This window comes from Acinetobacter sp. FL (assembly GCF_040744925.1).
GTDB lineage: Bacteria > Pseudomonadota > Gammaproteobacteria > Pseudomonadales > Moraxellaceae > Acinetobacter > Acinetobacter radioresistens.
Genome location: NZ_CP160437.1, coordinates 865071 through 980413, shown reverse-complemented (window position 1 = coordinate 980413; position 115343 = coordinate 865071). Strand labels below are relative to the sequence as shown.

Genomic DNA, 115343 nt, shown 5'->3' with positions numbered 1-115343 from the left:
GCCGCTGGTGAATCTAAAGTTACAGTTAATGCTAACGGTACCATTCAGTTCAGATAATCTATTTTTTGCTAACACTGCCTGAAAGTTAATTTCTTTCAGGCATTTTTTTATACACTAACACCGGTTTTTTCTTTCTAGATATTAAATTTTAAAAATTCTTTTTACATAGAGACCAAGAAAACTAAGGCTTATATAAATATCTGAAAATTCCTATATTAACTTTAAAAAATATAAATAAATTAGAAAGTTATTAAAGGTTAATTCTTCATACTTCTCAATCCTGAGTATATTCATCAGTATTTTCTATTTACAGAAAATAAAATTTGAGTTTTAGAGAATAAGAAAGGCTATCTATTTAGATAGCCTTTGTGATAGTTAAGCAGACGCTTAAATTGGTTTTACAATATCTTGGTCTAACTGTTTTAACTTTATTTCTTAAAGGGAAAAGCATATTTAACAATACGCCCTACCACTTGACCAAACTGTTTGGCTAAACTGGCATTATTATAATTCAGACCAAACTTGTTACAGACTGCTTCAACCTTAGGCGCCATTTGACGGTAACGGCGTGCAGGTACGTCTGGAAACAAATGGTGTTCAATCTGATGGCTTAAATGGCCTGTTAAAATATGAAATGCTTCTGAGCCTTTAAGATTTGATGAGCCACGAATTTGACGCATATACCAATGGCCACGGCTCTCATCTTTCAGAACAGTTTTTGGAAAAACTTCCACATCCTTGGTAAAGTGTCCGCAAAAAATTACACTGAAGGTCCAGATGTTGCGCACACCATTCGCTACCAGATTACCTGTAAATACAGGTAATGCTGCTGGTCCGGCAATTAGCGGGAAAAATACATAATCTCGGAACAACTGTTTAGTAATTTTTTTCTGTAACGGTTTCCACTCTTCTTTAAACTCTTCTTTTGATTTGCGCTTCATCCAGACTTTACCAATCTCAAGATTCTGGATAGCGACACCCCACTGAAACAACAGGCAGAATGGAATACTATATAGGGGCTGTAATAAAAAGCCTGGTTTCCAGCGTTGTTCTGGAAATAAACGTAACAAGCCATATCCGATATCATCATCCATACCCTTAATATTGGTATAGGTGTGATGTTTATAGTTATGTGTCTGACGCCAGTTTTCAGAAGTCCCTACAATATCCCATTCATATTTCGGACCATTGAATTTCGGATCATTCATCCAGTCGTACTGACCGTGCATAACATTATGGCCAAGTTCCATATTTTCCAGAATTTTGGAAAGGCTTAACAAGCCAGTGCCCAGTACCCAAGCAGGTGGAAACCAGCCAGCAAACAATAGTGCACGTCCAGCTGCACCGGTATAGCGGATAGTTGAATAAATACGACGAATATATTTGGCATCTTTCTCGCCAATATCATCTAATACTTCCTGCTTGATGGCATCCAGCTCTTTGGCGAGCTGATTCATTTCATCTGCAGTTAACTCTCTATTTTTAGGATTTTTAAAAAACTGGTTTTTTATAGGTTTTGCTGTAGAAAAATTTACTGACATATTCATAATGCAAACTCACTCAAAGATCAATAACAAGGTCAGTCTGTGCGGAACTCACACAAAGTTTCAGCAGGTTTCCAGGCTCGGTACTTTCAGCACCATTCACAAGATTTCTAGTTGAACCTTGCACTTTGTTACATGCACATTTATTACAAATACCCATACGGCATCCATGTTTTGGTTTAAGGTTCATTTGTTCCAAACCTGCCAAAATAGACTGACCTTTTGGGATGGCGACTGTTTTCTCGCTTTGTAGCAAAGTAATATTTACGAAACCTGTATCAGAAGAATCAGCCTGACTTAAACTGAATGCCTCACCTTTGAATAGCACTGCCTGACTGAATAGCTCTTCAGCCAGAGAGACAAAACCTGATGGACCACATGCGTATACCGCGCTCTGTTCAGGCTGGCTTACCAAAGATAAATGTTCAGTATTTAAACGCTGATCTGTCTGCTGAGTATAAAAAATCTGGAAGCTGAAATTTTCATTTGTCTCAGCAACTTTTTTAAAGTTTGCTTCAAAAGCTGCATCTTCATAATCTTTAACCCAATACAGCAACTGAACTTTAGCTAGAGCATCAGGCTGCTTTGCCCACGTTTCAATCATGCTTAACATTGGTGTAATACCACTACCGGCTGCCAGCAGCACCAAATTTGAAGCTTCGGGTAATATCATATCGCCATAGGGTTGGCCGAATTCGACCAGATCGCCTACTTGAGCATGTTTAGCCAGCCAGTTACTCACTACGCCCTGTTCAACCTGTTTTGCAGTTAATAAGACATGCTGCTCATCTATACGATGCAGGCTATAACTACGTTCATAACGTCGCCCATCTATTTCTATAAATACGGGATGATGCTGACCCGCCTGCCCCATACGAAAATGTCGGTTACACTTTATTTTCAGACTGAATATGCCATTTGCCGCTTTTTCTTTATGCACAATCTGTCCTAATGACTGGTTAACTGACCATAAAGGATTTAGTTTCTTTAGCCAGAAATTTGCTGCATCCGTATCGAATACGGAACTAGTTAAAAAGGATAAAGGCGAATGTTGCTTTTTTAGAGCTTGCATAGTACATCTGAACTCTGTGGTTTTTAATTATTATACACATGTATATACATTTGTATATAAGTTTATCTGCTGTATTCGTTTCACAACGTTACGCTCTACCGCTATAATAGAATCACTCTTTCAATGTATTGAAATATATGAGCGCATCTTCAATTTCGGCCGAACTAGAGCTAGATACTCATGCAGAAACTGTTCTGCATGAAAAAATGCCTGTACGTACGGTCGGGAGAAAAGCAACCATTACCAAGGAAGAACTGTTTCAGGCGGCTTTAAATCTGATTGGTCCACAAAAAAGTATTTCTTCTTTAAGTCTGCGCGAAGTTGCGCGTGAAGCAGGAATTGCACCTAACAGTTTTTATCGGCATTTCAAGGATATTGATGAACTGGCAATTGCCCTGATTGAACGTTCGGGTATTGTATTACGTCAGATTCTACACCAGGCACGTCTTAAGGCTCTGAAACAGAGTAGTATTATTCGGAGTTCAGTGAACGTATTTATAGAGCAGTTAGATGCAGATGAAGGTAACCTCAGCCTGCTATTACGCGAAGGTTATACTGGTTCACAATCTTATAAGGCAGCAGTTGACCGACAGCTCAACTTTTTCCAGCAAGAACTCCAGGAAGATCTGGTGCGACTGGAACGCTTAAATCATAGCAATATGGCACATCCAGATATAGCAGCAAAAGCTATAACACAGCTGGTGTTTAATATGGGTGCACAGGTTATTAATTTGCCATCAAGTGACCGGCAGGAAATTGCCGAGCAAACTATGATCATGATCAGAATGATTCTTGAAGGTGCCCGTCATCTGGATGAATCAAAAATTCGATAATCTTTTTATAGAGCAGTGAAAATAGCGGCTAAATAGGCCGCTTTCTTCTTTCCAAAAATTCAGTTTAAATCTGGTTATTTAAAATATTTACTGCATTTATTTACGCTTTCATTGTAGTTATTTGCGGTAAAAACAGCTATAAAAAATCCATCTGGTGAGTTTTAAAGGAGCTGAAATGCGCCTGATCAATACTTTCCCTAAACTTCGGCAGCAGAATATACAACTGGATTTGTCTCAGCCTAAATCCTGTATTTTAGAAACTATCCATCAAAACTGTGAGAAATTTGACGCAGATATTATTGTTGCTTCTGAACAGGAGGCAGATTATGCCCTATCGTACGCCTATATTAATCCTTTTATAGCTATAGCCATCAAACGGCCAGCATTAGAAGCAGTTAATTTAGCAACCCTTCCGGCCCGATCACATGTCTGGGTCTATGTAGATGCAGCTCATCCTGCCTATGCAGGTCTAAAGAACCGTTATCGCATGCTAAACAGTGAATATGAATTTGACCATGAAATAGAGCAGCTGGGGCGTTGCCTGTTTCAGTTACCTCAGGCATAAATACAAAATACTTATACAAAGAAAGAGCCTCTACCAAGGAAGCTCTTTCTTTAAATATTTTTAAGGTTTAACAACAACCAGCACCTGAATTGCTTCTGGCGTAACCGATAGGCCATCAAGCAAGTTCAAGCCTTCTCTTTGCAGTTTTTGCAATCGTTCAATCTCGTCCTGCCGGATACTAGGGTTAAACTGTTTCAGATAACTCAGACGGTCAATTTCATACTGCCATTTGCTACCATAAATTTCTTTTGCCTGCTGCTTAAGCTCAGGCAATGCAACTCTGGCAATATCCAGCGCCTGTTTATAACGTGCATCAATGACTTCACGGCGTGCCTTGACCACCTGACGGCAACTATTACCATCCAGATGATGCAGATAAGGTTTCAAAATCGAAGGATCAATCTTTTCAGATAAATCCTGGCCATTTTCACTCAGTAATACACGTACCAACTGTTTTGGCAGACTTGACTGTAAATTTAATGCCTTTGGCGCTACTACATCGACCTTAAACCATATTTCAAGCAATACTGAGCCCTGCTTTAATGCATTCGACTTAAGTACTGCAACATTGGTACTCCCGAAAGACTGTGTACGGATCACTTCCATTACACTTTCAGTAAATGGATGCTCAAGTGTCAGATATTGAGCATCTTCACGGATCTGGGCCTGATCGCGGTAGAAGGTTGCAGTCATGCCTTCTTCATCTAGAGTCAGACCTTGAACCTGCATCTGGTCAGTTGGTTTAATGATTACTGTACCATTACTTTGCTCATCAAAATCAATATTGGTTGAAGCCATAAAACGCTTCATAAACATTGGCAAAGTGGTATTGTCATCATAATCTTCAAGTGCCTGAACAATCTCCTGTGCAACAATTGGCCGACAAGAGTTATATTCCAGCAAGCGGTCACGACCGGCCTGCAGTTCACTCTCCAGTGCCTGACGTTGTACATTCACTTCTTCCAGTAAATCTTCAAAGGTTTGCCCCTGATCAGACAGTAAACAATCCTTCAGCTCAACAATAAAATTTTCCTGCAGAGTCTGTGCAGCTGGTGAAATATTACTAAAAATATTCAATGCTTCATTGTACCAGCGGAACATACGCTCTTGAGCTGTACCCACCAGATAAGGTACATGAATCTGGATACGGTTCTGCTGACCAATCCGGTCCAAACGACCAATTCGCTGTTCCAGAACATCGGGATTCGCAGGCAAATCGAATAAAATCAGGTCAGATGCAAACTGGAAGTTCCGCCCTTCAGAACCAATCTCTGAGCAGAGCAGAATCTGCGCACCATAGCTTTCTTCAGCAAAATATGCAGCAGCCTGGTCACGTTCCAGCAGGCTCATGCCTTCATGGAACATGGCTGTACGAATACCTGCATGTAGACGTAACGCATTTTCCAGCGCTTCAACTACAGGCCCGCTGCGAGCAATGAGCAACACCTTGTTATGTTTCAAGTCTTTGCGCAGCATTTCCATTAACCATGCAACGCGCGGATCACTTTCCATCCATGCGCCATCGATTTGACCTTCTTCCGGCCACATCTGTTCGCGAAGTTTACCGTCCATTGACCAGGTTTCAGGTGCTGGCAACGGTGCCGGACGGCAGTCACGACCTGGAAAGCCCTGGATGGCCTCCCGCGTATTACGGAACAGGATACGGCCAGTGCCATGACGGTCAAGTAACTCGTGAATGGCCCGGAAACGCTGTTCAGGCTGGTCTTCAATCTGGTGGCCCAACAGGTCTTGAACAGCATTTAAATGCTGTTCAGAAAGCGGCTCATCAGACATTAAGACTTCAGCAATCTGAGCTGTATGCTGGTACTGCGCTTCTTCATCCAGAAAACGTTCTAGTGAGCTGAAACGTTGAGGATCAAGCAGACGTAGGCGAGCAAAATGGCTCTCTACCCCTAACTGCTCAGGTGTTGCAGTTAATAGCAGCACGCCCGGGGTCTTTTCAGCCAGTTCCTCAATCAGGTCATAACGGTCATTCCCGCCTTCTTCTTCGCTCCACATCAGGTGATGTGCCTCATCGACAACCAGTAAGTCGAAACCGGCTTCTACCGCCTGTTCACGTAGGTCATCATGATCAATCATCAGATCAATACTGGCAATGATGCATTGTTCGGTCAGAAACGGATTTAACTCAGGATCATGTTCCTTGATCGCGGCAGTACGGGTTAAGTCAAATAGCGAAAATTGCAGATTGAAACGGCGACGCATTTCAATCATCCACTGATATTGCAGTGAATCCGGTACTAGAATTAAAATACGTTCAGAACGACCAGTTTTAAGCTGCTGGTGAATAATCAGGCCAGCCTCAATTGTTTTACCCAATCCGACTTCATCGGCCAGTAAAACACGTGGTGCAAAGCGTTGTCCTACTTCATGGGCAATATAGAGTTGGTGAGGAATAAGCCCGACTCGGGGCCCAATCAGCCCTCGTAACGGGCTGGTCTGCATTTGTGCCTGCATGATGAGTGCTTCAATACGCAGGTCATACCACTCTTTATAGTCAATCTGACTAGCCAGCAGTCGGTCTAAAGGCTTGGAAAGCTGAATCTGGGCACCTACACGGGTTTCATTCAGCGCTTTGCGTTCCTGTTCACCATTTTCCAAGGTACGGACAACATTATAACGAACTACCCCGTGGCGGTCTTCAAGCGACTCGACCAGCCATTTATGGCCTTCCTGATCCTGAATTTCATCATTAATATTGAAAATGATACGGGACAATGGCGCATTATTTCGCGCATAAACACGAGTTTCATCGCTTTTTGGGAATAAAATGCTGATCGATCGCTCATCAACATCAATAAGAACACCTAAACCGAGTTCTGTCTCTGTATCTGATAACCAACGTTGACCAATAGCGAACTGCTGCAATTTTTCCACCTTTATTTCAAGTTAGCACTACATTTTAAAACTCAAACTCGATAGTTTTTGAGTATGTTTATGTAGTCTTTAAGCAATGTATTTTGGCATAAAGCTCGCCCGAAAGAGAACTCTAATAAATCTCGAAAATATGTATTTTATTTAAAATGGGACCGGGCAATAGAAATTTAAAGCCTCACCGGTCTGCGGATGCGCAAATCCCAGCTGCTCGGCATGCAGGCATAAACGGGGCATCAACTGTTGCTGCTCCAGATCTGCATATAAGGTATCGCCAACAATAGCATGGCCAAGATACTGCATGTGTACACGAAGCTGATGCGAACGACCGGTAACTGGAACCAGTTTGACACGCGTCACCTGCTGACCGTTTATTTCGAATTGCTCAATTGCCTGCCAATGTGTCAATGCTGGCTTATTATGATGAGCATCTGCAATATGCAAAGGCGGATGAGCTGGATCATAAACGACAGGAACATCTATAGTTCCTTCACCTTGCAGATGCCCTGCTACCAGCGCCTGATAGGTTTTCGTTGTCTGGCGTTCCTGAAATTGTCTGGCAATTGAATTTTGTCCACGCCGGGATAAACCGAAAACCAGAATACCCGAGGTATCCCGATCCAGACGATGAATTAAAAGTGTTTTAGGTTCAATTGCGACCAGACGTGTCAGAACGCTGTCAGACAATGCTTCACCTTTACCGGGAACACTGAGTATGCCTGATGGTTTATGAATTACCATAAAGTCTTCATCACGATGAATCAGGTGTTCGGCTAGAAAATTACCCAATGCTTTATTCCGATCGCGAATTTAAAAACAAGCCGGCAATAATAGAAATCTTGGAGAATAATTACAATGCGCATTTAGGCAATTGGTGATGAAATTTCCGATTATGTTAAGAAAACTGCTCAATCAGAGCCAAAATCTTTGCTAACTGCAAAATATAATCGAGCAATTCACTTAGGAAACTATATTTAAATAGATCTGCCTAACAAACGCCCGCATCCTCATGCACACCATATATTTAAGAACCTCATCATGTTAACAGCATTCAAGCCATTATATTTTAAATCAGTCTATGGATTAATCTTCAGCGCCTTCCTTTTGAGCCATTTTGTCTCCAGCGCCTTTACTGTAGCTATAACTTCTCAGCTTGAAACTATATAACTTGATGGAGCACTCAAATCCCAAAGCCGGGTTAAACTATAACTGTTCATATGGTGCAAACCTTCTTTCGAGATATTTTCTATCCATTGAATATGCTGTTCCTGATTAGCCAGCAAGATGGCATCATCTACAATACAGAGTTGATCCGTCACACTTTGCAGATGCGGCAGAATCTGTTTGAGCATCGGTGTTACCTGTCCTGCGAAGACTAACTGGGGATGAGTGGAAGTATATTCACCAAGCTGCTGCATACCTTGTATCAGGTCATCGCCATACAGGTCGACCACAGGAATATTTAAAGTTACAGCCTTATTATTGATTTGAACAAGATTACTCATAAGATCAGTTTTCTGAACCATAGCCTGCATTTTTAAATTATGTAGTCCAACCAGTACCAAAACCGAGCCTGATGATGAAATTTGCCATTTGGCTTGAGATCGGGCAAGCTGGATTTTCTTGGGCATCGCGTACAGCATTAAGGACTCTTTAGAAGAATTAAGCACTCATTATAATAACTGATGGGCCGGATTAGAATTTAGAAATTTCAGATATCAGTTATTTAATAAATTTGAGGATTTTTTACGCTAGTATTATTCAGTTAGAGATCATTATTTTTATGATATAAATCTCTCAAGCAAACAGATTAATTTAAAAATATTATTATGGTCACGCTTTATATTGAAAATAAAAAGGATCCTCTTATAAATGATGAGGCGCAGGAATTAATATGCTTTGCTACTGTTCATGAAGTTAAATCCTGGCAAGCTCTCCTTGATCTATATTTCCAACTTAAAAGACAAAATTCTGTCAAAAAAGTACTTTTTCTTTTAGAAGATATTGGACAATGTGAATACACTTCCATGCATGCGTCCATGGAAGACAGACTATATTTCGATACCACTGAACTTGTTAAAGATGATCTGGACAGTAGTTGGGATAATGTCAAACCCTTTGAGTTTCAATATCATATCCAGCAACTTTTAAAACCTGAACATCTAATAGAGATTAACAGGCTGTATAATAAGTTCAATTATAGTGAGCAGGATTTATCTCTTCTAATTAAAATCAACAAATATCCTGAACAGATTCTAGATGAAATTATTCAAGTAAAACTGGTGGATACTACCAATGAAACTTATAAATTTGCAGCACAACTTAATGGCTACTTTGCTGGTGATTTAAATCCTTTTGAGACCTTTAGCCTGATTCAGCACTTAGATCAAAATTTTGGCTTAGAGTATATAGGTCTAGGCGCAAGTTTATTATTTTTTATTAAAACCACAAGGTTGAATGAAAGCAAAATAGATGAACTTCTGAACGAACTAAAGAAAATTTATCAGTCTAGTCAAATAGGCTATATACAATTAAAACAGCATTTACTCGCTCATCAATATCTTATTTTACCCTACGTAGAGTCGTTAGAAATTTTTGATTTTGACGAATAGATTAAATAAAAAATCTATTATTTCTGCTTTACTGAGAACACACATGAGCAAATAGGTTAAAAAACCCGACCAGAGTCGGGTTGTTCCTGCATAACTTCAAAACTATTAAGCTTTCATTTCTTCAAATGTTTCTTTTGCTGCCTGAATAGTAAAATTTATATCTTCATCACTATGTGCTGCCGAGATAAATCCAGCTTCAAAAGCAGAAGGTGCAAGATTAACACCACGTTTCAACATACCGTGGAAAAACTTTTTAAAAGCTTCTACATCACAGGCCAGCATTGAATCAAAACTGGTGATATCTTCCTGATCAGTAAAGTACAGACCAAACATACCGCCGGCCTGCTGGGTTTTAAAAGGTATACCAATCTCATCTGCGGCTTGCTGTAAACCTGTTAACAGTTTTTCGAGTTTAACTGTAAGATTTTCATAAAAACCCGGTTGGCGTAAATTTTTAAACATTTCAATACCAGCACGCATGGCAAGCGGATTACCAGATAATGTACCAGCCTGATATACCCCACCCAAAGGCGCGATGCATTGCATAATTTCGCGCTTTCCGCCGAAAGCACCTACGGGTAACCCGGCCCCAATAATTTTACCCAGTGTAGTGAGGTCAGGCTTAACATCGTAATAAGCCTGTGCACCACCTAGAGCAACCCGGAAACCTGTCATTACTTCATCAATGATAAATACGGACTTGTATTCATCACAGACATCACGGATTGCTTGCAGGAAACCATCAATAGGCTTAACCAGATTCATATTCCCTGCAACCGGTTCTACAATGACACCAGCAATTTCATGGCCAAATTTTGCAAAACACTCTTTTAAAGCAGCAATATTGTTATAAGGCAGAGTTAAGGTATGTTTGGCAAAATCTGCTGGTACACCTTTAGAGGTCGGCTCGCCTTCCCCTTTGGTTAACAAACCTGAACCTGCTTTTACCAGTAATGAATCCGAATGGCCATGATAACAGCCTTCAAATTTAACAATCTTGTCTCGACCGGTATAACCACGAGCTAAACGGATCGCGGTCATGGTAGCTTCTGTACCTGAGTTGGTCATACGCACCATTTCAATAGATGGCATAATCTCACAGATAATATCTGCCAGTGTAGTTTCATGAACAGTAGGCGCACCAAAACTTAAACCATCCTGAGCGGCATTTTGTACTGCCTGAATAATATCTGGATGTGCATGACCCAGGATCATTGGACCCCATGAGCCTACATAGTCAACATAACGCTTATCATCTTCGTCCCAAAGATAAGCACCTGCAGCTTTTTTAATAAAGACCGGCGTTCCCCCTACACCATTAAATGCACGCACCGGAGAGTTTACGCCACCCGGAATATGTTTACTGGCTTGCTTGAATAACTGCTCTTGCTTTGGAGATAAGCTCATGGAAGGTCTCAACTAATAATCACAATAAAATTAAAATATTCAGCTTATATAGCAGGCTGGGTCTCTGCAAATAAAATAGCCCATGCCTGTACGCGGCCTGGAATTTCTTCGGCCGGCAATGCCAATATATCACTAATGACTGCACAAAGGTCTGCTCCAGCTTGAATCACAGGCTGAGCATTTTCAACCGTTAACCCCCCAATGGCACAAATAGGCAGACTAAACTTCTGGCGTGCCAGCTTTAAAGTTTCCAGCCCGATATTACCTGCTTCAGGTTTGCTGGAAGTCGCATAAATTGCACCAAATGCAATATAGGTTGCCCCATCTGCAGTTGCCTGTTCAGCCAGTTCAATAGAGTTAGCGCAGGTCCGGCCAATGATCATATTTTCTGGTAACTGAGTTTTCGCCTCTATAATTTCACCATCGGTCTGCCCCAAGTGCACGCCTAGACCAAACTGTGCGGCCAGTCTAATATCATCATTAATCACCAAAGGAACCTTATAAAAATCGCATAGGGCTTTAATCCGTTCCACTTCATGGAATTGGTCAGCTTTTTCTACTTTTTTACGACGGTACTGCAATATTTCAATTTGATGAGTGGCTAGCGCAGCCTCCAATTTTTCCAGTAAGAGCTCAATTGGATCATCATTGGTAATGAGATATAGACCGCGCATAAAACCTCACTTTTAAATTTAAATAAAAATATCAATAAAGTATAACAAATTTCAGGCTTTTATCAGCTCTGCTTATGAGTCAATTTTATCGTAGCGGCGATCTTTTAGACTTAAATTACCACGCACGACATCGGCAAACATACGCCAGTCTGAAATAAAGCTGTATAAGGGCTGTTTGAAGCTGGCAGGTTTGTTTTTCTCAAACATAAAATGCCCTACCCAAGCACAAGCATAACCAGCCAGCAAAGCAAGTGGAAGATAACGTTTTTTAGATTTAACCAAACTTACACCGAGCAGTAATAAACCTGTACTGCTCCCAGCTACATGTAGACGTCGGCTCATAATATTACGGTGCTCTGTCAGATAGAACCTGTAAAATTCGTGATAATTACGTATTGGCAGCTGATATTTGATTTCTGTGCTCAGTTCATGGGTTGAATGTGTAGTTGTCATGGAATCATCCTGATACCGGTTATTTATTTTCTTTCACGTTACTGCATTTCTTGAGCAAAATAAAGCTGAGCATTTTGAATTGTAATCTTTATAGATTCAAGATAGCAAAAAGATACAATATGCTTATATATGAATAAAAATAAATTAATATAATCAAATAATTAATAATATTATTTTAAATCCGGAAATTTGGTGGTTTATTTTTTTTATGTCATAGTGAAAATTCATGTTTATAGCTGTTCAGCTGGTAGAGCTGATCTGATTAAAATTTTATATCACTATTTTTTTAGCGTGATTGAGAACTCGGAGACTGTTCAATGCTGGAAATCGAATTAAAATTTCAAATTCCTGAGGCTCAACAAAAATCACTCAAGCAGGCTTTGCAGCCAGATACTGCACAGTCTATTCACCTGCAAGCCAAATACTTTGATACACCAGAACGATTACTTTCTAAAAATGGGATGGCGCTGCGGCTACGCAAGGAAGGTGAAGACTGGGTTCAAACTTTTAAGGCAGCTGGTAAAAATCATCTGCATCGTATTGAAGCAGAAGTTGATCTTGGTATATGTAGTGAAGAGCCTGAACTTCCTGATCTGAACTTTTTTGCAGAACATCCTGAAGCTCAAACTCTTCTGGAAAATACTCTGGGGAACCAAGTAACCGAGCTGGAATTACAGTTTGAAACTGATGTGCAGCGAATCTACCGGATTTTTAACTTTAATAATGCAGAAATTGAAGTATGTCTCGACCAGGGAGAAGTCCGTACCCAAAATGATATCGATGTTATTCACGAAGTTGAATTCGAACTTAAACAGGGCCCTGCTGAAAGCCTGATTCATTTTGCACAAGGCTGGGTCAAGAAATATCAACTCTGGCTCGATGTTAGAAGTAAAGCTGAACGGGGCACGCTACTGGCGCTCGGCCAAAAAGCCTCCAAAGCAGTACATGCCAAGTCTATTGAATTATCGAAAGAAGACAGTACTGATACTGTTTTAAGAAAAATCGTGGCCAACTGTCTCGATCAAATTTTACCAAACCTGGCAGCAGTTGCTGCAGAGGTTGCTGATGCCGAACATACTCATCAGGCGCGTGTAGGTATCCGCAGATTGCGTAGTGCCCTCAAGATTTTTAGTAACTGGTCTGATGCTGTAGACCCTGTCTGGGAAGAAAATCTGAGTAAGCTCTTCAGCCAGCTTGGTTCAGCACGTGACCGCGATGTAGTAGAAGCAGACATTCTGCCTCAGATTGTCCAGGAAGGTTTAAATACTATTGAATTACCCTCAGCATCTGATGATTCAGAACATCCTGCTGGATCAGTAGTACGTTCAGCCATGGTAATGAACACATTGCTCGACCTGATGGCTTTTGCATATACAGGCAGCTCTGCCCATGAAAACCAGCATAAGTCCAATAAAGTAAAGAAAAAGATTAAAAAAAGTTTGGAGAAGATGCATCAGCAGATCGTACATGATGCATCGCAATTTATGCAGCTCGAAGCTGAGGATCGGCATCGTACCCGCAAACGCGCTAAACGCTTACGTTATGGTATTGAATTTGTGAGCAGCTTATATTCTGAAAAAGAGGTTCAGCACTATCTAAAGCAGCTACGTCCGGTGCAGGAGGCTCTCGGGCATTATAATGATCTAATTATTGCAGAAGAGGTTTTCCGTAACGCAGCTGCACAGCAACCTACTGCCTGGTATGCCGCTGGCTGGGTTAAGGCTAGGCAGGAATCTGCTTTACGTGAGGCAGCTCAAGCTCTAGAAAAATTCTGCACTGCTCAAACCTTCTGGTTATAGTCTTGAGATAAATTTTTTTAGGTCATATTGATTTTAAATGCTGCTCAGGATTGGGCAGCATGTATTAACTAGCGATATTTTCCGTAGATTTTCCACACCCCGTTATCAGCCAGTGGATCACTATAGCTGTCACTGCGCTGTTTGCGCGGCTTGTCACGGGCATCTACCAGTTTAAAGTCAGGCTCTACACTCAGCACAATGCCATTTACATAAAACCGGGTACGGGTATATTCACGCTGGCCGTGCTGAAATACATAGGTACGCAGGTCAATAAACTCACGATGTGCTACCAGTGCAGCGGTATCATCACTTTCCAGCCACTCTTTCATAGCGAATACCTGTTCAGGTTCGAACTGGCCACATTTCTCTAGCAGACTGGCAACACCACGAAACGTTTTAGACTCTTTAGCGCGGGTTTTATTAATACGGATCCGGTCTACATGAAAGAAAAAAAGCGGTAAATTTAAATGACTGGGCAGATGAATTGCATCTAAAATTTCATCTTCCATAAAAGGCTGGAACATTTCTTGAGCACGCTCGATTAAGCCTTGCCACTGCTGATAATATTCTGCCACTTCAGATTTTGAACCATAGTAAATAGGCAAACCTTCCACATGTTCCAGGTGATTAGGTGGCCATATATGCTGGCGTAATAAGGCTATGTCACTTTTCAGACTTTGTACAGCAATGGCATCTTGCATGAGTTTACCTCATTCTAGGCTTAGGCTATTTTTAGATTAAGACAAAGGTTCAGTTTCTGCAAGGCTTTGCCTATAATAGAACATTAAATTTTTGAGTTGGAAAATGTCATGTCTCAAAAGATTCAAGCAACGGATGTTACCGAAGAAGAAGTGTTAAATGCTGCTTTCTTTGAACGTGCCGATGAATTTATTAGACAGGCCAATGAATTTTGCCGTCCTCCCAAAGGTGAAAAAGCCAATCCTGCAGAACTTCGTGGTCAGGTTAGTGCGGCCATGTTATTTGCTGCTGCCCGTTTTAACACATGGGTTGCAGCTAACAATTTTAAAGATGGCAACGAGATGCGTGAAGCGAAAGAACAGGTTATGTCCTATCTGATTCAGCAGTTTCAAATGATGCTGGAAGATAACTTTGATGAATATTGCGAACAGTTTGAAAACTATCTGCGTTTTCGTAAAAATGAGGAGTTCCATACTCATAAACATGATCACAAGCATGACCATTGAAATCATTGTTTAGGCCCTGCGGGGCTTTTTTTATGTTTACAGATTTATCTAGAATAAAAAGATGATTCATCATAATCTGTGGTCAGGATATTCAGAAATAAAAACAACATGGAATGATTATGCAAGATCTGGGTTTTAATTTTATTGATTCACATATTCACCAGTGGGATCCACTCAATACTCCACATAGTGCCCGTATGGCAGTTAAAGTTTTTGGTAGGTATCCAGCTGTACTCGACAAAGTTATACGCCTGGTTAAACCTAAAGAACTGATCGAGAGTTTAGGTCAAACTGTCTATGTAACTTCTCCTTACCTCCCCCAGAATTACCAGCAGGATCTTGGTCCCTATCAGGCTGAGCAGGTGGTACATATCGAAGCTCACTGGCATGATGGCCGAGGTAAAGGAGTAGTCAGCGAAACCCGTTTTATTGAATCCTTGCCTTTTGATACAACCCGTACTCAACTGGGTGCCGTTGTGGCAACAGCTGACCCGCGTCAGAGTAATTTTAAAAAGATTCTCAAACTCCATGCAAAGAATTCTTCACGGCTGCGCGGTATACGCCGAATGGGAGCTGTACATGAAGATAAAGGTATTCTGGCATGGGCAGATCAGCCCCATCTTTATACTGATAAAAAATTCTTAAAGGGATTTGAGCAGTTGGCTCAACACCAGCTCAGTTTTGATGCCTGGGTCTACTCTACCCAGCTTCAGGACCTGATTCAGCTGGCACGCCAGTTTCCAGAAACTTCGATTGTTTTAGATCATCTTGGAACACCTGCGGGTATATTTGGAAAAGTCGGAAAAAATACCGGACTGACCCAGACCGGTCGTGACAATATTTTTTATCAATGGCAGGAAGATATTGCAGAACTTGCTACCTGCCCAAATGTTTATACCAAAATGTCCGGACTGATGATGCCGGTTTTAGGACATCAGTTTCATAAAGATAAACGTCTGGCCAGCAAACAGCAAATGATCGATCTGCTTAGTCCAATGATTCTACACGCACTCAAGAGTTTCGGGACTTACCGGGTAATGTTTGGCTCCAATTTTCCCATGGATAAAGTAAGCACCAGTCTGGTTAGTCTGATCGATGCTTATAGTGATATTGTGGCAAGTTATGATGCTAGCGCTTTGAAAAATATTTTTTATGATAATGCACGGCAATTCTACCGTCTGTAAAAAAACAGGCTGGCTTTTAATAGCCAGCCTGCGTATACATTTATATTCTTTAAGATAAAATAAGCCATAACTGGCTTATTTCATATTTCATTTAGGAGCCTTTCTGAGGCTGACCATACTGGTCTGCCATCACTTCAACCAAGTGCTCCGGCTTGATGTATTTACGAATTACTGCATCAATATCAGCTTTATTCAAACCGGCAATAGCCATATCACGCTTTGCACGGCTTTCCATTTTTTTGCCGCGCTCCAGCTGGCTATTTAGCATGGCATGGATATTACGCTCATCTTCCAGTGCAGTAATGCGCTGTTTCATAATATCAGCTTTGGCTGCTTCAAGTTCCTGCTCGGTTACGCCCTGCTTCAGAAGATCATTCAGTACTTTATGTACCGACTGCGACACCTGTGCAGAACGGCCGGCTGTATAATTTGCTTCAATACTTAATCCTCCAACCGCTGCATCCGGATCAAGCTGTAAATCACTACCAAAGCCATAAACCAGTGCATTCTTTTCACGTAGCTCTTGTGCCAGGCGTGATGATAACTGAGAATTGCCCAGAATATGGCTAAAGATGATCAGTGCAGGTGCATCAGGATGGTCCACCCCTACCGGAAAAGTCAGTATGCTCTGGTAGTTGCCAAATTCACGCTGCTCAGAAAGCACATGTACTTTTCGTGCTTGATATACCCTATGTTCAGAGGTCAGCTTTTTATAAGGCTGGCCCCCCTTCCAGTGACCCAGTTCACGCTGCAACAGTTTTTTAGTCTGTTCAGGCTTAAATTCACCAGTAACTGCGACCTGAGCATGGTCCATGGCAAAGAACTGCTGATATAGCTGTTTGACCTGCTCTACTTTGGCTGCCTGTATTTTGGATTTCGCCAGTTCAGGTTCAAAATGATAGCGCAGGTCGCCCGGCTGATAAATTTCAATTAAACGTCCCATAGTTAAAGCAGCAACGGTATCAGGCTCAGTATAAGGCCTGTCCAGAGTAGCGAGAGTTTGTGATTTGATCAGATCAAACTGTGACTGCTCAAATTTGGGTTTCTTCAGCAACTCAATTACAAATCTGAAAAAATCATCAAATTTTTCTTTTTTTGCCTGTATCCGGATCACAATACCGTTTTCATCCGCACTGGCACTGGCCTGGCCTCCGGCTTCTATCGAACGGTCTGCAATGTCTTGTAAACTGTACTGATCTGTTCCTCTTAGTAGCAGATAGGCCATCAGTTCCAGAGTTTCTCCACGGTCAAAAAGCGTTTTCTCATCACCGAATTGCAGGGTAATAGTGGCGTAAGTTTTGTCATCACGAGTAGCGGTTGGAAACAGCGCATATTGCATGCCATTTTTGAGGGTTCCCCGCTGAATTTTCTTTTCAGCTTGATCCAGAAGCTGTTTCGAGTTAGTCAGATACTGGGTAACCTGTTGCTTGTAAACACTGGCGTCAAGCAAGGGTTCAGCTGATACTGCCTGCTGATCAAGTGTTTTTGGCTGCTCGGCAGCCTGCTTTTGTTCCAGTGCCTTCTTCTGTTCTTCTGGTGTAGGCTTGATGTCACCTGAAATCCGGTGTTGCGGTACCAGAAAGCTTTTCAGGGTCTGGTTCAGCTCGGCAGTGTTTAAATTACGCACGGCCTGTAAATCATTGAAATACTGGTTCCAGTTACCCTGACTTGAAACAACATAATCACTGAGCCGTGAACCAATAGCAGTCGCATTGTTCATAATACTGTCTGCCTGATTCTGCATCAGACTTTGAACCCGTTTTAGCTCTGTATCATTGAAATTCTGGTTTTTCTCTACACTGGAAAGCAAAGTATTTTCAACTTTATTTTCATCATGACTTGGCGCATAAATAGCTCCCATAAAGACCAGATTAAAATCCTGATCTAACCAGGTAGTAGACTGGACAGCAGTACTTAATCCGGATTCGACCATACTCTGGTAAAGATGGCCGCTTGGCTGCATGGTGTACAAATATGGTGCCAATGCCAGTGCCGGCTGAATTTTGGTATTTTTTCCATCCATATAAATATGGAACTTGGCCAGATCGCTGCCTTTTCTGACAATAAAATTACGGTTCTTGATCTGGGTCGAGTCCAGTTTTGGCACTTTAACCTGCTCAGGCACTGAACGTGCTGGAATTGGACTGAACTGCTGATCAATCGTTTTTAATATGGCTGCCTTGTCAAATTTTCCGGCAATAACCATGACTGCATTGTTAGGCGCATACCAGGTACGGTAAAAGCGGTTAAGCTCATCCATTCGGATTGATTTAAGTTCTTCTAGATCTCCAATTGGTAATCGCCCAAGATACTGGTTGCCATAAGCAGATTTCCACATTTGGTCCATGAGCACGGCGAAGGGCTGGTCCAGACGGATTTCGCGCTCACGTTTTACAATCTCGATTTCAGAGGGAATAAACTTTTGCTGTAGTACCAGCTTATCCATTCGCTCTGCTTCAAGATACAAAACTTCATTCAGGGCTTTGCTGTCAGGTCGGACAATATTAAGGTAACGAGTAGAGTAATAGTCAGTACTGGCATTTGTCATTAATGTATATTGGTCCAGACGCCGCTGAAACTCCTCACCTTTTACATTTTGAGTACCTTTGAAAGCCAAATGTTCCAAAAGATGAGCCAGCCCTCCTTTTCCTTGCGGATCATTCAGGGAACCGGTCAAATAAATTGTGTTGATATAAACTTTATTTTCTTTATCATTCGGGGCAAGTACAACACGGAAGCCATTGTCCAGTTTGTATTCCTCGATTTTTTGCTGGGATTTAACCAGAATCGGCTGTGCAAATACTGCTGTATTTAAACCGAGAAGACATAATGAGAGAGTAAGAGTCTTAAACCGCGTTAACATAATTATTCCAATTATTTCAGCTCAGTGAAGCTATTTATTCATCATCATAGGTAATGATTGTTATATTTAACAGCCTATTCTAAAAAAATAGCCGCTTATTTCAACGGCTCAGTGTATAGAAAATATGCCTGTAAATATCTTGGTATAGCAATATTAATGATGTGCCAGTTCAATTTCTTCACGGCTATTTAAAATACTTTTATCGGTCTGGCCCATCAGTTGACTAGTAACAATACCGGCTGTCATTGAACCATTTACATTTAATGCAGTCCGGCCCATATCAATTAAAGGCTCGATAGAAATCAGGAGCGCCACCAAAGTTACTGGCAGGCCCATAGCCGGCAATACGATCAGCGCTGCAAAAGTTGCTCCGCCACCCACTCCGGCTACACCGATTGAACTTAAAGTCACAATTCCAACCAGTGATGCGATCCACATCGGATCTAGAGTATTGATTCCTAAAGTTGGTGCGACCATCACTGCCAGCATGGCCGGATATAAACCTGCACAGCCATTTTGACCAATCGTGGCTCCAAAGGAGGCTGAAAAACTAGCAATCGACTCTGGAACGCCCAACCGGCGAGTTTGCGCTTCAATATTCAAAGGAATACTGGCCGCACTTGATCGGCTGGTAAAAGCGAATGTCAGTACAGGTGCTACCTTTTTAAAGAATTTTACTGGAGAAATGCCAGTAAGAAGTAAAATAACAGCATGTACAGCAAACATGATGGCCAAACCCACATATGAGGCTATCAGGAAGCCACCCAGATTTAAAATATCAGCAAGGTTAGAACTGGCTACTACTTTTGTCATTAAAGCAAAAACGCCATACGGTGTTAAAGTCATAACCAAACGTACCAGTTTCATTACCCAAGCCTGCAAAGTCTGAATGGCATTCAGAATTCGCTGGCCTTTTACCACATCATCCTTCATCAGGTTTAATGCAGCCATACCTAAGAATATGGCGAAAATCACCACACTGATAATTGAGGTCGGGTTAGCACCGGTCAACTCGGCAAAAGGATTACTCGGAATAAACGATAAAATCAATTGTGGCACACTTAAATCGGTTAATTTCCCAACGTAATCAGACTGAATAGTATTTAAACGGGCCGTTTCGGCCGCTCCCTGTACCAGGCCCTGAGCAGTTAAACCGAATAGATTGGTTACGAAAACCCCGACTAGGGCCGCAATTAAAGTGGTAAACAATAAGGTTCCAATTGAATAGAAACTGATTTTACCTAATGATGAAGCCTGATGTAATTTTGCCACAGCTCCTAAGATAGAAACAAAGACCAGTGGCATCACGACCATTTGCAAAAACTTCACATAGCCATTGCCCACAATATTAAACCAACTGATAGATTCGGCTAGAACTGGGTGGTTTGCGCCATACACGGCGTGTAATCCGAGTCCAAATATAACCCCCTGAACAAGACCAGCAAGTACTTTTTTAGACAGGCTCCATGTGGTTTTGCGTGTTTGGGCAAGCAAAAATATCAACCCGATAAAGACCACAATATTAATGATTAGGGGTATATTCATTCCCAAACTCCATCTAGTTGCCGGTGCATTCTTTTAAGGTGGCATATTTGACTATAGTCTGTCTCAAACACCTAGCCTTTTTAACAATTTTATAGCATCAAAATTACTACCGATCTGTTTGTAATGCTTAATCATTTTTAAATATATAATTAGCAGTTTAAATGAAGACCAATTTGATGAAAGGATCAAACCGCTATACTTATTTATCTTCCTGATAGTTTTAGTAAATTCTGATGTCATGAATCTACTTAAAGCTCTAGCTGGCTATTTCGGTTTTTTAGATATTAGATTGGAATAAAAATTATAAGCAAATGATTTTAGTCACTATATTAATAACCCATCTATTTTCATGCATTTATTATAGTGCCTATATTTACCCTTTATTTAATCTGTTCAGTCTGCGGTATAAATAAAAGCATTTTTTAATTACTACAGTAAAAATTATTAAACAAGCAAAATATAAAAATAAAAGGTTCCCGAGGCCGAGAACCTTGAATGATAATTTCCAGGTTGAAAAGTATATCTCTAGTCTAAAAAGATTTCTGCAACCATATATAGCTTCGCATAACCAGAAATTTCTATACGTTGATTATCTTTTAAATCACAGTACAGTAATCCGCCGCGAGCAGAAGCCTGATAGGCAACCAGTTGCCGTTTTGAAAGTTTATCGGCCCAGAGTGGAGCAAGACCAGTATGCATGGAACCTGTTACAGGGTCTTCATCAATCCCTTTATGCGGTGCAAAATAACGAGCAATGTAATCATAATGCTGTGCCTTGCTGGTAATGGAAATATCAAGGTCAGCGGCAGTGATTGCTGTGCTGCGCTGATAGGCTGCTGCCAATTCTTTAATTTTATTAAAATCTGGTTTTGCATCACGTACAGCCTGTTCAGATTCACAGACCAAAATAAAAGCTTGCTGGTTTACATAAACTTCATTAAAAGGGCAATCTACTACCTCATTTAACAAGACAGGATAATCTGGCAAGGGCTCAGGTACACGTACTGGAAAATTCATGGTGATTTTGCCATCTTGTCCTTGTGTGACAATAAAGACTCCTAGGTCTTTTACATGAAAATGAATCGTTTTTGTGGTGGTAAAATCTTTAAAAAGAACAAAACTGCTGGCTAAGGTAGCATGACCACAGAAATCCACTTCAACACTTGGAGTAAACCAGCGAATCTCATAATTTTCATCATTTATTATTTTGACGAAGGCAGTTTCTGAAAGGTTGTTCTCCAATGCAATGTTTTGCATAATCTTATCATCTAACCACTCTTCACATACAAGCACAGCAGCCGGATTTCCCTTAAAAAGTTCTGTGCTAAAAGCATCAACCTGATACATTTTCATAAGATTTTTCCTACGTTCTTTGCTCTGTATCTTAAGACTTTTTCTGCTAGGCTGGGCAAAATTGTTTTACTGAGAATGCAGATGTTAAATCCACACATTCAACATGTTCCCCTAGAGAAAGCTTATCGTCTGCTGACACATGGTCCTACTGTTTTAGTCTCGAGTAAAGACCATAAAGAGACAGATGTGATGGCTGCTGCATGGGCATGTGCACTTGAGTTCGATCCAGCCAAAGTGACTGTAGTGCTGAATAAAAGTACAAAAACCCGGCAGCTTATTGAGAATTCGGGTTATTTCGCCTTACAGATTCCCACTCTTAAACAACTGGAACTCGTATACAAACTCGGCACTACCAGCAAGATGACTGAACCTAATAAGCTGGAGATTTGTCAGGTTAAGCTGTTCCAGTTCGAAAACTCCGATCTTCCCGTGGTTGCAGACTGTTCAGCATGGTTACTATGTGAATTAATTCCGGAACCCCATATCCAGCAGGCACATGATCTGTTTATTGGAAAGGTTATTGCAGCCTATGCAGATAATAGGGTTTTCAGTCAGGGCCGCTGGCACTTTGAAGATGCAAATAAAGAGTGGCGAACCATTCATCATGTAGCAGGAGGACACTTTTATAGTATCGGTAAAGCAGTCTCTGTAGAAGAAGCAAATCTGGAGTTATAGATTTCTAGTAAAAACCCGCGATTGTCGCGGGTTTTTATTGGGGAAAATAGAAATTACTCGCCCATATTTTCAATAATTGCCTGCCCGAATTCAGAACAGCGCAGAAGTGTTGCATTTGGCATTAGACGCTCAAAGTCATAAGTCACAGTCTTGGCCGCAATAGCGCCAGCAATTCCTTTAATAATCAGATCAGCAGCTTCTGTCCAGCCCATATCTCGCAGCATCATCTCAGCAGAAAGAATGATTGAACCCGGGTTGACTTTATCCTGTCCGGCATATTTAGGCGCAGTACCATGAGTCGCTTCATATACTTGAATTGCCCCACCGATATTTGCACCCGGCGCAATACCAATGCCTCCAACTTCTGCTGCAAGTGCATCAGAAATGTAGTCCCCATTCAGGTTTAGCGTAGCAATCACAGAATAATCTGCCGGACGCATTAAGATCTGTTGCAGGAATGCATCAGCGATGACATCTTTAATAATAATATTTTTACCAGTCTTAGGATTCTTAATTTTAACCCACGGACCACCATCTAGCAGTTCACCACCAAAGCGCTCAAGTGCAACTTCATAGCCCCACTCTTTAAATGCACCTTCAGTATATTTCATGATATTACCCTTGTGCACAAGCGTTACACTCGGTTTATCATTATCAATTGCAAACTGAATAGCCTTACGTACCAGACGCTGCGTACCTTCTTTAGAAACAGGCTTAATACCGATACCACAATTTTCTTCAAAACGGATCTTGGTTACACCCATTTCTTCTTTTAAAAACTTTATAACTTTTTTAGCTTCCGGAGAACCGGCTTTCCACTCGATTCCGGCATAGATATCTTCCGAGTTCTCACGGAAGATCACCATATCTGTTAATTCAGGATGCTGGACAGGTGAAGGTACTCCTTCGAACCAGCGTACTGGACGTACACAGACATACAGGTCCAGTTCCTGGCGTAATGCGACGTTTAGTGAGCGGATCCCGCCACCAACCGGCGTGGTTAAAGGGCCTTTAATTGAGACAACAAATTCACGCAGGGCTTCGAATGTTTCTTCAGGCATATAGGTGCCGTAAATTTTATTGGCTTTTTCACCGCAATATACTTCCATCCACTCGATCGAACGTTTGCCACCATAAGCTTTTAAAACCGCAGCATCTACCACTGCTTTCATTGCTGGTGTAATATCCACACCAATACCGTCACCCTCAATGAAAGGAATGATCGGATGGTTTGGTACATTCAGTGACAGGTCTGCATTGACTGTAATTTTATTACCATCTGCAGGAACTACGATCTTCTGATAACCCATTGTGCAGGTTCTCCCTTATGTAGCTGACGAATAAAATGTATGCCACGCAGGCACACTCTTCAACTTTCCTTACATGATATACTTTAATCGATCTTAGGGCTTGGTTGAGATTTATACGAGAAATAACAACATTTCTCTATTAAATAAAACGTCGTTATTTTTTGTTGTATACACTGAAGTTGAAATTCCGTATGAAAATTATCATTTTTAATAAGCCTTATGATGTGCTTTCACAGTTTCGTGAAGACTCTAAGCATTTAACACTCTCCCATTTTATTCATGATCCTGAATTACGGCTGGCTGGTCGTTTAGACTTGGACTCAGAAGGTTTAATGTTTCTCACCGATCATGGCGGTTTGAATCAGTTCATTACTAATCCCAAGAATAAAAAGTTTAAAACCTATCTGGCACAAGTTGATGGCGATATTACAGAAGAAGCTCTCGAGCAGTTACGTCAAGGGGTCGAACTGGCAGATGGTATGACTTTACCGGCCAAAGCCCGTAAGGTTGAGCAGCCGGAATGGTTATGGGACCGCGATCCTCCTGTGCGCTTTCGTGCCAGCATTCCTACTAGCTGGGTTGAGCTGCAAATCTGTGAAGGCCGAAACCGGCAGGTGCGCCGTATGACAGCTGCAGTAGGCTTTCCGACTTTACGTCTGATTCGTACACAAATTGGCACTATTGACTTGGTAAAACTTGGTCTCCAACCAGGTGAGCAGGTTGAAATTGAGCCTCTGCTTTATCCGGACTTTAAAGATGTGCCTGCAGATAAGCCTTATACAGGCCGCAGTGCACCACGTAATGCAGCAAAAAAGCCCTTTGAACAGAAAGATGGCAAGTCCAAATTTAATAAAGAACAGCCTAAAGACAAAGGTGCAAACAAAGCAGGTAAAAAGTTACCATCCGGCGGAACAAAACGCGTATGGCAAACAGAAGAAGGTGAGGCTAAGCCACGTCGCAAGACTAATGGGACTACCCGTCCAGGAAAAATTCGTCGATCTAACCGCTTTGGTTAATTAGAGTTAAGAGCAGTTGAAGAATCATATAATTCTCTGCTCTTTTTCAATTTTATAAATTATTTTAGAAACTGTATTTTTATAGCCCTACTCTATAGAAATTTCTTGTTGAAACATATCACTGCTATAGACATGGAGCATAATAATAAAGGCTGAGCTACATATATATGCAGTACTTACAAAAGGCTGGATTGCTGCAATCTAAAACTCTTAAAATTGTAATTTGAGATACAATAGTCTGTTAAATCTGACATTTATATAAATTTTTCCTGCATCTAGCTACCATTTTTTTGTTTATTCTGTGCTCAATAGATTAATCACAGGATAGAACGGATGATCAGAGAACTTTCGAGCCAATCCCAAATTTTGGTAGTGCATGATGGTCATACTGGTCATTTAAACCCCTCTCTTGCAATTGGAGAGATTCTTGAACAACAGTTTAGAAATTCTTATGAAACCTTAAAAGTTCCAGTAAATCTGGGCAACTCTATGGTCAGTCTATTAAAGCGCCTTTCTTGGTTTCCTAGATTATTTCGTGTAATGGCAAAGCTAATATTTGGTGCTGCCCCAGTGCATATTGCCCAGTATCGGTTGATTGTGTGTTCAGGTATGTCCAATCTGCTGTATTCAGCTTATCTGTCGCAAGAGTTCGATATCCCTTTAGCATTTTCAGGTGATATAGGTAGTTTTAATGAACACTTAATTCACTGGACTATTAGCGCATTGGCTCAACCTACTCAGGTTGAACAGATTATTTTACCTACACTTCCGGTCAGAAAAAAATTTATTGAACTCCGTGCCCAACCTCACTGTGGTGAGGCAAGTTTGCTATTGGGCGGCCCTACCCACGAATATCCCTTTACACAAGCAGACTATCTTAACATTATCCGTCATTTTGATTTTTTTGTGGAGGCTTATAATATCCAGGGTTATATTGTTTGCTCGAGGCGTACGCCTGCCTTTAATAGCCGAATTAAAAAATATCTCAAGACCTCAGGACTAAAATTTGTGTCTATAAACGACACTACACCAATTGAACATCTGGTTGCGAGAAGCAAATATATTTTTGTGACTGAAGATAGTAGTACCATGCTTTCTGAAGCAATTCAGAGCGGTCGGATTGTACGGTCAGTCTGCCTGAATCCCGAACACAACAACTTGTTGATTGAAAAGTATTTACACAATCATCTTATACAGCGCCAGCCAGCAAATCAGCCCTTTTATACAGATGAACGTTTTCCCTATATTGCCGATCTAGATCTGATCCGCCCACTAGGTAGTCATTTCCGCAATTATTTATTATTTGATGATCATTATGCGCCTTATGATCTGCGCAGGAAATTTGCTTAAAGATAATTTACAGACTTAAGCATTTAGGGAATAAAGATAGGAGTAATAATGCTTAGAGTTCTATCTTGTAAATCTGATTAAAAGACAAGCTAGAAATAACAGTGATATCCTTAGCATATAAAAAATTCATTCTATAAAAGTTTTTTTAGTGTTTGATTAAAAAAGCCAGTGCATGTGCACTGGCTTTTTTATTACCGGCAGGTTATCCGGCTTTATACAATGTTAAATAGCAACGCTCGAAATTACATTATTGAATGTGGTACTTGGACGCATTACCGCATTTACTTTTGCCTGATCAATAGCGTAATAGCCACCAATATCAGCTGGTTGACCCTGCACTTGCGCAAGCTCGGCAATAATCTTCTCTTCATTTTCAGCTAAAGCTTGGGCCAGTGGAGCAAATTTTGCTTTAAGTTCAGCATCTTCATCCTGTGCAGCAAGTGCCTGAGCCCAATATAGTGATAAATAGAAGTGACTACCACGGTTATCCAGTTCACCAGTACGACGTGATGGAGATTTATCGTTGTCGAGCAGTTTACCAGTAGCTTCATCAAGTGTTCTGGCTAACAGCTTGGCACGGTCGTTACCTTCCTTGATTCCCATTTCTTCTAAAGAAACCGCCAGTGCCAAGAATTCACCTAAAGAATCCCAGCGTAAGTGGTTTTCTTCAACTAACTGCTGAACATGTTTTGGTGCAGAACCGCCAGCACCCGTTTCATACATGCCGCCACCAGCCATTAATGGCACGATAGACAGCATTTTCGCTGATGTACCCAGTTCCATAATCGGGAACAGGTCAGTCAGGTAGTCACGTAAAATATTACCTGTTACTGAAATAGTATCCAGACCGCGAGCTACGCGCTCAAGCGTATAACGCATTGCACGTACTTGAGACATGATCTGGATATCCAGACCAGTCGTATCATGATCTTTTAAGTATTTCTGTACTTTCTTGATCAGCTCATTTTCATGTGGACGGTATGGGTCAAGCCAGAAGATAGCCGGCATACCTGAGTTACGTGCACGATTTACAGCCAGTTTTACCCAGTCACGGATTGGCGCATCTTTCACTTGGCACATACGCCAGATATCACCTTTTTCCACATTTTGAGACATCAGCACTTCACCCGTTTCAAGATCAGTGATGTTCGCAATACCCGCTTCAGGAATCTCGAATGTCTTGTCGTGGGAACCGTATTCTTCAGCTTTTTGCGCCATCAGTCCAACGTTAGGTACCGTACCCATCGTACGTGGATCGAAATTACCATTCCACTTACAGAAATTAATCATTTCCTGATAGATACGTGCAAAAGTCGATTCAGGCATTACTGCTTTACAGTCATAAGGTTTGCCATCAGCGCCCCACATTTTACCGCCACCGCGGATCATTGCCGGCATAGAAGCATCAACAATGACATCATTTGGTGAGTGGAAGTTAGTGATCCCTTTTGCAGAATCAACCATCGCAAGCGCTGGACGGTGCTCTTGACAAGCATGCAGGTCAGCAATAATTTCTTCACGTACAGAGGTTGGTAAAGTTTCAATTTTCTCGTAAAGACCGGCCATACCGTTGTTAACGTTAATGCCTAGCTCGTCAAACAGTTTACCGTGCTTTTCGAATGCATCTTTGTAGTAAATACGCACACAGTGACCGAATACGATCGGGTGTGATACTTTCATCATGGTCGCTTTTACGTGTAAAGAGAACAGGATGCCAGCTTCTTTACAATCATCTAATTCTTTTTCATAGAAGTCACAAAGCGCTTTTTTGCTCATGAACATTGAGTCGATGATTTCGCCATCTTGAAGCGCTACTTTTGGCTTCAGAACAATTGTTTCACCAGACTTGGTGATCAATTCCATTTTTACATTACGCGCACGGTCAAGTGTCATTGACTTTTCGCCGTGGTAGAAGTCCCCTTCCTGCATATGTGAAACATGGGTTTGTGACCAAGGCTTCCATTCACCCATAGAGTGCGGATGTTTTTTCGCATAGTTTTTGACTGCAGCTGGTGCACGACGGTCAGAGTTACCTTCACGTAGTACAGGGTTTACTGCAGAACCCAAACATTTACTATAACGTACCTTAATTGCTTTTTCTTCTTCGGTTACCGGGTTTTCTGGATAATCCGGAATTGCATAACCTTTTGATTGAAGCTCTTTGATACACGAGATCAACTGCGCAACAGAGGCACTGATATTTGGAAGCTTGATAATATTAGTATCTGGATCTTGGGTAAGACGACCTAGCTCTGCAAGATTGTCTACTACCTTCTGCTCTTCACTGAGGTAGTCCGAGAATTCAGCGAGCACGCGTGCAGCCACAGAAATGTCAGTTTTAACAACTTTAACACCGGCCGGCTTAGTAAAGGTCTCAATGATCGGCAGTAGCGAATAGGTCGCCAGCAGTGGCGCCTCGTCAGTCAGTGTGTAAATGATAGTTGACTTTCCACCAGCCATATATAGCCCCTTGCGTTGGATTGAGTGTTTAAGGATTGAGCTTTTGGCCCTGCCCCTTAAACCGAAATGCTTAAATGAACCTTGAGAGTATCAGCCCTCATGACCTTTCAGTCAACGCAAGATCTTGTGATAACGACATTTCAATACGAAATAGTAGTGTATAGCTTAAAAGCTTTACCATGGAATACTGTTAGTTTAGATAAAATATAATATTATCCTCCCAAACACCGACTACTTTTTATACAATTCATCAAAACTGTTATTTCGCCAAGAAATACTATTAAGTTAAGTTGCTTACAAGCTACAGCAAATATATTACCGCTTGGTACCTAAACTCTATTTATAAAATGATGAGCTATTTCTTATAGTTTATATCAAGCAAATCCTATTTTAAGATTTGCTCTACTAAACAATAAGTTCACTCTATAAGATAAAACGAACTATATCTAATTTTAAAATTACAGAATATAAAAAACCGGTACATGAGTACCGGTTCAAGTGATATGTAGCACTTGTTAGGCATTTAACCAAGTTTCAATCTTGGCTTGATTATCTACTTTTAGCTCTACAGTAGTTAGATCTGTAGAACCACCTTGCACTTCAAACTGCATCAGTTCATCACGACGGAAAGCAAGCAAGCTATAATTTCCTTGCTGTTTTGCATATTTTTCAATCAGTTTAGTGGTGGCTTTTAGACCATCAATTGCAATAATAATATCATGGGCAGAAAGTCCTGCTTTTGAACCGACTCCATCACGGCGTACAGTCTGCACAACCACCCCCTCGGCTTTATCTGCCAGTTTTAAACCAAATGGTAGAGACTTGTCATTTTTCAAACTGTAACTAAGACCAAACTCCGGCAAGAGCTGCTCAAGTGGCAATTCATCAGTCGTGTTAATCAGATAATTAATCTGTTCAATCCACTTATCACCAGTCAACTGCTCGCACAAATCATAAATAGTACGTTCATTTACCTGTATGCCGTTTTGAGTGTTTTCATACAATTTTCGCATTAAAGCGTCGAGGCTCGAACCACGTAAACGCAGGCCCAGATCCAAACATAGTGCTACCAGGCAGCCTTTGTTGTAATAGCTGGTGCCCGCATTGTTTGAATTTTCATCCTGACGATAAAATTTCACCCAGGCATCAAAACTTGACTCTGCTACGGTCTGCACAAAACGGCCCGGATTTTGTAAATAGCGATCTATCTGGGCTTTGAGTAATTCTAAATAGGATTCCTGCTTGATTACGCCGCTACGCAATAAAATGAGATCGTCATAATAAGAAGTGAAGCCTTCAAAAATCCATAACAGTGAAGTGTAACCTTCCTTGTTCAGATCATAGTCAGCAAAGTTTTCTGGACGTATAAATTTGACCAGCCATGAATGAAAATATTCATGGCTGCACAGTCCTAAAAAGCGCTGATAATCCTTGGAGGGTTCTTCAGGCTCATCAGCCTTAGGCAAATCATCACGTGGAGTAATCAAACTGGTACTGTTCGGATGTTCAAGACCACCATAACTGTTACCTGTAGCCATGGTCATAAAGGTATAATGTTCAAACGGCGCTGAGCCAAACATGGAAATTTCTGTCGCACAGATTTTTTCAATATCCTGCTGCATGCGCTCAACATTCAATGCATGTTTGCCGGATACCACAAACTCATGTGGAATACCTTGTGCTTTAAAGCTGAAACGGGTCTGCTCTGCCAGTTCAAATGGCGCATCAATAAGCTCCATATAATTCTTGGCTTTTAAGGTATAACGGCCTCGAACCAGTGTCTTAGAGCTTAAAGCGGTGGCAAGCTGAAAGTGTTTCAACTCTTCCGGTAAAAATACCTCAGCCTCAATGGCTGTGTCTTCTTGCCCCTCCAGCCCCAGACAAACACAGGCCGGATTTACGTAAAGATGGGTTTGGTCAACATAAGCTCCGCGGACTGAAAGATCATAGGCATACACATCATATTCAACCGTAATCAGCTCATGGTCTGTATTAAACAGGCGCCATTTATTTTTTTCAGTCTTACTGATGTTTAAAATCCGGCCTGCTTCATCATAGGCTTTCACTGCTTCGATATGCTTTGAGAACTCACGAATCAAATAACTGCCCGGAATCCAGGTCGGTAACCACAGGACCTGATTTGGATTGGCCAAGAAGCGTAAAGTTACGTGAATCAGGTGCTGGCGATAGTCATCGAACTCGATTTGATAATGCAACATAAGTCGTAATAAAAGATCAACAGAAAGAAATTAGCATTTAGCTTAGCATTTTTTTACAAAGTGATGCGGATAAGTCTTATTTGTCCTTAAAAGTCGCTAGCATTCAGAAAAAAAAAGGCATAGCATGCCTGTGTTTTTCGCATCATCTGCGATCAATCCGGCATATAAAGGTACTTCCCGTTGAGAATATTTGCTTACCTCTTTATTTTATTTAGCTTGTGCTGTGCCAGTCTGGCAAACGCCCGCCTGCTTCAGGTGGTCCCTGAATCAGTTGAAGCCGCAGCCTGGAGCATTCTGGACCCGCAGTCGGGACAGATAATTGCCGAATATAATAGTGAGGTACAGCGCTCACCCGCTTCACTTACCAAGATGATGGTGGCTTATATTGCCCTCAAGGAAATTAAGAACGGGAAACTGAATCGAAATGAAATTCTGACTGCGACCCCGGTGGTAAAAATGGTCATGTGGGATGAATCCCAGATGTATCTGAAGGAAGGCGAGCAGATTTCAGTTGATCAGCTTCTGGCTGGTCTTATTGTGATGTCAGCCAATGATGCTGCGGTGACTTTAGCAGAGCGAATTTCTGGAAATGTGCCTGCATTCATTGAACGCATGAATCAGGAAGCTCAAAAGCTTGGAATGAAAAATACTCATTTTACCAATCCGGCTGGCATTACTATGGATGGGCATTATTCAACTGCGCATGATCTGGCACTGCTGGGTCAGGCACTGGTAAACGACACACCGGATTATCTAAATTACTCCAAACAGCAGAGCTTTACCTATAACAATCATTTTCATCGTGCTACCAATCTGTTACTCAAGCAGGATGCAACAGTAGACGGACTAAAAACCGGTTTTACCAAAGCTGCGGGTTATAACCTTGCGCTTACAGCCAGTCGCCCTACCATGAATGCAGATTTACCTAACCGCCGCCTGATTGTGGTAGTTATGGGTACAACCAGTGCTGTAAAACGTGCCGAGGTAGCTTATAAGTTGCTGAATCTGGGTTACGCATATACGCGAGATGAAGTTGCGATCAAAGACAAACAACTACTCGGTGAACTGCCGGTAGTCAAGTCAACCTTAAAAATGTTTAAGGTAAAATCAGCCCAACCGAAGATTATAACGACCTCTTTATATAACCAGCCTTATGCAATTGACCTACAGACTTTTGATAATGCAACCCAGCGTATTATGCTTAATACGGGTAATGGTATATTGCAAACCATCGAACCCTTGCAGACGACCAACACTCATATCAATATTGAACTGAATACCAAGCAGTTAACTGCCCCGTTAATGCAGGTCATGAAACTTGCAACTGTGCATGTCTATCAAAACAACCAGCTGATCAGCACATTTGATATTGAAAATGAAGTGCATATTGAAGAAGCTAATTTTTTTCAGAGAATCTTTTTATGGCTGGTCAGCTTATTTCCGTTTATGAGTAATGATGAGATGAAAACTGCACCAGAAGTATTTAATTCTTAACTGTTAAAATCTATAAAGCCATATAAATATAACAAAGAATCAATCAGGAAGATGGCATAGTTTTGCCATCTTCTTTTTTTATGTTTCCTTAGAAATAAAATATAAACAGGTACAAAATGGCTCAAGAATTACATCATATCGTCGTGGTCGGCGGTGGCGCAGGTGGCCTCGAACTGGTGACCCGGTTAGGCAATAGTCTGGGCAAGCAAGCTAAAGCAAAAATCACGCTAGTTGACCAGAACCTTACTCATATCTGGAAGCCTCTTCTTCATGAAATCGCTGCCGGTACGCTGGACCCATATAGCGAGGAAGTCAATTATTTTGCTCATGCCGCCAGACATCACTACCAGTTTGTATCAGGCAGTCTATGTAATGTATTACCCGAGAAAAAACAGATTCAGCTTTGCTCCGCTACAGGCAAAAACCTTAAAACATTAAGCTATGACACGCTAGTACTTGCTGTGGGTTCGGTATCAAATGATTTTAATACAGAAGGAGCTAAAGAATATTGCTATTTCCTGGACAACCGTGCTCAGGCTGACCAGTTTCAGAAAGATTTATTGAACACTTATCTGGATGCACAGTATTCCCAACAGCCCAATCATCTTAATATTGCAATCATTGGTGCTGGTGCAACGGGTGTAGAGCTTGCAGCACAACTGGTCGAGGCTAAAGAAAATTTTTACCGTTATGGCCTGAATCATATACACCCTGATCTGGTTAAAATTACTTTAATTGAAGCAGCAGACCGGATTTTGCCTGTCCTTCCAGAAAAAGTGGCCGAAAATACATTACGACAAATCAAAACGCTAGGCATTGAAGTCCTGACTGGCCATAAAGTACAGCATGTCGCTAAAGACCATATCTCTTTTCAGGATGGAAGTGCCTTGCAAACTGATTTAAATATCTGGGCAGCCGGTATCAAGGCACCGCAGGTCATTGAACAGCTAGAAGGCTTTGAAAAAGATCACTTAAACCGTATTAAAGTCTATGCCACCCTGCAGACTTATAATTACCCGGATATTTTTGCTTTCGGTGATTGTGCGCACTGTCAGCTTGAAGCAGACCAGCCCCCCCTTGGGCCCCGTGCTCAGGTTGCCAGCCAGCAAGCAACTTTTCTGGTTAGAGCTTTAACAGCCCGTATTGCGGAGCGGCCAATACCCATGTTCCATTTTTCCGATAAGGGCTCACTGATTTCATTAAGCCAGAATAAGGCTGTGGGCCAACTCCTGGGCCAGGTAAATGTCCAGGGATCGGTCGCCAAAGGCTTGTATATCTCACTATACCGCTTACATCAGGCTAATATATATGGCTACAACCAGGCTGGTGCACTCACAGTGAGAGATTTTGTTACACGAAGAATTCGGCCGAAAATAAAATTGCATTGAAATTTCATCACACAACCCCATAATTGAATAAATTGGCTTCAAAAAGATCGAAATCACAGTTTTTTTAGGATTTTTCTTCTAAAAACGCTGTGTTTCATCTTATGATGTACCCTTCAAAAAATTGACTGGATCAATAATATGACTGCTATTGCAAATAATCATGTGGTTTCATTCCACTATACACTGACCAATGCAGAGGGCGAGACTCTCGACCAATCTCAGGGTGAACCACTGGCTTATTTGCACGGTGCGGGTAACATTATTCCTGGTTTGGAAAATGCGTTGGCTGGTAAAACAGTAGGCGAGAAATTTACTGTAAATGTACCTGCTGCTGAAGGTTACGGTGAATATAATCCTGACCTTGTACAGGAAGTTCCAGCTCAAATGTTCCAAGGTGTAGATAATATCCAGCCTGGTATGCAGTTCCAAGCACAAACTGATGACGGTGTTCAGATCGTGACTGTTAAAGCAGTTGAAGGCGAAAACGTACTGGTTGATGCGAACTTCCCGCTAGCTGGTCAAGACCTGACTTTTGAAGTTGAAATTGTTGATATCCGTGATGCAACTCAAGAAGAGCTTGATCATGGGCATGTTCATGGCGCGGGTGGTCACCACCACTAAGATCGTCTGATCAAAAAAGGCAAAGCTCAGGCTTTGCTTTTTTTATAGTTATTTTTCAGTATTAGAAATAGCTTCAGCTTGATTTTTTAACCATTTTTCTTAATGATAAACATAATGTTATTTTAATTACTGGCTTTTATGTCTGCATATCAACTGGTCTGGTTCCGTCAGGATTTACGTATTGTTGACCATTCTGCATTATGGCATGCCAGACAGACTGGTCCCTGCATTGCGCTTGTTACCCTTTCACCAGTTCAATGGCGGCAACATGATGATGCCGTGATCAAAATTGATCTTTATTTAAGACAGCTTAAAGTTTTAAAAGAACAGTTAAAACAGCTCAATATCCCTATCATTATACAAACTATTCCTCTCTGGAAGGAAGTTCCTGAGTTTTTGCTTGAATGCTGTCAAAGTTTAAGCGTTCAGCAAATACATGCCCATATTGAGGCAGGTATAAACGAGCAGCAACGTGATCAGGACTGTCAGCAACTGCTCGATACATCCGGTATTGCTTTGACTTTATACCAAGACCGCACTCTATTCCCTTTCGGTAGTATTACCAACCAAAATGGACAGCCTTATCAGGTCTTTGGTGCCTTTAAAAAAGCCTGTTATAGCCGTTTAGAAATAGCGCTACCAAAATGTTATACAGAAATTACAGCTCAAAATCCTATAACTCTCCCTGCTCTTGATCAGTTTCAGCAGACAGTGCCAGATATCAGACAGCTTTTTGACATACCTGTTCCAGAATCCATTCAACAGCTCTGGCCTGCTTGCGAAAACCATGCTCATACATTACTTGAACAATTTCTTGAAAATCATATTCAGCATTATCATATTGAGCGAGACTTTTCTGCACACTCCGGAACCAGTCAGCTCTCTGCCTATTTGAATATTGGCGTACTTTCTATACGCCAATGTATACAGGCTTTATTCCGGCATCAAAGCGGGTACTTTGTGCCTGAACAGGAGGGCCAGAGCATCTGGCTAGATGAGCTGCTATGGCGTGAATTTTATCAGCATATTCTTTATCAGTTTCCAAATGTTTCAAAATACTTACCTTTCAAAGCCAATGCTCGGAATATTCCCTGGCACGATGATAAAACTGCATTAACTGCCTGGCAGCAAGGCCAAACTGGTATTCCAATTGTAGATGCAGGAATGCGGCAGTTATTGGTCACTGGCTGGATGCATAACCGGGTCCGCATGATTACAGCCATGTTCTTGTGTAAGAATCTTCTGATTGACTGGCGCCAAGGTGAACAGTGGTTTATGCAGCATTTGATTGATGGTGACCTGGCGGCAAATAATGGGGGATGGCAATGGTGTGCTTCCACCGGCACGGATTCAGTGCCCTATTTCCGTATTTTCAACCCGGTCAGTCAGTCCAGAAAGTTTGATCCTGAAGGTCAATATATCCGTACATGGATACCCGAACTGGCACATCTGGATGCTAAAACAATTCACGCACCCTATGAAAGTAAAACTGTCCAGCAACTGGACTATCCAAAACCCATAGTAGATTTAAAATACAGTCGTGCCCGGGCTATTGACCACTTTAAACAGTATTTGTAGAACTTCTACTCTTAAAAAGAGACTGGATATTATACAAATATATGTATTTTGCAGAAATAATATTGATGCTTTTTGACAGCAGATTTCACGTCTGGACTTTAAAACCTGATATAAGAAACTGCATGTCAGGTATTCACTATTCAGATTAAAAATAATATTTATTTAAGTGCAAATTGCATCATGACTTTTAACTGGTAATAAGATTAAAAACTGTAATGTAATTTTTAAAACTACAACCAAAACAGGCAGACTTTTGACCAGTCAAAACCTTGGTATAAGGAAAATAAATAATATTGCATCTTATAACTTGGAACGTTTTTAGAATCCAAGTACAATACTGCGCTAGTCGAGGGATGCTGCGACGTTTTACAGGCACTAAATGTAAAATCGCCAGGCTCGACGATCGGTATGTCTGTTCAAGCTTACCAACAACGGCATCCGCGAACTGAATGATCCATACTATTTTTTCTAGGAGATCCTGATGAACGCGGTTACTGCTTCATTTACAGATTATAAAGTTGCCGATATTTCACTTGCTGATTACGGCCGTAAAGAAATTAAACTTGCTGAAGCTGAAATGCCTGCCCTGATGGGTCTGCGTAAGCGTTATTCAGCAGCAAAACCACTGGCAGGCGCGAAAATTCTCGGCTGTATCCATATGACTATTCAAACTGCAGTTTTAATTGAAACACTGGTTGAATTGGGCGCAGAAGTTCGCTGGACTTCATGTAATATCTTCTCGACTCAAGACCACGCTGCTGCTGCAATTGCTGCATCTGGTATTCCTGTTTTTGCCTGGAAAGGCGAAACTGAAGAAGAATACATGTGGTGTCTTGAACAGCAAATCAATGTAAACGGCAAACCTTGGGATGCCAACATGATTCTGGATGACGGCGGTGACCTAACGGCTGTTGTACATGAAAAGTATCCTGAACTGATTGCAAAAATTCATGGTATTACTGAAGAGACTACTACGGGTGTTGCACGTCTACTCGAAATGTGGAAAGACGGTTCACTGAAAGTTCCTGCCATCAATGTCAATGACTCCGTAACCAAGTCTAAAAATGATAACAAGTATGGCTGTCGTCACTCACTTAACGATGCCATCAAACGTGCAACAGACATGCTGCTTTCTGGCCGCCGTGCACTTGTTATCGGTTATGGAGATGTAGGTAAAGGTTCTGCACAATCACTTCGTCAAGAAGGCATGATTGTACGCGTAACTGAAGTTGACCCAATCTGTGCAATGCAGGCCTGCATGGATGGTTACGAAGTAGTATCTCCATATAAAAATGGTGTTCAGACCGGTAATAAAGAAGATATTAATGTAGATCTTCTCAAAAATACTGATCTGATTGTTACTACAACCGGTAACTATCACGTATGTGATGCTGCGATGCTGGATACACTAAAAGCAGGTGCAGTGGTTTGCAACATCGGGCACTTCGACACTGAAATCGATACAGCTTACCTGCGTGGCTATAAATGGGTTGAAGTTAAACCTCAGGTACATCAGGTATATCGTTCAGAAAATGAAAACGATTATCTGATTCTTCTTTCTGAAGGTCGTTTAGTGAACCTGGGTAATGCTACAGGCCATCCATCTCGTGTGATGGATGGTTCTTTCGCCAACCAGGTTTTAGGCCAGATGCACCTGTTTGCCGAGAAATTTGCCGATCTTCCAGAAGATCAAAAACAAGCAAAAATCCGTGTAGAACTGCTACCGAAGAAACTGGATGAAGAAGTTGCTGCCGCAATGGTTGCAGGTTTTGGTGGAGTACTGACACAACTGACCACTGAGCAGGCAGCTTACCTTGGTGTACCAGTAGAAGGTCCGTTCAAGTCTGACGCTTATAAATATTAAGATATCTTAAGGGCAGATGTTTAGGCATCCTGCCCTTTTTTTGTCTGACATATTTATAAATTAAACAAAGGATTTGAAAAATGACTAAACGTGTTCCGATTTCTTTTGAGTTTTTTCCGCCAAAAACTGATGCTGGTGCAGAAAAGCTCAAACTGGTTCACCAGGATCTTCAACATTTGAACCCGGAATTCTTTTCGGTGACTTATGGTGCCGGAGGTTCCACCCGTGAACGTACCTTGGCTGCAATTGAAGAGTTTAATGGCAAGGGTACACCGGTAGCACCTCACCTTTCCTGTATCGGGGATGATAAGGCACGTATAGCAGAGCTGCTGGATCTGTATAAATCTCAAAACATTAAACGTATTGTTGCCCTGCGTGGTGATTTGCCATCCGGTCAGGTCGGTCTGGGCGAACTTCCATATGCACAGGATCTGGTACGTTTTATTCGTGAACATTCAGGTGATCACTTTCATATTGAAGTTGCAGCCTATCCGGAGATGCATCCTCAGGCAGAAAGCTTTGATGCTGATATTCGTCGCTTTATTGAAAAGGTTAATGCTGGCGCAAATGCGGGTATTACCCAGTTTTTCTTCAATCCGGATTCCTATTTTTATTTCTTGGATCGCCTTGCAAAGGAAGGGATTCATATTCCTATTGCACCAGGTATTATGCCCATCATTAACGCCAGCAACCTGATCCGCTTTGCTGACGGCACAGGTGCAGAAATTCCTCGCTGGATTCGTAAACAACTCTCTGCTTATGGCGATGACAGTGTGGCAATTAAGGACTTTGGTCATGAAGTCGTGCTAAAGCTTTGCGAACGTCTGATTGCTGGTGGTGCACCAAGTCTGCATTTCTACTCAATGAACCAGACCGAACCCACCCGCCAGCTTGTACTTGACCTGGGTTTAGCCTGAGCTAAATTAATCATCTGCTTTTTTGAAGAGTAATACATTCATGCCACGTTTTTATATTGAAGCTGATTTAACTGTAGGAACAACAGTTGAGCTTACAGAAACAGTGTTTCATCATTGGGTGAAGGTATTACGTGCACAGATTGGTGACAGTGCCACCCTGTTCAATGGACGGGGTGGTGAATTTGAAGCGAATTTGACAGAAATCAGCAAGAAAACTGCATCTGTTGCAATCAGGTCGTCTAACCCGGCAGATCGTACTCCACCTTTTACAACAGTATTGGGTCAGGTCATGAGCAAAGGTGACCGAATGGATTATGTCATTCAGAAAGCCACAGAACTGGGTGTTACGACCATTCAGCTGTTAACATCAGAACGATGTGAAATGCGCTTAAAATACGATCGCGATCAAAAAAAGCTCGATCACTGGCAAGCTGTTGTAATTGCAGCCTGTGAGCAATGTGGCATGAACCGGATTCCAGAGATATTACCCCCTGTTCCACTCACAGACTGGCTACAGCAGAATTTACCAGCAACCCGGCTAGTGCTTGCTCCCAATAAGCGTCAGCAGAATGTTTTAACCGATGCTCAAACAGATCTGGCACTGTTAATCGGTCCGGAAGGCGGGTTGAGTGAAGCAGAAATAGACATGGCCAATCATGCTGGCTTTAAAAACTGGTGCATTGGAGAACGCATACTGCGTACTGAAACAGCGCCTGTAGTCGCTTTGTCTATCTTAAATCACCATTTCTCAACACACTAGACTTATACCAATATACGAAGTTAAATTAAGTCATTATTCATCACTTTTAACTCAAGCTTGTAAATACGTGATTAACTAATGACTAGTTTCAGTTATATTCGTATTTAAAAAAACCCGTAATCATTTTGATATAAGCTCTTATATCCTCTGGGCATTGTGAGCTTTTATTTTCAGCTCGCTTTTTTCTTAAAATATTTTAACTATAAAGCCAGACATTATGACTATAACTTGAGTGAATGGAAAAAGCCTGGTTTTACGCTGGGATAAGCGCTCAAGTAATGGTATATTCGATAAAATTTAGCCAAAACCGACCAGCATGCTGCTGGGCCAACACATGTAACAATCGAGATTCAAATGGACGATCAATCATTAAAACAGCAAGCTTTGTACTATCATGAATTCCCAACACCAGGAAAAATTAGCGTCACTCCAAGCAAACAGCTTGTCAACCAGCGTGATCTGGCTTTAGCCTATTCCCCAGGTGTTGCAGCTCCGTGTCTTGAGATTGAACGTGACCCTTCAGCTGCCGCAAAATATACGGCACGGGGCAATCTGGTTGCTGTGGTCAGTAATGGTACTGCTGTTTTAGGACTGGGGAATATTGGTCCATTAGCCTCTAAACCGGTAATGGAAGGCAAAGGTGTACTCTTTAAAAAATTTGCCGGTGTCGATGTATTTGATATTGAAATTGCTGAAAATGATCCCGACAAGATTGTTGATATTGTGGCAGCACTTGAGCCTACATTCGGCGGTATCAACCTTGAAGACATTAAAGCACCAGAATGTTTTTATATTGAGCGCAAACTCCGTGAGCGCATGAATATTCCGGTATTTCATGATGACCAGCATGGTACCAGTATTATTGTAGGTTCTGCCCTGCTAAATGCCTTGCAACTGATCAATAAAAAAATTAATGAGATCAAGATTGTAGCCTCAGGCGCCGGTGCTGCTGCGTTATCTTGTCTTGATCTGCTGTGTGCGCTGGGCGTAAACAAAGACAATATTATTGTTGCTGACTCTCGAGGCCTGCTAACCACCTCACGTGATGGGCTGGATGAGTCTAAAAAACGCTATGTACAGGACATCCCTCAAACCCAGCTCCATGAAGTCATGGCAGGCGCAGATATGTTCCTGGGGCTTTCTGCGGCAGGTATCCTGACCAAAGAAATGGTCAAGCAAATGGCAGAGAACCCGATCATTTTCGCACTTGCCAATCCGGACCCTGAAATTCTGCCTGAACATGCTCACGAGGTTCGTCCTGATGTCATTATGGCAACAGGCCGTTCAGACTATCCGAATCAGGTCAATAACGCCCTGTGCTTCCCGTATATCTTCCGTGGCGCACTTGATGTGGGTGCAACTACAATTAATGAAGAAATGAAAATTGCCTGTGTACATGCGATTGCACGTATGGCACATATTGAAGCAGATGCAGCGACATACGGCGAAAAATCAGCTTCATTTGGCCGTGAATATTTAATTCCGCGTCCACTGGATCAACGCCTAATTCTGGAAATTGCTCCTGCTATCGCTCAGGCAGCGATGGATTCTGGTGTAGCTACCCGCCCGATTGAAGATTTCTCAGCCTATCGCCAGCGTTTGTCCGAGTTTGTTTATAACTCGGCATTTATCATGAAGCCAATTTTTGCACAGGCGAAGACTGATCCGAAACGCATTGCTTATGCTGAAGGTGAAGACCTTCGTGTATTACGTGCTGTTCAGATTGCAGTAGATGAAGGTCTGGCTAAGCCGATTCTGGTTGGACGTACTGCGGTTATTGAAGCTAATATCAAAAAACTAGGATTGCGTCTTGAACAGGGCGTAAATATTGAAATCGTAGATCAGGAAAAGAATCCTGACTATGAAAAGTTTGCGGACGATTATTATCAGCTAATGCAGCGTAAAGGGGTAACACCCGAATATGCACAGCGTGAGGCACGTCGCCGCTCCACTTTGATTGCAGGCATGCTGGTACGTCATGGCAAAGCAGACGGTATGCTCTGCGGTACATATTCAAGCTATGACATTCACCTAGATTTTGTTAAAAATGTCATTGGGTTACGTGAAGGTCGTAGTACGTTCTTCACTTTAAATGCATTAATGCTTGAAGACCGCACCCTGTTTATTGCAGATACCTATGTCAATACTAATCCGACTGCCGAGCAGCTCGCTGAAATGACAATTCTGGCAGCTGAAGAAGTACGCCGTTTTGGGATCGCGCCCCGCATTGCCCTGCTATCACATTCAAGCTTCGGTTCTGACCAGACGGATGCAAGTGCACAAAAAATGCGTCAGGTATATGAAATTCTGTCACGCATTGCGCCAGAGCTGGAAGTTGAAGGTGAAATGCACGGTGATGCAGCACTTGATGAAAATATTCGTCATTTTGCATTCCCGAATTCACGCTTCAAAGGTTCTGCCAACTTGCTGATTATGCCAAATCTGGATGCAGCCAATATTTCATTTAACCTGCTTAAATCTACTTCAGGCAATAACGTAACAATTGGCCCGATTCTACTGGGTGCTGCTAAACCGGTGCATATTTTAACCCCAACCGCCACCACCCGTCGTCTGGTTAATATGACTGCACTGACTGTTGCTGAAATTCAGCAAGCTGAGGTATAAGCTTTAACTGAATAAAAGCTAAAGTTCTTTACTTGAGAAAACCTCTATTCTGTTGCATGATTGCTTGAAGAATAGAGGTTTTTTCATGCAAGTTTATTTAGTAGGCGGTGCTGTCCGGGACCATTTGCTTGGTCATCCCTATCAAGAAAAAGATTATGTTGTGGTAGGAGCAACGCCTGAGCAGCTTCTCGCTCAGGGTTTTATGCCAGTTGGTAAGGATTTTCCAGTATTTCTGCATCCTGATACTAAGGATGAATATGCTTTAGCGCGTACTGAGCGTAAATCCGGTCAGGGCTATCACGGTTTTGAATTCCATACGGATAGCAGCGTGACTCTGGAAGAAGATTTAATCCGTCGCGATTTAACGATTAATGCTATGGCCATGGATGAACAAGGTCAGGTATATGATCCATATCAAGGCCGGCAAGATCTCAAAAATAAAGTTTTACGCCATGTTTCCGATGCCTTTATTGAAGATCCGCTTCGTGTATTACGTGTTGCCCGTTTTGCTGCTCGCTATGCTCCTTACGGTTTTAAGATTGCTGAAGAGACCATGAGCCTCATGCAGCAACTGGTCAATACGGGCGAACTGGATACTTTGACCCCAGAGCGGGTCTGGAAAGAAACCTCTCGTGCCTTAATGGAACAGCGCGCTGATGTCTATTTTGAAGTTTTACGTGAATGTGGCGCCTTAAATATCCTGTTACCCGAACTGAATGCCCTGTTTGGAGTTCCTCAACGGCCAGAATATCATCCTGAAATTGACTGTGGTATTCATACGCTGATGTCCTTACAGCAGGCATGTCAGGCGAATTATTCACTTGATGTACGTTTTGCGGTACTGGTTCATGACCTTGGCAAAGCTCTTACGCCAACAGATATTCTACCCCGCCATATCATGCATGAAGAACGTGGTGTAAAACCCGTAACTGCTGTATGCGATCGTTTAAAAGTTCCTGCTACTACCAAGCAACTGGCTCTGGCAGTCTGCAAAGAACACTTAAAATGCCATCAGGCTTTAACTCTAAAACCTGGAACCTTATGGCGCCTGCTGCAACGTTTAGACGTTTTACGCCGTCCGGAACGGGTCGAAGCTTTTGTACAGGCATGTGAATGTGACTCTAGAGGCCGCTTAGGTCTAGAAAACCGTCCTTATCCGCAAGCCAGCTACATGTATCAAGTCATCGAGATTGTCCGTTCAATCAAGGCACAAGACTTACCTCCGGAAATACAAGGGCCGGATATTGGAGAAATGTTGATTCAGCGCCGAATTGAAGCTATTGCCACATTTAAGGCTGAGTTTCTTTCTTCTCCATCCTCTAACCAGTTGTAGTTTTAAAATAAATATAAAAAAAGCCTCCATATGGAGGCTTTTTACTGGAAGATTAACGGCGAGGTAATGGAATAAACTGGGAGTCCTGATTCTGAACTTCACGCTCTCCTACATTTACATTTAAGGTCTGCTGCTTGCCTTCGCGCTCCACCAGAAGCTGGATAGTGCTGTTCGGTGCTTGCAAAGCGACATAATTGATCAAATGCGATGTTGAGGTAATCTGCTCATTATTCACTTTTAAAATGCGGTCCCCTACCTTTACACCGGCTTTGGCAGCTGGGCCATTACCCAGTACTCCCGCAACCACGACACCTGGCTCACGTGGTGCCAGTACATCAGTTTGTGCAGGTGGAACCAGACTGATTCCTAGCCATCCTCTTACTACACGGCCATCTTTCAAAATGGCATTTAACACCTGCTGACAGACTTTAGCCGGAATGGCAAAACCTATTCCAAGTGAGCCACCGGTCTGTGAGAAAATTGCCGTATTTACCCCAATCAGATTACCTGCAACATCGATTAATGCACCACCTGAGTTACCCGGGTTAATTGCAGCATCTGTCTGGATAAAGTCTTCATAGGTATTTATTCCCAAATCAGAACGGCCAGTTGCAGAGATAATTCCCTGCGTTACCGTTTGCCCTACCCCAAACGGGTTACCAATTGCCAACACCACATCACCGACTTCATTACCACTGAGTTTAAAAGGTAAAACAGGTAATTTATCCAGTTCAATCTTGATAACGGCAAGGTCAGTATCAGGATCAGTACCAATAATTTTTGCTTCAGCACGGCGACCATCATTTAAAGCCACCACAATCTGTTCTGCTTGTGCCACTACATGGTTATTGGTCAGGATGTATCCATCAGGACGCACAATAACACCTGAGCCAAGACTGTTTTCATTCTGCTGGCTATTAAACTGGTCTGGTAGCTGATCCCCAAAAAATTCACGAAATGCCGGATCATTTAATAAGGGATGATTCATCTGCCGAACTTTTTGCGTGGTAAAAATATTAACCACCGCAGGCGCAGCAACTTTTACTGCGGCATTATAAGAGACTACTCCTCCAGAACGGGAGGTATCAATTAAAGGTTCAACTTTTTCAGCAGGCATTTTTACGCCATCAGCAGCGACTGGCGCTTTGGGCTGATGGAATTTCTGCCAGCCAATAAAACTGATAATCACAATGACCAGCAGTACCCAAGGTAACCAGGCAAAGGTTCGGCGCACGTTATTATCCTCTAGATTCTTTTGATTTGTTAATGCGTAATAGATCTAGGTGATTGTAATACAAATACAAAATATACGCTTTAAAACACACTAAAGTTTTGTCTGGCTTTAGTTACAAGATAAAATATGTTTCTATATCCCATTGTCCAGTTTAATTATTAAGGTAAATCATGGCCAGGTTGACTGATATTCTTCAATGGTGTGATCAGACATTGAAAACTTCCGAATTTCGTGACTATGCGCCGAACGGTTTGCAAATTGAAGGCTCGCAGGAAGTAAATAAAATTTTGTGTGCAGTTACTGCATCACAAGAAGCTATTGATGCGGCGATTGCACAAAAAGCAGATCTGCTATTGGTTCATCATGGTTATTTCTGGAAAGGCGAACCCTATCCGATTACCGGTATGCGCGGCAAACGTATTAAAACTTTAATACAGAATAACATCTCTCTTGTCGCTTTTCATTTACCTTTAGATTCACACCCAACATTGGGTAATAATGCTGCCATTTCTGATTTACTTGGCCTTGAGCATCTTGAAGCACTTGATCCATCTGAACGGCATCCGGTGGGTAACATTGGTTATTTACCAGAAGCATTAAGTCCGGAAGCATTTAGAAATTATCTGGCAGAACGTTTAAACACCCAGGTACTTCATCTACCTGCAGAAAAGTTATCTGTACAAAAAATAGGTTTTTGTACTGGAGCTGCTCAGGATTTCATTACTAAAGCAGCTGTTCAGGGTTGTGATGCTTATATTTCCGGTGAGGTTAGTGAGCGAACTTATTATGAGGCTCAGGAATTAGATGTACATTACTATGCCTGTGGGCACCATGCGACTGAACGTTATGGTGTACAACGCTTAGGTCAAGCACTGGCTGAACAGTTTGCCCTCGAATATCATTATCATGAACTGAACAATCCGGTTTAAACCTTATGTTACGATTGGAATTGTTTACAACTTTATAAATTCGGCCTTTATTATGTATTGTTATTTAAAAAGCGTGGCCTACCATGCAGATAATCAATTACAATAGAGGCACTTAATTGTATAACCCAGCAAATGCAAGGAATTAGAACATGACAACCATTACTTTACCTCCTCTTCCTTATGACTACGATGCGCTTGAGCCGCACATTAGTAAAGAAACTTTAGAATTCCACCATGACAAACATCACAACACTTATGTGGTGAATCTGGTTAAAGCAATCGAAGGTACTGACCTCGAAGGTAAAGAGCTGGACGACATCATCAAAGCAACTGCGGGTGATGCATCTAAAGCAGGTATTTTTAACAATGCAGCCCAAGTATGGAATCATACATTCTACTGGAACTGTATGACTAAAAATGGTGGCGGTAAAGCTACTGGTCCTGTTGCTGAGAAAATTGATGCAGCTTTCGGTTCTTATGAAAAATTTGCTGAAGAATTCGCAACTGCGGCTACTACACAGTTTGGTTCAGGTTGGGCTTGGTTAGTGGCTGATGAAGTAAATGGCAACCTGTCAATTATGAAAACTTCAAATGCAGATACACCATTGGCTCATGGTAAAGTAGCGATTCTGACCATTGATGTATGGGAGCATGCATATTATATCGACTACCGCAATGCACGCCCTAAGTATATCTCTACTTTCCTGGAAAGCCTGGTAAACTGGGAATATGTAAATGCAAAACTTGCAGGCCAGCCTGCTGGAGTTGAGAAATAATCTTTCTCTTGCCTTAAAAAGTCACCCTGCTGGGTGATTTTTTATTACATTATTTTATAAATGAATATTTATAGATCAATCAGTTTATTCTTATAAATTATTTAATTGACGCCTATATAATTGATCCGTAGAATGGCCCACAGATTCTCCCATAGCTCAGTCGGTAGAGCGACGGACTGTTAATCCGCAGGTCCCTGGTTCGAGCCCAGGTGGGAGAGCCAAGATTCTAAAAAGCCCGCTTATTTAAGTGGGCTTTTTTTATTACGCCAAGAATATATTCAAATTATTCCTATTGATGGGTCTTATTGTTCGCCAAGATTCACTTACTGAATATTTTTAAAACAAACGCTTTAAATCTAATGATTTTTTAGCTGTTTCCACTTGACCATTTATCTCTTCCTCCATAGAATAGCCCACAGATTCTCCCATAGCTCAGTCGGTAGAGCGACGGACTGTTAATCCGCAGGTCCCTGGTTCGAGCCCAGGTGGGAGAGCCAAGATTCTAAAAAGCCCGCTTATTTAAGTGGGCTTTTTTTATTACGCCAAGAATATATTCAAATTATTCCTATTGATGGGTCTTATTGTTCGCCAAGATTCACTTACTGAATATTTTTAAAACAAACGCTTTAAATCTAATGATTTTTTAGCTGTTTCCACTTGACCATTTATCTCTTCCTCCATAGAATAGCCCACAGATTCTCCCATAGCTCAGTCGGTAGAGCGACGGACTGTTAATCCGCAGGTCCCTGGTTCGAGCCCAGGTGGGAGAGCCAAGATTCTAAAAAGCCCGCTTATTTAAGTGGGCTTTTTTCTTATAGAAAGATCTTACTGTGTCAGAATTTATTCATAATTCATTTCTAATTATTGGTATCTTGGCAAGTCTTGGACTCCTATATTTAAGTCTTCAGCAGTACCTTACTTCTAAAAAGCAGTTTTTGGCTAAACCGGTCATTACTGCCTTTGAGAAGCGCATGTTTATTCGCCTTAAAGAGGCTCTCCCACAGCAGCATATACTGGCTCAAGTGGCATTTAGTGCACTCATTACGAGCGATGACTATAAAATCCGTCAGAAATTTAATCGCAAAGTTACAGATTTTGTCGTTTTAAACACTCAGTTTGAAGTGATTGCCATAATTGAACTTGATGACCCTACACATCTTTATAAAGAAGAAGAAGACCGGCAACGGGATGCGATGCTCAAAGAAGCGGGCTACAGGATTATACGATATACAGAAATTCCAACTATTCGACAGCTTCGAAAAGATATACTTTAAGCTTTTGAGAATATATTTAATAACTCTGCCTGAAATTTCATTCTTTCTTTAATTTTTCTGCTTCTTCACGTGCCTTGATTTTTGCCAGTTGTTCAGCTTGTTGCTGTCGGTACTTTTCCTGATTCTTGGCATCACTGTTTACTGCAATATAACCCATACTGACCAGAAAAATTGGAATCAATAAACCCAGTCCCATCAATACCCATAATTTAGCTTTCGATTGCACCGTTTCTTTAGTCATAGAAATATCAAAGATAAATAATTTAAAACTGACCCAATATAACAAAAAAAGGGCCTTCTTTAAGACCCTTTTAATTTGAATCTTTTAAATACAAAAAATTATTGGGCTACTCCAGTACATTCAACATTTTTACTTGCATCTATTACTGATGGATCAAGCACTATATTGGTTCTAGCTGGCATCTTAGATTGTACAAATTGATAAATTTCAGCATTTCTACATACAATCGCCTGAGTATGAGCGGCTCCGTTAACAGGGACAAATGTCACATCAGTTCCCATTTTTTTAAGTCCCTCTTGTAAGGTATTAGTAACAGGATATGGTACGGCCATATCAGCAGTTCCCTGAACAATCATAACAGGTGAATTAATTTTTTTAGTAGCAGGCTGATTATCAGCCAAGAATTTCTTCACCGTTGGATTCTCTTGGAAATTACCAGCGAGACCAGGATAGTCCATAACTGTTTTACCAGCATTAGTCGCAAGAAAATCACGGATATCATCTGCAAATTTGTTATGCAAATCAGTTAAACACATTCCATTTTCGCCCGTAGTGCCTTCTGCAAACTCGGCTATACTTTGAGAACGTTGCTGGAAGATTTCACGATAATTAAATTTAGGTTCATAAGCAGTAATACCCACTGTGGTATATGCAGCATATGCAAGTAGCTCGGCATATACTTCTACAGCTGTGCCAACAGGCGTAGTACCCGCCTGTTCTCTTCCAAGAATATCTTGAATTGCCTGTGGTGCAACTACAGAAATAATATAGCCAAGGCTGGAAGCTGGTGCTGCTGCAACCGCTCCTTTATAGTTACTGTCGTTATTAGCAAACTCAGCTGTTCCTAATGAGGCATGCCCACCTTGAGATTGCCCAATCGACATCCATGAACTATTCAACTGACTGCCGTACTGATCTTTAGCAGCTTTCACTGCTGCAATTGCAGATTTAGCTTCACTTCCCAAATTAAGGTATGGATGGATTCCTCGAGTACCTAAACCTTCATAGTCTGGAGCAATCACGACATAACCAGCTGCCAATAATGTATCAGCTAAAATTTTGAAGCGTGGATTAATAGTATTATTGCTTGGTGCACAGCTATCCCCTACGCCTACAGTACCGTGTTCCCAAACCACTACTCGATAACCATCCTTAGGTTGAGTAACTTTAGGGAACATTACTAGCGCAGTGGCTTCCGCTGTTTTTCCTTGTACATTGACCATATTATAGGACATGATTTTTATAGATGAAGCGCCACTCAAGCTATCTTTAGAATAAGGCTTTTCAGAAATAAATGTCTGATCCGGATTTACCCCTCTATAATCGTCATTCTCATCATTACAGGCTGTAAGAAATAAAGCCGAAACTAAACTTGTTATAGTTAAAGCAATTCTTGAACGTCTCATAAAATATCCTTTTTATCAATTATTTATTCTGCATAAATTTATGCACAAATATTAAGACACAAAAAAAGTGTCCTGCATAGAACACTTTTCAACCTGAGTACTGTTTTTATGATATAAAATTTAAAAATATTCCCAGAAAAATTATGAATCCAACCCAACGATTATGACGGAATGCCCAAAAACATATTTGGGGATTGCGGTCCTTGGTTTTAATTGTTTGATATATAAAATCGAATACAACCACAACTAAAGCGGTCATCGACCATGGAAATAAAATATTTTCTAAATACAGTGCTGTACCAATTAGAATAAGGCTGCATAACTGTAAAAGTACGATAATTTGAATGTCATAACGACCAAAAAGGATGGCTGTAGATTTTACACCAATCTTTAAATCATATTCACGGTCAGTAATGGCATACTGTGTATCATAGGCAACAGTCCAGCACAGATTTCCAAAATAAAGCAGCCAGCAGATTAAATCTGGTGTCTGGCCCACTGCGGTATAGGCCATTGGAATAGACCAAGAAAAAGCTGCACCTAAAAAGACTTGTGGTAAATGAGTATAGCGCTTCATGAAAGGATATATGAATGCAAGCAATAAAGCGCCAAATGACCAGTAAAAAGCTTGAACAGGGAGGAAAAATAACAGACACGCGCTGGCAGCAACCAGAACCAGAAATACTAAAACCGCTTCTTTAGCACTAATTATACCAGTCGCCAAAGGCCGGGATTTGGTACGTTCTACATGTGCATCGACCTTCCGGTCAGCAAAGTCATTAATAGCACAACCGGCAGCACGCATAAAAATTACGCCTAAAGTCATAATAAAGAGAATTTTTAGGTCCGGTATACCTTTTGACGCTATCCAGAGTGCCCACATGGTTGGCCAGAAAACCAGTTCGGTGCCAATCGGTTTATCAAAACGGCATAAATAGTAATAAGCTTCCAGGCGCTCACGCCAAGTAATCTGATGCACAGTTGCCATGACTGTCCTTAACGAGGTTATTGCTGAATAAAATACTCAAAAGCTGGCAGGAATGTCTCCTGGACAATAAATTTGCAGCCATGCCAAGTATAGCAGCTCTGACGGGTCCAACCCTCTTCCAGATAAACTACACGCCGCTCACAGGCGGGCTGGGTACGCTGAAATAAAAAATGTCCAATTGGCTTTTGACCAATGTGTTGAAATAAACGTGCCCGTCCTTGCAGGCTCAGTATCGGAAAGATACTTTTCGCCTTGACCCACGGCTGTGTCTCACAGCCATATAGATAAGTATCACGTACCCAGGAAGTATGCTGAGCTGGCATTTTCATCCACTGGCTGTCAGCAAAGTTAGGGCGTTGAAAATATTCATTAAGCGTCTCGACCCTAAACTGTCCGCCAGCCAGATCGGTTAACTGTCGGGTTAAGGAACCTGATGCATATAACCACATTTTTAATGCTGCAGGAATCTGCTCAGCATGCTTGTTTTTATATTTTAAACTCACAACTTTCCCAACTTCACAATTAACCATTATCTGTTTTAGCAATAACTACATATGTCCCGCTCGGTAATTTCTTTAAGATCAAGCCCTCGGTAGTGAGATAAAAACTTTGTGGATAATCATAGTCCAGAGCGAATTCAGGATGTCGCAGTGCAACAAATTCTGCCTGTTTATAACCTTCAGGTGTACGTCCTATTTCTATATAAGTCACTTCAGAAAAATTCAGTTTAAAACCTTTATTGTGATCCTGAGGATCAATCCATGGAAAAAATCCAGTATGTTTTTTGCGTGGTGCCATAACATCATATCGTTTATCAATTACAGCATCATACAAAAAAACCCGCACAAAGGCGGGTCTTTTTACAGTGAAATTCAGAATAGAATTACAGGCTGTAGTACATATCAAACTCAACTGGGTGAGTAGTCGTATTAAGACGACGTACATCTTCAGTTTTAAGTTCGATATATGCATCTAACATATCTTTAGTAAACACGCCACCTTTTAGCAGGAATTCGTGATCTTCTTTCAGTGCTTCAAGAGCCATATCGAGGCTATGGGCAACTGTAGGAATTTTTGCTTCTTCTTCAGGAGGAAGATCATACAGGTTCTTGTCAGCCGCTTCACCCGGATGGATTTTATTCTGAATACCATCAAGGCCTGCCATCAACAATGCTGCAAAACCCAGGTACGGGTTCATCATTGGATCTGGGAAACGTGCTTCAATACGCTTGCCTTTAGGGCTAGACACGTAAGGAATACGGATAGAAGCAGAGCGGTTACGTGCTGAGTAAGCCAGCATAATTGGTGCTTCAAAGTGAGGCACTAAACGCTTGTACGAGTTTGTAGAAGGGTTAGTGATTGCATTCAGTGCACGAGCATGCTTAATTACACCACCGATGAAATACAATGCCATTTCTGAAAGGCCTGCATATTCATCACCAGCGAACAGGTTTTTGCCATCTTTGGAGATCGACATATGCACATGCATACCTGAACCGTTGTCACCTACCATTGGTTTAGGCATGAAAGTAGCAGTTTTTGCATACTGATGTGCAACATTCCAAACTGCGTATTTGAACTGTTGAACTTCATCTGCTTTGCGCACCATGGTATTGAAGCTCACACCAATTTCTAACTGGCATGATGCAACTTCATGGTGATGTACTTCTACACGGCCTGGTCCCATGATATCTTCAATTTTTGCACACATATCTGCACGCATATCCTGTGAAGAATCTACTGGCGGAACTGGGAAGTAACCACCTTTTACACGTGGACGATGGCCAGAGTTACCTGCTTCATAATCCTTACCTGTAGACCAGGCAGCTTCTTCAGCGATCAATGTATGGCGTGCACCAGACATATCGATGTCCCATTTTACTTCGTCAAATACGAAGAATTCTGGTTCAGGGCCAAAGAATGCAGTATCTCCGATACCGGTAGATTTTAAATATTCTTCTGCGCGACGAGCAATGGAGCGTGGATCACGTTCATAGCCTTGTCCAGTTGATGGTTCAATCACATCACAAGTTACTACAACTGTTGGCTCTGCAAAGAACGGGTCGATAAAGCCAGTTTCTGCATCTGGACGTAAAATCATGTCTGATGCTTCAATCCCTTTCCAGCCAGCGATTGAAGAACCATCAAACATTTTGCCATCTTCAAATGTATCTTCATCAATACTGTCTGCCGGGTAAGTAACATGCTGTTCCTTGCCTTTGGTATCAGTAAAGCGAAAATCGACCCATTTTGCGCCACTTTCTTCTATGAGTTGAAGGACCTTGTTCGCCATGCTCATTTTGCTCCGATGAAATTTTGTTGCACTTATCGAGTGCATGTTAGTAGTTGCTCAATATAAAGCAATTCCCATACCAACTTTAGAATACTAAGCTAATGCTTTGAATTTCTTAATAGTGTGAAGATTAAAAAAACCTTAGCTATGCGGGTATTATACTGTGTGCAGATTGAATTGCACTATCATCAATCATTCTTAAATTACTTTATTCAGAATAATAGAATTATTGAACCAAAATAGTGCATTTTTTTAGAAGTTAAGACTGTGTTTAGTTATTTTTGTATGATTTTATTTTTAAGGAGCTCTAATAGATATTCTAAATTTAATAAATTATTTATTTTTTAATTTCTATCGAGAATTTAGCTCAAAAGTTTTGATGATAGCCAGCTTTCAACAGTTACTATTTATTTTTAATTCATAGTAGCTGTAGCTCAGTTACTCACTATTTTATATTCCTCCTATGCATGATTTTTTTAAGTCTTAGGCCATCCTTAATTGTTGATTTAAGAGAATTTGCCAGATTTTTTAATATTAAGTATAAGCCTCAACACCATAATAGAAATAGTTCAGCAGCAATTCATGATTTTTTGCTATGATATTGTTCGCTCTAATTTTTCTTTTTGCATTTATTTCTAAATCTGGATTTCCTGTTTTTAGTCAAATATTTTCTTAGAGTTCATCCGAATTAAAGACACATAGGTGTATACATTTCAAAAGGTTAAAAGCTCATGCTTCTAATGATCGACAATTACGACAGCTTTACTTATAACATCGTCCAGTATTTTGGCGAGTTAAATCAAGAAGTTAAAGTCGTTCGCAATGATAGTGTCACATTGGATGATATTGAGCGATGGCAACCCAAGTATCTTGTGATCGGTCCTGGTCCCTGTTCTCCAACAGAAGCTGGTATTTCTATTCCAGCCATCCAGCATTTTGCCGGTAAAATTCCCTTACTCGGTGTGTGTTTGGGGCATCAAAGTATTGGACAGGCATTTGGTGGAAAAATTATACGGGCAAAAACCGTCATGCATGGCCGTCTATCTGACATGTATCACAATGATACTGGAATTTTCAGTCATTTACCTTCACCCTTTTCGGCAACTCGTTATCACTCTCTGGTGATTGATCAAGCGAGTTTACCAGACTGCCTGGAAGTAAATTGCTGGACGAATGAAGCAGATGGCTCGATGGAAGAGATCATGGGTGTAAAACATAAGACATTACCAGTAGAAGGTGTGCAGTTTCATCCTGAATCAATCTTGAGTCAGCATGGCCATAAAATTTTCCAGAACTTTTTAGAAATTTACGCTTAAGTGATTTATATGAACATTCAACAAGCTCTTAATCATATTACAAAAAATATTCATCTGACTCAGCCGCAAATGGAAGAAGTCATGCGTAGCATTATGCAAGGCAGTACAACAGAGGCCCAAATTGGTGCACTGATGATGGGTTTGCGCATGAAAGGTGAAAGTATTGATGAAATTACTGCTGCCGCACGAGTTATGCGTGAGTTTGCTATTAAGATTGATGTAAGTGATCTCCCTTATCTGATTGATATTGTGGGTACAGGTGGAGATGGTCAGAATCTGTTTAATGTATCTACTGCATCTACATTTGTTATTGCAGCAGCGGGCGCTACAATCGCCAAGCATGGCAACCGCGGTGTATCAAGTAAGTCTGGTTCTTCCGACCTGCTTGAAAAAGCAGAGATCAATCTTGATCTGAACATGCAGCAAACTGAGCGCTGTATCCGTGAAATGGGAATAGGTTTCCTGTTTGCACCTAACCATCATAAAGCCATGAAATATGCAGTAGGCCCACGTAAAGAACTGGGTATTCGCAGTATTTTCAACTTGCTTGGCCCGCTTACGAATCCGGCCGGCGTCAAACGTTTTGTAATTGGGGTATTTTCTGATGAACTTTGCAGCCCAATTGCAGAAGTAATGAACCAATTAGGTGCCGAGCATGTCATGGTGGTACATTCCAAAGATGGCCTGGATGAAATCAGTCTTGCAGCACCAACTACAGTCGCTGAACTGAAGAATGGTGAAGTTACCGAATGGATACTGAATCCTGAAGATGTGGGGATAGAATCTCAGACATTGACTGGTCTTGTGGTAAACAGTTCTGATGAAAGTCTAGCGTTAATTAAAAACGCATTAGGCAAAAAGAAAACACCGGTAGGTGAAAAAGCTGCCCAGATGATTGCTCTAAATGCAGGTGCGGGACTGTATGTTTCCGGGTTGAGCCAAAGTTATAAACAGGGTGTCGCTTTAGCGCATGACATTATTTATGGTGGTCAGGCACTTGAAAAAATGAGCGTATTATCAGAATTTACTAAAACCTTGAAACAGTACGAAGTATAATGGTCAGGAATAAATAGTCATGATAGATATTGCAAACACAATTCTTGGTAAAATTGTTGACCGTAAAACTGAAGAACTGGCTGCGCGTTTAAAACAGCGCGGTTTAAAAGATATAGAAGAACTGGCACAGGCCGCGACACCTGTGCGTAGTTTTGTGCAGGCATTGTCATGCAAGTATCCTGGTGTAATTGCAGAGATCAAGAAAGCTTCTCCGTCTAAAGGAATTATTCGTGAAAATTTTAATCCTGCAGAAATCGCCCGGCAGTATGAACAAGCAGGTGCAGCCTGCCTTTCAGTACTAACTGATGTCGACTTTTTCCAGGGTGCTGATGAAAACATCCAGATTGCGCGCACGCACTGTGGCCTGCCCGCATTACGTAAAGACTTTCTGATTGATCCCTACAATGTTATTGAAGCTCGTGCTCTTCATGCTGACTGTATTTTACTGATTGTTGCTTCATTATCTGACCAGCAACTTGAAGAAATGTCTCAAACCGCTTTTGAACAGGGAATGGATGTACTGGTAGAAGTACATGATGAATATGAACTGGAACGTGCTTTACAGCTTTCAAACCGTTGTTTGCTTGGCGTAAATAACCGTAACTTGAAAACCTTTGAGGTTGACCTCAATACATCATTACGTTTAAAGAAACTACTCGACCCTTCTCGACTTTTAGTCACAGAAAGCGGTATTGCCAGTCCGGATGATGTACGGCTAATGCAGGAACATGATATTCATGCATTTCTGGTTGGGGAGAGTTTTATGAAGCAGCCATATCCTGATCAGGCTTTCACAGCCCTGTTCGGTCAGCCACAGAGAGTTGAAACCTTATCTTATGAGTAAAAAAGACTCTACACTTTCTAAAGACCAGCAAAACCTGCTGAAACAGTTTAGAAAGCAGATTTCTATTCCTCAGTCTTCACCTGAAGCGAAGCAGACTGAAGTTCAATCAGCCCGGGATGACAAAGACTCTGGTGAAGACTTGGATCTGTTTAAAAAAGCCTTGCAGGGTGTACAACCTCTGCAGGGTAGTAATATTGCTCAGGTGGAAAAAACACGAAAGTTTAAACCCAATGCCCAGATCTTGGCTAAACGTGCAGCTGCTGAGGGGCCGCGTGAAGTTGAGCTGGCTGAACTCTCAGATACCCAAGCTGTATTAAATCCGGTTGGAAGCCAGTCTAAACTGAGCTATCGTATCGCGACCTTGCAACATAAGGTATTTGAAGACTTAAAAGCGGGAAATTTACGCTGGTTTGAAGCGGTCGACCTCCATGGCTGCACGGTAGAAGAAGCACGTGAAGCAGTTTTGCAAATTATTCAGATGGCAAAAGATGAAAATCAGAATGTCATCAAAATAGTGCATGGTAAAGGTCCAGAAGCTGTGCTTAAAACCTATGTAAATGGCTGGTTGCGTCAGCACCGTGATGTACTGGCCTTTGTCAGTGCACCTGAAAATCAGGGCGGTACAGGCGCAGTGTTGGTACTACTTAAGCGTGCTGAAAAAAATCTGAAATTTAAACAGTAATTGGCATGCTTATTAACTCTCAGACTTTTGATAGTTTTCTGTTACAATGTCGCCCTTGTTCAACCAGTGTAAGTGAACACGCCTTATGTCTATGCAGCAATCCTACGCAAATATCCTAACCGCCGTTGGTGAAGACCTGAATCGTCCCGGTCTTAAAGATACGCCGATGCGTGCTGCCAAAGCGTTCTCATACCTCACGTCAGGTTATAGCAAGACACTGGAAGAAGTGACCAATAATGCGGTTTTCCCTTCGGATAACCGTGAAATGGTACTGGTTAAAAATATCGAATTTTATTCACTCTGTGAGCACCATCTTCTGCCATTTTATGGCCGTGTACATATTGCTTATTTGCCAGAAGGTAACGTTTTGGGTCTGTCCAAATTCGCCCGCATTACTGAAATGTTTGCCCGTCGTTTACAGATTCAGGAAAATTTGACCCAACAAATTGCTGAAGCAGTAGCAGAAGTGACTCAAGCACGAGGTGTTGCGGTCATGATTGACTCTGCACATATGTGTATGATGATGCGTGGCGTAGGTAAACAGGAATCTACTACACGCACAGTTTCTTTTATAGGTGACTTTAAAACAGATAAAGAAGCTCGCCGTGAATTCTTGAGTGCTGTGCCTGAAAGTTACTAAGCTTAAAATTAAAAAGCCTTGCAAACGCAGGGCTTTTTTTATCTCTTGCTGTATAGGTAATGCCGTTATTTATCCCATATATACATTGTTTCGACCATTGTTTTTAGCCGCATATAAAGCCGAATCTGCGGCATCTAAAAAGCGTTGGTAATCAGGATGCCCATCATATAATACGGCGCCTACACTGACTGTAAAATTAAAGCTGACACCCATAGTAGACCGTATAACGGTTTCTTCAATCCGCATACGGATATTTTCAGCAACGCTTTGAGCCCGGCTCAGGTCGCTATCGACCAATAACAGCAAAAACTCCTCACCCCCTATACGAAAAGCATAATCACTGCCTTTGGTACATTCGAGTAAAACTTCAGCCAGAAACTGTAAGGCCAGATCCCCTGCTGCATGACCAAACTTGTCATTAATTCCTTTAAAATGGTCAGCATCAATTGCCAGTAAAGTTAAGGGTGAACCATTTTTACGGGAAAAATTAATTTCCCGGTTAATAATCGTATTTAAATAACGACGATTAAGTAGCTGGGTTAAAGAATCATTACCCGAGCCGATATACTCGGAAACCTGAAATAACTGATCAACCAGATGCTGTATTTCACGATTTTTTTCACGAATCCGCTGTATTAGGGCAATCGCATTGGCTTTATCCTGGCTCTCAAGTACCGCCAGATTAAGTTTATCTACCTCATATATGCGATCAATAATAATCTGTACCTGGTCTGTGCCAGAAAAAGCATAGGCTGCTTTATGAATAAACCAGAGACCAAATTCTGATTTGGACAATAGCAGATGATTAAAGCTAGCACTGTCTGAAAATACTTTAAACATCAGCTCATTTTCCCAGTCTAACAAGGAACTGCGCTGTTTATCCTTTTGAATCGATACATCCTGCATCGCAGAAAATAAACGGTAGGTATGTTTAATATCATTATTAATTTCAATATTTGCTTCGTAGGAACGGCACATAATTTCAGAGGCAAAACCAATGCTCTGTACAATATAGTTGGTTACAGTATAAATATTCTGCTGGGTTCTAGAAGCTTGCAGAGAAAAGACTTTTTTTTCGATTTCACGTATTCCACGCATGATTAGCCAAGATGGAATACCGATACGCGCATGCACATTGCCAATCACCAGTTGACGTTGTACAACTTCTTCATAATTTTGTTTAAACGGCATATTAAAACAATCGAGTAACCACTGATTTAATGTAGTTTTCAGGCGGCTTTGTACAATCTCATCAGATAAAAAATAGGATGCCTCTTTCTCCTGCATCATATTTTTATAAAACTCATCGACCAGTAAAAACGAGTTATCTTGGATAAATTGGGCAGTATAGTTTAAATCAGTTGCAGAATATTGCCCGCATATATCCTTCCATTGCTCGGCAAGCATGGTAATACATTGTTCATTCATACAATTGATTCCAGAGGGCCTAAATTATCCTTTAACAGGCCCACCAATATAACAAATTATCGTATGATGCGCTTCAGGGTATTTTAGATGTAGTCTACTAAAACCTGTCTTTTTAATTGGATTTAGAAATATCTGATATATCCTAAACTGGTCTTAGTCCAGTTTTTATGGTGCTGCTGTTGATATTCCCAACCCAAACGCAGAGCATTTTGTGGAGTAAAGGCATATTGCAACTGGGTGTTGAGTTTTAACTGCCATTGGTGCGCATCCTCCCAGTAGGGTAAGGCTACCTGTACCAAGCTGTTCACTTGTTCTGTCCAGATATTCTGACATCCTAACGTTGGTCCGGCGCCAATGCGCCATCCTTTATCTAGAGCCTTACCAGCTTGTAAATGTGTCTGAGCTTGTACATAACATAAATGTTCACGGGCCTGATCAGCATAGCTATATCCACCTTGAACATTAAAGTTTAATACACCGTGTTGACGGTCTTCACTAAACTGTCCATCTTGTTCCACACTTTCTTGTTGCCAACCAAAATTGAATCCCCATGATAACGGCGTTTTAAAAGGGGTAATCGGGTTATATGAGTTTACTGATAAAAAATCAAAATGCTCCAATTTTAACTGGTCATTCCGATACTGTATTGAACCATCCCAGAAATTTAACTGCGTGCCGGTGCGAAATCCGCCCTGTGGATCAATAAGATCATGATAAGCCTGACGGTGACCAAGTTCTATAAAAGACTGGCCCTGCACCTCACCGGTTTTAATTGAAATATTACGTGCTTTATGACTCTGAGTAGGATCAATTTTCGGTCGTTCAGGTTCCTGACGCTGTTTATCCAGATTGATCTGGCTTCTTAGGCCCAACAGCTGACGAAAACGTGGCTGGGCAAAACTTTCATCAACCTTGCGTCTTAAAAATTGTAGATAGAGGTCATCATAAGCCATTTCCAGGATTTTAGCCTGATCATTCGCTGGATAGTCCTTTACAAGATCAGGCATTTCTTCAGTTTCGGAAAAAGCAACCTGATGAGCAGTTTTAGCTAGGGTTTTACCATGTTGCCGTGCTTGTGCCAATAATTGGGTTTCTAAAGCCGGACGATATATTTTGTTTTTAACGAGCCCCTGCTCATCCATTGCTTTCAAGGTTTCTACCGGTATCGCAGCATAACCGAACTGTTCCTGTAAATTAGCTTCTGGACGTACCAGATCAATTAAGCCTAATAAACGGTAAGCACAGTTGTCACTAACAAAATAATAGGGGAATGTCACTTTCTGCATTTCCCAGATATGTTCAACCATAAACCGGGTTTCTTCTGGATTTAAATCCAGTTCATATTCCCATAGATCACGGCTTTCAAAATCTCCATACTCTTTTACCTTACGGTAATACGGCATGAGGGAATATTCGCCAGGATACCGGCCAGTTAAGCCTTTCCAGGCAAAAGACCAGTTATCTGTACCGTTTACTGTAGCTGCATAGTTGACTGCATAAGAGACCAGATTTAACTGTTTCTGGTCTTTAGGGTCCAACCGCAATAGAGTGTGCCCAAACATGGAGCTTGGGTTGCCCATAAAGTCTGTAGCATAAATAAGGGTAGCCTTATAAGGCTTAACCTGCCCGATCCAGCTTTCAAATTCAGGACAGCTGGCTTGAGGCAACTGGTGTTCGGAAATTTGTAGTTGCTGCATTAACCAGCGGCTACGGGCGGGAAATTTGCATCGGACAGATTGATTCGGTTCAGCGACCTGAAACAGGGCCTGAATATCCTGCTGCATTTCCTGTTGCAGATTTTTCTGTCCATCTGGCGCAAGAAAATATCCTTTATAGCTCACCTCACTATGGCCGGCAGTATTGGCATACATTAAGCGCTGCCAAGTGATATCTTGGGCCAGCTTTTTCTGTTGAGCAAGATTTAAATAGTAGGATACATCTGGTGTCGTATCTGCTGCATGGCTCAGGCCAGCTACCGTCAGGGCAAGGATCAAAAAAACAAGTTTCATGCAGTAATCTTTTTCTCTTTATATAAGAAAAACCCTGTCTTTAAGACAGGGTTTTTTGAATATCTAATTAGACATAAGCTTTAAGAACTTCATCTTTTGCCATTACGGTTTGAAGGGAAGCCAGTACCTGTAAAGTATTCTGGTTATCAGCCGAATAAATTTCAGAGAAATTCTGTTTAGATACCGCAAAGAAACGTGCTTTATCTTCCTGTTTAATATTCATTAGTTCAGCCAGCACATTCAGGCTTTCACCTTGGCCTACAGACATATCACGAGCTAGCGTCTCGGCATTTTCATTAGTAAAAGTCACGACCTGAGCAGTTACTGTACCGCCTTGGCTACAACCTAATGTACCGAAAGTAATCCCGAGCCATTGGTTGGTAAAAATCACGTTTGTGGTACCAGCGAACAGTTTAGGAATAATCCCACTCTGACCTTGCCAAACCTGACTACCTACACCACAACCAACATCATTGTCAGCCATTGCTACACTTGAACCTGCCGCTAATACAGCAGCCAACATCAGTTTTTTTAACATACTTATTCTCCAGTTATTCTCATGCAGTGTTGTTATCGCTATACATGTGTAAATTTTATTACACAGTAGTGAGATTATCCGGAAGTGAAGCGCTTCGCAATTAAAAAAATGCACTGTTAAACAGAAAGATAACAATTCATTTATCTGCTGTTTTTTTTAATTGCCATCGGCCTTGACCATCTCTGTTGCCCAATATTTTTAATACCAGTACCAAACTCAACAGTAGCAGTAAATACCAAGAACCCAGCTTGCCCCACCCTACCATATGCCATGCATCGACTTGGCTCGGATATAACCAGATTTTATAAAATGTACTGATATTTTCGGCAATCCAGATAATAAAAGCCAAAATCAGAAGAACTGGCAACATCGGTAGTTCAAAACGGCTATAGCTCAACTGGAAATACACCCGGGTTTTCCAGAATAAGGCTATACTCCAGAAAAACAGAAGATAACGAATATCTGGAATGAAAAACTTGCTCATAAAATTAATATAAGACAAGAGAGCTAAAACCAGCATAGGTAAAAAGCCTGGCAGATGTGTAAAGACGACTTGATATAATCGTAACGATCTTGCAAAGAAGCTACCTACGGCAGAATACATAAACCCGGCAAACAGTGGAACAGTCAATATTTTAAAAACAGCTGGCTGTGGATACTGCCAAGAAGCAATCGCAGGATGGGTAAGAAAAATTTCCATCAGCATTGCCATGACATGAAACAAGGCTATTACTTTAGCTTCTGCCCAAGATTCAAGCTTTAAATACAGCAGACAAAATTGAATGATCAGGGCATATAACAGCAGATAGTCATACCGGAACAAACCATAGAAAGCCTCACTTCCCATATTTGCCGTCAACATAAAAGCCAATAGCAATAAAATTCCAAATAAGGCAGCCGAAGCTGCCTTATAAAGAAATTCAAGTATGTTTTTAAGAAGCAGAATCATCCGTACATATTATCCCAGATATTTAGCACTGTACTCGTGTACAGTATCAATAAATACTTTCGGATGTGCTGGGTCTACCCACTGGGTAATTCCATGTCCAAGATTTGCAATATAACCCGTTTTTTCACCATTCAGATAGGCATCATCCAGCATAGCTTTGGTGGCTTTCTCAATTGTAGTTGCTGAACCGTATAGCGTCGCCGGATCAAGATTTCCCTGTAGCGCAGCCCGGCCATTTACAGTCTGACGTGCTACATGAAGTGGCGTGGTCCAGTCCAGTCCAAATGCATCTGCGCCAGTTGCAACCATCTGTTCAAGCCATTGTCCGCCGCCTTTGGTAAACAAGATCACCGGAATACGTCGGCCATCTTTTTCACGTTGCAAGCCAGTGATAATCTTCTGCATATAATTTAGCGAGAATTCAAGATATTCACGATGTGCTAAAGCCCCGCCCCAGCTATCAAAAATTTGAACCGCCTGTGCCCCAGCGTCGATCTGGGCATTTAGATATTCAGTGACTGCTACTGCCAGACGATCCAGCAAAGCATGTAATACCTCTGGCTGCGCATACATCATCTGTTTGGTAAAACGAAAATCCTTACTTGAGCCGCCCTCTACCATATAAGTTGCTAACGTCCATGGGCTTCCCGAAAAACCGATTAAAGGCACTTGGCCGCCTAGAGCAGAACGGATAGCACTGACTGCGTTCATGACATAGTCTAAATCCGATTTGGCATTAAATGCGGGCAGATTTGCCACATCCTGTTCTGTACGTACTGTCTTTTTAAATTTTGGCCCTTCACCTGCCTCAAAATACAGCCCTAGTCCCAAAGCATCAGGAACAGTTAAAATATCGGAAAATAAAATCGCTGCGTCAAGTTCATAACGGCGCAAAGGCTGTAGGGTTACCTCACAGGCAAACTCGGTATTTTTACATAAAGACAGAAAATCGCCAGCCTTGGCCCGGGTCTCACGATATTCAGGTAAATAGCGACCTGCCTGACGCATCATCCATACTGGCGTAGAATCTACAGGCTCACGTAACAGGGCACGGAGAAAACGATCATTTTTCAGGGTCGTCATTTACTTTCCTAACATGGTCTTGGTCTTGTTGCCATCATAGCAAAAAGGCCGCATTTTGAATAACTTCTTGCCATGTTTATACAGTTTCATAAAATCACTTAAAAACAGTTTTAAAAGTATGAATTACACAAAACAAATACTGCATCTCCGTAATTTTTCTGCAATACTTAACTAAATTTACACCCAGCATATGAATAATTCTTAAGGTTGATTTCCATGTTTGTTCGCTCATTACTCGCTATGAGTTTAAGCTGTATTATTACTGGTACAGCCCTGGCTGCTCCAACTGCTGAACAGCCGCTCAATCCTAAAGTTGCCGCAACAAATACGGTCGAAGATCCAATCGACCCTCTAGAAGTCGGTGAAGATACACCAGCGAATAAAACAGAAACTGCAACGACCGATTCCCGTATTACTGCTCAAGAAGAGCGTGATCTGGACCGCGCTTCAACCACCTTGCAAAATCTGGCCCGTACTGAAGATAAAAAGGCGGATGTTGGTACCGCTCCTTCTGCTGCAAGCAAGACCACCAATACTCCGGCTAACGTAAATCAAGCCGCTAAAACTGCTTCGTGGACTTTGGAAGGACTGAATAATGCCGAGTGGTATGATGCAATTGGCAAGGGCCAATTTCCAGTCTATGCCCGTGCCCATGTCATGTTAAATAATGCACATGCTTCACCTGGTGCAATCGATGGTATGAGTGGTAAAAATACATTAAAAGCAATTGCCTCTTTTCAGCAAATGAATGGTTTAAAACCTACAGGTGTTTTAACCAAAGAAACCTGGGACGCATTAGTTGCTAAAACTGCCGGTAAACCAGCTTTTGTTGAATATACAATTACGGAAGATGACCTAAAAGGGCCATACGCCAGCTCAATACCTTCAGACTACGCGCTACAGGCCAAAATGAAAGGTTTATATTATGTACGTGTTTCTGAAATGCTGGGCGAAAAGTTTCACATGGATGAAGATTTTTTAAAGAAACTTAATCCGAAAGCGACTTTTAAAAAAGCTGGTGAGAAAATTATTGTAGCAAATGTACGTAATGACTTGCCTGAAGATATTCACTTAATCGTTGCCCATAAAGGTGCAAAACAGCTGTATCTGTTTAATAGCCGTAATCAGATGATTGCTTCTTTCCCGGCAACTATTGGTAGTACGGATACTCCTTCTCCAGCAGGTACCTATAAAGTTACAGGTGTAGCACCGAATCCATGGTATAGCTATTCACCAAGCAACTTCGTTCAGGGTAATAACAAAAAGCCTTTATCATTGCCGCCTGGTCCGAACGGCCCTGTAGGTAATATCTGGATTGGCTTGAGCAAAAAGTCCTTTGGTATTCATGGCACCCCGAATCCATCCCTCATTTCTAAAACAGCTTCACACGGCTGTATTCGTTTGACCAACTGGGATGCTAATGATTTAGGTAAAAAAGTACGCTCTGGCGTTACTGTCAAATTCCTTGAGTAATCACGACCAGTTAAAAAACCACCTTCGGGTGGTTTTTTGTTTAAAGAACATAGCTATAGACACCAGATGTATTCTCTTACAAAACTGCTATCAACTTTCACGTTTTTAGACAACTTGGCAATTTCTTTAAAATACTTTGATGCTAGATTAGACCTAAACCTATAGTAATTAGAATACTGTACCTGATGCTTAATATTTCATAATGACTCTTGATTAACCAGTTATCAAAATGGTTATTCAAGCAGTAGAAATGACTCATCCTAGATATAGAAGAGGTCAGCCATGAGAAATGTATATGAAAAATTTAAAGAATTTATTGGTCATCAACCTGATCACCTGGATATGACAGCTAAAGCTGAAATTAGTGAAGATAACGAAGATTATTATCTGATTACCCAAGGTATGCCTTATTCCTTCCACCGTGATGGTGAAACCACTTATATCACCTTTAATGGTGAAACCGAGAATATTGGAATGGATACTTTCCAGCAGCACAAAGATCAGATTCTGGCATATCTACAGCAAGTCACCAGACAAATTTAGAATCAACTTAAAAGTTCAGTTTTAGATAGAAAAACTCTCCTGCATAAGCTGCTTAGCTAGAGCCTTATATGCAGGAGAGTTTTTAATATTATTTCTTTCATCAAGCTGCCTGTACAGTTTGCTGACCAGATACTCTGTCTTGTGTATCACCAAATTGTGTAAAGAAATCTGCGATTAAGCGATGAGCCCAAGAGCTGGCTTTCCAGCCTTCATAATAGGCACAGTGACTTCCTTTTGGTGTAGTGACCAGCATGATATTATCTTTTTCGCAAATTTTATCCAGATAGGCTTGAGCATTTTCCAAGCGGCAGACCGGATCATCTCCTGAATTGAGCATCATCAGCGGGCTGGTTACCTGATCAAAAACATAAATTGGGTTTGCTGCTTTCTCATAAACTTCATAGCTTTCAAACCCTGCCAGCTCATAAACCGCAAGTTGAAATTCATGCAAATCTCTGGCGGATATTAGCGCCTGATAAGTTGAAAGCTGAGAGGTTTGATCCTGATGAGCTAAAATAAATGTTTTAATAAGCTGATGCGTCATATATTGACTGTAAGCTTTATGTGCAACTTTAAATACTTCATTTAAGTTATAACCGGGACAATAGGCGAAGGCAGCTTTAAAGGCAGATTTCTTGCCCATTTCTCCTAAATACCGGACCAGCAGACCTGTTCCTGCCGACACGCCAACACAATAAAGTGAGGACTTTTTAAAACGTTCCCGCACAAGAGATATTTGCTCACGCAAGTCATCGGTAGAGCCGACAATACTTAAACGTGGTGTAGTCAATTTTAAGTCAGCATGTCCTCGCCGTAAACATAGTACTACCCTCCATCCTGTCATCAAACGCAGATCACGTACCAGTTCTCGCATACTTTGTGGCGTTCCCATTATAGTGTGCAGTACAAAAACCGTAGGTACATCATCCGGTAAATCATAACCCGACCAGTAAAGCGCGGTTGTACCTCCATCTTGCATGGTAAGAAGTTCTTCATGATCATATTCTAGTTGGGTAGTTTTTTTGCGGATCATATCAAAGTAGAAGAGCTGTAGATGAGTATTAAATAGCCAAGGTGTAGGTATATAGGGCTGATTCAGGAGAGCAATCTGCTCGGCCCATCTCTTGGCCTGTCCTGTAGGGTTATAGTATAAAGTGGGTTGTGCGGCTCCACTAAAATTTTCAAAAAGCTGGGTTACCGTGTTTAATTTTTCATACAGAGACTGAGTATTTAATTGTAGGTGTAACATAGCAGGCTCCTTATCTCGTTTTTATTAGTAAGAACGCTATTACTTTGTCACCCGCCGCTTATAACGGGCCGACTTTGAGTCTTTCCTAGACTTAGGATGATTATTAACGATAAAGACACGGTCCAGTTTGATCTAATTGTAATTTTCTGGGCTTATTATGTGAATCTTGCCACAGTTATTTATTTTTATTCTTTTACTCTTTAGGCAGTTTTAGGTTTAATTTGTAGCACTTTAATTTTCTCCTATTACGCTATTCTGTTTTGGCAATAGTTTACATCCGCATGCCAATACATCATTTGCACGTGCTACAGCTTTGCCCATGACTTGCATGTGCGAGTCACCTGATATAATTGTAGTAACGGTTTTATGTTTTGGACAAGTTGCTTTATCTCCTACACACGCTACTGGAATACCTTCCACCAGAAAAGTATTATTTCCGCTGATAACTTTTCCACCACCTGTGGTCGGACAACCAATTACAATATAAGGAATTGCCATTTTAGTTTTCCTTTATTTTTTAAGAGGTACTAAAGTACCTCAAACTCAATACGACGATTTTTCTTGCGGCCCTCTGCAGTTGTATTATCAGCAACCGGTTTGCTTGAACCCATACCTTCCGTACTCAGATTTTCTGCTTTAATATTTTTAGCAATAAGATAATTGCGTACAGCCATCGCACGTTCCTGGCTTAGTAAAAAGTTTTTATTGCCATCCCCCGAACTGTCTGTATGACCAATGATTTTAACTTTTTTTCCGCCTACCTTATGTAAGGCTACTGCCATTTCTTCCAGAATCTGACGTCCAGCCGCTGTCAACACCGCACTGCCTGATTCAAATTCAACAATCCGGTTTTTTAAAGCATCATCAATAATTTTCTGCTCGGCCTGATTTACAGATAATTGGGCATTAAAGCGATATGGTTGCTGTATAAGCATTTGAAAATTTGCAGTAGTAGGTTGAATATCATTCGGATGACTAACCTTACCATTAAGCTCGATTTGTGTACCTCGTACGCGCAGCTGTCCCTGTCTGACTTTTTTAAGTTCTGGCGTAATTACACGAGCCACAGAATCACTCCAGCCATTTGGGGCTGCTACAGGCCGCACCTGAATTTTGTCAATCACTTGGTTTGCACCATATACAGACTGCATTCTCATCAGAATCGCCTGTTTACTGGCTTCATTTGGTACCACTCCCTCTACAACTACAGGTTCTGCCCAGACTAGCGAACCTCCTCCCAAGCCAATAACACAGACTACAGCATATTTTAATTTTTTATAAGATCGCATATTTATTCATCTAAAAAAGTTTGGCGAAAGAGTTTTAAGCCTTGATTTAAACTTAATTGCCGCTGGCATAAAGCCTGTTCTAGAGTAGCTAAACCAGCATTCTGCTCCAGATATGGATCAATCCATTGGGCCTGAACTAATGATACCCAGTGTTCACTCTGCATATTGTTAACAAAAATATCACTGAGGGCCAATATGTCAGCACCTTGAAAGCCAAATAATAGGACTGGCTTTTCTTGATGCAAAATACCAATGAGAACTTCAGTTTGGGCTTTTTTTAAAAAATGCCCGATCATACTTACCCATAGGGTCGCCACTTCATAACAATATATATGGCTATTAATTGGAAGAATCAGTATCTTATTTAATCGACTGGTTCCATTTTTCAAAATGGGCTGTAATAACAGACCTAAACCAATCATACTTTGTACCAGTTCATATACACTAATTTTCATTAACTGAGCAAATGTATGCATCGTATGATTTTCATAAAATGCCTGTGCTTCAGCTATGGTAAATGACTGAATCTGGTCAGGGAGATTTGCCAATTTATTCAGCATGATATCGCTATTATGAATTGTTCTTAGTACCCTGTTTCTCTGGAATAGGTCAACTAAAACCGGTTTATAACAATAAGGTGCTAGGAGTAGATTCTGATAGGGTTGTTCAACTTCCAGTAAGTGACTTAATACCATAGGAAAAGGCCGGCCCGAGCTATCTTCACTGGTGATGAGATTAGCCACCAAAAACATTTTTTCGTGAGGGTTAGCGATAAAAAAATCTAGAGATGGTAAAGCTGCATAGTGCTGCTTAAAGCCAGTATTCTGCATGGCCTGTTCCAAAGCTTCTGTAATCCACTGATCAATAACCTGTATCAGTGCATACTGCCCCTTTGATTTCAGGAAGTCGCCGCGTGCAGGGGTTTTTCCATAATATAAAGGCGTACTTTTTAAATACTGCATTGTTTCGTCCCTTGAATATCCTTATTCTCTTGCATCAGGAAGTACCTCCTGTCTGCGGTACGACAGCAGATCCAGCTGGTTTTAGTCCAACTGCAGATACTGCCGGTGCAGGCTGTGCAGAAACAACTCGTACTGCCTTGTCAGTTGTGACTTTATCGACCAGCTGCAAACCTGAGTATCCACGGCTTGAACCGATTCCTCCTGAACTGCTTCCACTAATCAGGCGGAAATTCACTTTTACAAATACCGATGGATCAGTTTTACTGCGCCATACCATTTCAAAGCTGCCATTTTGCTCCTTACGCTGAGCAGAATCGATCAGGCGATTAATGCCATATTCACCTGGCTCATCAAAAATTGTATGGGTTTGCCCTTGCAGGTCTACAGCAGTAATACGCGCTCCAGGAATTGCACTACGGTTCGGCCAGACAAAGTTTACCCACTGCTGAATCCCATTTTCATAGAGCATACGTTGACCATCAATATCGATGGTATAGGACAGAAGCTGTGGATTCTGTAATGGATAGAACTGGAAATTCGACTGGTTCGCTGCGGGCGTAGCAGTCGGCTGGTCAAGTGTACCTGTTGCCATACCATTGATTGGAGCAACATAACGCTGAAAGTTTAGGACAAATTGTGGATTCAGGCTAATACCCAAATCTTTCCAGGTTTTGGACGTTAAAGTATAACCACGGCGAATGACCAAGGGGTCTAATATTTCTTTTACAAAACGGGCAATACTACCGGTATCCCCAAAAATTTGCCCGATTTCATTACTGGTAGCTTGTAATGAGACAGAGGAATTAAATGGATATTTTTGGCTTAAGTTCGCTTGAAATGGCTGATATGCCTGAATTATCCAAAGCTTATTAATCTCTTCTTGTGCAGGTGTAATCAGGCTGGCAAAAGACTGGGTCAAAGGACTCACTAAAAGTTTCTGTATCATCTGCTGATCAATATCGTTCAGTCCTACCAGCATTCTCTCATCAATATGCTTTTGTGCAGTATTAAAAACTGAGTTCTGATCACTGATAGTCTGTTTAACCAGTGCCATAGCACTCGGACCAATTTCACCAGCATTCTTCAGGTCATTAAATTTACTTCGCACCTGGGCAAGATTCTGCATGTATTCATCAAGCAAGGATTTATTCTGCTGATCGTCACGTTTACGTACCAGTTGATAGAACATCTGATATTCCTGTGAGATTGGTCCTTGAGCTTTATTTGATACCTGTTGTGACATTTGCGCATCACTGCGGTTTAACACTTTACGTTTAAACCAGGCAATAAAACCTTTTTGTGGCACAGCCAGTTCAGCCTGTACTACCGGGTTATCCCAATTTGTTTCAATAGCAATACGCTCAAATAGAATACGGATTGGTGAGTTCTGTGGTTCACCCAGTAAGTCAATATTTTTAGACTGCTGACTAAACTGGGGAGCTTTTGCATAATAAATACCATTCAGGAATTTTTTCCACTCTGCAATATATTCCTGCTTGTAGAGAGCAACTAGCTGCTTACGGATCTGCTCTGGACTGCCAGAGAAAGTCAGGTCATCTGACTGACGGCTGTTGAGTACCCAGTCTTTACTATCTATCGGTTTATTGGCTGCTTCATCAATTGCACTACTAACATATTCATCCCATGCCTTTTGGGTAAAAACGCCTGGAAGAGCATAACTGCCGAGCACAGCACCTTTATTATTTTCGCCAACAATCTGGCCTGCTGTTAAGGCAGGAAAGCGTACAGCCGCACGCATTTTGATTTCATTATAGACACGGTCACGTGCAGGCATACCGCGAATGACAGACAATAAGACCTGACGGGTCTGATCTACCAGCTGAGTATCTGCATCAAGTACCGGAAACTGCTGATCACCAGTTAATGTCATAGCATAAGAGAGTACCTGTTCAGCCTGCTGGATCATATCTCCCCGAGACATTTGACCACGGTTAGCATCCACCCATGACCGCCAGAAACGCGTAACCTGATCACTTAAATGCCCTGCATCCATATATTGCGGGTTGCTCATCATCAGATAAGCTTTCAAAGCATTATAAGCATCTTGTGGATTGGTATCTAAAGGTTCCAGATATTGCCCAGTCTTAGCCACCTGCTTGACTTCAACATTGATATGATTAGCTTTAAGTGTTTCTTCATTATTTTTAACCCGCTGCAAATATTGCGCAATATTTTGCTGGGTGGGCTGCAACACAATCTGACGAATACCTTTTAAATACTCAGCCTTTAAAGTCTCACGGAGTTGGTTTCCCTGATACAGGCCAAAGCGGAACTTTAAAGGGCGATGTTCATCAAACTCATCGAGCTGCTGTAAACGCTCCTGCAAGATGAGTAGAGCCTCAAGCTGCGTAGAAAGCTGCTGACCAGAAGCCTTTTCTAAATGTACCACTTTATCTAAATCAGCCTGCACATCTGCAATCAACTGCTGGTTGTTACGATATGACCATACCCATAAACCGAGAATAATAGATACACCAAGCAGAGCTCCTATAAATGCCAGATAGCGCTGACGTTTTCTGCCTGGATTAATATGCTGTTTTACCAGATTTTTATCTTTTAAAATAATATTAGAAAATAGTCCCTTCAGAAAATATCCATGATTCTGTGGAGCAATGTTATGATCACCAGGTTCAGCTTGAGGAATTTGAGAAAGATGAAATTCCTGTGCAATCTGCTTTGTCATCGGACTTTCAATTATACCTTCTTGCAAGGCACTGGTGAAATAAAACCCCCGGAATACGGGCTGAAACTGATAAGGATTATCTTCAAACAATGTGCTGATAAAGCTTTTTAATGCCGGTTTTAAAGTTTTAAACTCGAGCGGGAATGTCATTACACTTGGTGAAATATTCTGTGAATGACGACGACTCAGATGCGTCGTACTGACCCCCTTTAATCCATTGTAAAGTAAATTGTAATGGTGTTCGAAAAGCTCAACCGCATTTTGTGATGAATTCTGTTCATACGGCAGAGTTGCACCCCAAGCCTGGTTATATTCTTGTGCTTCATAACAATCAAAAAACTCAGTGAAACCTGCGATCAGATCCATTTTTGAAAAGACCAGATATACTGGCACCACTACTTCCAAACGCTCGGTTAAATCCTGAATTCGGGCGCGCAAGTTTTTTGCCAGTTTAAGTGAATTTTCTGGGCTCTGACCAATCAATTCAGCAATACTGACAATAACAATGAGCCCATTTACTGGTGCCTTAGAGCGATTCTTTTTGAGAATATTAAGAAAACCCAGCCATTCAGAATGATCTTCTGCATAGACAGAATAACGTCCAGCAGTATCCAGTAAAACGCCTTCTGTAGAGAAGAACCAGTCACAGTTCCGTGTGCCGCTTAAACCTGCTGAAATCATTTTCTGGTGCGTCTCCTCAAATGGAAACTTTAACCCCGAATTGTAAATTGCTGAACTCTTGCCTGCTGCCGGATTACCAATAACCATATACCAAGGTAATTCATAAAGTGCGGCATTACCTTTTTTATCTCCCAGCTTTGACTTGCGAATTAACTGGATAGAATCTTTCATCTGCTGGTTAATCAGTTGAAGTTCTTCTTTATTTTTTTGCTGGCCATACTCGGCTTTTGTATCCTGCTGAATTGCATTAGCAAGTTCTTCCCCTTGCACCGTATGACGTCTGCGCTGTACTAGCCAGTAAATACCATAGCAAATAAGTCCCAGCATGTAGCTGGCTGCCAGTGCCCAGAAAATGTGTCGTGGTAAAACAGAGTAAGATGATACCAGAGCAACAAACAATGATAAGGCAATAATAGCCCTAGGATTGGTAATGTACTGCCACAAGTAACCTAAAATGATATACATTGAGTTCTCGTATTTCTAAAAATAATTAATCAGCTATCAGTTATTGCTTCCCGAGGTCCTATCTCCTCAGGAATATCTTGGATAATTGCCTGTATATCCTGTCCAAATACCACAGCGACCTGTTCCGGCGGCAGTAACATACCAAGCATCATTCCATAAATTTTTTCCAGATTTTGTGTATGGCCTAAACTTGCTCTACAGTATAAATAGTGGTGTGGCTCAATCGGACTCTGCTCAAAATATTGCTCTATTCTCTTTAATGTCTTGATCTGTGTGATATCATCAAGCACCACCACAAAAGGTTCTTCATTTTTATACTGTGGTAGTTCATCAATATTCAGTTCTTCCAGAATATGTCTGACCTGATTCTGGTTTATAGCCAGCACTAACCTTTTTAAAGGTAACAGCTGTTCAAAATTGACCTTTGTAGATGCTATACAACAGCTGCTCGAAAATTCTGCTGGCAGATAATGGTCAGAGATCCAGATGCGCTCATCAATTATCTCCTGATCAATTTCAGAATCAGCACTAATGATCAGAGAAATTTCTTGGGTCTGATCCTGCTGCTGTTTCAATAAAATTAAAAAATCATGTACTACCGTTTCTGCGCCAAGAAAATGATATTCCAGATGTATTTTTTGCGGAATAATGCCAAGATTACTGAAAAACTCCTGTAACCGGTTTTGGTGAGCCGTTTCGTTCCAGACGCGCTGTAAATCTTCAGATAAAAGAATATGCAGATTAAGACGATCGAGTCTTTCCACCTGTTTAAGTTCTGGTACAGCAACTTCATCTGGATCATATTCTGCGCCTGGATCTATCCAGGCAGGATGCATACGGTAGTCATGAATTTGTTGAGTTTCATAGAACAGACTAGAGTATTTTAGATGTTCAGCAACCTGAAGAAGTACCTCAACATTTTTTTCAAGCTGGTGCTCTACTAAAGCCATAATACGTTGTTGACGTACCGAAAATGTGGTAAGCCCATCTTCATTTTGCTCCGGTCCAAGTTTTTCATCCAGCTCTTCAATACGGTAAGAGAGAATTGGCAGCCCATTGCTATTTTGTAATTTCAGGTCCAGTTCAGGACTTGTATATTCTTTTAACTGCTCAAGAATGGCTCCATCTTCACCTAAAGCACTGTAAACATGCGCAGCATAAATGTTCAGCTTTAGCCATTCAATCTGTTGCGTCACCTGAGTACTTGGTGCTTCTTGTGCTTTCTGTTGTGCCAATTCAGCCTGCTTTTTTTTACTCTGATAGCCCTGATAAGCTCGATAAATCAACCATGGCGAGAGTAAAAAACATGTTATAGCAAGAGGTAAAAGCCCGAAATAGACCAGGAAATCCTGACGTTCTGGCTCATATTGAACATCTCTCCAGTACAGAATGATCAAACTACTTAGCGTTAAAAATACACCAATAAAAGTCGCCAGGCTTTTTTTCAACATGAAACCGCTCCTATCAGACTATAGCAGGTTTCATAGTTATGCTGGGGTTGCTCCGGTGGCATCAGAAAACTACCTTGTCCCAGACCAGCAGACTGTTGATGCTCCAGATGCGTGGCCTCAATTTCACTCCGGTCCAAGATTAATCGCACATCAATAAATAATGTTGGACTACACCAAGACTGCACCAGACGTTTAAGTTTTATGTAAAGCGGCTGCTGTGGTAAAAATTCCAGATACTGTGCCCGTTTCATAGGGCCTATCTGTATTTCAATTTTTCCATCAACCTGCTGAACGGTATCGCCACAAAATGTATTTAGTCCCAAAAGGCTGGGTTTGTGACTATTGAGACGGGTTTTTTGTTCATCGGCTAATTTAAAGGTTTCCCTGATGAATTCCCGTATATGTATGTTCTGCTTAAAGATACAGCTCAGCATGGTTTTCAGCGCATGAGGAGTATTATTCTGTCCCTGCATCAGGCCCGCGAATTCCGCAAAATACTCGTCCAGCTCAGTTTGCTGATGCTGGGTACGAATATAACCATTTAATGCATGCAAGATATCCAGATAGCGGTTTTCCTGTTCAACTTCATAACGTATAGGTAAATTATAGCTAATACTCGAATCTACGTACTGTGCGGCCAGTTTATGATTAAATAAGCCCAAAAACTCTTTCACTTCCAGACGTTGCTGCCGGGTACCCTGTTTAACCTTACAGGTATAAGCATAAGGTAAAGCACCCTGAACACCAGTAAGTCCTACTACCAGATTAGTCAAATGCAGGTGCTGCTCTTTAAATTCCAATTGCTCCACTTCTGATGCAGGGAAACTTAGATTAAAAGCAGGTTCAAACTTAAAAGTATCTGCCCACGCAGAATTGCCGCGTAAATACGGAACATGTCTCAACAGACGTGTTGTCTGAATAAACTCAAAAGTACCTGCTTTATTAAATAACTGGTCAATTACAGAAGAGTTTTGCCACCAACGTTCTGCACGCATTGGTATAACTCCTGCTGACTTAAACTGTCTGTGATTACCACATCAACGAAGCTGTTGATCTGGACCTTCAAATTAAAGATATGACTAAGTAAATAACTGAATATATATAAACTATGGCCCCTGAAGACACTGCTATTTATACTTAACTCTGCTTTAACACCCCGAATAAACATGGGAAAAGGTTTTGCATCAACCAGTTTATGGGTTAATGAAAACTCTAATTGATCAATTGCATTAATAATTAAGTGATTTTCTTTAGAAGACGGCAGATTATATAATGCAAGCAATTCCTTAACATGGCTTAGGCTGTCGCCTTTCATTAAAGCTAGCGTATTCAGTGAAAGATGAGAAATAATACGCCACTGTTCAGTTTTATTCTGATCGAAACTATAAGGTACCGTTGGACGTTTAAGTATTAATGCCCGGCGTGCCAGACTGCTATCATTCAGATTTAAAATATTATTAGACTGGCTTAATGCCTCATGAGCTAAATCACGGTTCGAACATAATAAACGGATACTGATAAAATCAGATTTAATCTCAAAGGGTTTTAAATGTTTAGAGATGATTGAGTAGCGCATCTCGACAAAGTTGGTTTGTATTGGCTGATAATCCAGCGCATAAAAAAACTGTACCTGTTCATTTTTATAGTGGCTGATAGCAAAAAATGGTAAAACACTAGTATAGACCTGCTCCTGATTGGTTTTCTCACGCACCATATTCATTTCAAGAATTGAATATACTTGATAAGATTCAGGATGATGTGTATCCGTAATTAATGGATAATATAGCTGGGTATGAGTGATTTTCTGTGGTTCAGCTTGCTTTTCAAACAGGTTGATGGCTGGTGAAGTAAACAGCTTAAAATTTGCAACATTCAGTTCAGAATAATTACGAATCATTGATTGGTCATTCAGATTCAGCTTAAAATAAATTAGAACCTCAAAACTCTCATACTGCTGAATACGGCCTTTTAAAATACCAAGATCAAGATTTAAATAATTAAATTTTTCAGGAAAACAAAAATATTCCATCAGTAGACGATAGGCATGATGGGTATGCTGATCTACTGGTAATAGGCATTCTTCTTCTGCAAAACCTATGATACTAAAAGGGTTATCTATTTTTAAGATCTGTTGACCAATTCGCAAGGCAAATCCAGTCTCAGGCCTAAAAATACTGTCTAAAACCTGTAAAGGGAAATTTGAGATTGCATCCAGGTAGATAGGTAATCTTTCCTGTATCAGAACAGCTTGTGCATTATTAAAAATGTCAAATTTTAAGCTCAAGCTTGCATTCTGGCTTAAATGTATATGTGCAGTTGGTGATGTTTTAAATTCAAGTTGACTTAAGGCAACAGGAAGCAATATTACCTGTTGACTGGTATTAAACTCACACTGTACCCCTCTAAAACTGCGCGACTTCAGGGTTGTCTTTTTAGGAATAATATGTCGGCCAGTCAACTGTCTGATTTTATTTTCGTCTTCAAAACTTACTATCGTACAGGCTGGAAAATGCCGCAAATACTGCGGAAACATTACTTCAAATAATGCCCGAGTAAATACGTCATAACTATCTTCAAGCTTTTTATCAATCCGAGCTGCAATTAAAGAAAAAGCCTGAATTAACCGTTCAATATGCGGATCATCAATCTGTTCTTGATTTAATGATAAACGCTGGGCAATTTTAGGATACTTCTGTGCAAACTCTCGTGATTGCTGACTGAATTCTTGTAATTGCTTTTCATAATACGGTAAGAGTTGTTCTATCACAGGAGGCCCACATTAAGTTCTTGCAGAGATAACGTATTGTTGTGTTGTTGGTTTTAATAAAGCATCAAAAAGTACAGGTTCATATAGAGGATAAATATTTAAATAAGCCTGAATACTCAAGCAAAGTGACCCCATATTATGCCCATCAAGTAACATTTCTACTTTGACCTGCTTAAGACGTGGCTCATGTGCTTCAATAGACTGCTCGATAGAATGACAAATTGTCTCCCGATCCAGTGGATTAGCGGTAGAAAGTCCCACAAAGTCAATAATCCCAAACTGTAAAACAGATTTACGGGCCAGTGGATAAGCTGTCATCTCTTGATCAAATTTTGCCACACGGCTGTTTAATAAATCTTCTAGATCATGAGCAACAGATTCCCGTAACTGCTGGATTGAAAGTCCCTGTAAATAGCGGTCTTGCTCTGGAATCAGGCGATCAAACAATGTCGAACGGAATCCATAAGGGTATAAATGGTCTAGATTCATTTTTTAGTTATAAATAAAAGCTTAATAGAAATAGAGGTTAACCAGGTGTTAACCTCTATTCAGGGTAATCACTTGACTATTATGCAGCGTAAGATGCTGTATTATTAGAAAGTGACCATTTCTTAGTAACTGCGCCTTTTGCTGTACCATTAATATCCTGTTGGTTATAAGTCCACTCAACAGCGGCATATTTCAGACCAAACGCTTCTGTTGGCACACCCTCTTCATTTACAGTGGGTGTTACGCTTGAAACAAGTACATGCTTTAACTTGATTTGCAGATATTTAATACGTTTATCGCCATTGGCCCGATAAAAGTCAATCTGTACTTCATCAAAGGTATAGCCCGCAGAACATGCTTCCCATAATTTAGGGCTGGTTGCATCCAGATCTTTTACAAATATCATGTCTGAATGCTCAACACGTTCAGCCGTATGCCCCCCTACACTACTTGAAGTTGCAGATTTAGGCTGACGAATATTATGAGACCAAGAGTTAACCTCAAGCCATCCCTTATGCTCACTGTCACGTGACTCACCATCTACTTTATATTTACCTCTAAATTCGATATAAATATCTTTCATTTAATAAACTTCCTCTTTTAATTTAAAGTTATTATGTGGTTAGGTTCTTTTTAGTTGGAAGACTGGGGTAATTCAGTCACGAGTCGCAAAGAAACAGACAACTCATCCAGCTGGAAATGCGGTCTTAAAAAGACCACCGACTTGTAGTGCCCCGGTTGCGCCGGATCTTCTACAACTTTTACTGATGCTTCACGAAGTGGATACTGTGCCTTGGCTTCTTGTGATGCACCATCATCAAGTAATACGTACTGGGATAGCCATTCATTTAGAAATGCCTCTACATTACCTGCCGAAGCAAAGCTGCCGACCTTGTCGCGCATCATTGCTTTTAGATAGTGAGCAATACGTGATACGGCCATGATGTATTGGATCTGGCTAGACAGTGCAGAATTTGCATTAGCTGTATCGTTGTCATATTTTTTTGGTTTCTGAGCTGACTGGGCACCAAAGAAAGCTGCATAATCTGTATTTTTGCAGTGAACCAGCGGGATAAAACCAAGGTCGCTTAACTCTTTTTCACGTCGGTCAGTAATGGCTATTTCTGTTGGGCACTTGAGTAACACTTCGCCATCTGGGGTCTTAAAAGTGTGCACAGGCAGTCCTTCTACCAGGCCACCGCCCTCTACACCGCGAATTGCTGCACACCAACCATATAAATCAAAAGCATTTGTCAGACGCGTACCGAATGCATAGGCTGCATTCATCCATAAATATTCGTCATGATGCTGACCAGATACTTCCTCAGCGAAATTAAAACCCTCTGTTGCAGTACCCTCTTTAGGATGATAAGGCAAACGTCCCAATACGCGTGGCATAGTTAGAGCAACATAACGCGCATCTTCACTATCCCGGAAGGAACGCCATTGTACATATTCAGCAGTTTCAAAAATTTTGGAGACATCTCTTGGACGGTCAATATCAGTAAATGATTCAAGACCCAGAATACTTGGACTGGCTGCGGAAATAAAAGGTGCATGTGCTGCAGCAGCGATATGAGAGATCTGCTCAAGCAGATACATGTCTGAAGGAGTACGGTCAAATTCAAAATCACCGATCAGGGCTGCATATGGAGCACCACCGAAGGAGCCATATTCCTCTTCATAAATCTTTTTAAACAATGTGCTCTGGTCAAAATCAGTTGCGCCCTGAAAATCTTTTACCAGTTCCTTCTTAGTAGTATTCAGCATCCGGATTTTGATCATCGGATTAGAAGGTGTTTCTTGGCAAAAATAATATAACCCGCGCCAAGTCGACTCGATCTTCTGAAATTGTTCATTATGCATGATCTGGCTAAGCTGGCCGGAAATCAGTGCATCAATTTCTGCAATACGCTTGTCAATTGAAAGCGTCATATTTTCAGATACTGTAATGGTTCCTGCCATTACTTCTTTTGCTAGCTCGCCAATCAGGCTTTTAGCACGGTCATGTTCTTCTTCATTTCGCGCAATGCGGCTTTGTTCAACAATAGAGTCCAGCAGATTGACTGGTTCATTTTCCAGAGCAAATGCAGTAGCTGCCTGAGTATTATTCATGTTCAGCCTCCGCGCTCAGTTTACGTATCTGGTCAGTACTTTTAAGTACTTCATCCAGTAAGTCTTCAAGCTTTTCACTATTGGATATCTTGTTACGCAAATCTGTCAAACGTTCACGCGCTTCCACAAGTTTGCGCAAAGGTCCTACCTGCTGAGCCACCTGCTCCGGCCGAAAATCCTCCATAGACTTAAATATCAATTCTACAGACATGCGGCCGCCCTCCTCAGTCAGAGTGTTATTTACCTGAAAAGCAGCACGTGGAGCAAGTGACTCCATGACTTCATCAATGTTATCCAGATCAACATTAATGAATTTCTTATCTTTTAATTTAGTCTTTTCCAGTTCAGAAGCAGCAGAAAAATCCCCTACTACTCCAACTACAAAAGGTAATTCTTTGGCTTCTTTACCATCACCAATTTCAACGTCGTAAGTGAGCTGAACACGTGGTGGACGAATCCGCTGAAGCTTTTTCTGTACGCTTTCTCTTTTCGCCATAATGTTGTATTCCGAATAATTTATTTAAGTGATTCAAATGGATTCGTGCCAGTTTTACTTATACTTGCTGAATTTGGCTGTTTAGTTGCTGTACTTTGGCGGGCTTTCACCGGCGCTGTACGAATGTTGCTATTACGGGAAGGCTTTGCTGTGGTGGTACGTTTGGTTGACTTTACTACTGAACGCGCTTCGCGAGTTTTTATCGTCTCATCAGTAATAGCTTTGGTATTTATCGTCTCAGGTACGGGCATAGCCATACGGATCGTATCACTTAACTCTTTGGCAGGTGGGTAAGTCAAGTCATTACTCAAGAACCGCATTTCATTAGTACGCATATCCTGTAAGGCCTGTTTGGCAATTCCTATTCCTGCAAGAAAGGTAACATCTGTTAAACCTGCACCTCGAACATTTTGCTGTTTGAGTTGTTGTGCAAGCGCTAGTGCATTTACGGGCTGATTCAACTCGTACATACGCAAGGCAGCCTGAACAAGCAGGTCATTTTTACGCGCAGCATTATTTTTATCACAAACTTGTTGATAAATTGATAATAACTCAGGATCTGTTTGCCCTGCAGCCAGTGGATTCTGCTTAACACATTTGCTTTTTAATTTGATGGAGTTCACATTATCTGCTGCATAAGCCAGATTAATTCCACTTGGTAAATTTATACCTGTAAATAGGAGCGCTATTAAAATACCTTTCTTCAAAACATGCCTCATTTTTTATTTAAGTTTTTAATTGATAGGCTAAAAATTATTTTTAAAAAATACTTATCTATCAATCTTTATACATTAACAAAATAGATTTGCCGAATTTAACAAAAAAACTACGATTAATGTCAAGTTGAGTTACGTTTATTAAACAATCTCCATATTTCCTCTAGAAAACTGCCCACAAGCTATTTTATGTAATATACATGTATATTTTTTTACACAAACTTCACATTTTTATTGTAGAATAATAAGAGAATTCAGTCATGGCATACAAGTTATTGAAATATATAATTTTATCCATTTAAAATATTAAAAGAATATCAAATTAATATTATTTTCTAGATTTTGATATTCAAAAAATTTGCGAGTTATAAATGAGTAATTTAAAAATTCTAATTACAAAATTATCTTTTCCTGCCCGTACAGCCTTAGAAAAATCAGCAAATTTTTGTATTAAGTTACAGAACTATGAAATTGAAATTGAACATTTATTTATAGAATTATTAAATCAGGAAGTGCCCAATGATATACAGTTATTATTAGAAAAATATAACATTTCTAATGATAATCTAATCAATGATTTAAAGGAAACTATTTGTTCTTTACCGAAAGGAAATACTCGTACTCCTATTTTTGCCAAGTCAATTATCCGATTATTTGAACAGGCATGGTTAATCGCTTCAGCTGACCAAATTCCAGTTATTCGTAGTGGACACTTACTGGTAGCTCTATTAACGGCGCCTGATCTTTATCAGATTGCAACTCGAGCTTCAAGTCTGTTTGATTTACTGCCAATCGACAGTATGAAACACAAATTTCTGGAAGTATGTACATTAAGTACAGAACATAAAGTTGAGCGGTCTTGCTCTACAGAGCAGAACCATCTCCATACTCAACAAGAGACCATACCCTCTATATCACCTGCTATTAAAACGCCAGCACTCGATCAGTACACTATTAATCTGTCTGTAAAAGCCGAGACCGGTAAAATTGATCCTGTGATTGGGCGTGAACATGAAATCCGTTTAATGCTGGATATCCTATTGCGTCGTCGCCAGAATAATCCCATTCTAACTGGTGAACCGGGAGTTGGAAAAACTGCTGTAGTGGAAGGTCTGGCACTAAAAATTTCTCAAGGACTGGTTCCAGAGGCGCTACGTAATGTACAGCTTCATGTTCTTGATATGGGGTTATTGCAAGCAGGAGCAAGTGTTAAGGGAGAATTTGAAAACCGGTTAAAACAGGTTATTCAGGAAGTACAAGCCTCACCCCATCCTATTATTTTATTTATTGATGAAGCACATACCCTTATCGGTGCAGGTGGCCAAGCTGGGCAAAATGATGCAGCGAACCTCTTAAAACCGGCTTTAGCCCGAGGAGAGTTACGTACAATTGCAGCTACGACCTGGGCCGAATATAAACAGTATTTTGAAAAGGACGCAGCACTAAGCCGCCGTTTTCAGGTCGTAAAGGTAGAAGAGCCCAGTGAAGAAGTAGCAATTGATATGCTGCGCGCCATGATTCCCGTTATGCAGGCTCACTTTAACCTGCAAATTGATGATCAGGCAATTATTACTGCGGTACAGGCATCTCATCGTTATATTAGTGGTCGGCAGCTTCCTGATAAAGCTATTAGTGTGCTAGATACTGCTGCGGCACGGGTGGCTCTTACACATAATGCTCAGCCAGTGAAACTAGATCAGCTAAAGGCTCAACTGCACAATTTGACACTGGAACAACAGATTCTGCAAAATGAACATCGCCAGATCTCTATACACCATGAACGCCTAGATGAGCTTGAACAGTGTTTGGTAAGACTGCAACAGGAAATTCAGGAGACAGAAGACCAGTGGCAAGCAGAGCTGAAACTGGTCAAAAATATTCAAAGGCTTAAACAACAGGATACTGATGAACAGACTGCTGTTCAAAATGAGATTACCAGATTACGTGCAGATTTAAACGCATTGCAGGGACAACAGCCTCTGGTCTTTGAACGTGTTAACGCCCAGATAATTAATGAAATTATTTCTGACTGGACCGGTATACCAGTTGGCAATATGATCAATGACGAAATCAAGCAGATTTTGACCTTAGAAAACAAACTTGCGCAGCGTGTTATGGGGCAAAGTTGTGCACTTGAGCAGCTGGTACAAGGAATTAAAACTTCAAAAGCTAAACTTGAAGATCCCAATAAACCTCAGGGTGTATTTCTGCTTATCGGTCCAAGTGGTGTAGGAAAAACTGAAACTGCCTTAGCTCTTGCTCACGAACTCTATGGTGGTGAACAGCATCTAATTACTATTAATATGTCAGAATATCAAGAAGCCCACACCGTCTCTTCTCTCAAAGGTGCTCCTCCGGGATATGTCGGATATGGTCAGGGTGGAGTTCTAACTGAAGCAGTGCGTCGTAATCCTTATAGTGTGATCCTACTTGATGAAATTGAAAAAGCGCATAGTGATGTGCAGGAATTGTTTTATCAGGTCTTCGACAAAGGCACACTAGAAGATGGTGAAGGCCGTGTAATCGATTTTAAAAATACTATTATTTTACTGACTTCAAATATAGGATCTAGTGCCATTATGCAGGCCTGTCTGAGTCAGGAAGTCCAGCAATGGCCAAGTACCGAAGAGCTGGTCGAATATTTAAAACCAAGCCTGTATAAACAGTTTAAGCCTGCATTTATTGGACGTATGCGCATCGTGCCCTATTTCCCACTGCATGATGATTTACTGGTTCAGATCATTGAACACAAGCTGAATAAAGTTACTGCCCGCATCGAGAAACAGTATGCAACTGTGGTGCAATATTCAAATGATCTGATTGAGTTACTGCTTAGCCGGTGCACCGAAGTCGATAGTGGAGCGCGTAATGTAGATAACATTTTGAATTCTAGTATATTGCCGGCTCTGGCCACGCATTTATTAATAGCATTAGCGGAGCATCAACTTCCTAAAAAAATTACAATCGATGTTGAAAATGATGAAATTATTTATCGATTTGATCCGATTGAGAAAGTAAAAAAGAAACGTACAGTAAAGAAAACCAAGATAGAAGCTTAAAAAATTAAGAGTCACGTATTATATGAGTATCAATATCTCAAATTTTCTTGAGCCCATTAGTGAAGATAAATCTTGTGGAGAGGATTTTTCCTTTTCTAATGATTTTCACGAAATCAAGAAGGCAAAAACTCAAGATGACTTTTTGCTGGATCAGGGTGACTGGATTACCGAACGCAAGCAAGCAGACTGGGACTTTGTATCCAATAAATGTAGTGATCTTTTACAAAGCAAAAGTAAGGATATTCGTCTATTAACTTGGATTAATGAAGCTTGGGCGTATCTTTTTGGTTTCGAAGGTATTTCGAAAGGGCTGGAATTAAGCCACCGCATGCTTGAGCAATATTGGCAGTCCATACATCCTGAAATTGAAGATAATGATCTGGACCAGCGTATCGGTTTATTACAGGGTCTTCTTAACCAGTTAATACCTTTAATTAAAAAAGTTCCGCTGGTCAATACTGCACCATTTTACACTCTGCTGGACTATGAAAATTTTTTATATCATCAGAATATTCGTCGCAAGCAGGTAGATGAAGATTACTCTACAGAGCATGCTGCTGAACTGGAACAGTTCGAACAGGCACTTTTTAATACCTCCAAAAGCTTTCAATACCAGAATTATCAGCATTTTAGTGAGATTTTACTGCAATGGAACATAATCAAACAGGTATTAGATAATTTGATGGGGCTAGATGCTCCAAGTTTTGCTGCAATTGACTCAAGTTTGGCTGATATTCATGCAACATTAAGAAAAATCTATAAAGCAGAAGCTTTCGGTAGCATCATGACCCATTCTGTACCAGATACAGTCACTGAATCTGTCCCCTTGACTCCTCATATGATTATATCTGAGGAGCCAGCTGTGTTGCAGAACTCACTGGCCTTTCAGCCTCAGATTCAATCTCACATAGCAAACCGTGAGCAGGCTATGCGGGTTTTACAGGATATTGCTGATTATTTTCAAGCTAATGAACCGCACAGTCCTGTCAGCTATATGCTGCAAAAAACAATTAAATGGAGCCAGATGCCATTACATGAGTGGCTGGCACAAGTGATTAAAGATGACCAGCCGTTACAGATGGTAAAGGACATACTGGGTGTACAACCAAAGAATGAATATGAATAAGATTGGTAATTAATTATGTTTAAAGCAGAAAAAGTTCTTTGGGGCGAGGGTCTATTTTTACGCCCTCAGCATTTCCAGCTACAGGACTCTTATCATGAGCAACGTTTAAACCATACGATTCGTGCCACTATTCCTTTTGCGTATGGCATACAAAAATTGCAGTTTGATGAAGTTCAGCTCAGCACACATGTGCTGGCTTTAGAAAATATTGAAATGATCTGGCAAGATGGCGAGATTTACCAAGCACCAGCTCAGGATCTGTTACCTGCTCCTGTACTACTCGACGAATTAAGTCTACGTGGAGAGATGACAATTTATCTGGCTTTACCTATCTTACAGGCAAACAAGAAGAATGTTTCAGATGAACAGGCGTCACAGTCCAGCCGTTATCATGACTATTTGGTAGAAACACATGATTTGTTTACTACCGCTATGCCAGCAGATATTACTTTGTTACGGCGTCGTGCAGAATTTAAACTGCTTGAGACACATGTTCATCCGAATCAAGAATTAGAAGGTTTTTTATATTTGCCTGTTGGAAAATTAAAACGACAAAGTTCCGGTATATTTGAGTTGGACCGAAAATTTATTCCTCCAATTCTACAGGTTGAAGCCTCAGAAACCTTAACTTCTAATTTAAGACGAACTCTAAATATAATTAAAGCCAAGATTAAAACCATTCAGAACAATAATCGTGAAAACGAGCAGAAACTCATTGAATTCCGTTCGGGTGATATTATTTCATTCTGGCTGGTAAATGCACTAAATACTGCACATGCAGGATTAAACCACTTATTGCAGAACCCACAGGTTCATCCTGAGCGGCTCTTTTTTGAATTATTACGGCTGACAGGCTCATTGCTGACTTTTTCTACTGCTTATGAAGTTGAACATTTACCACAATATAAACACCATCAGCTACAGGAAAGTTTCCAGCAGCTCGATGTTATTTTAAGAGATTTACTCGATACCATTATTTCTAATCGTTACATTAGTATTGCCCTCAAGGAAATTCGCCCATCTTATTGGCTGGGTAGCCTAGAATCAGACAAAATTAATCGTGACACACGACTCTATATTGCTGTATCAAGCAGCATGATGCAGACACATGAGTTGATTCAAATTGTTCCTTTACGATTTAAAGTAGGTAGTACTGTTGATGTAGAACAGCGCGTGGTTGCAGCCTTACCGGCTATTCCACTGCATCATCTTGTACAGGTCCCGACTGCAATTCCAGTACGCTCAGGGGTAAGTTATTTTGAAATTGAAGCTCATCATGAATTATATCAGCGCATGATTGAGTCTGAAGCAATCTGTATTTATGTTCCTGCTGGCTTTCAAGACATCAGTATTGAACTGATTGCTGTTGTAAACGCTTAGAGAGGCTGGCTATGACACAACATCCTATGGGGGCACCTTCACTTTTTGATGATGGTAAAATTGGCACAGGTATACCAAGTTCCAGTCAGCCACAGAGTAAAGTCCAGACTATTAACCTGATTGATTTAATGCATGACGGTTTTTACATTGTATTTCTAATTCGAAATCAATACTTACCTGGGGATCCGGCTGAGTTCCGTCAGAAAATTCTGGACCTGCTTAACCGCTTTGAACAGCAGGCCAAAAAACTGCATTTTTCTGCTGATGACATTCAAGATGCGAAATATGCTTTTTGCGCACTGATTGATGAAACTATTGTAACCCAGCAGGATCCTGCGTATTTTAATCTGCAAAATGCATGGTTAATTAGCCCCTTACAGCTGAGCTTATTTGGTTCTCAGCTAGCTGGTTACCGTTTTTTTGAAATACTGGAAGAACTGCGCAGACGTGGTAAAGACCGCCTTGCGGCTCTGGAAGTTTTTCATTATTGCCTATTACTGGGGTTTCAGGGTAAATACCGGATTGAATCCATTGAGAGTCTCAATCATCTGGTAGCCAGGGTGGGTGACGAAATCGATTATCTCAAAGGAAAAAAGGCAGCTTTTTCACCTTTCTCGGCTATTCCAGACCAGATCAGGCATATTATTCACCGCGAACTCCCATTTTTCTGGATTCTGTTTTTTCTGCTGCTTTTTGCACTGTTAACCTTTGCCGGTTTACGTTTTATGCTGTCCAAACAAAATCAGCAGGCTTTGTTGCCCTATCAGAATGTGATTTCAGCACCTGCAGAAGAAGCTCATATTACTATCCATTTACCTTAGTAGATTAAAATGATTCAAGAGAAACCGACCTCCTTACGAATCTTGCAGCCATCCAAGAAAAATTCTCTATCACCTGCTCTATATATTCTGATCGGATTTATTTTAGGTATTTTATTCAGTGGTATAGCCATGCTCTTTTTATTTAGAGACTCTTCTGCACCCGCAGTAGTGGAATCTTCTGAAAAGGCTTTTACCCAGAGTAACTCTTCTTTAGCAGCGCATACTGCCCATGCAGAATCCGCGCCAACTTTGTTAGTTACACAAGAGCAGATTCAGGCTACTGAAGAAGAACTAGCCTCAGCTAATGATAATGATAATGATAATGATAATGATTTTATACAGCCTAAAGAGAGTGAACTCAGCAAGCTATTTACTCCCCCTCCGGTTACTCCAACTGCTACTCCACCGCGAGTTTCACCTTTTGAACATAAAGCTGCTGAGGTGAAAAATCTTCATACAATTCCTAAAACCGCACCTCATCTGGAAACTAAAAAAAGAGAAACTGCTCCTGCTAATGCAAAAATTGAAGCTAAATCGGAAATCATACCTGTTAAGGAAAATGAACCTGAGCTACCTAAAGCGTCGTTACAAATTAAAGTAACTCAAAAACCATTTTCCTTAGATGAATCCTAACTAGTATGATTTTTCTAATTTTCTTCTGTTTTATTTGCCTAGCAGTCGGACTGGGCTTTTTAATGTCTTATGAACTACGGGCACAAGGTTCACAGTTTATTAAAATGCTTTTACCGCAAGGCAGAAAAAAACTTTTAAACGTTCAACAGTTCGCCCATCATATGCACCATGCTGCTGCACCAGACAAATTACAGTCACACTGGTACTTGCAACAATGGTGGATACTTTTTGCAGGTTTTTTACTTTTTTCCAGTATTTTAATTTTTGCCTTTACCCGACCTGTCAGTTCGACACGGATAGAAGCGGATTATTTAAAAGAAGTTGATCCACAGATTTATGCTTTGCTCAATGGTGAAATACTGAGTTCTCCCCCTGAAGTTGATGAAACATTAATTCAGGAAGCTATTATAGAAGCCTCTCAACTAGAACAAGCCTATATGGCACAGAACATTAACTCTGTCAGTGCTGCTAATATAGAAAATCCAGCTGATCATCATCATGGATTATTGGATACCACGATGGTTAATCGTAAATGGGAGAAAATGAATCCGCGTTATAAGCAGCGCTTGCTGATGGTTTTTAAAATCATGAAAGAGCAGCACAATTATGAATTGGTTCTGCTGGAAGGTTACCGTAGCCCATCAAGACAGAATTTACTTGCTGGAAATCCGAACACAACACGCGCTAAAGGCTACCAAAGCTATCATCAGTTTGGTCTAGCCGCAGATGTAGCGTTCAAACGTAATGGTAAAGTAGTTATTTCCGAACGTGACCCCTGGGCAATGCGAGGTTATCAGATTTATGGAGAGGTTGCGGAATCTGTAGGGCTTACCTGGGGAGGTCGCTGGAAGTCCATTCAGGATTATGGCCATACAGAATACCGGATGCCAGGGCTGAAGAAAACACGTGAGATGGCTGAGAAATTAATTGCTGAAGCCCAAGTTAATATCAGTACAGACGGTTAATGATTTTATAAATAAGAAGAGGAAAAAATATATCATCCTCTTCTATAAATCTGTCTTATCTATACAGAATACTGTTTTGGTGTTTTTTGTAAAGTTACCCAGTGAACCGGAGTAAACTCTTCAATTACCTACTGGTCATTAAAGCGTCCCTATCCTGAATTTTTTCTCCACCAAATGGTGCAATGGTCTGATCATCTACTGAAGTATCATTGATATGAGTCATACCTGCTTCTATACCTAAAGCAAACTTCCAGCCTAGCTCATAATCTTGAGTGCATACAGCACTCGATAACCCATTTTCTGTATAATTTGCCAGAAACAGTGCATGAGTTTCGTCTTGAGCTTTGAGTACTGGAAGTATCGGACCAAAGCTTTCTTCCTTGGCAAGTACAGACTCAGGATCAGTTTCAGTAAAAATATACGGAGATATAATATTACCCTGAATCTCCCCTTTTAAAGCCAGTTTTGCACCTTGGGATATACCATTATCCATCAGGTGCTTGATATTTTTAACCTGTTTACCGTTGATGATTGGCCCAATTAAGGTGCTCTCTTGAGCAGGATTACCATAGGGTAAGGATTGTACTTTTTATCAGTTTTTCTAGGAATTCGTTGTGACTTTTTTAATCCACAATTATCCGTAACCATACTAGTTTTTACCCTTATTTAAATTCATTATTCCATGTAATTTTCAAATTTAAGATAAATTAAAGCTTGTATTCCTGCTGACCAATATGATGATAACAGCGATTGAAATATATCAAGCCATGACAACTCTCTTTATTCTCATTCATTTTAATGGCCTCAACCTCACAGTAAAAAATTGTATGTGTCCCAACATCATTCATTTGTCTGATCCGGCAGTCGAAACTGACCAGCGCATCTGAAAGAACTGGGGACCCAGTCAGCAGTGTAGTCCATTCTCCATGGGTAAAGCGTTCGTCCATAGGTATTCTGGAAGCAAAAGCTTGAGAAATCTGCTGATGATGTGCGCCCAGCACATTGACCGATAAAATTCCATTATTCTTAAAATGACAGTGAGAACTTGATGAACGATTCATGCAGACCAAAAGTGTGGGAGGCGTGTCAGTTACGCTACACACAGCCGATGCGGTAAAGCCGAACCGTCCTGTTTCCCCTGCTGTGGTAATTACATTGACTGCGCCCGTCAGCAATGACATGCCATTACGAAAATCTGTTGTTTCTACCATGACTGTCTCCTTTGTCATCAGATATCCAGTACCAGGCGAGCCGACTTAGAACGCGAGCAGCACACCAGAATCTGTTCATTACTTGCCTTTTCTTCATCGGTAAAATAAACATCCCGATGATCCGGCTCTCCTTCAATTACATCACACATACAGGTACCGCATACACCCTGCTCACAGGACATTTCTATTTCAATACCTTCTCTGGCTAAGGCCTGTAAAATGGTTTCTTCGGCATTGACCAGAACAATTTTACCGCTACGCTGAGCCATAACTTCAAACACTTCACCGCTGGTGTCAGTATCAACCTGAAAGTATTCTTTATGGATCTGCTGCTCTGGGAAATTCTGGGTTTGTGCCAGATTAATCACCCAGTCCATAAACCCGGACGGACCACAGGTATAAATATGGCTCTGTCGATCAAGATCCTTTATAGCTGACTGAAAAAATTCGCGGTGACTGGCACCTTCAGATTTGAAATGAAACCGGGTAAATGCAGCCAGTTCACCATTTCGAATTTCATTTACGAAAGCACAGCGTTCGGGGCTGCTGCCACAGTAATGCAGTTCAAACGATGCGCCTTGATGCAGCAATTCATAAGCCATGGTAATAAGAGGCGTAATGCCAATTCCCCCACCAATCAACACAGTATGTTTAGCCTGTACCAACGGAAATAAATTACGTGGTTCACTGACCTGAATCTGCATGCCGTTTTGAATATCGTCAAATGCCGAGACCGAGCCACCACGTGATGCCGGCTCTTTCAATATACCCAAGCGAAAAACACCCTGCTTTGCCGGGTCCTGACACAGTGAATATTGACGGATCATCCCATTAGGCAGGTGTACATCAATATGTGCGCCTGCTTCCACTTTAGGTAAAGGCTGGGCGGTTGCTGATTCAAATTCCATGACTGCAATATCACCGCCTTCGATATGCCGATGTTTCACGACTACATCATAAAGTGCTGTCATTCCAAACTCCTTTTACTTCATCAGCCGCAGGGCTATCGCATAAATAATCCACCATTAATGTCCCAGGTAGCACCTGTGACAAAATGGGCATTCGGGCTGGCCAGCAAGGCACAGGTTTCAGCAATAAACTCCATACTGCCGAGTGCCTTGACCGGAATATTCTGGATGAACTGCTCTATCTTTTCATCCGGCACTACGCTATGCACAATGGGTGATTCCATCGGTCCAGGCGCTACCGCATTTACGGTCACGCCTTTGGCCGCGAACTCCTTGGCGAAAATTTTAGTCAGCGTTACGATTGCCCCCTTACTTGCCGCATAATGTGCGCCTGTAGCCGTCCCCCCATTTTGACCCGCCAGTGAAGCCATATTGATAATCCGGCCATAGCCCTGTTCAGCCATGTATTTGCCAATAATTTGACAAGCCTGGAAAGTCCCGCGCTGGTTTACCTGGGTGATCCAGTCAAAATCTGCAGCAGAAATCTCCAGTACAGGAGTAGCTTTGGTTACAGTGGCATTATTAATCAAGACATCAAGCTGGTTAAATTGCTGTCTGATGCACTCAACTGCTTTATGAAAATCTGTTTCTACAGAGATATCCAGTTTCAGGGGAAAGATATTTTCTGGAAAGCGGCTATTTTTTTTTGCATTTTCAGCTTTTTCCAGTGTGCTAGCAGAAAGAATAACCTGATGGCCCTGCCCGGCAAAATGCTCCGCAATTACATTGCCAAGGCCGGAAGCAGCACCTGTCACTAAAACCACTTGTTTCATCTATATGCTCCTACAGGATATAGCTAATACCAGCCAAGGTATCAGTTGAGTTGACCAAGCTGATAATCTTTCGATGAATACGAAAGCTGTTATCCTGATCGCGCATCAGATGATAGGTTACATCTGCCGTATAGTGACGCAGGTTTTCTTTACGGAACTCACGCAGATTTTGGGCACAGCGCAGGACAATCTGGTCATCCTGCTCGTCAATAATCCGTATCCGCGAGATACTGCGCACCGTATTGGCTTTAGGTGAAGTTGAAATGGCTTCACCATTAATCAGACGCTGAACACGTAATGTACGCATATGATGATCGTCATAGGCATAGTTCAGGTTATTTTCATAATCAGTCAATGCCGGATCAATCGGGATAATATATCTACCTTCTTCATCCCAGAGAGCAAGCCATTGCTGGTATTCAGCATGATCCAGCATATCTGCCTCAGTCCAGATAAAAGCAGTGACTTCATTTAACAGGTTTAAATTGATTTTCATTGCTCTCTCCTTAAGCCGTCATCATCTTTTTCCACTGCTGATAGGCACCGCGCATACCTGTCTCAGCACTGACATCGCTTTTTAAACCATCCTCAGTTTTAACTTCACTTGGCAAGCCGCGGTTTAACATGATCCATAAATCATTTCCGGCACTGGCTCCATGCTGTACACGTTCCCAGGCTTCTGCATCATCAGGTGTACCAAATCCAAATGGTCCCTGAAAATGTTCATGCAACCGCAAGCGATACTGGTTGGCAATCTGTGGGCCGCCATCCATGGTAATAACCGAATGATGAATCTCAGTTTCCTTGACTGAAACTGGCTGTAAAACGCGGAAAAATGCCATAGAGCAGGCAATGTTAGGGAACAGGTTCAGGTTAAAACCCGAGCCTCCTACTGCACGGACAATACGTCGCACTTGTAGTTCTTCATGCCCTTCATTGCGCAGGGCCTGTGCCAATTCTTCAAAACGTTCCTGAATCGGACGTTCCATCAGGTCTTCTTCAAGGTCAACCAGCTCAGGTATCATGACCATAACACTGTGGCCATTGCCTAAATCTTCTACAAAACCTGGCTGATTTTCAAAATTAAATAACTCTTCAGTTTTATCATCAACCGAGCTTAAGAATGACTTGTGCACCAATGGAAAATGATAGGCATCAGTTGTATTTTCCAGCTGTATTTTCCAGTTACCCGGAAAGCGGAAACGATGTTCGCCTAGCACCTTGACCGGATAACCGGCACCCTGTTTCATAAACAGGTCGATCCATTTCTTGGCTGGCCCCAAGAATTCTTCCAGAGATTGAATGTCCTGCTTAAATGAGGCAAAAATCATACCGTTATATTCTTCAACGCGCAGGCTGATCAGAGGGAATTCAGATTTATCCAGACATTCGCCATAACTCTCTGGTGAGGGCACACCACGCAGGCTGCCATCCAAGGCATAGCTCCAGCCATGATAAGGACAGACAAAACTATTGGTTTTGCCCTTTTTATGTTCACACACGGTAGCGGCACGATGACGGCAACGGTTTAATAAAACGTGAACTTTCTTTTTACGGTCCCGTACAGCCACGACTGGCTGCTTACCAATATTAATCGTTTTATAACTGCCCGCCTCAGGAATTTCGCTGGCATGGGCTACCCAGACCCAGGTGCTATAAAAAATTTTTTCCATTTCATCTTCAAAGATTTTTTCATCTTTATACAAAGAAGTATGGACACGGTCATGCTGGACCAGTTCATTATAATCGGTATCAATGTTATGCATCGGAATAATACTATTCATGGCAACTGTCCTTTTAAATTTTTCCTGTCTTCATTCCTGAGCCGGTACTGGCAGTTCAGCTTCACTGTTCCAATGCGAAACAGGACGGCTAAATATATTTTCAGTCTGGAAATGCTTGATTTTCCACAAACCGTCATACTGTTTTCTAAATTTCACAGTGAGCCTGGCTGCATTTAAGTGGCTATGGGTATCACGGAAGGTCGAGGTCTGTAACATCAGCCAGCGACCTGTCGCCTCATAGCCATTGATATCAATCTGTTCTGAGCTGACAAAGTGCGCATTCAAGACAAAATGTGATTCTTTCTGGGTATAGCTTTTGAACATGTCATAGATTGCTTGCCATGATTCAAACTGACCGAAGGACCTGGAGTATTTTTCTCCGATTCCTTCCCAGATACTGTGACGGTCAAACAGGCCCATTAACTCGTTCAGGTCAGTATCTGCATCTAGAGCATCGCAGATTTCCATATAACGGTTTATGCAGTTACGAATCGCATTTTGTGCCTCAAGCTGTTCAAGCCGCATTAATACAGAGGCCAAGACTACTCCATCAGTCATTTCTGTTCATCCTTAACGCTGGATCACCAGTTCACGGCCTACACGTGCTTCAACCTTGCAGTATTTCCAGAGCTTGAATGGCCCTTCTCCTACCACTGTGGTTCTAAACAGGTTGCAGGCTGCATGAACCGTTTCTATATCTGGCACATCTGCCAACAAGTAGGTTGTCCATGGCCAGCCAGCACTTGGCCCTACCATACTTTGGTCATCGTCTAAACTTCCATATACGGTTACGCCCGGGAGGTCATGAATACCGTGCCACATTTCACCAAAAGCAGCCCAGACTGCCTTAGCTTCTGCTGGCTCTGCATCAAAAAAGTTCTGGTTAATCCCCATACAGAACAGCACACGTAAAGTCTTTTTCGCTTCCATTTCAAGATTCCTTTTTTAAATAATGCGTTAAGTTTATAAATAGCCGGGTGTCGGATTCAGCCCAAAACTGATTGCACCTGCATTTTGTAAAGTAGCGTCTCCCATAAAGGCATGCTGGGTGACCACGTTGGTATCATTTACAAAACGGCTAAACGGATGATTGGTATAGATCGCGGTCATACCGGCAAGCATTTGCATCTTTCGGGCGACTTTGGCTGCTATACGGGCAGCATGTGTGCATGACAACCGCATATCGCTAACCTGCTGGGCGGTTGGTTTGCGCCCTTCACTTACTTCCTTCCATACCACATCCATAGTCTGATAAAACCAGGTTCGGGCAGCCAGAAATTCGGCTTCTGACTGGGAAAATTCATATTGGGTGACTGGTCGCTGAGCGATCTCTGTCCCGCCCGTAATTGATGCCTTACCCGGTGCAAGCTTTTTAAACTCATCCAGGGCTGCAGCGGCCACTCCAATCCCTACCACCGTTAATACCTGAGTGGCTAAAGATAATGATGGGTACTTAAAAAATGGCTCGGGTAATTTTGAAGGCTCACCACGAACAAAGGTCCATTCCTTGGGTACCAGTACATTTTCCACAACCAGGTCATGACTGCCCGTTCCTTTCAGGCCCACAGTATCCCAAGTCATTTCAATTTTAGCTTTACTGGCGGGCATAACTGCCATACGTGGCAGGCCATGTGCTTCATTATCTTTTCGTGGTGCAATACCCACGCCGACAATATCAGCGCCCATGCAACCGCTTGAAAACTTCCAGCGTCCCTTGACCAAAACCCCGTTATCCGTAATTTCTGCCGGCTGAGGTGGAAAAATCCCCCCTGCAAAAACTATATCAGGGCTATCCTTGTAAAGTTCCTGAAGAGTAGTTTCAGGCAGGCTGCCCAAATAAGCCGGACTCATGCCGAAGCTTGCAACCCAACCGACTGAACCATCTGCCATAGACAGCTTTTCAATCAGTTCGCAGAATTGACGTGGTGAGCACTCATCTCCACCAAAACGTCGTGGTACCAAAGCACGATATACGCCCAACTGCTTCAAGCGCTCAATAATATCTTGGCTGACATACGCCTGATTATCAAATTCTCCAGTGCAGGCGCGCTCACGAATTTCCTGACATAAGGCATCCAGATTGACCACTGGCCTGACTTTTATATCCAATTCCTTGGCAGATAATTGATTCATTAGCTAACTCCTTGTCATTTAATGCGCTGCCTTAATAATAAAATCCGCGACCGCACATAGCTGCTCGTCTGCATTTTTCCTGCCTACCAACTGCAAGCCCACTGGCATACCTGTCATAGTTTGTAAAGGAATATTCAAAGCAGGATGACCTGATAAATTGAATGGACGCACCAGTGCAGTAAGATTTAAAAATGCTACAGTATTTTCAGCCTCTGCCACTCTAGGGGGTATCTGCGGTAAGGTAGGTAGAATCAGGACATCATACTGTTCAAGTAGCTCATCAATTTCCTGAGTAAACCTGGCTTTTACATCTTCTGCCTGCCGAACCTGCTCTAAAGTCGTTTTCGCCGCGTTAAGTAGTCGCTGTTGAACATCTGGACTGATTTTTCCGCTTTCTGTAAGCGTTCCATAAGCTTGCCAGTTTTCATAATTAATAATCTGCATCCCGGCTTGAAAGGCTTCACTAAACGTAGTTACCTGTACTGGCTCTACTTTTAAATTTGTCTGAGTCAGATAGTCTTTAACACAATCCCAGACTGCTGAATCCGCTTCTACATTAAGTACCGCCAGTTTAGGTTGATGCTGGATTTTTTCTGAAGACTTAAAAGTAGGGTCAATAATCTGCATTGCGGTAATAATCATTTCGACTGAACTGGCAAATGGTCCGACACAGTCCAGTGAGCTTTGCACAGGATAAACACCTTTACGGCTTACCCGCCCAAAACTGGGTTTAAAACCAAATACGCCACAGCAGGCTGCCGGCATGCGGATAGAACCGCCCGTATCTGTGCCCAGACTAAAATCGGCCAGGCCAGCAGCCACCGCGGCAGCCGAACCGCTGGATGATCCCCCTGGAATCAGATCTGGATACTTTGGATTAACAGGTGTACCAAATACAGGATTAATTCCTGTAATACCAAATGCCAGTTCATGCAGATTGGTTTTTGCAGTTATGACGCAATCAGCTTTCAAAATAAGGTCTACAACTTCTGCATTTGCCAATGCAGGCTCTACCTCCATGAGTGCCTTACTTCCTGCCATAGTTCTTAGGCCCCGAATGTCGATAGAGTCCTTAACCATGACTTTCAGTGCACCTGTACCTTCATGGACTTCCTGTGCGATAATATTCATTCACTTTTCCATGTATTTTTATTTTATAAGCTTAATATCTGAAAATTTAATGTAATTGTCAAGTAACTTTTATGAATGATAAGAAAGAAAATATTTCATAATTTTGTTTATAATGAATTTACATTTTTTCAAAGATATGGCTTTGTCATGCTGAGTCAGCTAGAACAGTTTTTACCTAATAAAGATCCAAATAGCTTAAAAAATTTCCCATTTTTCTGGATTTCTCAAATTAATGGGAAATATACTCAACTTATTGAAAAATCTATAAAAAAATTAGGAATAGATAATACCCGACGTAAAATTATTTTAAGTGTAAATGCAGTAAGTGAAGCCAGTATTACTGAAATTGCCAATCTTTCAACAATTAAATTGACGACCGCAACCAAAGCTGTTTATCGTCTGGTTGAAGACGATATTGTGGAAGTTTTTTCCTCACAACTTGATGAGCGGGTGTCTATGGTGAAACTTACTGAAAAAGGCCAGCAGATGGTTGAACAGATCAACCAGATCAGCCAGGTAACCCTGGCCGGAATTCTGCATGCTTTTGAAGAGGATGAGCTGCATGACTTAAACAAGCAGTTAAAAAAATTGTTTGACCTGATGCCTTCTAATTGATGCCAGTCTTATTTATTGATACCGGATGCTTTAAAATATCCGGTTCAGGCTGTAGACCTGCTACAGCAATGCGAGTGGTAAAGGCCTTCAATACCTGTAATTTATAGCTATCAATATCTACTGTATGATAATTATAAAAGCCCTGTTTTTCACGTAGCCCATTTCTTTTATTTTGCATGTTTTCAGCAATAATAGCCGGAGCGCTATGACGTGTACCCAGTTCTTTTTCCAGATACTGTGAAGCATAAAACAAAATATCACCTCCACCCCAGTCAATAAACTCAAGCAGGCCCAGTACAGAAAAACGCAGGCCAAATCCGGTTCTAATCGCAATATCAATATCTTCTGCCGAAGCTACACCTTCTTCAACCATACGGGCAGCTTCATTCATGGCCAGTGCCTGAATACGCGGCACAATATAGCCCGCACTGGCCTGACATACGACGGGTACCTTACCAATAATTTTTAAAAATGCTTTAAGGCGCTCTACCACTAAATCTGAGGTTTCTGCTGTCCGGCTTAACTCTACCAAAGGCATCAGATAAGCCGGATTTAGCCAATGTGCATTGATTACCCGTTCCGGTACAGAAAGCATCTGGGCAATCTCGCTCACCAAGAAAGTCGAAGTAGTAGATGCAACAATACATTCTGATGGCAGATACTGATCCAGCCATTTAAATATTTCCTGTTTAATCTCTTTAAGCTCAGGGACAGCTTCCATTACCAGCTCACAATGACTTAAAAAGTTCTGTGATTTATTTCTGCTGGTTACTTCAATACGTTTTAAAATAGTTTCAACGTATGTTTCCTGAATAAAGTTGATACTAACCAAGAGCTGCAACTCCTGAGAAATATCGCTAATAATCTTCTGTCTGTATATATGGAATTCTTCTGGATCGCGTTCTCTGGCATCTATCAACTGAATATTTAATCCTGCATAGGCAAAAGCAATCGAAATTGCCTTCCCCATACGCCCTGCTCCAACCACAGCAATTTGTTTGATTAACTGCATATCAGGCTCCCTGCTGTAAAATGGCAGACATTTCCTGACGGCTTTTTTGTGCTAGTTGCAGATTTTCCAGGGTACGACCAGTTTGATAGAAATTCTCTCCTGTGACTGCCGAGGCAAGATTCAGTAAACCCTCGGCAACCGGTGTCGGTACTCCAGCCCAGCGCCCAACAGAAACTAGAAAAGACAACCCCAACTTGGTATCTTCGAGCATATATCGGTGGGTATGCAGATCGATATCTTCACGCCAGTCTCCACTGTCGGTCAATTTTCCATGTGCCCCGCGGCCATACATCCACTCATCACCCTCTCCTTCTTTATTATAATGATCTGCCAGAGGAAAATGTGGTGCACTATAACCAAGCGCTTCACGAACTTGAATACGTTCAGTATCCAGCTGAGTAGTCACCCTGCGAATAGACTGTTGAGTCCCTTCATTGTGAATATCCCAGGTTTCAAAATACTCTAGTGCTCCGGCATTCATTAGTATCAGGGGTGGATGGATTACTGGTCCGGCATTCATCAGTGCTCCACTTAGGCTATTTTCAAGTGGCTCAATACTCGGATAAGCCTGCTGAAGTATCTGAAAAGCCCGCTCAGATAACTGGCTCGGAAAAACACCGGTAGGTAATCGGGTAGCGTAGCCACTCACCACAATCTGGTCAGCAGCGTGTTTACGGACCAGATAAGGTAACGTACCTGTTTCTGCAAATGCGACTTGGGCATAATTTTCTGCCTCTTTCATGGCTTGCGCGAAGATATAACTTCCAAAAGTCCCCGGCGGCAGAAAAACCACTTGTCCTTCCTGCAAGTAGGGCGCTATCTGTCGGGCCAGATCCTCATGAGTTGTCGCTGGTAAAGGTATAACGATAAGCGCTACCTGTTGAACCGCTTGCTGTAAATCCTCACATAAAGTGATCTGACTATTCTGAAATCCGACACTGACTGAACGGTTACCCTGATAGTCCTTGATTTTTAACTTGCCTGCTTCTGCTAGCCGCTTTAGAGCCTGTGTATCACGGCGCCACCATATTACCTCGTGATTTTTTTCAGCCATTTCTACTGCTGCTGCATAACAGCCATGGCCACCGCCCAGTACCGTAATTTTCATTGGTAATTTTCCTGATCTGCTTTTACTTGATGCTAAACAGGAGAAATCGGGCTGTCTTACCCGATTACGAACAGATTGTTCAGTTTACGAAATAAGATGAGCAATGCGGATGTGCCTGCCTCAAAGTCTGTGATGGCAGACAACCGTACCGTTTTTTATAAAGTGTAGAAAAATGCCCTAAACTGTTAATACCATTACGCAGCAGAATATCAGTTACAGTTTCATGCGCTTGGCTATGCTGTAACTCATGATGGATGAGTTTAATACGCAAGTCTCGAATATAGTCAATTGGGGTTTGATGGAAATACTGGTTAAAGCCTTTTTGCAGGGTCCGCACCGATACTCCGCACTGCTTGCCCAGCTCTGCCAGTACAATATTATTTCGGATATGCCGGGCAATATACTGTCTGGCTTTGTTCATATAGCCAGGTAATATAACTTTCCCCCTTTGCTGCAGTTGCGCAGTATAATTATTCGGAACCTTCAGTAAAATCAGCTCAATCAGATATCGGCCGAAGCTTTCAGAAATAGTATCCCAATGCTGGATGTTGTAATGGGCATGACAAAGATAGTTCAGAGTTTCGATAATCGCCTCGACACCTTCTGTCGTACAGGATATACCGCAGTCAAACAGTAGTGGCTCTGCTACCATATGGCCGAGCATTTTGTAGAGCTGTGTATCAACCTCCTGTCTGGACAGCTTCAGAATAATATTACGACAGTGCTGGCTGGTAATAATCCGATTTTTACTATGGGGATGTGAAACCGTCATAATACCAGGTGACTGTATAATCAGCCGGGCATCATGTTCGATCTTGCACTCGCCCTCAAGCGTAACTCTGAACAGATAATGGGCAGAAGATTCATCTATAGTAATTGCCACAGGCGCACTGTATTTCAGATCATAGAGTGCTGATGTGCCAAAGCTAAAACCATTAAGACGCGTATTTAGAATCTGGCTGGAATCTACCTCAAACTGATGGGGGCACAGATAATGGCTGATCTGCTGTTTAATAGTGTGATAGTCGGTCGAACTGAACAATAAAAAATGATCAAGATAATGCAGACGGTCTAGTTGTGAAATCAGGCTCATATTCCAGCTCCATCTAAGTTTTATTTATTTTTAAATAAAAAATGCCTACTGCAAGCAATAGGCATAAATATGATATGTTCTCTTCCTAAGCTGCATGTTCCTTTTGCATACTTTGGGCAAACGCTTTACAGCCAAATTTCAGCAGCAGAAAAGCCACTACACATGAAATTGCGCCAACAATTGATAAAGACATGCCTACCATCAATGGATTTTCAAAGATTTTGTCAGTAATTAATGCAACCAGTGTCGTTCCAATTCCTACTGCAACCAGATTACTGATTAGCAGAAAAATTGCCGAGATCTGAGCACGTAACTGGTTTGGTGCCAGCATTTGCATCGCCGTAGTGGAAATAGGCATTGGAAATGACGCAAAGAACATTGCAGGCACCAGCAAGGTAACAGAGAGCCATAATGGTTCAACTTGCGTAAAAAACATGATCGGCAAAATTAACCCTGTGATTCCAATAACACCTGTAATCATAGGGGCATCTTTACGGCCTTTTTTAACAAACCAGTCATTTAGCCAGCCTGCACAGAATACACCTAAAGTATTAGCCACCAGCAATACACTACCTAGCATATAACCGGCTTCTGTCGGGGTCATTCCATATTTCCGCATATAAAAAGCAGGTGTCCAGCTGGTTAAACAGTACAGTGCCATCGCATAAAATGTAAAACCCAGATAATGGCAAGTAAAAGTTTTACGGTGCTTGCCAATAAAACTGAAGCTGGATTTAAAACTGACTTTTTCTACTTCACCGTGAGCATTAAGACGCTGACCTTTACGCTTTGGCTCTTTCACAGTGAGTATAAATAGCAGGCCAATAAAAATGCCGGGTAATCCAACAATAATAAATGCCATTTGCCAGGCTTTTAACATACCAAAAAATGGCACATCAATCAGGCTTGTGTCCTTCAGCAATCCAATAACATAGCCACCGACCAGAAAGGCAATGCCGCCTCCTACAAAAGAACCAATTGAATAAACTGCTACTGCACGTCCCAGTTTTTCTTTGCTAAACATATCGCTAAACATCGAGTAAGCAGCAGGTGACAGAGCAGCTTCACCAATTCCGACCCCCATACGGCTCAAGAAAAGCTGCACGAAGTTTTTACTGAGTCCGCAGAATGCTGTAGCCAGACTCCAGAAAATAATTCCGATAGAAATCAGTTTTGGCCGGGAAAAACGGTCAGCAATATAGGCAAGTGGCAATCCCATAAAGGCATAAAACAGGGAAAAAGCCAAACCATGCAGCAGGCTAAACTGGGTGTCTGTCAGATTCAGGTCAGCCTTGATCGGCTCGATCATCAGTGCCAGAATCTGCCGGTCAATAAACGAAAAAATATAGGCCAGCATACACAGCAGTACGACGTACCAGGTATATACACTTGATTTACTTATACTTCCTTCTGTCTGTATATTGAGATTACTCATATACTTACCTCCATGTCGGTCCTGTGTATCGGTTCAGGACCATTTTTCTGTTTAGTACTTATCATTTTTATATAATCTTCTTCTCATACTGTGCTCTACACCTGATCCGTGGCGCCTGAATAACAAAATCTAGTGAATATAAGGCTTATTATTCAAAATTATTGTTATTCATTGAGCTAAACTGCTGCTGAGCTCCGGGTCTATATTATGAAAAGTACTCCCCCTCTATACTGAATAATTATTTTCTTTTTATCTGTAATTTTCCATAACTTTTTAAGTATAATTTTATACCTTAACTTGTTTTATCTCTAAGTATTCCTGTTTGTAGTTTTAATAAGTTAATGAAAAAATTAATTAATTTAGAACTATTTTATTTCTAGAAGAATAAAGCCCTAAATAAATGCATTATTTGTTTAATATGATGGTTTTGATTAGCCTTGTAATCTGTTTTTCCACCGCCTTAGATATAATTATATTTATTATTTTAAAACATATAGTTAAATTAAAAAATACAAACCAGTTTTAGCTTGAAATTCTATAATTACTCTTCTGCTTTGTAGGCTTGGCATTCATTTTGCTTAATCAGTATTACGTTTTATAAAATTTGTAATATTGAGGGGCAACACTATGAGTTACGTTGCACATGAACTCAGTTCAAGAAACAAACTGCTATTTGGCTTGGGGTCTTTTCTAATACCAGTTTTAATTTGGTGTGCAGTCAGTTATTTACCCTGGATCTGGCATCCACAAGTCCAAATTACGGATTCAGGTAGTGTTGCCTATTTACAGGTTGATAGTCGTATTGATAAAAATACCTTTTTTTCTGCTGCCCAGTCTGCAATAGATCAAGGTCTTGCTCCACCGCAAGGTATACTCGTCAATCCAATTTATTTGCCCGCACCGCACGAAGTTGCAACTGCACTGGTCACAGCTTTTACCACTGCACCTGCTCAGGCCAATGTTCCCTGGTTTCATGAAAGCCTTTGGCACAGTATCAAGCTGGTGTTTACGGCATTCTTTATTTCTTCACTGATTGGTATTCCACTCGGTATTTTATGTGGTTTTTCCAATAAACTTTCCCAGTTGACCGAACCTTTTATCGAGTTTTTCCGCTACCTGCCTGCCCCGGCCTTTGGCGCGCTTGCCGTCGCTATTTTAGGAATCAATGATGCACCCAAAATAGCCATCATTGTCATCGGCACCCTGTTCCAGCAAATTCTAATTATTGCCAATACCACACGTCTGGTCGATCGTAGTCTGATTGAGGCCGGTTTCACTTTGGGTACTAATAAAATTAAAAGTCTATTTCATGTGGTGATTCCGGCAGCCATGCCAGAAATTTATCGTAATCTGCGCGTGCTGCTGGGTTGGGCATGGACCTATTTAATCGTGGCTGAACTGATTGGTAGTACCTCGGGTATTACCTGGTTTATTACCCAACAGGCTCGTTATCAGAACTTTGCAAATGTCTTCGCAGCTATCTTGATCATTGGTGTGATTGGCCTGGTTTGCGATTTAATTTTAATGAAACTGGGACAGCGCCTATTTAAATGGAAACCGGGAGCAAACTAATGCAACACACTGAATTTAATACCCGTGAATACTTTGACAAAATTTACGCCCGTCCGGTGATTCTTGAAGCAAAGCAACTGACGCAAAAATTCAGTCATGGCAAAACCGAGCGTACGGTTTTAAATGCACTCAATTTGAAAATTCATAAGCGGGAGTTCATCTGTGTGATTGGGCCTTCCGGTTGTGGCAAGTCAACCTTTAGCCGTGTAGTTGCAGGACTTGACCCTTATAGCAGTGGTGAGATTCTGGTGGATGGCCAGCCGATTACCAGCCCAAGTCCGGAGCGTGGCATGGTGTTCCAGGGCTATACCCTGTTTCCATGGAAAACCGTCAAGGAAAATGTCATGTTTGGTCCGCGCATGAAAGGCCAAAGTAGTGCAGTAGCCGAAGCACAGGCCCGTGAATGGATCAATATTATTGGTCTGGAAAAGTATGAAAACCAGTATCCGCATGAGCTGTCTGGCGGGATGAAACAGCGTGTCGCGATTGCCCGTGCATTGGTCAATGAACCGAAAATCCTGCTGATGGATGAACCTTTTGGGGCACTTGATCCGCATACGCGGCAAAAAATGCAGCGTCACCTGATGGATCTTTGGCAAAACATTGATATCACCATCATTTTTGTGACTCACGATATGGATGAAGCCATTTTACTGGCTGACCGGATTGTGGCACTGAAAGCCAATCCGGGTGAAATCAAGGAAATTATTGAAGTAGATCTCCCTCGTCCACGCCACCCGGAACTGATGCTGACTCCAGAATTTAAACAGTTAAGACAGCATGTCGATCATCTGGTGCATGCTGAAGAAGATGAACTGGATCCGGCACTGGCAGAACTGCCGGTCATTCCGCGTATGACCAAGGTCAGCAGCAAGAAATAATCTTATTCAAAATGCCTTTGGGACGACCTGAAGGTTTTAATCGCTGTGTTGGACGACCAACATTAGAGGTGATTGTCATGCAAGCGCAATATGTACTCCCACTGGTTGATATTTCAAAATTGCAAAGTCCGGATTTAGCTGATCGTATTGAAGTTGCTCATGCTCTGGATCAGGCTTGTAAAGAGGTTGGCTTTCTTTATCTCAAGGGTGACCAGTTCAATTTTGATCACGCCAAAGCCCTGATTGAAATGGCCCAGTCCTATTTTTCTCAGGATCTAAACACCAAGATGCAGCACTATATTGGCAAATCAAAAAACCATAGTGGCTATGTGCCGATTGGCGAAGAACAGTTTGCAGGCAACAGTTATGATTTAAAAGAAGCCTATGATGTCAATTATGATTATCAGGGTACACAAAAAAACTGTCCTTTACTTGGCCCTACCTTATGGCCAGACCATCCGGATTTCAAGACTGTTGTCAGCCAGTATTATGGCCACTTGCGTGGAATCAGCCAGCAGATTTTTTCTGCCTTTGCACTGGCATTGGGCGTTCGTGAGGATTTTTTCGAAAGCAAAATTACTGATGCACCAAGTCAGCTACGCTTGATTCATTATCCCTATCATCCGGAAGTGCAAGATGCCGAAGGTATAGGTGCCCATACCGATTACGAATGCTTTACCTTGCTGTTACCGACCGCACCCGGCTTACAGGTTTTGAATAAAGCCGGTGAATGGATCGATATTCCATTGATTGAAAATACTCTGGTGATGAACATTGGTGACATGATGGAAATTCTGTCCAATGGTAAATATCTGGCCACCAAGCATCGGGTGAAAAAAGTGTCGGAAGAACGTTATTCATTTCCGCTGTTTTGTGCCTGCAATTATAACACCGTGATTGAACCGGTTATTCACACTGAAAACAGCAAATATGCTGCCCTGATTGGTGGTGAGCACCTGTTTAATCAGACCGCCCAGACCTTTCAATATTTAAAACAGCGCGTCGCTAGCGGTGAATTGGTCTTAAAAAATGCTGTACCACTTTCCTCTTTTGGACTTGAAGAACAGGCGGAGACAACATCATGAATCTGTTCGAAGTGATTAAGACTTTAAAACCTACGACTACTCAGCCAGAGATGATTCCGGACTTTTTATATGGGGCTTTCCGGCGTAAAAGCATCAGCTTTTTTAATGGCCTGACTGATGAAAATACCATTGTGTATTGGTTTCAGTCGCGCAGTTTTACCATTGATCTTCGTCTAAAAAGCCAGACAGGAACAGCTGTTCAGGAACGCCAAGGCTGGATTGGCAATACGCTTTGGGATAGCGCCAGCCAACTTTTGTCCTGGGAAGTGAAAGACTACGCCAATTACCAGAATCATGTGCAGTGGCCGGAACCAGCCAAGTTACATGCGATTGGCAACTGCATTCTGGAATTTTCTCCAAGTCATGTCTATGTCGAAGACTGGCGCCAGCAGGTACAACGTGGCCTGTTTTTAAGCTTGCGGCTTCAGTCTGCAATTGAAGTGCAATCTGGTCAGACACTGGAAATGGATGGTGGCCTGATTATTTGTGCTGATCATATTGCCTATGCCCTGACGCGTTTGCCTGAAGTGCAAAGCGCAGTCGCTCAAATGGACTTTAAAGCTGTCGATCCGACCGTGTTTGCCTTGTTGGAAAGTTTTGAGGTTTCTATCGGGACTGATGCTCAAGCTAAAACTTACAGCACCCGCACAAGCGAAACAGGCAAAGCCTTTAATCTGGAAAATTTTGAAGTGCTCAATGAAAGCAGTCTGATTCAGCGTGTGGTTCTCGATGACCGTAAAATCGATCTGATTTTTGAGCTGGATATATACCAGCCGGATTACCACTTTCAATATACAACCTCCACGACTACACAAGCTGAAAACTGGCTGAAATCAGAACAGGATCACCTGATGCATCATGCAGAACGGGTGCTATAGGGAGAAATATGTCTTTTTTATATCTTTCAATTGCCATTATTGCAGAAGTTATTGCAACATCTGCACTCAAAGCTTCAAATGGTTTTAGCGTGTTCTGGCCTTCACTTGCCACCATTGCCGGCTATGCAATTGCCCTGTTTTTTCTGTCACTGACTATGAAAACCATTCCGATGGGTATTGCTTATGCGATCTGGTCAGGGGCTGGTATTATCCTGATTTCAACAGTTGGCTTGCTGGTATTTAAACAGCAACTGGATCTTCCTGCACTGATCGGTCTGGCGTTTATGATCATTGGCATTATTTTTATCAATGTCTTTTCCAAAAGTACGCAGCTTTAATTTTTTAATCTTCATCTGACTATAAAAATCCCCAATCTGGGGATTTTTTATAGCTTTAGTTTACATTCCGGAATGAGGCGGCAAGCTCTATTTGAGTTCTTGTACCAAAGTTGGAACAATCACACCATCCACATTCATTTCCGTTGTATAAATGCCGTTAGCCACATTGAACTTGTTCACATGATAGGTTGAGCCATAAATTGAATCAAAACCATTACCTTTGGTAAATACTTTCTTGTTGGCTGCCAGATCCAGTAAATGTGTACCGTCAATAAACTGCATATAGGTTTTTGGGTCAACACCGACCCGTTTGGACATGATCTGTGCAGCGTCTTCTCGAGTCGCCGGATCATTGATGTATTTGACGGTTTTATCCCAGACCTGAATTACCTTTTTCCATTGCTCTTTATTGGCTTCCAGATGGGCCGGGTTTACAGTCAGGGTATCGTAGATCAGGCCAGGTTTATCTTTAGAGGTAAAAATGATTTTTGAACCAGCTACCGCAGATAGAGCCTGATTTGCCACCGGCTGCCATACAGCAATCGCATCAATATCAGGTGTGGCAAACACCTGTGGCAATTCATTGGTCATGGTATTGACCAGCTTAACCTCATTCAGGCCAACTTTGGCATCATCCAGTGCAGTGGATAGCAGCAAGTGATCCACCAGACCTTTTTCAGTCGCAACAGTTTTTCCTCGCAAGTCCTGTATAGAGTTAATTCCGTTCTTGGCAATGATTACATCATTTCCAGCTGAATAGTCAGTTGCCATGATCATCACGCCTTTGGTACCCCCTGAACCGGTGACCAGATTATCGCCATTAGTGACCATTACGGCATCCAGCTGATTGGCTGCAAATGCAGAGAGTGAAGAAGAATAATCAAACCACTTAAAATCGGCATTGATACCTGCTTCTTTAAGCCAGCCTTTTTCAATCGCTACCTGCCAGGCTACAAAGCCCGGCCAGTCGCTATAACCAATCCGAATCGGCTGGTTTTGCGTACTCTCACTTGCTTTGGTATTTGATGCAGGAATTTTTGCAGTATTGTCACAGCCACTAAAAAGGATTACAGACAGTACGGAAACGGACATCAGTGCTTTTTTGATCATTTTGCGACTTCCCCTATGCATTCACATTTAAATTTGGTATTTGAAAGTTGTCTAGATTTCATAAATTCGCGCCAGCCACCGAAATGACTGATATCTGTGGCATCTTCAAGCGCATAACCTTCACAGATAAAACTTTTGACCCAAGTACCATCAATCAGCTGGGCATTGCCAATGCCCAATGGTGCCGGTACTTCTGCAACAATGTCCCCGAATAGGGCACGCGGAATGTCCCAGACCTCTACTTCAATCGAGGAACCTGTCGCGTTGTATTGCAGGCCAGGTTTTGGCGGTGTGGTATTTTTTAAGGCATAGAGTTTGTAATGCGAAGCAGTCCGGGTCTGTTTGATCAGGGTGCCACCACGTGTGGTCAGCTGAAAATTCAGCGGCATGCCGGTCAGATGTGTACCGACGACAGCCAGTTTGACGCTGTGACCCGATGAGATTTCAGTTGTTTTTTCATAGTTGCGTTCAGAAGTTCCCAGTTTTAACTGGCTTGCCTGCTGCCATTTTTGCCCGAATTTGGCCAGTGCCTCATCCATCCAGGCTGGCGCAATAAAGGTCACGCCCGTTGGCAAACCATCGGCACGAATGCTATTTGGTAGCGCCAAAGCCGACAGATCGGCAAAATTGACAAAATTGGTATAAGCGCCCATGTGGCTGTTTTTGACCAGAGGATCAGCTTCTACTTCTGCAATACGATAAATGGTAGGTGCGGTCGGCACCATCAAGGCATCATACGCTGCCAGCGTATTTTGAATAACACGGCTCAGGCGGGCGCGTTCATATTCATCCTGCATGACATCGACCGCACTGAACCGGTCTGCCTGCGCAATGATTTGACCAATGACCGGATGGGTCTGCTTGCGTTGCACCATTTTTTCCACGGCACTGGTACGTTCAGCCACCCAAGAGCGATTATACAGGGCCGCTGCCAGTTGCTGAAATGGAGTAAAATCAATCGGCTCAACCGTATAACCCAAACTTTGCGCACGTGTGATTGCCAGTTGAAATACTTTTTCAGTTTCGGCGTCGCCATAAAATTCTAGTGTATCCGGAATGGCAATTTTCCCTTTTGAAAATTGGCTCGGTACATTCTGAGGATGCATTCTGGAATAATCATCGCTGGCATCATAGCCCTGCATGACTTGCGCTACCTGCCAGGCATCATCCACCGTTAAGGCAAAAATCGAAATCACATCGATGGTGCGACAAGCCGGAATCAGGCCGGTAGTCGAGAACCAGCCTTTGGTCGATTTGAGCCCGACAATGTTATTGTGCCCTGCCGGTACACGTCCTGAACCTGCAGTATCTGTACCCAGTGAAAATGGCACTAATCCGTTTGCGACGACTACACTGGAACCCGAACTCGAACCGCCACTGATATATTCAGAATTAAAGCTGTTCTTCACCGCGCCGTATGGAGAGCGCACCCCAACCAGACCCGTCGCAAACTGATCCAGATTGGTTTTACCCACGACAATCGCACCGGCAGCTTTTAATTTGGCTACTGCTGTTGCATCGGAAGTCGCCAGATAAGCTGCCTCTTTACATGCTACTGTGGTATAGAACCCTGCAACATCAATATTGTCCTTGACCGCAAATGGCACCCCATAAAGTGGCAAGCTTGCACTATCTGCACCAGTCAATGCATCAATTTGTGCCTGTAATTGTGCTGCCGTCGCAATTGAAATCCAGGCATGATCCTCATTATTCAACCCGGCAACATACTCAATCAGGTCACTAAGCTGGATATTGTTATTCTGGTAGGCGTGTTGCCAGTCCTGTACAGTCCATAAATTGTGCACAGCTGTTCTCCTTAAGTGTGTTCGGTATTTTGTGGAATGGGCGGCATGACGGCATCCATCAGTTCGAGATGGCCTTTAATCACGCCTTTCAGTGCAATAAATTGTTCGCTAATTTCTTTCAGATCACTGCTCGCGCCCTGCATCAGCATGACTTGCAAGATTTTTTCATCATCCAGCTGGATATGAAGTGAATTGATCACTTGCGCCAGATACTGCTGCTGCAGATCGACCAGCTGACTGCGCAGCGGTTTCAGACTGACGTCATAGAGCAAAGTGAGTGTGCCAACCATGACTTCATCGCGAATCACCAGATCATCAATCAGGTGACGGTTAATCATGTCGACAATGGCTTGCGAGCGGCTTTCATAGTGCTGCTCGACAATTTTTTGATCCATTGCATGCAGTGTGGTTTCTGGCACGGTAATACTGATACGTGCCAATTTTTGTTTAGGCACGATGTTGATCCTTGGATTGATATTGTGAAGATTGTTTAATGTGAAAGCCTGCGCGTACGCTAAGCAGCTCAACCAGAAAGTGAAGCCATGGATGCATTTTTTTATTTGATGTCGGATTGTTCATGTGCATCTCCTGTGGATATTACAAAACCAGAATTTCGTATTACTTAGGAAAATGCAGAAAGCGTGCCAGTTTTTACTTATTTGGATGAGGTAAATAAAGTTACATAAAAGGGTGAAAAAAAGCCCCATAAGATTGAAATGGGGCTTGTTCTAAAGCAAAAGTAAGTTTTGTATTTCACCGGTTTATTCCATTTTGATTGCTCATGTCCTTGCTATTCTTTTTATACATGAATGGTTAACCGATGTTTGGAATTTAGTGGTCAAGTGCTTTATTCTCCTCTATTTATAGTTGTATATAAATAAAAGCATAAAGCATGCCATAATATAAAATAGAATAGATTTAAGCAGAATGCGTGGGGAATTAATTACATACGCAAATTGAGGCAAAACAAGAATGATTTATTTTTTAAGTATGCCTAAAAAATATGCCATTTTGCACCATTGGGGTTCGAGTGTGCATCAAAGTGTGGCTAAAGGATGTTTAATAATGGCAAGCACTTCTTAGATAATTTTTTACATCTTTTATAGATGGCATCTCGACGATCTACATCTAGTACCAAAACGACAATTTTGAAGTCGATAAGCTGATATACTAAGCGATAGCCTGCCGATCTAAGTTTTACTTTAGATAAATCAAATGATCCACTAAGTTTATTTTTGGAATCTTAGAATTTTCCAAAAAAATGGTTTCGAGCTTACGAATGAACAATCGTAAAATTTAAAACCGTTATTTAATTTCTGAAATTAATTTTTTTGTAAGTTAAAAGCCTCTAAAGAAACCTCTCGATTTAAATAACTAGTTTCATCCTTAGGTAGAACCTTATACTTATATTCTATTCTACCTTCTTTATTTTTTGTTTTTTCAACCACCTCAAAAAGAGGATTAATAATGGTAGTTTTTATATAAATCTTGGTTGACTTAACCTTAGTGTCTAACAATATGAAATTACTCAATTTTCTATTTTCAAGAATAATAATTTCATAGTCTTCTTGTGCAAAGATTGCATCTAATTCTTGTTTTTCATTATTTGGAATAAAATTACTGAACGCAGAAAATTTCTTTTCGTGACTTTTATTTGCTAACAACTCAACTATTTCGTAAGAATTGTTAATTTCTGTATTATTTAGTGGAAAATCAGACCTAAAAAGAACATCTACCTTTAATTTTTCGCTGATTTTTCTAGCATTTTCTACATATTCTAATAATATATACATAGAGTTTATCCAATCTTTTTGAAAATTTTCAGTAATTACAGATGATATTTCAATTCCATTTACTGAAAGTCTAACCTTTAATTGATTACATTCTGCGAGAAGCTTATATACTCTTTTAATCTGATTAAAATAAGTTAGTCGTTCGACTGGTATATCATCCCAATTTTTAAGATGGATAGAAATCTCAAAATGTATTTTATTCGGCTCTCCAATTTTGATAGGTGAATTTTTATACTTTATGGTCATTAAACCTTCAAATTTCGTAATTTCTAAAGAATGTGATTTTTCTCCATAAACCACCTCAGAATTACCACTCAAGATAAGATTTTCTTTTTCATCAAAAAACTCTAACTCTCCTCTTAAATCGCTATTTTTCTTAACATATAGCTTTCCATCCTTTATCTGAGAAGGAAAAATAACATTTAAAGCTTCTGAATTAGAACTAATGGCATCAACATCTATTTCAAAAGTTTCCCCACCTTCAATTAACTTAGTATATTTCTTGGTAAACTCTTCAGCACTATTAGGTTTAAAATTAATTTTTACTGACTCTTCACTATCTTCTGCCACATCTATTCTATAATGAGTTGTGCTATTGATATAGTCACAGGAAATATTTAGTCTTGGATCAAGTATCCTAAGCTCTTCTTGAACTATTTTAGAAATAGTATTTAAAGAAGAATTTGCCACACCTATAAAGCTTTGACCTGATCTATGACTTTCAAGCACCCTTAATTGTGCTTCCTTTTGAAACTCACTTTCCGCATATAGAGGACTATTACTATTCGCCAATAATTTAAGCTCAGCTTTATTTTTCCACTCTTTTAATAACTCAACAGAATATGCATCAGGTTCTATATCAATTTTTCTAGCACAATGATTACATAACCAAATTCCATTCTCTATAGATTTTCTCTCTTGCTGAGACATAGTTTCATCATATCTTGGTCCTCCTACACTTGCTGCACATATATGTGCGGCTGTACCAGTAAGATTAATTTTATCTAAGGTAGCTTTTTGTGGCTCAATTGTTTGCTTACCACAATCTGGATTAGAACAAAGATTATTTACCCGTTCTCTTAATGCTCTCACAACAGGTTTTGAAAAATTATCTCTTCGTGTATTTGTCATAACATTAGAAAATTTATTGTAAGTATAAATATCATTTTAAACTAAACTATTAATTCATTGAATAAAAAAACCGCCCTTACGGACGGTCTTTTTTATTCCTATCTCATCAAGCCACTGGTGCCAATGTAAACAACACCTGCCCCGTTTTCACCGTTTGCCCTTTTTCAATGGTAACCGCATCGACACGCATACGCTCAGGCGCAATAATTGGAATCTCGATCTTCATCGCTTCAATCACCGCAAGCGTCGCACCTTCTTCCACAATATCACCCGACTGACATTCAATTTTCCAGATTGAACCGGGCATATGCGATTCCACCGCACAACCACCTTCAGGCACTTCAACACCTTCACCATCATCCACAGCATCTAGGCTTTCAGAGACATATTCCGCCAGTCCTGCTTCATGCCAGCGACGGCGCTCTGCATCAAAATTAGCTTGTTGCACCGCTTTAAATGCTGAAATAGATTCTTGGTTTTCAGTTAAGAATTCGTTGTATTCTTTAAGGTTGAGTACGCCTTCTTCAATGCGCAGTTTTAAACGCCCTGCTTTAAAGTCCTCACGCATGTGCATCAACTCGGACTCAGACACTTCATAAAACTTAATTTGGTCAAAGAAGCGCAATAACCACGGCATATCTTGTTCAAAATCAGGGTTTTTACGGTAGCGTGACCACATTTGCGAAGTACGACCCACAAACTGATAGCCACCCGGACCTTCCATGCCGTAAACACACATATACGCACCACCAATACCGACGGCATTTTCAGGTGTCCAAGTCCGTGCAGGGTTATATTTGGTGGTGACTAAACGCTGACGTGGATCAAGCGGTGTTGCCACAGGCGCACCCAAATACACATCACCCAAGCCCATAACCAAATAACTCGCGTTATACACCACATCTTTCACGGCTTGTTTGTCTTTTAAACCATTAATACGGCGGATAAATTCGATATTGTCCGGACACCACGGTGCATCTGGACGTACGGTTTGCATATAACGCTCAGTTGCAAGCTGTGTTTGTGAATCTTCCCAAGCCAGTGGTAAATACACAGTACGTGATGGCACTTGCATTTCCGTCACATCAGGCAATTGTTCTTCTGCGACTTGAAGCATATGCAATAAATCAATTTGATCGAGCTTGGTCGAATCAAAATGGATTTGCAGTGAACGAATACCCGGTGTCAGGTCAATAATGCCTTGGATATTTTGCTCTTTGACCCATTGCATCAGCGCATGAATACGGAAACGCAGGTTTAAATCTAAAACCAGATCGCCATATTCCACCAGCATATAGTTGTTGCTCGCAGGACGATACACCACATCAGGCGTACCATTTTGACCTTTCAAAGTGTCTAAAATGGCGGTTTTCAGCGTACTGATTTCAGGATAGAACGATTCATTAAAAGTGACTATTTGCGTATCTGTTGATACCAATTGTGCATGATATTTTTCATTGAGTACTTTGGCTTGGGTATAGCTCACAGGCACAAATTTCACTTTATCGCCTGCTTTGAGCTGACCCAATTTCCACAGTTCAGAATTGATCACCACCGCAGGACACACGAAGCCACCAAGGCTTGGACCATCTGGACCCAAGATAATCGGCATATCACCAGTGAAATCAATCGCACCAATGGCATAGGCATTATCATGAATATTGGATGGATGCAGACCTGCTTCACCACCGTCCTGACGAGCCCATTCAGGTTTTGGTCCAATCAAACGGATACCGGTACGGCTTGAGTTAAAGTGAATTTCAAATTCATTGGCAAAGAAGGTATCAATGTCATTTTTGGTAAAGAAATCAGGCGCGCCATGCGGACCATACATCACCGCAATTTCCCAAGAGTTGGAGAATGTCGGGATTTGATCTTGGCTTAATGATTTGCCATCACTTGATGTAAATGCCGTGATGGGTAGCATATCGCCAATCAATAAGTTACGCCCTGCATGACCACCAAACTGACCTAAAGTAAAGGTTGCTTGTGAGCCTAAATATTCAGGGACATTCACACCACCTTTAATACCAATGTAGGTACGGCAACCTGTGACGATCTTGCCACATTTCAGCACCTGACCTTTACGCACATTCACGGTTTGCCACATTGGCACAGACACACCATCCAAAGTCGATGGCATATCGCCACCTGCAAGCACGATTTGACTGTCACAATGGAATTTTAAGCTTGGGCCTTGAAGGGTACATTCTAGACCTGCGGTATTTGGTGCATTACCCAAAAGTTGGTTGGCGACATTTAAAGACAGCGGATCGATTGCACCCGATGGTGGCACACCGACATTCCAATAGCCCAAACGCCCTGTGACATCCTGCACGGCGGTTTGAATGTCGGCTTGGAGCACTTCAATCTTTTGGGTTTTCCACTCAAAGGTATTTAAAAAGCGTGTGGTTTGCGTACCTGCTTTAAAGACATCGCAGTCGATGATGTTTTGTAGATATTCAAGGTTAGTTTCAATCCCAGCGACTTGGGTTTTTGCCAAGGTGTCGGTCATGGCTTGAATCGCAGACTCACGATCATCCGCAGTCACAATGATTTTGGCAATCATCGGGTCATAAAAAGATGAGACGTTTGAACCTGTCTCTACCCAAGTTTCATTACGCGCATTGTCATCAAATTCTACGTGAGTTAATAACCCTGCACTTGGTTGGAAGTTTTTGATTGGGTCTTCGGCATAGAGACGCACTTGAATCGAATGACCTTTGGATTCAAGTTTTGAGGTTGGTGCTTTCCAATCACCACTCCCTAAAGTCACCATCCATTCAACTAGATCGACACTAAA

Annotated in this window: 100 protein-coding genes, 3 tRNA genes and 2 pseudogenes (2 of these 105 cut by a window edge); 44 read left to right on the top strand and 61 right to left on the bottom strand. The window is 41.4% G+C overall.

The annotated features are described in order from the left end of the window. Nucleotides 1–57, top strand: the 3' end of a protein-coding gene (locus ABZP31_RS04460) for an SIMPL domain-containing protein (RefSeq protein ID WP_005025299.1). 645 nt of this gene lie to the left of the window's left edge; only the last 57 of its 702 coding nucleotides appear in the window; the start codon falls outside the window, past its left edge; the stop codon is at nucleotides 55–57. A 371-nt stretch (nucleotides 58–428) separates the two neighbouring features. On the opposite strand, the gene ABZP31_RS04455 is transcribed toward ABZP31_RS04460, so the two are convergent. Together ABZP31_RS04455 and ABZP31_RS04450 are read right to left on the bottom strand one after the other, a co-directional pair. Next, entirely contained in the window at nucleotides 429–1541 is a 1113-nt protein-coding gene (locus ABZP31_RS04455; RefSeq protein ID WP_005404239.1) for an acyl-CoA desaturase, read from the bottom strand. 19 nt (nucleotides 1542–1560) lie between these two features. Continuing rightward, nucleotides 1561–2616: an iron-sulfur cluster-binding domain-containing protein gene (locus ABZP31_RS04450; protein WP_005025296.1), complete on the bottom strand. Its 1056-nt coding sequence runs from the start codon at nucleotides 2614–2616 to the stop codon at nucleotides 1561–1563. Nucleotides 2617–2822: 206 nt separating this feature from the next. On the opposite strand from ABZP31_RS04450, the gene fabR reads away from it, so the two are divergent. Together fabR and ABZP31_RS04440 are read left to right on the top strand one after the other, a co-directional pair. Further along, nucleotides 2823–3449 (top strand): HTH-type transcriptional repressor FabR, encoded by a 627-nt coding sequence (fabR, locus tag ABZP31_RS04445; RefSeq protein WP_227499290.1) that lies wholly within the window; start codon nucleotides 2823–2825, stop codon nucleotides 3447–3449. A gap of 175 nt (nucleotides 3450–3624) precedes the next feature. After that, entirely contained in the window at nucleotides 3625–4014 is a 390-nt protein-coding gene (locus ABZP31_RS04440; RefSeq protein WP_248134007.1) for a hypothetical protein, read from the top strand. A 60-nt stretch (nucleotides 4015–4074) separates the two neighbouring features. On the opposite strand, the gene rapA is transcribed toward ABZP31_RS04440, so the two are convergent. The 3 genes and pseudogenes from rapA to ABZP31_RS04425 all read right to left on the bottom strand — a co-directional run bounded on the left by rapA (nucleotide 4075) and on the right by ABZP31_RS04425 (nucleotide 8552). After that, nucleotides 4075–6912: an RNA polymerase-associated protein RapA gene (rapA, locus tag ABZP31_RS04435; protein WP_010700104.1), complete on the bottom strand. Its 2838-nt coding sequence runs from the start codon at nucleotides 6910–6912 to the stop codon at nucleotides 4075–4077. A gap of 141 nt (nucleotides 6913–7053) precedes the next feature. After that, nucleotides 7054–7698: an RluA family pseudouridine synthase gene (locus ABZP31_RS04430; RefSeq protein WP_005025287.1), complete on the bottom strand. Its 645-nt coding sequence runs from the start codon at nucleotides 7696–7698 to the stop codon at nucleotides 7054–7056. Nucleotides 7699–7804: 106 nt separating this feature from the next. Next, a pseudogene (locus ABZP31_RS04425) lies at nucleotides 7805–8552 on the bottom strand (acyl carrier protein). Nucleotides 8553–8738: 186 nt separating this feature from the next. Here ABZP31_RS04425 and ABZP31_RS04420 point away from each other — a divergent pair. Further along, nucleotides 8739–9521, top strand: a complete 783-nt coding sequence (locus ABZP31_RS04420) for a hypothetical protein (RefSeq protein WP_151828834.1) — start codon at nucleotides 8739–8741, stop codon at nucleotides 9519–9521. A gap of 105 nt (nucleotides 9522–9626) precedes the next feature. Here ABZP31_RS04420 and hemL read toward each other — a convergent pair whose 3' ends face one another. The 3 genes from hemL to ABZP31_RS04405 form a co-directional block, all read right to left on the bottom strand. Then, nucleotides 9627–10928 carry a glutamate-1-semialdehyde 2,1-aminomutase gene (gene hemL, locus ABZP31_RS04415; protein WP_075040108.1) on the bottom strand — a complete coding sequence of 434 codons (1302 nt, stop codon included), beginning with the start codon at nucleotides 10926–10928 and terminating at the stop codon, nucleotides 9627–9629. Between the two features lie 44 nt (nucleotides 10929–10972). Next, complete coding sequence (thiE, locus tag ABZP31_RS04410) at nucleotides 10973–11602, bottom strand: thiamine phosphate synthase (RefSeq protein WP_248123400.1); 630 nt, start codon at nucleotides 11600–11602, stop codon at nucleotides 10973–10975. Between the two features lie 72 nt (nucleotides 11603–11674). Then, nucleotides 11675–12055, bottom strand: coding sequence for a DUF962 domain-containing protein (locus tag ABZP31_RS04405; protein WP_005025277.1), 381 nt, complete (start codon nucleotides 12053–12055; stop codon nucleotides 11675–11677). Between the two features lie 317 nt (nucleotides 12056–12372). On the opposite strand from ABZP31_RS04405, the gene ABZP31_RS04400 reads away from it, so the two are divergent. Continuing rightward, nucleotides 12373–13854, top strand: a complete 1482-nt coding sequence (locus ABZP31_RS04400; protein ID WP_262475703.1) for a CYTH and CHAD domain-containing protein — start codon at nucleotides 12373–12375, stop codon at nucleotides 13852–13854. A 68-nt stretch (nucleotides 13855–13922) separates the two neighbouring features. Here ABZP31_RS04400 and ABZP31_RS04395 read toward each other — a convergent pair whose 3' ends face one another. Continuing rightward, nucleotides 13923–14555 carry a hypothetical protein gene (locus ABZP31_RS04395; RefSeq protein WP_248131138.1) on the bottom strand — a complete coding sequence of 211 codons (633 nt, stop codon included), beginning with the start codon at nucleotides 14553–14555 and terminating at the stop codon, nucleotides 13923–13925. Nucleotides 14556–14663: 108 nt separating this feature from the next. On the opposite strand from ABZP31_RS04395, the gene ABZP31_RS04390 reads away from it, so the two are divergent. Together ABZP31_RS04390 and ABZP31_RS04385 are read left to right on the top strand one after the other, a co-directional pair. Continuing rightward, nucleotides 14664–15059, top strand: coding sequence for a DUF3144 domain-containing protein (locus ABZP31_RS04390; RefSeq protein WP_005015077.1), 396 nt, complete (start codon nucleotides 14664–14666; stop codon nucleotides 15057–15059). A 119-nt stretch (nucleotides 15060–15178) separates the two neighbouring features. Then, a complete protein-coding gene (locus ABZP31_RS04385; RefSeq protein ID WP_367156922.1) occupies nucleotides 15179–16243 on the top strand; it encodes an amidohydrolase in 1065 nt (354 codons plus the stop codon). Between the two features lie 91 nt (nucleotides 16244–16334). Here the strand turns inward: ABZP31_RS04385 and ABZP31_RS04380 are convergent, their stop codons facing one another. The 3 genes from ABZP31_RS04380 to ABZP31_RS04370 all read right to left on the bottom strand — a co-directional run bounded on the left by ABZP31_RS04380 (nucleotide 16335) and on the right by ABZP31_RS04370 (nucleotide 22004). Beyond that, a complete protein-coding gene (locus ABZP31_RS04380) occupies nucleotides 16335–19106 on the bottom strand; it encodes a M16 family metallopeptidase (protein WP_367156921.1) in 2772 nt (923 codons plus the stop codon). Nucleotides 19107–19259: 153 nt separating this feature from the next. After that, nucleotides 19260–20651, bottom strand: coding sequence for an L-cystine transporter (locus ABZP31_RS04375; RefSeq protein WP_248133998.1), 1392 nt, complete (start codon nucleotides 20649–20651; stop codon nucleotides 19260–19262). Nucleotides 20652–21176: 525 nt separating this feature from the next. Further along, nucleotides 21177–22004, bottom strand: a complete 828-nt coding sequence (locus ABZP31_RS04370; RefSeq protein ID WP_248133996.1) for a PhzF family phenazine biosynthesis protein — start codon at nucleotides 22002–22004, stop codon at nucleotides 21177–21179. An 81-nt stretch (nucleotides 22005–22085) separates the two neighbouring features. Between ABZP31_RS04370 and ABZP31_RS04365 the strand changes: the two genes are divergently transcribed. Then, nucleotides 22086–22679 (top strand): flavin reductase family protein, encoded by a 594-nt coding sequence (locus ABZP31_RS04365; protein WP_248133994.1) that lies wholly within the window; start codon nucleotides 22086–22088, stop codon nucleotides 22677–22679. 53 nt (nucleotides 22680–22732) lie between these two features. Here ABZP31_RS04365 and icd read toward each other — a convergent pair whose 3' ends face one another. Continuing rightward, a complete protein-coding gene (icd, locus tag ABZP31_RS04360) occupies nucleotides 22733–23989 on the bottom strand; it encodes an NADP-dependent isocitrate dehydrogenase (protein WP_248133993.1) in 1257 nt (418 codons plus the stop codon). A gap of 191 nt (nucleotides 23990–24180) precedes the next feature. Between icd and ABZP31_RS04355 the strand changes: the two genes are divergently transcribed. Continuing rightward, complete coding sequence (locus tag ABZP31_RS04355) at nucleotides 24181–25005, top strand: rRNA large subunit pseudouridine synthase E (protein WP_111280729.1); 825 nt, start codon at nucleotides 24181–24183, stop codon at nucleotides 25003–25005. Nucleotides 25006–25338: 333 nt separating this feature from the next. Next, the gene (locus ABZP31_RS04350; RefSeq protein WP_005025254.1) at nucleotides 25339–26355 is read left to right on the top strand and encodes an ELM1/GtrOC1 family putative glycosyltransferase; all 1017 of its coding nucleotides are present in this window, start codon (nucleotides 25339–25341) and stop codon (nucleotides 26353–26355) included. Between the two features lie 222 nt (nucleotides 26356–26577). On the opposite strand, the gene ABZP31_RS04345 is transcribed toward ABZP31_RS04350, so the two are convergent. Beyond that, entirely contained in the window at nucleotides 26578–28815 is a 2238-nt protein-coding gene (locus ABZP31_RS04345) for an NADP-dependent isocitrate dehydrogenase (protein WP_101160877.1), read from the bottom strand. A 515-nt stretch (nucleotides 28816–29330) separates the two neighbouring features. After that, nucleotides 29331–31034 carry a M61 family metallopeptidase gene (locus ABZP31_RS04340; RefSeq protein ID WP_262475709.1) on the bottom strand — a complete coding sequence of 568 codons (1704 nt, stop codon included), beginning with the start codon at nucleotides 31032–31034 and terminating at the stop codon, nucleotides 29331–29333. Between the two features lie 180 nt (nucleotides 31035–31214). Between ABZP31_RS04340 and ABZP31_RS04335 the strand changes: the two genes are divergently transcribed. The 9 genes from ABZP31_RS04335 (at nucleotide 31215) to ABZP31_RS04295 (ending at nucleotide 43614) form a co-directional block, all read left to right on the top strand. After that, nucleotides 31215–32528, top strand: coding sequence for a D-alanyl-D-alanine carboxypeptidase PBP6B (locus tag ABZP31_RS04335; RefSeq protein WP_262475710.1), 1314 nt, complete (start codon nucleotides 31215–31217; stop codon nucleotides 32526–32528). A 116-nt stretch (nucleotides 32529–32644) separates the two neighbouring features. Then, nucleotides 32645–33916: an NAD(P)/FAD-dependent oxidoreductase gene (locus ABZP31_RS04330; protein WP_248133991.1), complete on the top strand. Its 1272-nt coding sequence runs from the start codon at nucleotides 32645–32647 to the stop codon at nucleotides 33914–33916. Nucleotides 33917–34054: 138 nt separating this feature from the next. After that, a complete protein-coding gene (locus ABZP31_RS04325) occupies nucleotides 34055–34537 on the top strand; it encodes a peptidylprolyl isomerase (RefSeq protein ID WP_005015096.1) in 483 nt (160 codons plus the stop codon). A 138-nt stretch (nucleotides 34538–34675) separates the two neighbouring features. Continuing rightward, entirely contained in the window at nucleotides 34676–36115 is a 1440-nt protein-coding gene (locus ABZP31_RS04320; protein WP_367156920.1) for a deoxyribodipyrimidine photo-lyase, read from the top strand. Between the two features lie 481 nt (nucleotides 36116–36596). Then, complete coding sequence (gene ahcY / locus ABZP31_RS04315; protein WP_034683111.1) at nucleotides 36597–37979, top strand: adenosylhomocysteinase; 1383 nt, start codon at nucleotides 36597–36599, stop codon at nucleotides 37977–37979. 80 nt (nucleotides 37980–38059) lie between these two features. After that, complete coding sequence (gene metF, locus ABZP31_RS04310) at nucleotides 38060–38896, top strand: methylenetetrahydrofolate reductase [NAD(P)H] (protein WP_005025240.1); 837 nt, start codon at nucleotides 38060–38062, stop codon at nucleotides 38894–38896. Between the two features lie 40 nt (nucleotides 38897–38936). Further along, nucleotides 38937–39656, top strand: coding sequence for a 16S rRNA (uracil(1498)-N(3))-methyltransferase (locus ABZP31_RS04305; protein WP_005015100.1), 720 nt, complete (start codon nucleotides 38937–38939; stop codon nucleotides 39654–39656). A 354-nt stretch (nucleotides 39657–40010) separates the two neighbouring features. After that, nucleotides 40011–42281 (top strand): NADP-dependent malic enzyme, encoded by a 2271-nt coding sequence (locus ABZP31_RS04300; RefSeq protein ID WP_005406117.1) that lies wholly within the window; start codon nucleotides 40011–40013, stop codon nucleotides 42279–42281. An 85-nt stretch (nucleotides 42282–42366) separates the two neighbouring features. Next, nucleotides 42367–43614: a multifunctional CCA addition/repair protein gene (locus ABZP31_RS04295; protein ID WP_005015105.1), complete on the top strand. Its 1248-nt coding sequence runs from the start codon at nucleotides 42367–42369 to the stop codon at nucleotides 43612–43614. 52 nt (nucleotides 43615–43666) lie between these two features. On the opposite strand, the gene ABZP31_RS04290 is transcribed toward ABZP31_RS04295, so the two are convergent. After that, the gene (locus ABZP31_RS04290; RefSeq protein WP_005015106.1) at nucleotides 43667–44848 is read right to left on the bottom strand and encodes a trypsin-like peptidase domain-containing protein; all 1182 of its coding nucleotides are present in this window, start codon (nucleotides 44846–44848) and stop codon (nucleotides 43667–43669) included. 170 nt (nucleotides 44849–45018) lie between these two features. Between ABZP31_RS04290 and ABZP31_RS04285 the strand changes: the two genes are divergently transcribed. The 6 genes from ABZP31_RS04285 to ABZP31_RS04260 all read left to right on the top strand — a co-directional run bounded on the left by ABZP31_RS04285 (nucleotide 45019) and on the right by ABZP31_RS04260 (nucleotide 47827). Continuing rightward, nucleotides 45019–45777, top strand: a complete 759-nt coding sequence (locus tag ABZP31_RS04285; RefSeq protein ID WP_005025232.1) for a Nif3-like dinuclear metal center hexameric protein — start codon at nucleotides 45019–45021, stop codon at nucleotides 45775–45777. Nucleotides 45778–45926: 149 nt separating this feature from the next. Next, complete coding sequence (locus tag ABZP31_RS04280) at nucleotides 45927–46553, top strand: superoxide dismutase (RefSeq protein ID WP_005015109.1); 627 nt, start codon at nucleotides 45927–45929, stop codon at nucleotides 46551–46553. 145 nt (nucleotides 46554–46698) lie between these two features. Then, nucleotides 46699–46774: transfer RNA gene (locus ABZP31_RS04275), tRNA-Asn, on the top strand. Nucleotides 46775–46974: 200 nt separating this feature from the next. Further along, nucleotides 46975–47050, top strand: a tRNA-Asn gene (locus tag ABZP31_RS04270). A 200-nt stretch (nucleotides 47051–47250) separates the two neighbouring features. Next, a tRNA-Asn gene (locus ABZP31_RS04265) sits at nucleotides 47251–47326 on the top strand. Between the two features lie 57 nt (nucleotides 47327–47383). Next, complete coding sequence (locus ABZP31_RS04260; RefSeq protein WP_005406095.1) at nucleotides 47384–47827, top strand: DUF2726 domain-containing protein; 444 nt, start codon at nucleotides 47384–47386, stop codon at nucleotides 47825–47827. Nucleotides 47828–47864: 37 nt separating this feature from the next. Here the strand turns inward: ABZP31_RS04260 and ABZP31_RS04255 are convergent, their stop codons facing one another. The 6 genes from ABZP31_RS04255 to glnA all read right to left on the bottom strand — a co-directional run bounded on the left by ABZP31_RS04255 (nucleotide 47865) and on the right by glnA (nucleotide 52761). Then, entirely contained in the window at nucleotides 47865–48068 is a 204-nt protein-coding gene (locus tag ABZP31_RS04255) for a hypothetical protein (protein WP_034686241.1), read from the bottom strand. A 98-nt stretch (nucleotides 48069–48166) separates the two neighbouring features. Further along, complete coding sequence (locus ABZP31_RS04250; RefSeq protein ID WP_005406046.1) at nucleotides 48167–49474, bottom strand: lipase family protein; 1308 nt, start codon at nucleotides 49472–49474, stop codon at nucleotides 48167–48169. 106 nt (nucleotides 49475–49580) lie between these two features. Then, complete coding sequence (ubiA, locus tag ABZP31_RS04245) at nucleotides 49581–50462, bottom strand: 4-hydroxybenzoate octaprenyltransferase (RefSeq protein WP_034686233.1); 882 nt, start codon at nucleotides 50460–50462, stop codon at nucleotides 49581–49583. A gap of 17 nt (nucleotides 50463–50479) precedes the next feature. Then, nucleotides 50480–50992 carry a chorismate lyase gene (locus tag ABZP31_RS04240; protein WP_034686229.1) on the bottom strand — a complete coding sequence of 171 codons (513 nt, stop codon included), beginning with the start codon at nucleotides 50990–50992 and terminating at the stop codon, nucleotides 50480–50482. Beyond that, nucleotides 50985–51260, bottom strand: coding sequence for a hypothetical protein (locus tag ABZP31_RS04235; protein WP_034686240.1), 276 nt, complete (start codon nucleotides 51258–51260; stop codon nucleotides 50985–50987). Before ABZP31_RS04235 ends, ABZP31_RS04240 begins: the two co-directional genes overlap by 8 nt. An 85-nt stretch (nucleotides 51261–51345) precedes the next feature. Then, nucleotides 51346–52761 (bottom strand): type I glutamate--ammonia ligase, encoded by a 1416-nt coding sequence (gene glnA, locus ABZP31_RS04230; RefSeq protein WP_005404245.1) that lies wholly within the window; start codon nucleotides 52759–52761, stop codon nucleotides 51346–51348. A gap of 725 nt (nucleotides 52762–53486) precedes the next feature. On the opposite strand from glnA, the gene ABZP31_RS04225 reads away from it, so the two are divergent. The 5 genes from ABZP31_RS04225 to folE all read left to right on the top strand — a co-directional run bounded on the left by ABZP31_RS04225 (nucleotide 53487) and on the right by folE (nucleotide 57293). Continuing rightward, nucleotides 53487–54071 (top strand): aminodeoxychorismate/anthranilate synthase component II, encoded by a 585-nt coding sequence (locus ABZP31_RS04225; RefSeq protein WP_034686151.1) that lies wholly within the window; start codon nucleotides 53487–53489, stop codon nucleotides 54069–54071. A gap of 9 nt (nucleotides 54072–54080) precedes the next feature. Beyond that, complete coding sequence (gene trpD / locus ABZP31_RS04220; RefSeq protein ID WP_034686150.1) at nucleotides 54081–55127, top strand: anthranilate phosphoribosyltransferase; 1047 nt, start codon at nucleotides 54081–54083, stop codon at nucleotides 55125–55127. A 19-nt stretch (nucleotides 55128–55146) separates the two neighbouring features. Further along, on the top strand, nucleotides 55147–55971 hold the full coding sequence (trpC, locus tag ABZP31_RS04215; RefSeq protein WP_367156918.1) for an indole-3-glycerol phosphate synthase TrpC: 825 nt from the start codon (nucleotides 55147–55149) through the stop codon (nucleotides 55969–55971). After that, nucleotides 55964–56653, top strand: a complete 690-nt coding sequence (locus tag ABZP31_RS04210; protein WP_005015133.1) for a Smr/MutS family protein — start codon at nucleotides 55964–55966, stop codon at nucleotides 56651–56653. Before trpC ends, ABZP31_RS04210 begins: the two co-directional genes overlap by 8 nt. A 91-nt stretch (nucleotides 56654–56744) precedes the next feature. Next, complete coding sequence (gene folE, locus ABZP31_RS04205) at nucleotides 56745–57293, top strand: GTP cyclohydrolase I FolE (RefSeq protein WP_171053875.1); 549 nt, start codon at nucleotides 56745–56747, stop codon at nucleotides 57291–57293. A 69-nt stretch (nucleotides 57294–57362) separates the two neighbouring features. Here folE and ABZP31_RS04200 read toward each other — a convergent pair whose 3' ends face one another. The 5 genes from ABZP31_RS04200 to hemE form a co-directional block, all read right to left on the bottom strand. Beyond that, nucleotides 57363–58721 (bottom strand): diguanylate cyclase, encoded by a 1359-nt coding sequence (locus ABZP31_RS04200; RefSeq protein WP_106438616.1) that lies wholly within the window; start codon nucleotides 58719–58721, stop codon nucleotides 57363–57365. Between the two features lie 122 nt (nucleotides 58722–58843). Continuing rightward, nucleotides 58844–60730, bottom strand: a complete 1887-nt coding sequence (locus tag ABZP31_RS04195) for a DUF4105 domain-containing protein (RefSeq protein WP_367156917.1) — start codon at nucleotides 60728–60730, stop codon at nucleotides 58844–58846. 67 nt (nucleotides 60731–60797) lie between these two features. Beyond that, entirely contained in the window at nucleotides 60798–61268 is a 471-nt protein-coding gene (locus ABZP31_RS04190; protein ID WP_005015141.1) for a DUF3015 family protein, read from the bottom strand. 136 nt (nucleotides 61269–61404) lie between these two features. After that, entirely contained in the window at nucleotides 61405–62217 is an 813-nt protein-coding gene (locus tag ABZP31_RS04185) for a DUF817 family protein (RefSeq protein ID WP_265769177.1), read from the bottom strand. Nucleotides 62218–62226: 9 nt separating this feature from the next. Then, nucleotides 62227–63300 (bottom strand): uroporphyrinogen decarboxylase, encoded by a 1074-nt coding sequence (gene hemE, locus ABZP31_RS04180; protein ID WP_005015145.1) that lies wholly within the window; start codon nucleotides 63298–63300, stop codon nucleotides 62227–62229. A gap of 216 nt (nucleotides 63301–63516) precedes the next feature. On the opposite strand from hemE, the gene ABZP31_RS04175 reads away from it, so the two are divergent. Together ABZP31_RS04175 and ABZP31_RS04170 are read left to right on the top strand one after the other, a co-directional pair. After that, nucleotides 63517–64773, top strand: coding sequence for a L,D-transpeptidase (locus ABZP31_RS04175; RefSeq protein ID WP_005025203.1), 1257 nt, complete (start codon nucleotides 63517–63519; stop codon nucleotides 64771–64773). 282 nt (nucleotides 64774–65055) lie between these two features. Then, nucleotides 65056–65316, top strand: a complete 261-nt coding sequence (locus ABZP31_RS04170) for a hypothetical protein (protein WP_005025201.1) — start codon at nucleotides 65056–65058, stop codon at nucleotides 65314–65316. Between the two features lie 100 nt (nucleotides 65317–65416). On the opposite strand, the gene ABZP31_RS04165 is transcribed toward ABZP31_RS04170, so the two are convergent. The 13 genes from ABZP31_RS04165 to ABZP31_RS04105 form a co-directional block, all read right to left on the bottom strand. Continuing rightward, a complete protein-coding gene (locus tag ABZP31_RS04165; RefSeq protein WP_248135474.1) occupies nucleotides 65417–66565 on the bottom strand; it encodes an alpha/beta fold hydrolase in 1149 nt (382 codons plus the stop codon). Between the two features lie 231 nt (nucleotides 66566–66796). Continuing rightward, the gene (locus ABZP31_RS04160) at nucleotides 66797–67063 is read right to left on the bottom strand and encodes a PAAR domain-containing protein (RefSeq protein ID WP_005025196.1); all 267 of its coding nucleotides are present in this window, start codon (nucleotides 67061–67063) and stop codon (nucleotides 66797–66799) included. A gap of 29 nt (nucleotides 67064–67092) precedes the next feature. Beyond that, nucleotides 67093–67854 (bottom strand): OmpA family protein, encoded by a 762-nt coding sequence (locus tag ABZP31_RS04155; protein WP_005025194.1) that lies wholly within the window; start codon nucleotides 67852–67854, stop codon nucleotides 67093–67095. A gap of 2 nt (nucleotides 67855–67856) precedes the next feature. Continuing rightward, nucleotides 67857–68816, bottom strand: coding sequence for a type VI secretion system-associated protein TagF (gene tagF, locus ABZP31_RS04150; protein ID WP_005015160.1), 960 nt, complete (start codon nucleotides 68814–68816; stop codon nucleotides 67857–67859). Between the two features lie 34 nt (nucleotides 68817–68850). Next, on the bottom strand, nucleotides 68851–72666 hold the full coding sequence (gene tssM, locus ABZP31_RS04145; RefSeq protein ID WP_262475618.1) for a type VI secretion system membrane subunit TssM: 3816 nt from the start codon (nucleotides 72664–72666) through the stop codon (nucleotides 68851–68853). Between the two features lie 29 nt (nucleotides 72667–72695). After that, entirely contained in the window at nucleotides 72696–74117 is a 1422-nt protein-coding gene (locus tag ABZP31_RS04140) for a hypothetical protein (protein ID WP_262475620.1), read from the bottom strand. Next, nucleotides 74111–75112, bottom strand: coding sequence for a type VI secretion system baseplate subunit TssG (gene tssG, locus ABZP31_RS04135; RefSeq protein ID WP_005025188.1), 1002 nt, complete (start codon nucleotides 75110–75112; stop codon nucleotides 74111–74113). Before tssG ends, ABZP31_RS04140 begins: the two co-directional genes overlap by 7 nt. Continuing rightward, nucleotides 75076–76884: a type VI secretion system baseplate subunit TssF gene (gene tssF / locus ABZP31_RS04130; RefSeq protein WP_262475622.1), complete on the bottom strand. Its 1809-nt coding sequence runs from the start codon at nucleotides 76882–76884 to the stop codon at nucleotides 75076–75078. Before tssF ends, tssG begins: the two co-directional genes overlap by 37 nt. A 12-nt stretch (nucleotides 76885–76896) precedes the next feature. Then, nucleotides 76897–77373 (bottom strand): type VI secretion system baseplate subunit TssE, encoded by a 477-nt coding sequence (gene tssE, locus ABZP31_RS04125; protein ID WP_005015186.1) that lies wholly within the window; start codon nucleotides 77371–77373, stop codon nucleotides 76897–76899. A gap of 79 nt (nucleotides 77374–77452) precedes the next feature. Then, nucleotides 77453–77956, bottom strand: a complete 504-nt coding sequence (locus tag ABZP31_RS04120; RefSeq protein WP_005015188.1) for a type VI secretion system tube protein Hcp — start codon at nucleotides 77954–77956, stop codon at nucleotides 77453–77455. A 50-nt stretch (nucleotides 77957–78006) separates the two neighbouring features. Beyond that, nucleotides 78007–79488, bottom strand: a complete 1482-nt coding sequence (gene tssC, locus ABZP31_RS04115; RefSeq protein ID WP_005015197.1) for a type VI secretion system contractile sheath large subunit — start codon at nucleotides 79486–79488, stop codon at nucleotides 78007–78009. Then, on the bottom strand, nucleotides 79481–79984 hold the full coding sequence (gene tssB, locus ABZP31_RS04110) for a type VI secretion system contractile sheath small subunit (RefSeq protein WP_284909005.1): 504 nt from the start codon (nucleotides 79982–79984) through the stop codon (nucleotides 79481–79483). Before tssB ends, tssC begins: the two co-directional genes overlap by 8 nt. Nucleotides 79985–80004: 20 nt before the next feature. Further along, nucleotides 80005–80691: a hypothetical protein gene (locus tag ABZP31_RS04105; RefSeq protein WP_005025177.1), complete on the bottom strand. Its 687-nt coding sequence runs from the start codon at nucleotides 80689–80691 to the stop codon at nucleotides 80005–80007. 380 nt (nucleotides 80692–81071) lie between these two features. On the opposite strand from ABZP31_RS04105, the gene tssH reads away from it, so the two are divergent. From tssH to ABZP31_RS04075, 6 genes are all read left to right on the top strand, one after another. Continuing rightward, nucleotides 81072–83759: a type VI secretion system ATPase TssH gene (gene tssH / locus ABZP31_RS04100; protein WP_106438622.1), complete on the top strand. Its 2688-nt coding sequence runs from the start codon at nucleotides 81072–81074 to the stop codon at nucleotides 83757–83759. A gap of 22 nt (nucleotides 83760–83781) precedes the next feature. Next, entirely contained in the window at nucleotides 83782–84885 is a 1104-nt protein-coding gene (tssA, locus tag ABZP31_RS04095) for a type VI secretion system protein TssA (protein WP_005025173.1), read from the top strand. Between the two features lie 15 nt (nucleotides 84886–84900). Next, nucleotides 84901–86265, top strand: coding sequence for a type VI secretion system baseplate subunit TssK (gene tssK, locus ABZP31_RS04090; protein ID WP_367156915.1), 1365 nt, complete (start codon nucleotides 84901–84903; stop codon nucleotides 86263–86265). Nucleotides 86266–86276: 11 nt separating this feature from the next. Continuing rightward, nucleotides 86277–87086 carry a type IVB secretion system protein IcmH/DotU gene (gene icmH, locus ABZP31_RS04085; protein ID WP_017400909.1) on the top strand — a complete coding sequence of 270 codons (810 nt, stop codon included), beginning with the start codon at nucleotides 86277–86279 and terminating at the stop codon, nucleotides 87084–87086. Nucleotides 87087–87215: 129 nt separating this feature from the next. Continuing rightward, nucleotides 87216–87719, top strand: coding sequence for a hypothetical protein (locus ABZP31_RS04080; protein WP_227548693.1), 504 nt, complete (start codon nucleotides 87216–87218; stop codon nucleotides 87717–87719). 5 nt (nucleotides 87720–87724) lie between these two features. After that, the gene (locus tag ABZP31_RS04075; RefSeq protein WP_016801175.1) at nucleotides 87725–88684 is read left to right on the top strand and encodes a M15 family metallopeptidase; all 960 of its coding nucleotides are present in this window, start codon (nucleotides 87725–87727) and stop codon (nucleotides 88682–88684) included. Between the two features lie 124 nt (nucleotides 88685–88808). On the opposite strand, the gene ABZP31_RS04070 is transcribed toward ABZP31_RS04075, so the two are convergent. The 10 genes from ABZP31_RS04070 to ABZP31_RS04025 all read right to left on the bottom strand — a co-directional run bounded on the left by ABZP31_RS04070 (nucleotide 88809) and on the right by ABZP31_RS04025 (nucleotide 96684). Continuing rightward, entirely contained in the window at nucleotides 88809–89213 is a 405-nt protein-coding gene (locus tag ABZP31_RS04070) for an aldehyde dehydrogenase family protein (protein WP_227548701.1), read from the bottom strand. Nucleotides 89214–89391: 178 nt separating this feature from the next. Further along, nucleotides 89392–89895 (bottom strand): flavin reductase, encoded by a 504-nt coding sequence (locus tag ABZP31_RS04065; RefSeq protein ID WP_005025161.1) that lies wholly within the window; start codon nucleotides 89893–89895, stop codon nucleotides 89392–89394. Between the two features lie 17 nt (nucleotides 89896–89912). Beyond that, nucleotides 89913–90866, bottom strand: coding sequence for a PDR/VanB family oxidoreductase (locus tag ABZP31_RS04060; protein ID WP_017400907.1), 954 nt, complete (start codon nucleotides 90864–90866; stop codon nucleotides 89913–89915). 32 nt (nucleotides 90867–90898) lie between these two features. Beyond that, entirely contained in the window at nucleotides 90899–91636 is a 738-nt protein-coding gene (locus tag ABZP31_RS04055) for an SDR family NAD(P)-dependent oxidoreductase (RefSeq protein WP_017400906.1), read from the bottom strand. Nucleotides 91637–91646: 10 nt separating this feature from the next. Beyond that, nucleotides 91647–92132 (bottom strand): aromatic-ring-hydroxylating dioxygenase subunit beta, encoded by a 486-nt coding sequence (locus tag ABZP31_RS04050; protein WP_017400905.1) that lies wholly within the window; start codon nucleotides 92130–92132, stop codon nucleotides 91647–91649. Nucleotides 92133–92142: 10 nt separating this feature from the next. Further along, nucleotides 92143–93420, bottom strand: coding sequence for a Rieske 2Fe-2S domain-containing protein (locus ABZP31_RS04045; protein WP_017400904.1), 1278 nt, complete (start codon nucleotides 93418–93420; stop codon nucleotides 92143–92145). A gap of 30 nt (nucleotides 93421–93450) precedes the next feature. Continuing rightward, complete coding sequence (locus tag ABZP31_RS04040) at nucleotides 93451–93978, bottom strand: nuclear transport factor 2 family protein (protein ID WP_017400903.1); 528 nt, start codon at nucleotides 93976–93978, stop codon at nucleotides 93451–93453. A gap of 12 nt (nucleotides 93979–93990) precedes the next feature. Next, complete coding sequence (locus tag ABZP31_RS04035) at nucleotides 93991–94350, bottom strand: hypothetical protein (protein WP_005015237.1); 360 nt, start codon at nucleotides 94348–94350, stop codon at nucleotides 93991–93993. Nucleotides 94351–94383: 33 nt separating this feature from the next. After that, the gene (locus ABZP31_RS04030; RefSeq protein ID WP_017400902.1) at nucleotides 94384–95553 is read right to left on the bottom strand and encodes an acyl-CoA dehydrogenase family protein; all 1170 of its coding nucleotides are present in this window, start codon (nucleotides 95551–95553) and stop codon (nucleotides 94384–94386) included. 18 nt (nucleotides 95554–95571) lie between these two features. Then, nucleotides 95572–96684 carry an amidase gene (locus tag ABZP31_RS04025; RefSeq protein WP_017400901.1) on the bottom strand — a complete coding sequence of 371 codons (1113 nt, stop codon included), beginning with the start codon at nucleotides 96682–96684 and terminating at the stop codon, nucleotides 95572–95574. Nucleotides 96685–96831: 147 nt separating this feature from the next. Here ABZP31_RS04025 and ABZP31_RS04020 point away from each other — a divergent pair, with 147 nt between their 5' ends. After that, the gene (locus tag ABZP31_RS04020) at nucleotides 96832–97299 is read left to right on the top strand and encodes a MarR family winged helix-turn-helix transcriptional regulator (RefSeq protein WP_005015243.1); all 468 of its coding nucleotides are present in this window, start codon (nucleotides 96832–96834) and stop codon (nucleotides 97297–97299) included. Here the strand turns inward: ABZP31_RS04020 and ABZP31_RS04015 are convergent. The 4 genes from ABZP31_RS04015 to ABZP31_RS04000 all read right to left on the bottom strand — a co-directional run bounded on the left by ABZP31_RS04015 (nucleotide 97292) and on the right by ABZP31_RS04000 (nucleotide 101947). Beyond that, a complete protein-coding gene (locus ABZP31_RS04015; protein WP_017400900.1) occupies nucleotides 97292–98311 on the bottom strand; it encodes a 3-hydroxybutyryl-CoA dehydrogenase in 1020 nt (339 codons plus the stop codon). The two genes, ABZP31_RS04020 and ABZP31_RS04015, sit on opposite strands and share 8 nt — an antisense overlap. Nucleotide 98312: 1 nt before the next feature. Then, nucleotides 98313–99419, bottom strand: a complete 1107-nt coding sequence (locus ABZP31_RS04010; RefSeq protein WP_005025141.1) for an NAD/NADP-dependent octopine/nopaline dehydrogenase family protein — start codon at nucleotides 99417–99419, stop codon at nucleotides 98313–98315. A 79-nt stretch (nucleotides 99420–99498) separates the two neighbouring features. Further along, on the bottom strand, nucleotides 99499–100512 hold the full coding sequence (locus tag ABZP31_RS04005; protein ID WP_005025139.1) for an AraC family transcriptional regulator: 1014 nt from the start codon (nucleotides 100510–100512) through the stop codon (nucleotides 99499–99501). An 85-nt stretch (nucleotides 100513–100597) separates the two neighbouring features. Then, on the bottom strand, nucleotides 100598–101947 hold the full coding sequence (locus ABZP31_RS04000) for an MFS transporter (RefSeq protein WP_106438627.1): 1350 nt from the start codon (nucleotides 101945–101947) through the stop codon (nucleotides 100598–100600). Between the two features lie 627 nt (nucleotides 101948–102574). Between ABZP31_RS04000 and ABZP31_RS03995 the strand changes: the two genes are divergently transcribed. The 5 genes from ABZP31_RS03995 (at nucleotide 102575) to ABZP31_RS03975 (ending at nucleotide 106701) form a co-directional block, all read left to right on the top strand. Beyond that, nucleotides 102575–103519 (top strand): ABC transporter permease, encoded by a 945-nt coding sequence (locus tag ABZP31_RS03995; RefSeq protein ID WP_005025137.1) that lies wholly within the window; start codon nucleotides 102575–102577, stop codon nucleotides 103517–103519. Then, entirely contained in the window at nucleotides 103519–104400 is an 882-nt protein-coding gene (locus ABZP31_RS03990) for an ABC transporter ATP-binding protein (RefSeq protein ID WP_005015262.1), read from the top strand. Before ABZP31_RS03995 ends, ABZP31_RS03990 begins: the two co-directional genes overlap by 1 nt. A 77-nt stretch (nucleotides 104401–104477) precedes the next feature. After that, complete coding sequence (locus ABZP31_RS03985; protein WP_005025134.1) at nucleotides 104478–105485, top strand: 2OG-Fe(II) oxygenase family protein; 1008 nt, start codon at nucleotides 104478–104480, stop codon at nucleotides 105483–105485. Continuing rightward, nucleotides 105482–106363 (top strand): hypothetical protein, encoded by an 882-nt coding sequence (locus tag ABZP31_RS03980; RefSeq protein WP_005025133.1) that lies wholly within the window; start codon nucleotides 105482–105484, stop codon nucleotides 106361–106363. The genes ABZP31_RS03985 and ABZP31_RS03980 overlap by 4 nt, the downstream gene beginning before the upstream one ends. An 8-nt stretch (nucleotides 106364–106371) precedes the next feature. Beyond that, nucleotides 106372–106701, top strand: coding sequence for an SMR family transporter (locus tag ABZP31_RS03975; RefSeq protein ID WP_005025131.1), 330 nt, complete (start codon nucleotides 106372–106374; stop codon nucleotides 106699–106701). Between the two features lie 87 nt (nucleotides 106702–106788). Here the strand turns inward: ABZP31_RS03975 and ABZP31_RS03970 are convergent, their stop codons facing one another. The 7 genes and pseudogenes from ABZP31_RS03970 to uca form a co-directional block, all read right to left on the bottom strand. Then, entirely contained in the window at nucleotides 106789–107811 is a 1023-nt protein-coding gene (locus ABZP31_RS03970) for an ABC transporter substrate-binding protein (RefSeq protein WP_017400899.1), read from the bottom strand. Continuing rightward, on the bottom strand, nucleotides 107808–109616 hold the full coding sequence (gene atzF / locus ABZP31_RS03965; protein WP_367156914.1) for an allophanate hydrolase: 1809 nt from the start codon (nucleotides 109614–109616) through the stop codon (nucleotides 107808–107810). The genes ABZP31_RS03970 and atzF overlap by 4 nt, the downstream gene beginning before the upstream one ends. 11 nt (nucleotides 109617–109627) lie before the next feature. Then, nucleotides 109628–110071, bottom strand: a complete 444-nt coding sequence (locus ABZP31_RS03960) for a CopG family ribbon-helix-helix protein (RefSeq protein WP_004280384.1) — start codon at nucleotides 110069–110071, stop codon at nucleotides 109628–109630. Next, entirely contained in the window at nucleotides 110064–110195 is a 132-nt protein-coding gene (locus ABZP31_RS03955) for a hypothetical protein (RefSeq protein ID WP_005025121.1), read from the bottom strand. Before ABZP31_RS03955 ends, ABZP31_RS03960 begins: the two co-directional genes overlap by 8 nt. Before the next feature lie 469 nt (nucleotides 110196–110664). Continuing rightward, nucleotides 110665–110900: pseudogene (locus tag ABZP31_RS03950) on the bottom strand (type II toxin-antitoxin system RelE/ParE family toxin); the annotation flags it as partial. A 38-nt stretch (nucleotides 110901–110938) separates the two neighbouring features. Then, nucleotides 110939–112540, bottom strand: a complete 1602-nt coding sequence (locus tag ABZP31_RS03945; protein WP_005025118.1) for a hypothetical protein — start codon at nucleotides 112538–112540, stop codon at nucleotides 110939–110941. A gap of 106 nt (nucleotides 112541–112646) precedes the next feature. After that, nucleotides 112647–115343 carry the 3' portion of an urea carboxylase gene (gene uca, locus ABZP31_RS03940; RefSeq protein ID WP_367156913.1) on the bottom strand. The gene runs 909 nt beyond the window's last position, so the window shows 2697 of its 3606 coding nt (coding positions 910–3606); its start codon lies beyond the right edge, outside the window; its stop codon occupies nucleotides 112647–112649.

Bases quoted from the DNA above. Each gene is read 5' to 3' on its own strand.
- ABZP31_RS04455 (WP_005404239.1), bottom strand. From the start codon at position 1,541: ATGTCAGTAAATTTTTCTACAGCAAAACCTATAAAAAACCAGTTTTTT.
- ABZP31_RS04450 (WP_005025296.1), bottom strand. From the start codon at position 2,616: ATGCAAGCTCTAAAAAAGCAACATTCGCCTTTATCCTTTTTAACTAGT.
- fabR (WP_227499290.1), top strand. From the start codon at position 2,823: ATGCCTGTACGTACGGTCGGGAGAAAAGCAACCATTACCAAGGAAGAA.
- ABZP31_RS04440 (WP_248134007.1), top strand. From the start codon at position 3,625: ATGCGCCTGATCAATACTTTCCCTAAACTTCGGCAGCAGAATATACAA.
- ABZP31_RS04420 (WP_151828834.1), top strand. From the start codon at position 8,739: ATGGTCACGCTTTATATTGAAAATAAAAAGGATCCTCTTATAAATGAT.
- hemL (WP_075040108.1), bottom strand. From the start codon at position 10,928: ATGAGCTTATCTCCAAAGCAAGAGCAGTTATTCAAGCAAGCCAGTAAA.
- thiE (WP_248123400.1), bottom strand. From the start codon at position 11,602: ATGCGCGGTCTATATCTCATTACCAATGATGATCCAATTGAGCTCTTA.
- ABZP31_RS04405 (WP_005025277.1), bottom strand. From the start codon at position 12,055: ATGACAACTACACATTCAACCCATGAACTGAGCACAGAAATCAAATAT.
- ABZP31_RS04400 (WP_262475703.1), top strand. From the start codon at position 12,373: ATGCTGGAAATCGAATTAAAATTTCAAATTCCTGAGGCTCAACAAAAA.
- ABZP31_RS04395 (WP_248131138.1), bottom strand. From the start codon at position 14,555: ATGCAAGATGCCATTGCTGTACAAAGTCTGAAAAGTGACATAGCCTTA.
- ABZP31_RS04390 (WP_005015077.1), top strand. From the start codon at position 14,664: ATGTCTCAAAAGATTCAAGCAACGGATGTTACCGAAGAAGAAGTGTTA.
- ABZP31_RS04385 (WP_367156922.1), top strand. From the start codon at position 15,179: ATGCAAGATCTGGGTTTTAATTTTATTGATTCACATATTCACCAGTGG.
- ABZP31_RS04380 (WP_367156921.1), bottom strand. From the start codon at position 19,106: ATGTTAACGCGGTTTAAGACTCTTACTCTCTCATTATGTCTTCTCGGT.
- ABZP31_RS04375 (WP_248133998.1), bottom strand. From the start codon at position 20,651: ATGAATATACCCCTAATCATTAATATTGTGGTCTTTATCGGGTTGATA.
- ABZP31_RS04370 (WP_248133996.1), bottom strand. From the start codon at position 22,004: ATGAAAATGTATCAGGTTGATGCTTTTAGCACAGAACTTTTTAAGGGA.
- ABZP31_RS04365 (WP_248133994.1), top strand. From the start codon at position 22,086: ATGTTAAATCCACACATTCAACATGTTCCCCTAGAGAAAGCTTATCGT.
- icd (WP_248133993.1), bottom strand. From the start codon at position 23,989: ATGGGTTATCAGAAGATCGTAGTTCCTGCAGATGGTAATAAAATTACA.
- ABZP31_RS04355 (WP_111280729.1), top strand. From the start codon at position 24,181: ATGAAAATTATCATTTTTAATAAGCCTTATGATGTGCTTTCACAGTTT.
- ABZP31_RS04350 (WP_005025254.1), top strand. From the start codon at position 25,339: ATGATCAGAGAACTTTCGAGCCAATCCCAAATTTTGGTAGTGCATGAT.
- ABZP31_RS04345 (WP_101160877.1), bottom strand. From the start codon at position 28,815: ATGGCTGGTGGAAAGTCAACTATCATTTACACACTGACTGACGAGGCG.
- ABZP31_RS04340 (WP_262475709.1), bottom strand. From the start codon at position 31,034: ATGTTGCATTATCAAATCGAGTTCGATGACTATCGCCAGCACCTGATT.
- ABZP31_RS04330 (WP_248133991.1), top strand. From the start codon at position 32,645: ATGGCTCAAGAATTACATCATATCGTCGTGGTCGGCGGTGGCGCAGGT.
- ABZP31_RS04325 (WP_005015096.1), top strand. From the start codon at position 34,055: ATGACTGCTATTGCAAATAATCATGTGGTTTCATTCCACTATACACTG.
- ABZP31_RS04320 (WP_367156920.1), top strand. From the start codon at position 34,676: ATGTCTGCATATCAACTGGTCTGGTTCCGTCAGGATTTACGTATTGTT.
- ahcY (WP_034683111.1), top strand. From the start codon at position 36,597: ATGAACGCGGTTACTGCTTCATTTACAGATTATAAAGTTGCCGATATT.
- metF (WP_005025240.1), top strand. From the start codon at position 38,060: ATGACTAAACGTGTTCCGATTTCTTTTGAGTTTTTTCCGCCAAAAACT.
- ABZP31_RS04305 (WP_005015100.1), top strand. From the start codon at position 38,937: ATGCCACGTTTTTATATTGAAGCTGATTTAACTGTAGGAACAACAGTT.
- ABZP31_RS04300 (WP_005406117.1), top strand. From the start codon at position 40,011: ATGGACGATCAATCATTAAAACAGCAAGCTTTGTACTATCATGAATTC.
- ABZP31_RS04295 (WP_005015105.1), top strand. From the start codon at position 42,367: ATGCAAGTTTATTTAGTAGGCGGTGCTGTCCGGGACCATTTGCTTGGT.
- ABZP31_RS04285 (WP_005025232.1), top strand. From the start codon at position 45,019: ATGGCCAGGTTGACTGATATTCTTCAATGGTGTGATCAGACATTGAAA.
- ABZP31_RS04280 (WP_005015109.1), top strand. From the start codon at position 45,927: ATGACAACCATTACTTTACCTCCTCTTCCTTATGACTACGATGCGCTT.
- ABZP31_RS04255 (WP_034686241.1), bottom strand. From the start codon at position 48,068: ATGACTAAAGAAACGGTGCAATCGAAAGCTAAATTATGGGTATTGATG.
- ABZP31_RS04250 (WP_005406046.1), bottom strand. From the start codon at position 49,474: ATGAGACGTTCAAGAATTGCTTTAACTATAACAAGTTTAGTTTCGGCT.
- ubiA (WP_034686233.1), bottom strand. From the start codon at position 50,462: ATGGCAACTGTGCATCAGATTACTTGGCGTGAGCGCCTGGAAGCTTAT.
- ABZP31_RS04240 (WP_034686229.1), bottom strand. From the start codon at position 50,992: ATGGTTAATTGTGAAGTTGGGAAAGTTGTGAGTTTAAAATATAAAAAC.
- ABZP31_RS04235 (WP_034686240.1), bottom strand. From the start codon at position 51,260: ATGGCACCACGCAAAAAACATACTGGATTTTTTCCATGGATTGATCCT.
- glnA (WP_005404245.1), bottom strand. From the start codon at position 52,761: ATGAGCATGGCGAACAAGGTCCTTCAACTCATAGAAGAAAGTGGCGCA.
- ABZP31_RS04225 (WP_034686151.1), top strand. From the start codon at position 53,487: ATGCTTCTAATGATCGACAATTACGACAGCTTTACTTATAACATCGTC.
- trpD (WP_034686150.1), top strand. From the start codon at position 54,081: ATGAACATTCAACAAGCTCTTAATCATATTACAAAAAATATTCATCTG.
- trpC (WP_367156918.1), top strand. From the start codon at position 55,147: ATGATAGATATTGCAAACACAATTCTTGGTAAAATTGTTGACCGTAAA.
- ABZP31_RS04210 (WP_005015133.1), top strand. From the start codon at position 55,964: ATGAGTAAAAAAGACTCTACACTTTCTAAAGACCAGCAAAACCTGCTG.
- folE (WP_171053875.1), top strand. From the start codon at position 56,745: ATGCAGCAATCCTACGCAAATATCCTAACCGCCGTTGGTGAAGACCTG.
- ABZP31_RS04200 (WP_106438616.1), bottom strand. From the start codon at position 58,721: ATGAATGAACAATGTATTACCATGCTTGCCGAGCAATGGAAGGATATA.
- ABZP31_RS04195 (WP_367156917.1), bottom strand. From the start codon at position 60,730: ATGAAACTTGTTTTTTTGATCCTTGCCCTGACGGTAGCTGGCCTGAGC.
- ABZP31_RS04190 (WP_005015141.1), bottom strand. From the start codon at position 61,268: ATGTTAAAAAAACTGATGTTGGCTGCTGTATTAGCGGCAGGTTCAAGT.
- ABZP31_RS04185 (WP_265769177.1), bottom strand. From the start codon at position 62,217: ATGATTCTGCTTCTTAAAAACATACTTGAATTTCTTTATAAGGCAGCT.
- hemE (WP_005015145.1), bottom strand. From the start codon at position 63,300: ATGACGACCCTGAAAAATGATCGTTTTCTCCGTGCCCTGTTACGTGAG.
- ABZP31_RS04175 (WP_005025203.1), top strand. From the start codon at position 63,517: ATGTTTGTTCGCTCATTACTCGCTATGAGTTTAAGCTGTATTATTACT.
- ABZP31_RS04170 (WP_005025201.1), top strand. From the start codon at position 65,056: ATGAGAAATGTATATGAAAAATTTAAAGAATTTATTGGTCATCAACCT.
- ABZP31_RS04165 (WP_248135474.1), bottom strand. From the start codon at position 66,565: ATGTTACACCTACAATTAAATACTCAGTCTCTGTATGAAAAATTAAAC.
- ABZP31_RS04160 (WP_005025196.1), bottom strand. From the start codon at position 67,063: ATGGCAATTCCTTATATTGTAATTGGTTGTCCGACCACAGGTGGTGGA.
- ABZP31_RS04155 (WP_005025194.1), bottom strand. From the start codon at position 67,854: ATGCGATCTTATAAAAAATTAAAATATGCTGTAGTCTGTGTTATTGGC.
- tagF (WP_005015160.1), bottom strand. From the start codon at position 68,816: ATGCAGTATTTAAAAAGTACGCCTTTATATTATGGAAAAACCCCTGCA.
- tssM (WP_262475618.1), bottom strand. From the start codon at position 72,666: ATGTATATCATTTTAGGTTACTTGTGGCAGTACATTACCAATCCTAGG.
- ABZP31_RS04140 (WP_262475620.1), bottom strand. From the start codon at position 74,117: ATGTTGAAAAAAAGCCTGGCGACTTTTATTGGTGTATTTTTAACGCTA.
- tssG (WP_005025188.1), bottom strand. From the start codon at position 75,112: ATGCGTGCAGAACGTTGGTGGCAAAACTCTTCTGTAATTGACCAGTTA.
- tssE (WP_005015186.1), bottom strand. From the start codon at position 77,373: ATGAATCTAGACCATTTATACCCTTATGGATTCCGTTCGACATTGTTT.
- ABZP31_RS04120 (WP_005015188.1), bottom strand. From the start codon at position 77,956: ATGAAAGATATTTATATCGAATTTAGAGGTAAATATAAAGTAGATGGT.
- tssC (WP_005015197.1), bottom strand. From the start codon at position 79,488: ATGAATAATACTCAGGCAGCTACTGCATTTGCTCTGGAAAATGAACCA.
- tssB (WP_284909005.1), bottom strand. From the start codon at position 79,984: ATGGCGAAAAGAGAAAGCGTACAGAAAAAGCTTCAGCGGATTCGTCCA.
- tssH (WP_106438622.1), top strand. From the start codon at position 81,072: ATGAGTAATTTAAAAATTCTAATTACAAAATTATCTTTTCCTGCCCGT.
- tssA (WP_005025173.1), top strand. From the start codon at position 83,782: ATGAGTATCAATATCTCAAATTTTCTTGAGCCCATTAGTGAAGATAAA.
- tssK (WP_367156915.1), top strand. From the start codon at position 84,901: ATGTTTAAAGCAGAAAAAGTTCTTTGGGGCGAGGGTCTATTTTTACGC.
- icmH (WP_017400909.1), top strand. From the start codon at position 86,277: ATGACACAACATCCTATGGGGGCACCTTCACTTTTTGATGATGGTAAA.
- ABZP31_RS04080 (WP_227548693.1), top strand. From the start codon at position 87,216: ATGCTCTTTTTATTTAGAGACTCTTCTGCACCCGCAGTAGTGGAATCT.
- ABZP31_RS04075 (WP_016801175.1), top strand. From the start codon at position 87,725: ATGATTTTTCTAATTTTCTTCTGTTTTATTTGCCTAGCAGTCGGACTG.
- ABZP31_RS04065 (WP_005025161.1), bottom strand. From the start codon at position 89,895: ATGGTAGAAACAACAGATTTTCGTAATGGCATGTCATTGCTGACGGGC.
- ABZP31_RS04060 (WP_017400907.1), bottom strand. From the start codon at position 90,866: ATGACAGCACTTTATGATGTAGTCGTGAAACATCGGCATATCGAAGGC.
- ABZP31_RS04055 (WP_017400906.1), bottom strand. From the start codon at position 91,636: ATGAAACAAGTGGTTTTAGTGACAGGTGCTGCTTCCGGCCTTGGCAAT.
- ABZP31_RS04050 (WP_017400905.1), bottom strand. From the start codon at position 92,132: ATGAAAATCAATTTAAACCTGTTAAATGAAGTCACTGCTTTTATCTGG.
- ABZP31_RS04045 (WP_017400904.1), bottom strand. From the start codon at position 93,420: ATGAATAGTATTATTCCGATGCATAACATTGATACCGATTATAATGAA.
- ABZP31_RS04040 (WP_017400903.1), bottom strand. From the start codon at position 93,978: ATGACTGATGGAGTAGTCTTGGCCTCTGTATTAATGCGGCTTGAACAG.
- ABZP31_RS04035 (WP_005015237.1), bottom strand. From the start codon at position 94,350: ATGGAAGCGAAAAAGACTTTACGTGTGCTGTTCTGTATGGGGATTAAC.
- ABZP31_RS04030 (WP_017400902.1), bottom strand. From the start codon at position 95,553: ATGAATCAATTATCTGCCAAGGAATTGGATATAAAAGTCAGGCCAGTG.
- ABZP31_RS04025 (WP_017400901.1), bottom strand. From the start codon at position 96,684: ATGAATATTATCGCACAGGAAGTCCATGAAGGTACAGGTGCACTGAAA.
- ABZP31_RS04020 (WP_005015243.1), top strand. From the start codon at position 96,832: ATGCTGAGTCAGCTAGAACAGTTTTTACCTAATAAAGATCCAAATAGC.
- ABZP31_RS04015 (WP_017400900.1), bottom strand. From the start codon at position 98,311: ATGCAGTTAATCAAACAAATTGCTGTGGTTGGAGCAGGGCGTATGGGG.
- ABZP31_RS04010 (WP_005025141.1), bottom strand. From the start codon at position 99,419: ATGAAAATTACGGTACTGGGCGGTGGCCATGGCTGTTATGCAGCAGCA.
- ABZP31_RS04005 (WP_005025139.1), bottom strand. From the start codon at position 100,512: ATGAGCCTGATTTCACAACTAGACCGTCTGCATTATCTTGATCATTTT.
- ABZP31_RS04000 (WP_106438627.1), bottom strand. From the start codon at position 101,947: ATGAGTAATCTCAATATACAGACAGAAGGAAGTATAAGTAAATCAAGT.
- ABZP31_RS03995 (WP_005025137.1), top strand. From the start codon at position 102,575: ATGAGTTACGTTGCACATGAACTCAGTTCAAGAAACAAACTGCTATTT.
- ABZP31_RS03990 (WP_005015262.1), top strand. From the start codon at position 103,519: ATGCAACACACTGAATTTAATACCCGTGAATACTTTGACAAAATTTAC.
- ABZP31_RS03985 (WP_005025134.1), top strand. From the start codon at position 104,478: ATGCAAGCGCAATATGTACTCCCACTGGTTGATATTTCAAAATTGCAA.
- ABZP31_RS03980 (WP_005025133.1), top strand. From the start codon at position 105,482: ATGAATCTGTTCGAAGTGATTAAGACTTTAAAACCTACGACTACTCAG.
- ABZP31_RS03975 (WP_005025131.1), top strand. From the start codon at position 106,372: ATGTCTTTTTTATATCTTTCAATTGCCATTATTGCAGAAGTTATTGCA.
- ABZP31_RS03970 (WP_017400899.1), bottom strand. From the start codon at position 107,811: ATGATCAAAAAAGCACTGATGTCCGTTTCCGTACTGTCTGTAATCCTT.
- ABZP31_RS03955 (WP_005025121.1), bottom strand. From the start codon at position 110,195: ATGAACAATCCGACATCAAATAAAAAAATGCATCCATGGCTTCACTTT.
- ABZP31_RS03945 (WP_005025118.1), bottom strand. From the start codon at position 112,540: ATGACAAATACACGAAGAGATAATTTTTCAAAACCTGTTGTGAGAGCA.